A 115,343-nucleotide genomic window follows, 5' to 3' on the forward strand; every position below is an offset into this window, starting at 1 on the left:
AAGTAGCCTAAGCGCCGCCTTTCTTACTGGGAAGCCTATCCTCTATGTCGGGGTCGGCCAGGGTTATGGGGACCTCCAATCCTTCGAGGCGTCGTGGTTCACTGAAAGGATTCTCGGGGATTCATAAATGATTTAAGTGTGTCCTCCATCGTTAGGAGTCGAAGATGGGTTTAGGCAGTTTTTTCCAGTCGGTGACGCGCCTTTTAAGGACCATATCCAGACCTGACTGGAAGACCTACAGCTTAAGCATCAAAATCGTCTTCGTTGGAGTCGCGATCTTGGGGGGCATTGGTTTTGTTATAAGACTGATATCCGCCACAATCCAAGGCGGCATCTAACAGATGGAATACATTTTGCGTTAATCTAGAGATATTTCTTTCAGATCCTTATCGTAAGGATAGATGACGTAGCATAGGATCATGAGTATGATTAAGACGGCAATACCAATCCCGAATATCACCTCAAACTCTAGAAATGCGGTCAATTGTTCCATTCTCATACCTCCAAACTAGATTATTTCAGGCGTGTCGATTAAAAAAGTTAGCGAAATTCTGAGCTCTTATGCTCGCACTAACCTTCATATCTTTGTTTTTATCATAATTTAGTGCTCTGAAACATTTACGAAAAAGGTTTTTCACCACTCAAAAAGATAAAGTCTCAATGATCTTGGGGCTGTGCGGGATCCCGAGAGTAAAGTCAACGGAATACGCTCTCAGGGAGGCCCTCCGGATGCTGGAGGAGAGCGGATCTAAGATGGTCCCCTGTGGGGTCCGGGGAAACAGGATCCGTTTTGGCATTCACTGCGACAGCTGCCAGAACTGGGAGGGATGCCTTCAATGGGATGACGTACAGGAACTCTATCCTCTTCTAGATCTAGTGGAGATTGTTATGATCGCTGTCATCATCTACAACGGTGGCGTCAGCCACAAGTTCAAGACCATACTGGACAGGGACATAGCCATCTTTGAGGAGAACCCAGCTGTTCTCCTGGGAAGACCGGCTTTCCTTACAGTTGGGGGCGACATGTCTGGGGGTCAGAAGCTCGCGATCCAGCAGATTATTACATTCTCTACTTTGAATGGGGCCAACGCCTTAAGTGTGGAAGCCTTTGGAGCCAATCTCCGGGCCCCCTTTTGATCAAAAGACCTTCTGGAGAGAGTCATGGAGGACGACAAGGGCATCGGCTTCATCAAGAAGATAGTGAGGCGTTTCGCTGATAACTTATATGAGCGGAGGAAGTTGATGGAGGACATCTGAGATGAATATAAGAAAACGAAAAATAGTGTGGGGCATCACTGGGGCGGGGGACCTTCTGGATGAGACTCTGGGAGTTATGAAGGGGCTCAAGGAGGCCTATGATGGGAAAGTAGAGATCGAGGTATACCTCTCCAAGGCAGGGGAACAGGTTCTCCAATTTTATAGGTTAGGTGATAAGCTCAGAAGTCACTTCCGTCAGGTCCATGTGGAGAAGGATGCGAACACGCCTTTCATCACTGGCCGCCTCCACTTGGGACGTTTTGACTTTCTAATCCTCGCCCCCGCGACAAGCAACACAGTCGCGAAGATCGCCCATGGCATCTCTGACACACTACTCACAAACGGTGCTATCCAAGCCCTCAAGGCATGTGTCCCGGTGTATTTGATGCCCGTGGACTATATGGAAGGTGCCATCGTCACCACCTTGCCCAATGGAAATGAGCTGGAGCTGAGGGTGAGAAAAGAGGACGCGGAGAACGTGGTGAAGGTATCAGAGATGGACGGGATTATTATCCTCAAAAAGCCTGAGGAGATCGAGGAAATCTTTGACTCCGTGTTTGGGGGTCCCTAGGTTTCATTCATGAAATAGATGGCTGGGAGCGCAGGGAGGTTTATCAAAGCCAGTATCAAGAAGATGGTGGAGAACGGGAAAACCTCTCCCATCCCTCCTACCATGAAACTCCCCAGGGTTGCCCCCACTCCCCAGATGCTACCTAGGTAAGAAATCGAGATAGTTTTGGTTTCTTGGGTGACACTATTCGTGAGGGTGGACCACTCGGTTACCGCCCTCGTCCCCCAGCAAGCACCGAACAGAACTAGGAGGATGAAGATGGGCGCAATGTCCTTTGCGTATGAGATAGAAATATAGACGATAATCAGAGTAGAGAACGCGATGAGGAGGACCTTTTTAGGCCCAAAAGTGTCGGCCCTTCTGCCCGCAGGAAACCTGATTACAGCGTTTGAGAAGCCAACTACCGAAAATAGTAGTGCCGCGAGTGATGGGGTGAACCCCAGGTCCTGAACGGCGAAGACAGCGTACAGGCTCATGAACACCGTGTTAGACATCGCGTAGGATGTCCTGATGAACGTTAGGATCAGAACGTTCCTGTTCCTAAGAATCGCCTTGAGCGTGACCAACGTTCCCACGTCATCTTTTACGGTTTTCACCTTAGAGGATGGTAACTTCATTTCCTTGGTTTTAGCTTTGAGAAATGCCATGAGCCCGATTACGGGGAAAATGGAGGCGACCATAAAGAGCCGGCGGTAGCCGAGTTGATTGACGAGACCCCCCGCGATTAGGGGCCCCACGAACATTCCCATGGACATGAACGTCATATAGCGGCCGATGGCGTCTCCTTGCCTCGTCGCTGGGGCCATGTTGGATACACTTGACATTGTGAGCTGGTTAAATGATCCCGATGCTACGACCTGGTACAAAGGGATGACATAAAGCCAAGAAGGGCTAGGAGAAATCGCGTAGAGGATAGGAGCAGTGGCCTGAATGAAAAAGGCGACGAGGAACATCCTATAGTGACCCACTCTGTTAGAGACTATAGCGAGGGGAATTCTCATCACCATCATCAATATAGACTGGACAGATAGTATGACTCCCACTTGGATCAGGGAAGCCCCCATCTCCAGGATATAGAGGGTAAAAATGGGCTGAGTGATATGTCTTGAGATCTCGAAAAGGAAGGAGGCTGCAGAAACGAGGTAAAAGCTACCTGGGAGACTGTTGTTATTCTCCAAAAACTTGCTCACTCAATTAACTTCTCGTGATTCTTAGGAGATTGATAAATGTTTTCACGTATCTATAACCGAACCGATCAGCTTTTGAAATCATTGCGCGCGGAATGATCCGTAATGCGATATCTGAACGGGTTTTTTTTACTCTCGATAAACTCTAGGAAAATGAAGCAGAAAATCTGGCGATCTTAAAGGGGTAAGATCTCTGTAACCCGAAAATATAATCGTTATATTAATAACCAAGTCTTTTCCATCAGTTGTTACACCAGACGTGATAGTTTGTCCGAAGCCACGCCTAGAACACAGCTTTACACGGTCAAGGTGACCATGGGTCAGGAGAGGAATGTAGCCACAATGTTGGCAGATAAGTCAAAAGTCGAGGGTCTCCCCATATCCTCAATTCTTTCCCCTATTGAGCTGAAGGGCTATATCATTATCGAGTCATTAGCCCCACACGCGGTGGACGAGCTTATCAGGGGAATGCGCCACGCCCGATCAAGGGTGCCTGGTCTCGTGGACCCAAAAGAGGTGGATCACTACCTAGAGACAAAGCCCATAGTCGAGGGCCTCGAGATGGGGTCTCTGGTGGAGGTCATCGCAGGCCCCTTTAAGGGGATGGAGGCCAAGATTGTGAGGGTGGACGCATCCAAGGAGGAGGTCACCGTGGAAATTCTGGAGGCGGCATTCACCTTACCTATTACAGTCCACGCAGACTATGTTCGGGAGCTCAAAGGAGCAGCTATATAAAATGGTAGAGAAAACATTCAACTTTATCGTTAACGGCGGCGAGGCCACCGGCGGACCCCCTATAGGGCCGGCTCTCGGGCCCGTCGGTGTCAACATTATGACGATAGTCAATAAGATCAACGAAAAGACCGCTGAGTACGCGGGAGTTCCCATCCCCGTAGATGTTATTATCGACACAGACACCAAAGAGTTCACCGTTAAGGTGGGGATGCTCTCCACGTTCGCCCTCATCACCCAGAGTCTGAGCATCAGCAAGGGCTCCCAGACTCCCAACACTAACTATGTAGGCGACCTAACATTTAATCAGCTCGTGGATATCGCCAGGCGAAAGAGGGACGGCCTATTTTCATCCACGCTAAAGTCCGCAGTTAGGGAGATTGTGGGTAGCTGTCAGAGTATGGGAGTCACAGTGGAGGGGCAGCCCGGTAAGGCGATTCAGGACAAGATCGCTTCCGGAGATTTCGACTCGAGGCTCGTGGAGGCCTCATAAAGCTTTATAGATGGTCTAGTGTGAAGTCAAGAGGAATTTGAAATGTCGGTCCGGAAGGACGTAATAATGGCCTCACTTGTCAAGGCAAGAGAGACAGCCCCCTCGAGGGGTTTCGAGCAGTCCGTAGACCTGACCGTCAACCTTAAGGATCTGGATATGAGGCAGCCCGATAACAGGGTTAACCTTAGGGTCCAGGTGCCCCACGGGGTTGGCGGCCAGAAAGTATTGGTATTCGCTCAGGGAGATATGGCTCTGCGGGCCCGCAGAGCCGGGGCTGATAGGGTCGTTGAGCCTATAGAGCTCAACTCAATGGGATCAGATAAGAAGGAGACAAAGAGGCAGCTCAACAGATACGATATATTCGTGGCTGAGGCACCTCTGATGCCCACCGTAGGCCGCGTAGCTGGCCCAATCTTAGGCCCTAGGGGAAAAATGCCCACCCCGGTACCCCCTCAGGCCCCCATTGACGCCATTCTTGAGAGGGAGAGGCGGACGGTGGTTTTGAGGAGTCGAGATAGGGCATTTGTGAAGTGCAAGGTTGGGAAGGAATCGATGCCCGATGAAATTCTTGCCGATAATATCGAGTACGTGCTGAGTAATCTGACGAGAGCCTTAAACAGGGGCTTAAATAACGTGCAGTCAGTGTTTCTTAAGCTCACCATGGGCCCTGCAATCAAGGTGATATGACGATGTCCCAGGTTTCAACAGATAAAATGACTATCGTCAATTCTACTGTTAAGCTCCTCGATGAGTATAAGCTCATCGGGGCTGCTGACCTCACCAAGGTGGGGAGTGGGATGCTCCAAGACCTTAGGAAACAGCTCAGGGGCCAGGTAACCATCAAGGGAATCAAGAACACCCTGATGCGAATATCCATGGAAAAGGTGGGTCTCCATGAAACCAAGGATTTCCTCTCTCAGATCAAGGGGCAGAACATCTACATCTTCAGCAACGGGAATCCCTTCAGCCTTGCAATGACTCTCCACCGGAACAAGGTCAGGGTCTTCGCCAAGGCGGGGGACACCGCCCTCGAGGACCTCATCGTTCCTGCAGGGAATACAGGGCTTAGCCCTGGCCCTATTATCAGCAAATTTGGGGACCTTGCCATCAGGACCCGCATTGAGGCTGGGAACATCTGGGTCGTGAACGATACTAAGGTGGCCAAAACGGGGGATGAGATCTCCGAGGACCTATCGGACCTTTTAGTCCGTCTCGGGGTAAGAGCAGCGGAGATGGGTCTGGAGATCAAGGCGGTCTACGATAACGGTTCCGTGATCCCTAGAGATGAACTTATCCTTGACATCGGGGTCTACTCAGAGCGCCTCTTAAGGGCTTTTAACGGAGCCTACCAGATATCACTCAAGGCGGCATATGTCACACCCTTGACCATCATGCCATTGATATCCTTGGTCGCCTCTAATGTTATGAAGCTGGCACTAGAGTCTGTATGGGTTACTACAGAGACTGCTGCGGAGTTCGTTGCCAGGGCGAATGCGCAGGCTGTGGTTTTAGCCAAGGCAGTGGGAAAGGCCCAGGCTATCGGATAACTCCCTTTTTATCCACTTTTTTACTTTTATATAGGCTCTGTTACGCGTTCCCTTCGCCCTAAACGGGGTATTTTATAAGGGACGCCTCCGGAAATGTAGTCCGGAATCGGACATCATGGGTAAGAAACTGGTCAAGAGCGAGAGCGACATCCGGAGGAGGATGCTCATGCCCAACAGGAACGATATACTGGGCCTGGTAGACAAGAACCTGGGTTTCACCCGGATGCGGGTCATTTGCCAGGATGGGCACATGAGATTGTGCAGGGTTCGGGGTAAGATGAAGAAGCGGAACTGGGTCAGGGAAGGGGACGTTGTTCTGGTTTCTCCGTGGGAGTTTATGTGGGAGCAGAAGGGAGATATTATCTTCCGGTACACTGCTAACCAGGCTCACTGGCTCAGGGAGAAAGGAATTTTCACCCTCGGGTGACTGTCCTTCTCTAAAGCCTGGGAGGTAGTCTGGTCAGGCTTAGTCTGAGTTCTAACAAGCTCAGTTCCCAGTTGGAAAACATTTATACGTCCTCCGGGATTCACAACTTACGCATTCCGAAACCCGAGATGTAAAGGTGAATCATCAATGAGCGCACATGGAACGACGATCATCGACGCCGAGGGGCTGATCCTGGGCAGGATGGCCAGCCTCGTCGCCAAGAGGCTCCTCAACGGGGAGCGCATCGAGATCGTTAACGCCGAGGGCGCCGTGGTCTCGGGTAAGAGGAAGATGGTCATCAAGGAGAGGAAGGAGTTCCTCGAGGTTGGAGGCCCAACCAAAGGGCCATTCCATTACCGCAAGCCTAACGCTATCGTCAGAAGGACTGTTCGGGGGATGCTTCCCCGCAGAAAGACCCGGGGGCGAGAGGCCTTTGGGAGATTGAAGGTGCACATCGGCGTGCCCCGAGATCTCTACGGAGCTGAGATGGAGAGTCTCCCCGATGCCACCCTCGAGAGGCTTAAGGAACGATATATCACCATAGGCGAGATCGCGAAAAATATTGGATGGAAAGGATAGTTAATGTCATTAAGAAAGAAGGTTCAGCTCACTGTCGGTAAGAGGAAGACCAGCAAGGCCCGAGTTGTCATATCTAAGGGGAAAGGTCGTGTTAGAATCAACAATATCCCCTTAGCATTCTATCAGCCCCTCATAGCCCGGGATAAGATCACGGAGTCTATTATGGTCGCGGGAGAGTTAGCGGAAAACGTGGACATCAAGGTTAAGGTACACGGCGGTGGCTACATGAGCCAAGCCGAGGCTGTTCGAATGGGCATCGCCCAGAGTTTTTTAAAGTGGAGTAGGGGTAAAAAGCTCAGGACCGCATATCTCAACTATGACAGAACCATGCTTTCAGGCGATGGCAGGCGGAAGGAGCCAAAAAAGTTCGGCGGACCCGGCGCGCGGCGTAAGAAACAGAAATCCTACAGATGATGCTCTATGGTAAGGATGATCTCACCTATAGTGAAACGCGGGGTTGGGTTCAAGGCCGGCAAAGGGTTCTCAATAGACGAGGTTAAGGGGGCCGGTGTCAACGTTGGCGAAGCACGCCATCTCGGCGTGCCCGTGGATCAAAGAAGGAGCACCAGTTACCCCGAGAACGTGGAGGCCCTTAAGGCGTGGATCGCGGAGGCCCGTAAGGAGGGCTTCAGAGTCCCAAAGCCAAAGATGACCTCGAAGGGACAGAGAGGTAGGGCTTTCCGTGGGCTCACGAGCTCCGGGAAAAAGATGCGTGCCTTGGGAAAGAGCTGACTGCCTGGTTTATCCATCTACTTCCCCATTATTTATGTCGGATTGCTCTTTCCTTTACGCGATACTTTAAGGAAAGGTGCTACCTTTATTCATGTTAGGGTGGAGGATAATTTTGGCCAAGGACGTGTTACTCATGCTAGGGGGAGGCGGCGGGACATTGGCATTGAGATCGTCGGCGATTTCATAAGACGTACTAGTATCTCGGTTCCCCCGGGAGTTATTTACATGAATCCTCACAGACCTAGCTTCGAGGACTCGACAAGAGTCTACGAAAAGGATAGATGACCCTTCCATAAGAGGGGATTTGACTACAAGAGGCTCTCGAGGCGGATTAGATCACTGATTTAACCTCCTCTAGACGATGTGAACTGATTTTAAGCGCACCACAGGATCTATCCCTATGGTATCTCATAGAAGCGAGAGGGACCTCCTAGGGGATGTACGCGTACCTGCGGATGCCCTATATGGGTCTTTTACCGTGAGGGCAAAGGAGAACTTTGGTATCTCCGGGTTAAAGATCTATGAGGGGTTCATCTCAACCCTTGCAGAGGTCAAGAAGGCGGCGGCCCAGACCAATGGAGATCTCGGATTCTTGGGAGGGGAATCCCTCGTAGCTATCAGGAGCGCTACTGATGAGGTTATCTCGGGGGATCACTTTGCTGAATTCCCTCTGGACGTATTCCAGGCGGGGGCTGGGACCGCGTGGAATATGAACATGAATGAGGTCATCGCTAACCGGGCAAACCAAATGTTGGGCTCACCCTTGGGCACCTATAGACCAGTTCACCCCAACGACCACGTTAACCTGTCACAGAGTTCCAACGATGTCATCCCCAACGCCATGAGGGTCACGACCATTAAGCTCACTAAGGGACTGATCGAGAGTATAATCGAACTCGAGGGCTCTCTCCTGAGTAAAGCAGAGGAGTTCAGGGCCGTAAGGAAGAGTGGCAGGACTCATAACCGTGACGCAGTCCCTATATCACTAGGTCAGGAGTTCCGGGCGTACGCCTCTGCAATCTCCAGTAGCAGGGAACGGATCACTCAAGCCGTAGATTCTCTTCGGAGGCTCTTCCTGGGGGGAACTGCCGTGGGGACGGGATTGAATACCCACCCAGAATATCCGGGGATCGTCCTGGATCACCTGAAGACCATCACAGGGTTAGACCTTGTGCTGGCTGAGAACTTTGTTGAGAAGACGATGTTCATGACTGACTTCTTATATTACTTAGACGCGTTAGCAGCCCTTTCAGTAGACTTAGTGAAGATCTGTGGCGATCTGATACTTCTAAGCTCGGGGCCTCGAACTGGCCTTGGGGAAATAACTCTGCCCGAGGTAGAGCCAGGATCCAGCATCATGCCGGGGAAGGTGAATCCCAGCATTCTCGAGTCCGTCAGTATGGTCTGCCTCCAGGTCAGGGGTGCAAGGGCGACCGTGGAGGACGCCGCTAAATTAGGAGCGCTCAACCTCAACGTTTTTACCCCTGTCATCGCATTCAACACGTTCACCTCTGCAAGGTGGCTCACCAACGCGATTCACATCCTTACGGAGAGATGCGTTTCGGGAATTGAGGTCAATCTAGTTGCAACAAACTACTACTTTGACTATTCTAATGCTATAGCCACCCTTCTCAACCCAGTTATAGGTTACGAAGCAGCCGGTGAACTCGCCAAAGAGGCCCTAGAGAAGGGCGCTAAGATCAGGGACCTCATCATAGAGAAAGGAATACTAACTCAGGGAGAGATAGACGAGCTCATCGAGCACTCCGGTGAGCCCAATCTCCATATCTCCAGGCGGATCACTGAGGAGAGGCGACGTAAGGGCTAACCCAGGTTAACGGTATGGTCTCTTTACTGACCAAGTCTTTGACATCACCCCCGACCTCAGGCTTGTGAAATCGCGTACGTGAAACGTGCCCTGAAAATGATCCAGAGTGGGTCATGGCATCCAAAAAGTCATAGTTAGCAGCCCCCGCGTGCGATAGAAGGCAATTTCCAATAAGGTCAATGTATGACCTTTTGCTAGACATTACCACGCCAGAAAACGGAGAGTTATGGGGCTCGCCGACGAGTTGAAGAGGCTCACCTTCGACTTGTTAAGTAACTTCCCGGAGAGCTACATGGGGTTTGACTAGGCGGGATACCTTTGGGGTCTCTATTACTATATCAAATTCCGTAGATAACCGTAGATAACAATCTACCTCAATATTGAAAAGTCATAAGGTGAGATTTTTAATTGTGAAAAGATCCCAGAGAAGGGGCGCTGCTTCCTCTGCCCGAATTCTCAAGGGGCCTAAGGACAGAGTACCAGCGCGTCAAGGAAATAGGGGTCGAGGGGGATCTTAAGAAGGAACCGGAGAGGGCAAAGACAGGGACCTTATTGCACTCCATAATGAAATATTGAAAAACGGGGTGGCACCTCTTTATTCAATAAAACCGTTCTACCTCAGGTTGGAGAGGGCGCCTTCAAGTCTATCAAAGGCCTCATTGATGACGGCTTCGCTGGTCGCCATGCAGAGCCTAAGATGCCCCTCCCCCTGGGCGCCGAACTCAGAGCCCGACGTGAAGGCAATTTTTCCTACCTCAAGCATGTACTTTTGTAGTTCATCACTGACGATATCGTAGTCAAACTTTGGGAACATTAAGTATGTACCCTCCAACTTGGGGTAGGTGACTCCGGGTAACTCGTCCAGCCTCTTGTAGCAGATTTCCCTGATCTTCTCCAGATGGGTTATGATGTCCCTACGCCACCAGTCAAGACGGTGGTCCAGCATCACCGGAGCAGCGGCCTTCGCCATATTGTTGGTGGTCCGGGTGATATCAGCCGAAATCCTCTTGAGGTTCGCCATCATCCCCTCGTCGGTGGCGCAGGTATACCCCATCCGGATCCCTGCGACCCCAAAGGTCTTAGAGAATCCCCAGGTGGTCATGGTGAGCCTCTCTATCTCTGGGCTTAGGCTGGCTAGGGAAATATGCTTCCTGCCATCGAAGATTATGTCTTCCCAGAGCTCGTCGCTCATCACCGTGATCTCGCTGTCTACTGCAATATCCGCTATGGCCTTGAGCTCTTTCTCAGTCATTACTCTCCCCGTGGGGTTGTGGGGGTTGCAGACAAAGATGAGTTTCGTTTTGGCTGTCACCAGCTCTTTAAGAACCTCTTCATCAAAATTGTATCCATCTTCCATATTGAGGTTCCAGCGGATGGGAATTGTACCCGTGACCTCTTGGGCCGAGTAGAAGTGAAAGTACATAGGATCGGTGGCTATCACCTCGTCCCCTGTTTTGCACGCGTGGTTTACTGCGAGCCACATCGCTGGGATGACCCCTTGGGTGATGAGGATGTCCTCCCCGCTCGCATCGAGGCTGTTCCTCCTGGTCACCTTTTCTGCCATCGCCGCCATGGTGGGCTCGTTGAATCCGTAAAATAGATCCTCGTCGTGGATGCAGTTGAGGAGGGCCTTCTTTATTTCCATCGCGACGGGGAAGTCAGGGTCTGCTATCCATAGTGGTATCACATCTGGGGTGTGTGTGTGCCATTTCCTGCCCGGGGCCTCGAGCATCCCCTCTATGGTTGCAAAGTTGAAAATATCTCCTGTAAACATGCTTTCTCACTCGTTGGGGAAAGGGGACCTCCAGGTTTAATAATCGTTTTGGATTTTGCACAGGTAATCCCAAATCCCTGAAATTTAATCCTACACCGTTTCGACGGGATCTGGATCTCCCAGATGCTCAAGGACTGGGAGGCTAAGAACACCGAGGACTATGAGGCGCGTGCGTTTTGCATGATAACCTTCATGGCTCTATAAAGGAAAGGTGGACCCCCCAGAGCGTCCTAAAGACGATGTTTAAGGAAATTTCCTCACAATCGAGATGAATGTTTAAATGAACCCCAAGGCGCTCACAACATAGTCGAGGTCATCTTCACAAAACTTCTAGATGTTCCCTGCTTATAGCTGATCCGACATCTACAGTAAACGGGCGCCGTGTTCATCAATGGATATGGGTTGAACTTCCCTGTTCGAAGAGATTCTACGATAAAATTCTTCAACCCTTTCTGCCTTGTCTTTTTCAACTAAGGAGAATACCGCCTCCCCAAACATGGCCATAGCACATGGTACACTTGCTTTGTCAGCTGCGTTGAGGATGCCCTGGAGTTGTGGTGTTGTAATGCCAACATAGTCCGTGAACTTTCGAGATAGCTCCATAAACCGTGAAGCGCTAAGATCTTCCTTGATTTCATCAACAAAATTTCCACCCAGATCGTTTATCCTCCTTCTAAGAGCTGGGTTGGAGAGGGCTTTACTAGTAGAGATGGCCCCGAAGTGGATATAGAAGGCAACTAGTTCATCGCTCCTTCCATATTTTATAGACTCCCCAATCCCCGGGGCACCGGGCCTGTGTAATACACCAAATCCCCCCTGAGTCGCGGCAAACACGGATCCCAGCCCAGTCCTACACTCTATCTCGGCGAGATGGGCGATCCTAGAGACATCAATATCTGAAAGGCCCAGCTCCAGGGCCTCGTTCATGGCCATAGTGATGGTCAACGCTCCGCCTCCGCTGGAGCTGAAGCCTGCCCCAATCGGTGTTTCGATGTCATGAGTTACCTCGACCCTCTGATGCTCCTCTTCCATTTCGAGCATTCGTCTGACCGCGTTTTCTGAGACTATTGCTTCTCCCGTAACTCTGCCGTTTATGATGATTTTGATAGCCTCTCGCTTTGAGGGCTCTACTTGTACTTTCGTCTGGGTCCCAATCTCTACAGAGAATCCTGCGCCACGGGAGCCCTTCCTCAAGGGGTCTTTTGATTCATCGCATATTTGGAAGAACCCCGTGATGTGTCCGGGGGCGAAGGCTGAGGCTTTCTTCAACTCAATCGATTATGTGCCCCTGAGTTTATGTGATAAGTGTTGCGCTGAGGTCAGTGGAATGAGTGCCTGTCTTCGGGGAACCTCCCCGTTTTCACGTCCTCAATATAACTTTTCACAGCCTTTCCGATAAGGTTGTTGAGGTCGAGATAGGCATTCGCGTGCCTAGGGCAGTAGCCATCATCCATCCCGAGCATATCGTTCATAACAAGGACTTGACCATCACAGTGGACTCCCGCCCCGATCCCAATGGTGGACGTAGCAACAGCCCCAGTGATCCGTCTCGCAAGATCCAAGGGGATACACTCTAACACTAGGGAGAACACCCCAAGCGAGTCCAAAACTTTTGCATCTGCGAGGATCTGTTCAGCATCGCGGCTTCTCTTTCCTCTAACCTTCATGCTTTTAGCCGTTTGAGGGAGTAGCCCGAGGTGCCCCTGCACAGGGATACCTGCTTCAATGATTGCCCTTATGATTTCCGGTTTGTTTCCCTCGAGTTTGACTGCATGGGCTCCGGCCTCCACCAGTCGCTTAGAGTTGGCGAGGGCGTCCTCAACAGTGTCGAAACTGTGGATGGGCAGGTCTCCTATAACGATAGCTGATTTGACACCTCTGGCAACGGCTTGGGTATGCCGTATCATGTCCATCATCGTCACTTTTTTGGTGTCATGATATCCTAGGACCACCATTCCGAGGCTGTCCCCCACGAGGATCATATCGATACCCATATCATCGATTATTTTAGCCGTCTGATAATCGTAAGCTGTTAGGACAGTTATCTTTCTTACGCCTTTGAGGCGCTTCACTTCCTCAACATTCATTTCACTTCCTCCTTAAACATGGAACTTTCTAGAAATGGCCTATATACGACCAAGAAATCTTCATACTGAATGATCCCAGCCCTAGAACTATTTCTGGATTACTTTAGATTCCGAGAGTTTTGCTAGCCTCTTGAGTATTGTTTTCAAAGCGTCCGAGAGAGCGTCCCTGTTGCTGTAAGCGTTTACAATCTCCCTCAGAGTCTCGGGGCTCTCTTTCTTCAGGTTCTTGGCCTCGGATACTAGCAGGGGCATCGCCCTTACAACGTTATCGACTATGGTCACGTCCGCAAACTGGGCCGTCCTAGATATTGGGTTCAGGTCCACCGTTACGACCTTCTTCCCCATTCTGACTAATCCCTCTGTCCTGTCACCGTCCTCCAGAGGGACGAAGACCACGTCGGCTATATAGATCCCTCTAGGGTCCACGGTGCGACGGTCACTAAAGACCTCCTCCATCTTTGCGTTTGCCGATCCATCCACGCCTAGGATTCCTCTCGCGCCAGCCTCCTTGAGCTCCGCTTCGATGGCTTCCTCCCTTCCGGGGAGCCTATGAAAAAGATTTACTTCCAGCTTGGCGCCCGTTACATTAGAGAGGTCAACGAGCTCTCTGGCGCACAGAGCAGCCACGTTCCCGTTCACCGATAACACCGGTTGATCTGCAAGGAGAAGCATTGCCACTGCGGCAGTTATAGATGTCTGCGCTGAAGATGTGGTCTTCTCCCCTAGGATATAGTCAAAAGCCTCCCCCCTGCCGTGGGCAATGAGCCCTGCAAGTGCTAGAACCTTGGTCTCGATGTGTCTTGTGAGTCTTTCCCTGATCCTGATGGACTCGGACCGAGGATGACCATTTGATACGTGATTACCAACTTTCAACTTTATTCCCTTTTTGACTTGCGGCATCAGTGCTTCCGCCTTGAGTCCAGATAAAGATAGGCTTTAGGTAAAACGTCTGGATACCCCTATAGGTTTTTGTAGTCGATCTTTTCTCCAATATCGAAGACGGGTGCATCTATCTCAAAGAGGGTAGTGTATTTTATGCCGGAGCCTGTGTTGAACAGTACCACCTTCTCATCCTTGTCTACTTTTCCGTCGTCAATAAGATATTTGAGGGCTGCAAATGTGGCGGCCCCTTCGGGGCAGACGAAAAGCCCCTCCTCTTTAGCAATCTGTCCAATTCCGTCTATGATCTCGTCATCAGTCACAGCCAATGCTGATCCTCCACTCTCCCTAGCGGCATTAAGGACCAGAAAGTCGCCGAGGGCGTGAGGCACCCGAAGACCAGTAGCGAGGGTCTCGGCATTCTGCCAGAACTCGGATTCCCCCTTCTCCTCTTCGAAGGCTTTAGGTATTGGGGCGCATCCAGACGCCTGGACTGAGACCATTTTTGGGCGCTCGCTCCCAATCCAACCCAGTTCTTCGAGCTCGTCAAAGACCTTCCACATCCCAATGATACCTGTGCCCCCACCCGTGGGATAGATGATAACATCTGGGAGGCTCCATTCAAACTGCTCGACCACCTCAATGCCCATTGTCTTCTTTCCCTCAACCCGATAGGGTTCCTTCAGCGTAGATAGAGGGAACCAACCCATATCGGGGATCCCATCAGCTACCATTTTACCGGCGTCAGTGATGAGCCCGTTTACTAGAAAAACCTTGGCACCTACGATCTGGCATTCGATCTTGTTGACATCGGGGGCGTCTACAGGCATGAAGACATAGCTCTCCATCCTAGCTCTGGCCCCGTAGGCTGCCATCGCTCCGGCGGCATTCCCTGCAGAAGGGAGGGCGATTTTCTCGATGCCTAGCTCTTTAGCCTTAGAGACTGCCATCGCTAGGCCCCTGGCCTTGAACGTCCCTGTGGGGATAATTCCCTCGTCCTTGATCCAAAGGTCAGGAAGCCTGATGGCCTTACCAAGGTGCTTCACCTGGGTAAGGGGGGTCCAGCCCTCGCCAAGGCTGACCTTATTGGCCTTGTTTTTCACCGGGAGGAGCTCCCAATACCTCCACATCGACGCTTCTCTACCTACGAGGTCGGCGGGGGAGACGTCGCTCTTCAACGCCTCGAGGTCGTACCTCGCGAAGAGGGGCTTTCCACACTCAACGCAGACGGTCTGGACCTTGTTGATATCGTGCCAGTGGCCGCATTTTGAACATTCTAGATGCGTGAAATAGCTCATTTTGAACGGTTTTAATTATGATCACAGTTGTGCTTAAACCTTGATATGGGATCGGTTTTTGGAAAGTTTTTTTAGGCATTCTCTTGTATTCACCAACATGCCGAAAAGTTTGAAGAATGTAGGGGAGGTCATCCACTATTTCACTCGAATCGGTGTCGCTGTAGTGGACCTATCAGGATCACTCAAGTTGGGGGATAGGATCGCGATTAAGGGGATGACTACTAACTATGAGATGACGGTCACCTCGATGCAGGTCAAGGGGGCCGACATTGAGGAGGCGGGGGCGGGGGACGACGTCGGGATGAAGGTTGATGACAGGGTCCGGCAGGGGGACCTCGTTTATAGACTTGGGTAGTGTCTGCTTGGACGTGCAGTAATCTTTTTATGCCCGTCATCCGTTGCCCTTATCCACTGGCTTATCGGAGAGGTTGAAATGGGGTTTCACATTCTCAAGTTCCCAAATAATGGATGGACGTAAATGGGGTATTGCTTTATTCAGCCTCCAACATTGGGGGAAATGTAAATGGGGTCTCGTTTTATTCAGCCCTAAGGCCCACCCGAAAAGAAACTATACAAAACGGCCTCGGAGCCGTGCGTAAAACTTGTAGGTAACGAAATGGAGATGCCAGTCCACTCTGGGGTAACTAAAAGGAGGAATCACAATGGTTGAAATGTCTGGTTCTAAGGCCTTCGTAGAGGGCCTCAAACGTGAGAACGTCAATATGATATTCGGTGTCACCGGGGGTGCAGTGCTTCCCATCTGCGACGAGCTCTGGGGGAGTGACCTTAGGTTCGTAATGGCTCGCCACGAGCAGGGCGCGGTCCACATGGCCGATGGATATGCTAGGGCCCTAGGAAAGGTCGGCGTATGCCTCGCCACCTCAGGCCCAGGGGCGACGAACCTCGTCACTGGAATTGCCACGGCGAACATCGACTCTGCCCCTGTTGTAGCTTTTACCGGGCAGGTCCCCCTGAAAGCGGTGGGAAGCGACGCATTTCAAGAGGTGGACATCATCGGTATCACCGCTTCCGCTACAAAGTATAACATCCAGGTGAGGCGCCCCTCTGAGATCCCGCTGGCCATCAAATCAGCGTTCCACATTGCCTCCACGGGGAGGCAAGGAGCCGTCCTGGTGGATCTCCCGAAGGACTGTCAGATCAACGTCGAGGATATTGAGTTCCCCGACGAGGTTAGCTTTAGGGGATACAATGTGAACCGGGAGCCGGATCCCCGGGAGATGGACTGGGCAGCTACTCTCATCTCCAAGGCTCGGAGACCTGTTGTTATGGCAGGGGGCGGCGTTATAGCCTCCAACGCATCGCCTGAGGTCATAAAAATCGCGGGTATGCTTATGGCACCTGTTGTCACGAGTCTCATGGGAAAAGGCTCAATCCCTAGCGATCATCCCCTCTTCGCTGGCCTCTGCGGAATGCACGGCACTGGTGAAGCTAACATGTTGGTCTCAGACGCGGACGTCCTCCTAGTAGTGGGTGCCCGATTTTCGGATAGGACCACTGCCAGCCTTGAGGATTTCAGCCAGGGATCCAAAGTGATCCACATCGACATTGACAGGAGCGAGGTTGATAAGAACGTCGAGACGGTGACCCGGGTGATCGGGGATGCCAAGCTTGCTATTCAGGGTATCATCAAGCGCCTCAAGAAGCTAAGCTACCAGTCCCCTACCAAAGGGGACTGGATTAAAAAACTTAAAAAGTTCCGGTCTGAGTATCTTCCTCCTGAACTCTCCGAAACCCCTCACATGAGGGCACCAGCCGTTTTGAGGGCCCTCAGGAAGGTGCTCCCCAGAAACGCCCTGGTCACCACTGAGGTGGGCCAGTGCCAGATGTGGGCTGCCCTCTATTTTGACTCTTACGCCCCTCGAACCTTCTTTAGCTCCGGCGGTCTCGGGACAATGGGATGGGGCTTCCCTGCTGCCATCGGGGCCAAGGCTGCAAGGCCAGACCTGCCCGTGGTGGACATCGCGGGGGATGGGAGCTTTGCCATGACCGAGAATAGTCTCGCGACCGCCGTTGAGGATGACTTCCCTGTCATTGTTGTGGTCCTTAACAATAGGATGCTGGGGATGGTAGCCCAGTGGCAGAGGCTCTTCTACGGGCGGCGCTACATGGCGGTGAGGCAGGGGGCGTATCCCGACTTCGTGAAGCTCGCGGAGGCCTATGGGGCCGTGGGGGTCCGTCCGGAGACTATCGTCGATTTTGAAAAGGCGGTTCAAACCGCCATAGATAGCAACCTTACCACTGTGATCGATGTATCCATCGACCCCGAGGAGAACGTTTTCCCCATGGTGCCCCCTGGGAAGGGGCTTAGGGATATCCTGCTGGTGGCCTAATGATGCCGCCACTGAATACTATAGCTTTCCTCGTTGAGAACAAGGCAGGAGTTCTCTTCAATGTCTCCAACATGTTCCGGCGTCGGGGCTTTAACATCGAGAGTATCTCAGTAGGGCCCGTAGAGGGCCATCAGATCTCTAGGATGACCGTTTCCGTCTACGCCAACAACAAGGAGCTGAACCAGATCGTTCTCCAGCTCGAAAAGATGGTGGACATCATCAAGGTGAAGCGACTAGACAAGATGCGGAGCATAATGCGGGAGATGGTCCTCATCAAGGTTGACACCGTTGATCCCATGGCCCGGGAGGAGACTCTCCGACATGTGAATGCCTACCACGGCCTCATTCTCCACATCGACGCCGAATCCATCATTGCCGAGGTAACGGGCGAGTCCGAGGTGATCGACGAGTTCATATCCAAGACAAGGCCGATAGGGATTGAGGAACTCTCAAGGACTGGAGTTACCGCCCTAGAGAAGGGAAATCTGAAGCTCTAAAGGTGAAGAAAATGATTGATGTTTACCACGACAAGGATATAGATGATAAGATTCTGAAAGGAAAGAAGGTAGCCGTCATCGGATACGGTAGTCAGGGAAGGGCCCAGGCTCTAAACATGAAGGAGTCTGGGGTTGATGTTATAGTCGGCCTCAGACCCGGGAAGTCATGGGAGAGGGCCGAGGCAGATAACATGACGGTTAAACGGGTCATTGACGCGGCCAACGAGGCCGACGTGATCCTAATGCTCGTCCCGGACATGGCCCAACCCACAGTATTCGCCGAGGAGGTTTCCCTCGCGATGAAACCGGGGAAGGCCCTTCAGTTTGCTCACGGGTTTAACGTCCACTTCGGGCAGATCAAGCCCCCGGAGTGGATCGACGTCATCATGGTGGCCCCTAAGGCCCCCGGCCCAGAGTTGCGCCGTCAGTATGAGCAGGGCTTTGGGGTCCCGGCGCTCATCGCTGTGGCCCAGGACGCTACAGGCCAGGCCAAGGCAAAGGCTCTGGCCATCGCGAAGGCTCTAGGGTCTGGCAGGGCGGGGGTCATCGAGACCACCTTCAAGGACGAGACAGAGAGCGACCTTTTTGGGGAACAGGCTGTTCTCTGCGGAGGAACCGACTGGCTCATCCGCAGAGGATTCAAGGTGCTCACCGATGCGGGATACCCCCCTGAGCTCGCCTACTTCGAGGTACTCAACGAGCTAAAGCTCATCGTGGACCTTATTTACAAATCGGGGATCAGTGGGATGTACGCCGCCGTCTCAGACACAGCCAAGTTCGGCGGGATGACCGTAGGGCCCATGATTATCGATGACCACGTCGAGGACAATATGAGGGCGGCTCTTAAGGCGATCCAGAGTGGGGAATTCTCGAATGGGTGGATCGCTGATTATGAAGCTGGCTCCAAGGAGTTCCAACGTCTCTATGACGAGTGTAAGAATCTGGAGATTGAGAAGGTTGGGAAGAGGGTCAGGCAGATGTCTGGTTTGGAGAAATAAGTACTATCTAATCTTCCGGCCATTTTTTTTATTTCTCTCATGTGGAGGGGCACTCACGCTTATTGTTTTTTTAAGGGGTTATAGTTTCTACTGCACGGTTCGAAACGTTCCATAATAATGCTGTATGTGTATTTTTTATACGAATTTTTCATCAACTATGACATCCTGCTCCGAAATCTTTATTTATATTCCAGATTTCATTTTATGGGCTCATTTAAAAAAAGGCGTTTGAATGAAATGGAACACGGTCATCTCAACTTTAACTCTGACAGAACACTGAGAGGGATTAACAAGCTTTGCATCTACTCCCTCCCCTGCATCTTCGCGAGTACGATGATTCCGGCCCTCGATGAATACATGTCATCGACAATTACAGCTACCCCTTTTTGTACCCCGGATGGGAGCCAATCATCATATTTTTCCACCAAGCTAAGAGAGCATATCCGTAGGGCCATAGGAGAGTGAACAAATGGGATCAACGATTACAGAGAAGTTACTGGCCAATGCATCACACGTGGCTGAGGCCTCTGCTGGGGACTATCTCGTGGCAGACCTAGACTATGTGATGGTCCACGACTCCACTGGTCCTCTCGCCTTCCAGGGAGTCTCCGAGATTGGGAAGGGGGTATTTGATAAGGATAGAGTCATCCTTGTCTTCGACCATTTCTACCCAGCGCCTTCAGTGGACGCGGCTAGCCTCCACAAGATTTCAAGGGAGTTCGTCAAGTCGGAGGAGATCTCCAACTTCCGCAGCGACGGCGTTTGTCACCAGTTACTGGTTGAGGACTACGTCTCCCCTGGAGATATTGTTGTGGGGGCAGACTCTCACACATGCACACAGGGCGCCCTTGGGGCGTTCAGTACCGGGTTGGGGTCAACAGACGCCGCCGGTGCCATAGCTACCGGAAAATGCTGGTTTAGGGTGCCGGAAAGCATAAAAATAGAAGTTTCGGGGTCCCCCGGGAAGGGTGTCTATGCAAAAGATATGATTCTAACCATCATAGGGGAGCTTGGGAGTGATGGAGCTCTTTATAAGGCGGTGGAGTTTGGTGGTGACTACGTGAGGGATTCAAGCGTCCCCTCTAGGATCACCCTCTGCAATATGGCCGTCGAGATGGGGGCTAAGAACGGCGTAATCGAGGCTGACGACAAGACCGTGAGTTATCTGGGGAGGGAGGGGAAGACCTTCAGGAGCGATCGAAACGCCGTCTATGCCGATGAGATAGAGTTCGACATCAATAATGTTGAGCCTCAGATCGCATGTCCTTCAGAGGTAGACAACGTTATGCCTGTGACCGAGGTTGATGATGTGGCAATAGATCAGGCATACATAGGAACATGCACCAACGGTAGGCTGGAGGACCTCAGGGTTTCAGCGGATATCCTCAAGGGGAACCAGGTCCATCCCGACGTGAGGCTTGTCGTGATACCTGCAACAACCAGGATTTATCTGAAAGCCTTCAACAAGGGCTATATACAGACCATACTCCAGGCGGGGGGAGTTGTCCCGAACCCGGGGTGTGGACCATGCATAGGTCGGTGGGGTGGTGTCCTGGCCGACGGAGAGACATGCATCACTACCCAAAACCGGAATTTTACAGGGAGGATGGGCCACCCAAGTTCCAAAATATACCTAGCTTCTCCCGCTACGGTCGCGGCTTCTGCTCTAACGGGGACAATAATGGACCCAAGAGGGTTTCTATGAGGGCCTGGAAGTTTGGGGATGACATCAACACTGACCTCATCACCCCGGGGAGGTTCAACGTTACCACAGATAAGGCCAAGCTAGGGAAAATTGCGTTCATCGAGTATAGGCCGGAGTTTTCAAAGGAGGTCCGAGAGGGGGACATCATTGTCGGAGGGATGAACTTTGGCTGCGGGTCTTCCAGGGAGCACTCACCAATTGCCATAAAGGCTGCTGGGATAAAGGCTGTTGTGGCCAAGTCCTTTGGGCGCATCTTCTTCAGGAACTCAGTGAACATCGGCCTGCCAATATTCATCTGTAAGGGGGTGGATGGAATTGATGATGCTGATGACATTGAGATCGATATCAGTACGGGCGAGATCAGCAACGCTACGAGGGGGACGCTGATCCAGGCTGAACCCCTCCCAAGATTCATCCAGATGATAGTGGATAAGGGGGGACTGATTAATTTTCTCCGGGATGAAGGATATGTATGACGTAGCTGTTGTACCTGGAGACGGTATCGGCAAGGAGGTCGTCCCTGAGGCGGTAAGGGCCTTGGAGAGTACGGGATTGGAATTTAATTTCCATCGCTTCGACGTTGGATATGAGGTCTTCAAAAGGGATGGAAATCCCGTTCCTAATGAGGCGATAGTAGGGATCAAGCAAAACCCCGTATGCCTTTTCGGGGCCACGACAACTCCTTTAGGTATCCCGAACTACAGCAGCGCTATCCTGACTCTTAGGAAAGCATTAGGGGTCTACGCGAACATCAGGCCTGCTAAGAGCTGTCCTGTTAGGTGGTCTAGGGATGGGGTAGACCTTGTAGTGGTCCGTGAGAACACCGAGGGCCTGTATAGTGGGATCGAATTCGGAGACAGGGATCGGGCCTATACTCTCAGGGTGATAAGCTTGGAAGCGTCTGAGAGGATCGCAAAGTGCGCTTTCAAATTGGCGATGAGCAGGCGTAGGCAGCTAACATTGGTGACGAAAGCGAACGTCCTTAGGAAGACTGATGGCCTCTTTAGAGATGTCTCTCTTGGGGTTGCGGAGGAGCACCCAGAGGTGGAGGTAAACGAGCTTTTGGTTGACGTAGCCGCGATGCACATAGTAATGAAGCCTCAGATCTTCGATGTAATCTTGGCCCCCAATCTCTATGGTGATATCCTTTCGGATGAGGCAGCCGGACTGGTTGGGGGACTAGGTCTCGCTCCCAGCGCGAGCATCGGGGATGACTACGCTCTGTTTGAACCTGTCCACGGCTCCGCTCCCGACATCGCAGGGAAAGGTATAGCTAACCCCATGGCTGCCATACTCTCTGCGAAGATGATGCTTGAGCACATTGGGGAAGATAAATGGGCTCACAAATTGGAGGCTGCAGTTATCTCAGTCCTCATGGAGGGCAAGCATCTGACCCCAGACATCGGTGGGAACTCGACTACCCTTGAGGTCACTGACGCGATAATCAAGGCTCTATAGACTCATATTTAAGCACCAGACCTTACAGGCCGTTTACATCCTCTACAAACTGAGGCAATTTCAAGGAGTATCGCCTGTATCTTTCGGATCGTGTGGGCATTTAACTCCGACAATAGTCGAAAATGTTATAGGCAATTGTCGTATTACCCGTCCCTATCTTGACTCACAACGAACACTCCAAACCAATCGCTGCTATCGTTGGTGCAGGTCGGACCAAATTCGGCGAGTTGTGGTACCAAAACCCAGAGAAACTCCTCTTTGAGGCCGGCCTAAAATGCATTGAGTCAGTGGACAAGGGCCTGAGTCGCAAGGACCTCCAGGCATGCTTCTTTGGGAGCTTCCTATATCAGACCACTAATAAACTGGGGCTCATTCCCGGCTACATGTCCAGGGAGCTCGGTCTTAATATCCCCATCTCCATGACGGAGGCCGCCTGCGCCTCGGGAGGTTCCGCCCTCTTCAACGCGTGCATCGCGGTTCAGTCCGGGGTTTACGACACTGTTTTAGTGGGTGGCTTTGAGAAGATGACAGACAGGTCTTATAAGATGAGCGACGACCTGATGTTCGCCGCTGACCCCAAGGAGTTCGACACCGGCTTCACATTCCCAGGCCTTTACGCTACCATGATGACCAGGTACATCTACGACTATGGGTTAAGTGACCCTCGGTGCCTAGAGGCGCTCGCGATGATTGCCAGTAAGAACCATCTTCATGCCTTAGGGAACCCTTACGCCCACTTCCGCAGAAAGTTTAGCGTGGAGGACGTAATGGACTCCACAATGGTTGCAGACCCTATACGCCTCCTCCACTCCTCTCCTATCTCGGATGGAGCATCAGCTCTAATTGTAACGAGCCCCAAAACAGCGAGTACGCTTACTGATACCCCCATCTACATAGTGGCGAGCCAGCAGGCCAGCGATGACGTCTCCCTGTTCACCCGGGAGAGTCTCACGTCCATTAAAACCACTAAGCTCACACTTACCGCCGCCCTCTCTCAGGCCAGTCTCGACATTGGAGATATACACCTAGCGGAGGTCCACGACTGCTTCACCATTGAGGAGGCTATCTTCTTGGAGGACGCAGGATTCTATGAGACGGGAGAGTCGTGGAAGGGCATCCATGAGAGCTACGAGTCCTTCAAGGGCTCCAAACACATCCCTTATGCGAAAGAGGGCGGAGAACTCATCGTTAATCCGGGGGGCGGCCTCAAAGCTGATGGTCACCCCGTGGGGGCCACCGGTATACGGCAGGCCTATGAGTGCTTCAAGCAACTCCGGGGAGAGGCGGGGGGCAACCAGGTGGACACACCCCCTGATATCGCCCTATGCCACAACATCGGGGGGACGGGGGGTATCGCCACGGTACACATACTTAGGAGGGATATTTGATGAGTGAGCCCATAGCGAGGCGGAACGCCCTAGTGGACTACCGGATCAGCACTATGAGGTGTGCAGACTGCGGCAAAGTATACTTCCCCCCTAAATCCTTTTGCGACCTAGAGGGGAGGGACAGCACCATGCTCCCTGAGGACTATTTCTACAAACAGGGCGAGCTCTTCAGTGGTACCATGATAGCAACCTCCACCAACAAGTTCAAACACCTTGGCCCCTTCCTTACCGGGATCATCCAGTTCCCCGAGGAAGGCTTCAAGGTTCCCGGCCGGATAACCGACCGCATCCCCTGTGCTGAGGGTGGGGAAATCTCTGGGCTCATTGGGAGAGGCGTCGTGCCTCGGTTCAGGAGGAACTATGCCGACGGGGCCAGTGGCCTAGTTTACTACTCTAGTCTCAACTTCAGCCTTGAGGGGGATTACTACCCCTACCAGGAATTCGAGACGATTAAACCCTCTAACAACATCGGGCCACCCGGCATCGTGGGATATGGTGCTTACCTCCCCAAGTTCAGGATAAAGAACGAGCCCTCCGGGACCCTTGGGGTCAAAGAGCGAACTGTGCCATTCATGGATGAGGACACTGTGACCTTTGCCGTGGAGGCTGGGAAACGGGCTCTGATCCACTCTGCTCTGAGTAATAGGCTTATCAGGAAGTGCTTTGTGGGCACAGAATCCCCAGCCTACGCCGTGAAGCCCATTATGGCTACGGTGATTCAGGCCTTGGAACTCGGGATAGCTCACGATGGGGGGTTCTACTCTGGGGGCGTTGACACCCAGTTCGCATGCAAGGCCGCCTCGGACCTCTTCATCGACGCCGCAGCCCTCGTCGACTACTCCAAGTTCGAGGGAGATTACGTCATGGTCATCGGGGCCGACAACTCACAGGCGGCTCCTGGGGACGCCTTAGACCGTACCGTAGGAGCTGGGGGCTCGGCGTTCATCATAGGTAAGAGGGACGTTATCGCTACCCTGGATCACTACGTCTCCTATACCTCAGACACTCCCGACTTTTATCGTCGTGAGGGCCAGCGGTATCCAAGGCACGGAGGGCGCTTTACCGGGAAACCCGCCTACTATAAACACACCCGGAACGCAATGGATAAAATACTGGAGAAAAGTAGTATGGCGCCCGGAGACTTTGCCCACATCGTCCTCCACTCCCCTAATGGTGTGTTCCCCCTCAGAGTCGCGACCGAGATTGGCTTCAAGAGAGATCAGATCGACACGGGTCTCGTGGTAACCCGGATAGGCAATCTCTATTCTGGATCTACCCTCACTGGACTCGCGGCGGTTCTCGACATTGCGGATCCAGGAGAGAGGATCCTCATGGTGAGCTACGGCTCGGGGGCAGGGAGCGACGCCTATATTTTCACAGTGACTGAGCAGATCTTGGAAAAGAGGGGGAGGCTGGTCCGATTAGAGGACCAGATCGAAAGTCCCCTACGTGAATACATAGACTACAGCACTTACAGGAAGATGAAAGAGATCAGTTGAGGACGGTCTGCCTGTATGAAAGGGATCCTTAAAAACCAACGAGTAGTAAACCCATTCCATATTACGCGAATTATGGTTTTAGGGCTGATCCAACCCCTTTTTTAAGTTTAAACCAAATGAAATGCGATATGGTCGATGAGATAGATGAGAAGATCATCAACGCCCTCAAGGAGAACTCCCGGAAGTCTAACGTCCAGATCGGGAGCGCGGTGGGGTTATCCGAGGGGGCCGTTAGAAACAGAATCCAGGCCCTCATAAATTCTGGCACTATCAGAAAATTCACGATAGAAGTAGCTCCCTCCATTAGGGTGAGGTCCTTGACCATGATCTCGGTGGATCCCTCCAGCCCGACCTACGCTATATCCAAGAAGGTGGAGTCTCTTTCTGGGATCGAAAGCATCTATGAGGTGACGGGAGAATATGACATCGTCTGCGTTGTCTCGCAGCGGAATATAGAGGGGCTTAACCAAACCATCGAGGAGATTAGGAAGCTTGACGGCGTCGTTAAGACCAACACAGTGATAGTACTGCGAACTCTCTAGTAGTTTCTACGATTCGTGCCATTTTTCTTTATTTTATATAACTTATTCTCCGTTATTTTTCGAAATCTTTATGAATTATACGCCATCCGGGATTGGCATCCTTTAGAATGGTACAAATAGGGCTTGTACCTGCGTGTATGGCTTGCGGCACTACCTTAGACCGTTCAAACGATTCCTTCTTAGGAGAGATCGTTGGATGTCCAAAATTCGGCTATATGGTATAGTCGAGATGGATGAATCCGGGAGCAAGCACCTGAAGAAATATTGATATACCTTTAAGACTGGGGTGAATAAACCAACCCATGTCTGAATTGGGACAAAAAACCCAAAAAATGGGGTATTAGTGTCACAATTCTTATTACTTTCGTGTATAACGAGTTACGTTATAACACAATCAAAAAGGTATGATTAAACGATGACAAATACATGTGTTGATTGCGGAGCTGGCATGGACGTTCCCAATGATGCTCTTATCGGAGAGATAATTGGATGCCCCGACTGCGGGTTAGATTATGTTATCGAGAACGATGACTCCGGTGGCAAGCAACTGAAGGAACTCTTGATTGAGGGTGAAGACTGGGGAGAGTAGCCTAGCACAAGGCCCCCGGAGAGGGATCTTGTGTTTTTTTGGTTAATTGGTGCTTTTTATGGCAAATATAGCGATGTTATGTGATCGAATCGAGACAGACGAGTTGGGCATCCGTCTCACGGCCGAGGAAATGGAAATCGATCTTGAATATTTCCCTTTTCACAAGGTGTCAGTAGCATTCGATACTGATGGATTCTCCTACCGTAGTCTTGGTAAGGACTACACTGCTAAGCTTAGCGATATCCGGGTAGTGCTGAATAGGACCCAGAGCAAGAGCCGCAGGTTGTACGCCACCGATATCTTCGAAGCTATTGGTGCTCAAGTACTGAACCCCATGACGGTGGAGCAGGCATGCCAGAGCAAGGTGAGGACACTGCTTGCGTTTGCCACCAACGGTATTAGGGTGCCCAGGACAATTTACCTGTCAGCTAACGTTAAAGAGCGGACAGTCTTAGGAGATGTCCAGGATAACTGCGAAAACATCTCTGCCCTAATCTCCCAGGACCTAGGAAGTGAGAAGGTCGTGGTGAAGCCCGACGCGGGAACCCACGGGTTAGGCGTCACCCTCGCAGAGGGACCCGACGAATTGCTTCGAATCCTCAAGAATGTGTCGCCCACGATTACCAATCCATCAGGGGTGGTTGCCCAGGAGCTAATCCCCAAATGGTTTTACGACCTCCGGATAGTGGTCCGAAAAGAAAAAGGGAAGGCTCCACACTGCCACGAGACCGCTCTTGCTCGAGGGGGCTTTAAAGAGTTCAGAACTAACACCTTCCTCGGAAACATGGTCTTTAGAGCCCATTTGCCCACAGTAGTTCGGAGGCAGGCTGAGGCCAGCGCTCTTGCCCTGGGGGGTAACGAGGCTTCCTGGATGATAGCCTTGGATGCGATGCCCCGAATCGGAGACGATCTCACGGAGGGTGAGGAGGTCCTTAGGCAAAGTTTTGATGACCTAGAGGAACACTTCCGCAAAGTGACTATGGTTAAGCAGATGCCCAATAAAAAGAGAAACTTCCGTACATACAACCGTGAGATTACCCGGGCCTATAACGAGTACATGGCCTCGGAGCCCTACGCCTACATCAAGAGTGTGGTGGACGAGACCTTGGAAAAGTGTCGAGACTCTATCTATTTCCATGAGGGGAACGCCTGCCCCGAGTTCTGGGAGCAGACTCGTATTGTGGGCGGGGTGGACATTGCCCAAGACCTTTTAACGTGTGCTATTGGACTCGTTGACTCTTAAGGATGAATAATAGTGAAGATCGGAATCATGGGGGCCTCAGGATATGCAGGGGGAGAGCTCCTCAGACTACTTCTACCTCATCCTGAAGCGGAGGTCGAATTCGCGACATCCTCAAGATTCTCAGGGGAGTTTGTACATATGGTCCACCCCAACCTCCGAGGTAGCACCAAGTTAAAGTTTACACCTCCCAGTATACCTCGGATGACTGAAGACTGCAACCTCATATTTCTAGCAACTCCCCACGGAGTCTCCAAGGACATGGTTGGTGACTTTTTGGAGGCAGGTGTAAGAGTTGTGGATCTGAGTGCAGACTTTCGTCTCAACGATCCCAAGGATTACCCTAAGTGGTACGGCTGGGAGCATCCCCACCCTGAGCTGCTCTCTGATGCCGTCTTCGGTCTCCCAGAACTCCATAGAGAAGAGATCCGGGGGGCCAATCTTGTTGCTTGCTCAGGCTGCATGGCCGGGGCGTCTATCCTTGGGCTTGCCCCGCTTGTAAAGACAGCTTTTGTTGAAAAAGAGAGGATTACGATCGATGCAAAAATAGGATCTTCTGGGGGTGGAAGTGACCCAACGCTAGCAAGCCACCACCCTGAGAGGTTCGGCGCTTTAAGACCCTATAAGGTGGTGGGTCACAGACACATAGCCGAAATCGAACAGGAATTGACTCTGGCGGGTGGGCACCTCCTGAAGGTGGGGTTCACGCCTCACGCTGTGAATATGGCGAGAGGCATCCTCGCGACAATCCACATTTGGCTCAATCGTCCCTTGAGAGACAGGGATATCTGGACTGCATTCAGGAAAGCCTACTCAGACGAGCCGTTTATCCGTCTTGTTAAGTCGAGGAAGGGGCTATACCAACTACCTGATCCTAAGGTAGTTTCAGGTACTAATTTCTGCGACATAGGCTTCGAGCTCGACCCTCACGCCGGGCGTCTCGTAGTGTTCTCCGCGATAGACAATCTTGTAAAGGGTGCAGCGGGACAAGCAGTTCAGTGCTTCAACGTGATGCAGGGCCTAGACGAGCGGACGGGGTTGGAGCACGTTGGGCTACACTAAGTGAATGAATTGATTGTCATCAAGATCGGTGGAGACCTCATCTCCAAGGGTTTACCAGAAGCTCTCGTTGATAACATCGTCTCTATAACCAAGGAAAATAAAATCATTCTAGTTCATGGGGGTGGAGACGTTGTCACAAGGATCTCCACGGAACTGGGCCATCCCCCTAAGTTCATAGTCTCCCCTAAAGGATTCAGGAGCAGGTACACTAACCGCGAGGAGGCCGGGATATTCACCATGGTAATGGCTGGCAAGATCAACAAGGAGATCGTCTCAGCCCTCCAGGGTCGTGGTGTCCAAGCGGTAGGACTTAGCGGTCTTGATGGGGCCCTTGTCCGGGCGACGAGGAAAAAGAAGATCGTAGCGGTGGATGAGAGGGGTCGGAGAATGCTGATAGAGGGGGGCTACACAGGAAAGATCGACGGGGTGAACAAGGTATTCCTAGGACTGCTGGTGGATAACGGCTACATACCTGTCATCTCCAGTCTTGCAATGAGTAAGGCGGGAAAGCCCCTCAACGTCGATGGGGATAGGATGGCTTCTAGTCTAGCCACGGCGATGGGAGCCGAAAACTTGGTACTCCTAACCGACGTAGCAAATATACTTGTGGCCGGTAAGTCGGTTGATGCGTTGAGCATCTACGAGGCCAAGACTGTTATAGAGGGTATCGGCCCCGGTATGATAACTAAGCTATACGCGGCCATTGAGGCGCTGGAGGGCGGAGTCGGGGAGGTCGTGATCTCCTCCGGTTTCATTAAGAACCCGATTGAATTGGCACTAGAACACAAAGCTGGTACGGTGATAAAAAAATAAGCAAATGGATTGTCGACAAGGAGAATCTTTCAATGGCCTCTACATACTGGAAGAGGCCTATTGTGATCACTCACGGACGAGGCTCGAATCTTTGGGATGCCGAGGGAAGGAAATACCTCGATTGCACTAGTAACTACGGTGTCGCAATAACTGGGCACTGCCATCCTAGGGTCGTTGAGGCAACAAGGAACCAGGCGGGGCTGCTACTCTCCTGTCATGGCACGTTCTACAACAAGGCAAGGTCCGAGCTCTTGCATAGGCTATCTACCATATCCCCGGATGGTCTCCAGAGGGCCTTCTTATCTAACAGCGGGACCGAGTCAACAGAGTTCGCTTTTAAACTTGCGAGGAGAAGTACGGGGAAAACCGGAATCATCTCGATGATGGGGGCTTTCCACGGAAAGACAATGGGCGCTTTGTCGGCGACTTGGAACAAGAAATATCGGACACCATTCGAGCCGTTGGTTCCAGGATTCAAACATGTCCCCTATGGTAAGCTTGAGCGGTTGGAGGCGGCCATCGATGATGAGACCGCAGCTGTAATCGTGGAGCCTATACAGGGGGAGAGCGGAGTCAATGTCCCTCCGGATGATTTCCTCCCCGGGCTCAGGGATATCTGCGACGACAAAGGGATCCTCCTGATTCTAGACGAGATCCAGACGGGCTTTGGGCGCACAGGGGACTGGTTCGCCTGCCAGCATTATGAGATCGAACCTGACATCATGTGCCTCGCCAAGGCAGTCGCGAGCGGTCTCCCTATGGGCGCTACCATGGCAACGGAGGAGGTGATGTCCACCCTCAAGATGGGAGACCACTCGAGCACCTTTGGGGGAGGTCCGGTTGCTTGTGCAGCTGCATGTGCAACCATCGACGTGCTCAAAGATGAACGGCTTCCCGAGCGGGCGAAGACTAATGGTGAATATATGCTCACAAGGCTGAAGGAACTGGTGAAAAAGTACACGATCGTCCGAGGAGCCCGTGGTAGGGGTCTGATGCTGGGTTTGGAACTCCGGTTCGACGTTCTGAATGTCATCATGGGGTCACTGGAGCGTGGAGTCCTATTCCTAGACGCTGGGAGAAAAGTGGTGCGTATGCTCCCCCCTCTCATCATAGATCGGGGCCAGATCGAAAGGGCCCTCACGGTCCTGGACGAGGTCCTAGAGGGAGAGGAGAATGCAAGACTCAGCAATTAACCTTCTCAGAGGGCTGGTGGAGCGGTACAGCCCCTCAGGAAAGGAGGATGAGGTCGGATATTTTTTATCCTCCCGAATGGAGGAGCTGGGTTTTCTAGTCAAGCGAGATATTGTCGGTAACGTTATCGGAGAACATGGGGATGGTAGCCCTAGAGTGCTTTTGTGTGGCCACATGGACACAGTTCCTCCCGAACTTCCCGTCCGCCTTGAGGATGGGATCCTCTACGGGAGGGGAACCGTTGACGCTAAGGGCCCCCTGGCTGCATTGGTGATGGCGGCGTCGGGACTGGTCGACGACGGTCATTCCGGAACCCTCATTGTGGTGGGTGCCGTGGATGAGGAGGGAATGAGCACCGGCGTCAAGAACCTCGTTAATGACGGGCTAGAGGCTGACTATGCTATCTTCGGCGAGCCCACCAATGTCGAGACCATCACGGTGGGTTATAAGGGAGGCTTAGTACTGAAGATTGACTGCGAGACGGAGACGGGGCACTCCTCGGCCCCATGGCTTTTTAAAAACGCTATTGAGAAAGCGATGGGAATCTGGCACCAGGTCAAGTCCCTCCAGTTACCAGAGGAGGATTCTGAAAGCAGATTCCATTCCGTCTCCTACTGCCTGAGACGGATCAAGGGCGGAGGGATAGGTAGTGTCGTTCCTTCAAGCTGCCAAATCTTGGTTGAGGCTAGAATACCCCCTGCTGTATCTGTAGATAGGCTTAGCGCTGAACTCCTCGCCCTCATAGACGCATATAGGGTGGATAATCCCGACGTGAATGTCTACGTGGAGATCTTGGGCCATACCGAACCTTACCTATCCGATAAAAAGTCTCCTCTAGTCAGGGCTATTTCCCGTTCTATATGGAGGAACCGAAAAGCGAAAGTGGGTCTCATCAATAAGACGGGGACGGGAGATATGAACATCTACGGAAGGGCCACAGGGACGCCCACCATCACATATGGCCCAGGAGATCCTCACTTGGACCACACATCCTACGAGCATATAGGGGTTCAGGACTATTTGGATAGTATTACGGTACTCAAAGGGGCGCTGACCGACCTGCTTCTACTCAGCGGTCAGAATTGAAATTTATTTAACTGTGCGTTCTAAAATATGGTTGGCCAAAATGTGTCAGCTAGCCGCCTATGTGGGAGACCGGCCCATCATTCCTCTTCTCCTCAGGGCCCTGGAGCTCCAGGAGCCCCTTTACGCAGGCCACGCCACTGGCTTAGGGGTCATTGATCAGGGCGTCCTAAGAGTCGTGAAGGACTCAGGGCCTGTTGTACGGGTGAGGCACGTAACAGATATCGGATCCCTAAAAGGGACCGCTGGGATCGCCCATAGCCGTTACAACAGCCGCGCCCGGGACGATCCCCGTTTCAATATCTCAGAGATGGCCCATCCTTTCCTTGATGACGCCAGGAACTTGGCGCTGATGCACAACGGAACTATCTACAATTACAGGAAGCACTGGCAACAGCTCAGGGACGTTCACTCTTTCACGTCCTATGTAGAGGGTCTTGACTCCATTACGGACAGCGAGATCGCTGCCCACATGCTCAGCGACGAGCTGTTGGGAGGAATGTCTATAGAGAAGGCGTTGAGGGCGGTCACATCCCAGCTCGTTGGGGGCTTTCTTCTGGCCGTGATAACTCCCGACGACCCAGAGACTGTCTGGATCGCTAACTGGTATCAGCCTTGCGTCGTTGCGGTGGGAGACGACGAGGCAATGTTCTGCAGCAGCCCCCTCGGTTTCCACGATATAGCCTATGAGATGGATAGACTCTTCAAGCCACCCAAGAATAGCATACTAAAGCTTACCCGAGGGAAGGTAGAGGTCACCACGATGGACTCGAGCCGGAGGCTCTATGACTGGAAGATGGACGAGGGGAGAGCAGCTGATGCGATTCTACAGATAGTGATGAAGGAGAAAGAGATCGGCGTCAAGAAGCTCTGGGATGCCCTGTATCCAGATGGGTGGGCGGAGGTGTTCGGGGTCTCTTCGGAGAGCTTCAGGAAGGAGTACCTCCAGGGTTTCAGGTTCGTTAACGAATACTTTGGCTTCATGGATAAGCTGGTCGCGCGCGGGTTCTTGAAGAAAAAGGTCAATCTAAGGGCAGAAGGGGGGTATCCTGAAACACCCAGGATCTTCTATAGCCTTGCTTAGAAATTAGGGGCACTTCCAATGTTTCTTTGATTTTTATCTCTTTTCTTAGACTAATCCAAACCCTTAAATAATTTAGGCTCTCCTAAATCTTTTACCATACGCAAGCATTAACATCCAATTGTGAGATCCGAACTAGATGTCTGAAATATTTTTGAAGTCGAAGAAAAGGCATAGCAGAGGGATAATGGGCCAAAAAGGACACCATAGCGGCGGTAACCAGGCCCCACTTTCGGTCTCCCAACCAGGTCTCAGGAAGCTGGCCCTAGTGGGAAACCCGAACACCGGTAAGAGCGTTATGTTCAATAACCTCACCGGGAGCTACGCCACCGTCTCCAACTATCCTGGAACCACTGTCGAGGTAACACGGAGTCAAGGTGAGTTCGGTGGCGTCCCATTTGAGGTGGTGGACACCCCGGGGATGTACAGCCTATATTCCATTACAGAAGACGAAAAAGTTGCCCGCTCCATTTTACTTAACGAGAGGCCAGACGTTGTCCTCCAGCTCATTGACGCAAAGAACATGGAGCGAATGCTCCTAATGACCTTCCAGCTCATCGAGGCGGGACTCCCCCTTATCGTGGTCTTCAATCTGATGGACGAAGCCGAGGAAGCGGGGATTATCATCGATCTGGAGGGGCTTTCAAAGAGGCTTGGAGTCTCTGTAGTGGGCACTGTCGCGACCAGCGGTAGAGGTATGGACAAGCTAAGAAAGGAGATCACCAACTATGTCCAATAAGATTGAAATAACATATGATCCTAGGGTTGAAAAGGCCCTAAAGGAGATCGGCTCGCTCCTCCACGGCGATTACCAGCTGTCAAAACGTATAATTTCCCTACTCCTGCTCCAGAATGACACAGATATCAAGGATCTAGTCAAATCACAGGAGGCTGAGCGTTGGGATGCAATCCAGGACATCATCAATCAGACTGCTGCCCTATATAATCACTCTATGAACTACGTCATCGCCATGACGAGGCGAGTGGAGGCGAAAAGGATCGTCCGGGAGGTAACTACATACCCTGAAAGTGAGGTAATCTCTCGTCGTGAGCACCTCAGCAGGTTAATGATGAACCCGGTGACGGGTCTTCCCATCTTTGTTTTTGTGATCTACGTAATGTATCAGTTCGTTGGTAACTTTGGAGCCCAGATCGTAGTGGACTATCTCGAAACATCAATCTTCGAGGAAAAGATCAACCCCTTCATCATCACTCATTTTACGCGACTGCTTCCATGGTCTATCGTCAGCGACCTCTTTGTAGGGGATTATGGGATATTCACCCTAGGAGTCAGGTATGCCATTGCCCTTATCTTGCCCATTGTGGGGACTTATTTCATAGCGTTTGGAATCATGGAGGATTCAGGATACCTCCCCCGAATGGCGATGCTCATCGACAGGGTTTTCAAGAGCATTGGGCTCAACGGCAGGGCCGTGATCCCCATGGTATTAGGCTTTGGCTGCGACACTATGGCCACCATCGTTACTCGGACCTTGGAGACAAAGAGGGAGAGGGTTATAGCCACACTTTTGTTGTCATTGGCGATCCCATGCTCAGCCCAGCTCGGAGTGATCTTCGCGATCCTCGCCGGAGCTCCCAACGGGTTGTTGATCTGGGGGGTAGTGGTTTTCGGGCTATTTCTGCTAGTGGGCTTCCTCTCTGCTAGGTTAATGCCCGGGGAGATGCCTACGTTCCACATGGAGATTCCTCCTTTAAGAGTACCCAAGTTTAACAACGTCGCGATCAAGACATTAACCCGAATGGAGTGGTATTTTCGGGAGGTCTTCCCGATGTTCATTATCGCGAGCATTCTAATCTGGCTGGGACAGATTAGCGGCGTCTTTGACCTGCTGGTTGGGATCCTTGCGTACCCCGTGAGCTGGATCGGTCTGCCCCGAGAAGTCGCAGTGATTTTCCTCTTCGGGTTCTTCCGGAGGGATTATGGGGCGGCTGGGCTCTTCGACCTACATCAGGAGGGACTCCTCGCTAATCCCCAGCTCATTATCGCGGCGGTGACCCTTACCCTCTTCCTCCCGTGTATTGCCCAGATCGCGGTAAACATAAAGGAACGGGGCTCAAGGATGGCTGCCTATATTACACTGTTCGTCTTTCCCTTCGCATTCCTCGTTGGCTATCTCCTCAAAATAGCTTTCATGATCGCGGGGGTGCCTATGTAATGAGATGTTCACTGTGCGGGTTAGACTTCAAGAGAGGAGACATCATGAGCTCATGCGAAAACTGCTTTGTGAAGAAAGGAGACTGCGATATGCTGAGGTGCCCTAACTGCGGTTTCGAGAACCCAGGAGAGCCCCAGTTATTTAAGATGATTAAACGATGGAGAAACTGGAATGGAATTAAGTGAGAACGCAGAAGAGATACTTGAGAGGCTTTGGACGGACAACGCAAACGAAGCGGAAGCTCGTACAAGCCTCCAAGACCCAGAAATTGAATTAAACGGCCTTGGGCTGAAGGAGCTCCGAGACGAGGCTCTGATCGACGTCAAGGGAGAAACTGTTTCACTGACTCCCAAAGGCCTACGAGAGGCGAGGAAAGTGGTAAGGCGGCATAGGTTAGCAGAGAGGCTGCTCATGGATGTTATCAACACGGAGCCCGGCGCGGCGCACGACGCCGCATGTAGATTCGAGCATGTCCTCCGGAGCGGTATCGAGGAGAACGTCTGCATCCTTCTTGGACATCCAAAGGTCTGTCCCCACGGTAACCCTATCCCCCCTGGTAAGTGCTGCAAGGAGGGACTTGACGAGGCTAACCGTGTGGTCTACCCGCTTTCGGAGATGGACATAGGACAGGGAGGGCGGATAGGGTATATCCACACCCACGGTGAAGGAAGTATTCAGAAGCTCATGGCAATGGGGGTTCTCCCTGGGTTCGACGTCTCACTGATTCAGAGATACCCCTCCTTCGTCTTCAAGGTTGGGCAGACTCAGATAGCGGTGGATGAAAAGATTGCAAGCGAAATATTCGTTCTAGTCTCCAGTTGAGCCGACCACAACAACATTTAAATATTTTAGTTTCGCCTAAATTTAGATGGCCCTGGGTAGTGATAGCATCGAGGAATACCTTGAGGCGATCTTTTTCTTTAACAACAATGGGAAGCTTGCTAGGAACACCGAGCTGGCCAAGAGGCTCATGGTAGCTCCCCCCAGCGTTACTCAAATGGTCAAGAAGCTTGCGGACCGGGGCTTTGTCATCTACGTGCCTTACAAAGGTGCGGTGCTCACCGGGCGAGGGATGGCTAGGGCACAGAAAATTGTCCGGAAACACCGGCTTTTGGAGCGGTTCTTTTATGATTACTTGAGGATGAACAAGGATAAGGTCCACGATGAAGCCTGCATGATGGAGCACGCCCTCTCTGACGAGGCTGCGTACGCGCTCTGCAACGCCCTAGACAACCCCCAGACGTGTCCAGATGACGGGAATCCAATACCCCGGTGCACCTTGAACGCATCCAACTGCGACGAGTGCGCCATTATCAGCGAGAGGGGCGAGGCTAGACCTTTCACAGAATTGTCCCACCTTCAGACTGGTGAGAGAGGGATCGTGATCCCGGTTGATGATGGAAGCATCCTCCTAAAGGAGTTGGGTCTTTTCAAGGGAGACGAGATCGAGATCATAAAAGCTGAGGCCTTTAATGGCCCTCTGAAAGTAAAGGTGGGCAATGAAACCACCAGCATTGAACGAGAGATTGCCGCGAAAGTCTACGTGGAGGTATTGGACGGAGAAAGGAGTCTTGTTGAGACTAATTTCTACGGCTCACATCACTGAGCCCAAATTGTCTCACGCGAAAACACCTTTGCCCTTATCAGACTACGATTATTAATAGGGTGCTTTGGATCCTGTTTAGACTCCCAACATGAGGCGTATGCCTTTTTTTAGCTCTTGTATTGTTTGTTACTCAATGATCAAGATGATGTCGTACACTCAATAAGCCGGATGGGCTTCCTTCACCTCAGGTATGGACCTGAGGTCAGCGCACATGCCAACCTTGTCGGAACAAATGGTGTTGCCAAGACTGACCCCCTATTAGGTTTTCAGTGAATCCAAACCTGACGCGCGCGTCATTTTTTAGGTCTGCAAACAAGAATATTTTCAGTGTTGCATTCCCCCTCATAAGAGGAAAGATCCGGCAGAACGGTGACGTCTAAACCACCCTTACACACGCCATTTATATCCTCACCTTTACACCAGAACAATGAAAGGTCTATGACCCCCGAACCAAGAGTCATTATCTGTACTGGCTCCCCAGGCAACGGCAGAGATGACCTTCTCTACCAAATGAGGGAACACGCCACATTCAACTATCACCACCTATTCGAATATATTGTAAACGAGGCCCGCTTTGACGACACCAACCTTACCAAGCTGAACATTCTCGACTTCTACGATAGCAGTCCCCAACGCATGCAAACCTACCACAAAGCCGCCATCCATAAGATTACCCAAGAAATAGATAGACGTCCCGGAGACCACATTATTAGCACACCCCTTCACTTCGAATGGAAAGGCAACAGATTCCAAGGCCTCTATGAAGACGAGATCCAAGCCCTCAAACCTGATGCTATAATCATCATTTTTGATGATATACTACGCGTCAGAGACCGCCTCAGTCACGATGCTCAGTGGCAGGGACATACTTTCACCCTAGGCGAGATCGCTAACTGGCGCCGCGAGGAGATCAGTCTCGCCTACAACCACGCTAAGCTCTTTACCCCTCGTCCAGAGGTCCAACTCGTCGCTTACGAGAATGGTCCTGAGCTTCTACAAGACGTCATCTGGAGCCACGGTCGCGAAAAGGTCTACCTTAGTCACCCCATTACTGGGGAAAACGAGGTCATGCTCAATAACATCCATGAGTTCGGCAAGACCCTCAGTGAATACTATGTCGTATTCGATCCCTATATGATCAAAGACTGGAACACCGTAGAGGCTTGGAGGCGCACCGTCAACGCCGCCATCGTTGCCGGGGAGCCCCGTCCCAACAAGCTCAATTTCACTATGGAGTATAAGACCGGCGCCATCCGCGAGGAGATCGACGCCCTTGAACTCGAGGCCAGCATCAAAAACCTTCGGTTCCAGATCATCGACACGGACTATAAGCTCATCGAGAACAGCGCCATGGTTGTCGTTTACCATCCCCGTGCCGCAATCAGCGCAGGAGTCATGTGCGAGATGGTTTACGCCAAAGCCCTCGGCAAGATGGTCTACGTCTACTACCCATACGAACCCAGCCCCTTCTTCGAATGGTACGCCACCCGGATCTTTTCCGAGGAGGATGAACTCAGAGATTTTCTCATAAAAAATTCCAAGGTCACGGGCCAGACACCTCTAGATATCTACACAGGAAATGCACCTAGAAACAGTTAAGCCTTTAAAATCTCACCCATCGTGCGCGGGAGCTTATTCCCAACTAGGAGACAATAGGAAATCAGCAAATTACAACTATCTCCAGGGAACTAGCCACATAGTGACTGTCTCCCAGCCTTAGGTTAGGCATGTATGTTGCCTTTGTGATAGGATAATACTTCTCCAGGAGAGTCAGTATCACGCTATTGCTCTCCTTCCAAAACGCGCCCTAGAAAGAGAAAATCTTCTCGCGCGCGATCGAACATTCGTCTGCTGGAAATTCAAGAACGTCGCCCTATGCATATCGCGCGCTGAGAAAGGTCCCATTCTTGTAAAGTCGTAGAGTATCAATAAGTAAGCTAAACGTTAATAATAATGTCTATTTCATTCGCACGAGACTGTTCTTCTTCGTTTATCTGGTTTAGTGGGTTTTTTTGGTGCGGGGGGCGGGACTTGAACCCGCGAAAGCCTCAGCTACGAGATGTCTTACCCGTGGTTGGGATCTTAAGTCTCGCCCCTTTGACCAGCCTCGGGTACCCCCGCTGCTTGATATGTGGGTGCGGTGGGGGTATTTATTTATGGGTGTGAGTGTCCTCTGTTCTGGCGTTGGGCCCGTAGCGCAGTATGGATAGCGCGCCGGCCTCCTAAGCCTGAGGTCGTGGGTTCAAATCCCACCGGGCCCGCCAGATATCTCATTTTCTATTTTTAACCCTCAGATATCACCCTTTGATTGTAGACTTTTTCTTTTTGGGTTGAATAACTCAAGGCTATGTGCTGAATCTCCCGCGCGCACGAGTTATAAACATAAAATACACCCTTTAAATCGAGGATAATCACATGGTGCATATTAACTCTGTTTCGAGCCGAACTACTTTACTTGGCTCCACAGATATTAGAGTCTCACAAATCGGTATTGGAACGAACCGGTGGGCGTTTGGTGAGAATGATGAGCCGGTCTTCCAAGTATACAAGTCATTGCTAGATAATGGCGTAAACTTCTTTGACACAGCTGAGGTATACACTGGTGGAAAGTCTGAGCGTCTTCTTGGAGCTTGTTCCAAACGCGATGGGAGAAACTCGGTTATAGCTAGTAAATATAGGCCCTCTTCTGACCGTTGTACTGAGCGTGATTTCTTTGAGGCTCTGGATGGATCGTTAAAACGGTTGGGAGAGGAGACTTTGGATCTCTATTATATACACAGGCCTCCGTCCGCTCAGGGTATTGAGGCCCTTATGGATTATATGGCTGAGGCTTGGACTTCGGAGAAGATAAGTGCAGTTGGTGTTAGTAACTTTGATGCTGAGCAGATGAGGAGGTCTGTGGCTCAACTTGAAAGACATGGCCTAAAGCTGGCCGCAAATCAGGTTGAGTATAGCCTGTTGAATCGGATGACTGAAACAAATGGTGTCTTTGATGCTTGTAAAGACCTCAATGCTTCTCTTGTAGCTTACCGTCCTCTTGGGAGGGGACAGCTAGCCTCGGCTGTAATCGCTGGTAACTCTTCGAGGGCTGCAGTTGGAAATCAAAATGAGTCTAAATTGGAGACTGTTATTCTATCAATTGCTGAGGACCATGGAGGGAGTGTTAGTCAGGTAGCTATCAATTGGCTACTTCGTAGGGATGACCTGGTGATTCCAATTCCCGGTGCCACTAAAGTGGACCATGCTCTGGAGAACATTGGAGCATTAGATTGGAACATGAGCAAATCTGAGTTTAACGAGTTGGATGACACCTCTTCATAACTTCTTTTATCCATTAACTGCAACGCGCGCTGGAAGACCTGAATAACACTGAACTCAAGACCATAATAAAGGAAATATTGGATACTGTGAACTGAATATTATAATGCCTTATTCAGGCATTTAAAGAGAGATAATAATCTAGACACTGATCAATGAAGAGACACTTTCACTTACTCGCGCGAGATGAAATGAACCGTGCACGATTGTCTGCACTCTTTTGAAACACTAACATCTGATTTTCTAGTGTTGATTTTTCAAAGCGCGCGAATGTTTAATCCTTAAAAAATACAAATAATGTTGATTTGTAGGATAGTACATCTATGGGAAAAGAAGTCAAACGTGACGACCATAAAACCATCACCGATAAGATCGAAGGTATGACCGAGTACTTGGGATTCTACAACTTCTATTGGGACGAGAAGGAAGGCAAGATCTGGCTAGAGGTCAGTAATTGGGACGAAGAGTTCCTTTATGTTAATGCCCTCTCCGCTGGCCTAGGCTCCAATGATATTGGACTGGACAGAAACCAACTTGGAAAGACAAGGATTGTATATTTCCACCGAATCGGGCCAAAGGTCCTCCTTTTCCAACCCAATTACAGCTATAGGGCGCTGAGTGGAAACCCCGACGAGATAAAAGACGTCGACGATTCCTTTACATCCGCCGTAATCTGGGGGTTTAAGGTGGATACCGAGGAGGGGGAAAGGGTGCTGGTGGACGCCACCGAGTTCCTGATGAGGGACGAGAAGGATGTCATCACTAGGCTCAAGCAGATGGATGAGGGGGAATACGAAGTTGACTTATCAAAATCGGCAATTTGGATGCCCGAGACCAAGAATTTTCCCCTCAACACTGAGTTCGAGGCTTTGCTTACCTATAAGGGGAGATCCCCCGGGGGCTATGTCACTAGCGTCGCCGTAGAGCCCAAGCTGCTTACTATGAGGCAACATCACAGTTTCATCCAGCTACCCGCTGATAACTTCGAACCTAGGCTCTGGGATCTGAGGTCTATGTTCGGGTCTAACACTTACAATGACTACTCCGCTCCAGTGGACCAATCCATTCAAAAAAAACTCATCAGGCGCCACAGATTAAAGAAAAAGAACCCGAAGGAGGAGTACGGGGAGGCTGTAGATCCTATAGTTTACTACGTTGACAGAGGTGTCCCTGAGCCAATTAGGTCAGCATTGGTGGAGGGCGCTGCGTGGTGGAACCAGGCCTTCGAGGCGGCGGGGTACAAGGATGCGTTCAGGTGTGAGGTGCTCCCTGAGGGTGCTGACAACTTGGATATAAGGTATAACATAATCAACTGGGTGCACCGCACTACAAGAGGTTGGAGTTACGGCTTTGGTATTGATGATCCCCGGACGGGGGAGATAATAAAGGGGCAGGTTGCGTTGGGTTCCCTCCGTATCCGGCATGATTTCATGATCGCAGAGGGGCTCATTGCTGATTACGAGGACGGTAGCGAAACATCAGAGATGCTTGAGATGGCACTCGCTAGGATTAGGCAGCTTTCGGTTCATGAGGTGGGGCACACCTTGGGGGTGGGTCATAACTTTGCTTCTAACGTCAACGGTAGGTCCTCAGTGATGGATTATCCCGCCATGTGGGTGAAGATAGACGATGACGGCAAACTCGACCTCTCCGAAGCCTATGAAACAGGCGTCGGAGAGTGGGACAAAGTCTATATCAATTTCGGATACCGGGACTATCCAAAAGGAGCAGACGTAGACTCGGAGTCCAAGTTGATACTTGATGGCGCCTTCGAGAGGGGGCTGCTTTTCGCGCCTGGTCAGGGCTCAGGGGCAGCGGGGGACCACCCGCTAGACAACCCTTGGGTGAACAGGACTGACCCAGTGGACGAGTTGGAACGCATTATAAAGATTCGAAAGATCGCACTGGATGGCTTTTCAGAGCGGAGGATCAAACCAGGTATGCCTATGGCGCTGCTTGAGGAGCCCTTGGTAACTACATATCTCTACCACAGATTCTCTACAGAGGCAGCCTGCAGCAAGATAGGCGGCCTTTACTATAACCATACCCTCAGAGGAGACACTCAAAAAGACCCCGAGATAGTATCCGGGGACGAGCAGAGGCACGCCATTGAGGTTGTGTTGAGAACGATCAACCCCGAGTTCCTTGAAATGCCAGAGAGGGTGCTGGAGATAATGCCACCGAGGCTAAGGGGCTTGGGTCCCCACAAGTTGACACTGCAGGAACCATCACTGATAAATAGGGATGTCTTTCCCGGACGTACTGGGAATCCATTTGACCCTTTAGGTGCGGCTGAGGTAGCTGCCAACTTTACCGTTGAGCGGTTGTTGCATCACGAGAGGGCGGCCAGAGTCGTTGAGTACCACACTAGGAACGATTACACTCCGAGTCTCGGGGAGGTTATTGACGCCCTGATTGAGGTCACTTGGAAGAAAACATATGAAAACGGGTACCACGCGGAGCTGGGTAGAATGGTGAACAGCTTGGTGCTCTACAACCTCATAAAGCTGTCATCTAACAGAGAGGCTGCAATGAGTGTGCGTTCAATTGCCTACCTCAAACTGGACGAGACCAAGGAATGGCTCGGGAAACAGGGGAAAAATGTTAAGGACGAAAGTTACAGAGCCCACTATCTGTTCTCCAAGGATTTGATCGAGCTCTACCAAAAGAACCCTACCGCCGTGAAGCTCACTAAGCCCCTCGGGATTCCCCAAGGAGAGCCTATCTAACTTATTTCCCAAATTTGTTTAATGGTATAAAAGCCCTAGAACTAACTGAGACCGCGAGCATTAAAGGAGGTCCTCGAAAAGGTCTGTGAAGCTTGTTAACACCCATATGACTAACTTACTCTCGGTTATCCCCTATTCGGTGAATGAATTCACCCATCTTAGGGAGATCAAATAAGCATCGATCACAACACGTACCCTCTCGGGAAAAATATGACCATCAGAAAGCCCTAGAGGTCTAAATTAACTATGTTCTTTCCGCTTCACTTTTAGATGAATTGTCGAAATGTTATATCTATGTTTATGCGTCAGGTAGATACGCGATCTGCAAGGTGGCATCATCCTTGAAAAAGTTGAAATTTGATCATTATTACCTCTACGGAGAGATTACTGAGGCCCTGAATGAGCTAGCCACGGAATATCCCTCCCTCGCCAAGTTGACATCAGCGGGAAAGAGTATTGAGGGCCGTGACATCTGGGTCATGGAAATAACTGACTTTGGGACGGGGCCCCCGGAGTGCAAACCCGCCGTCTGGGTTGACGGGAATACCCACGCTGGCGAGCCTACAGGGTCTATGGTCTGTCTTAAAACCATCAGTCACTTGCTATCAAGCTACGGAAAGGATCCGCGAATCACAGAGCTACTTGGTAATACAACTTTTTACATCTTACCTAGGGTGGACCCCGATGGGGGGGAATTCGTCCTCACAACCCCCTATTACGTCCTCAGCGCCGATATTGAGACTGGTGGAGGGAGATGGTACCCTCTTAGTGAGGAGGAGTGGCGGGCGTCCCAGCACGGCCTCTACCTTGAGGACATCGACGGGGACGGGTCCATCGTAAAGATGAGGATCCCAGACCCAGCGGGGGAGTGGAAGCCCATGGAACAGGACAAACGGCTCATGGTCAAGAGGAGGCCAGAGGACCGGGAGGGGGATTTCTATAGGATGTACCCAGAAGGAATGATACTGAACTACGAGGGTGAGAAGGAGATCAAGATGGCTCCCTCCCGCTGGGGCCTCAACATGGGCGGGAACTGGCCCGGGAACTGGGGCACCGAGAACCCCGGCAGGGGAAGCGGCCCTTATCCGCTATCCGAGCCCGAGACCAGAGCCATCGCAGACTTTATTCTTGGCCACCCAAACATCTGCGTGGGGGTCACCTACCACACTCACGGCGGAGTCCTGTTTAGCTACTCAGAATACTTAGAGCTCCCTTCCCAGGATCGAAAGCTATTCGAGATCATCAACTCGGTCTTCGTGGAGCAGACGGGCTACCCGTTCCGCTCCAGCGTGAAGCGGAGGGGGACGGGCGGGGGTTTCTCCTCATATATGACGGTTCACAGAGGGATACCCTGCACCACCGTGGAGGTCTGGGACCTCATCAGTCGGCTTGGAATGGGGAACTTCATGGAGAGAGGCGGATTCTACAACACTCCCGATAGGCTCGAAGAGCAGGAATTGAAGCTCATGGCCTGGAACGAGAAGGAACTTGGGGGTAAGGCTTTCGTGGAGTGGCACCTGTTCAATCATCCTCAGCTGGGCCCTATAGAGGTAGGGGGATGGATCAAAAAGTTCCTCTGGAGGAACCCCCCCGTGGAGTTCCTGGAGGATGAGATAGATAGGAATATGGGCTTCCCCGTTAAACTTGGAGAGTACCTGCCCCGACTAAGCGTAAGGGAGGCCTCATCAACAGACATTGGAGGGAATCTGTACAAAGTCTCAGTCACCTTGGAGAATTTAGGGGCGTTCCCAACCTACATAATGCAACAGGCCGTAGAAATCGGGGCCACAAAGCCGGGTATAATTACCCTCAAGCTGGGAGCGGGGATGAATCTGATCAAGGGGGCGAGGCATGAGACTTTCCATCTGGAAGGATATCTAAATAAGACTCTTACGGGATCTCGATACGAGAGGCTAAACACCAGGGACAAGAACATGGCCACTTTTAGCTGGGTAATCGAAGCTGAGGGGCCGGGGGAGGTCGAGGTGCGCTACGAGTCCCCAAAGGCAGGGAGAGGCATTACAACCCTAAAGATCCTGTAGCAGATGCAATGCGCGTGAGGATTAGGCCTATGATGCCCTCCAGACCCTACTTGATGTATACCATTCTCTAGATCACTTTGAATGATTTCCTAACATCTGGATCTATAACTTTTATGAACTGGGATAGTTTTCTCGGAAGTAAGGGATAATCTCTTCCCCAATGAGCCTGATAGTCTCCGCGGGGTCGGGACCCAAAGGAGGTCCAAATCTTATGTGATTGAGCCCCTTATTGACCAGTTTCTCCAGACGCCGGATGCAGTCCTCAGGGGTCCCATGGATTGCAATATCAGCCATCTTGTCGGTTACAAGGGATCTTGCTTTCTCCGGGTCCTTCGCGGCGTAGGCCTCCCTGATGGGATCAAAGTCTAATGGAGTTAATCCTATCTCGGCGATCATATCGGGGGCGAGGTGGGGGCCATAAAATGATACCAAGCCCCTTAGAGCTTTCTTAGCTTTCTCGGGGTCCTGGGATGCGGAGAACCAAATGCAGCCAACCACGTCGATATCGTCCAGGCACCTCCCTGCCCTCCTGGCTCCCCTGATGATGTGACCTTTGACAGTTTCAAAATATTCGGGAGGGAAGAGGAGAGGTAGGCCTCCATCGCCGATCTCCCCAATAAGCTCCAGCATTCTCCTGCTCTGGGCCCCCAAGTAGAGTGGTATCGAGTCTCTGAAGGGCTTGAACCGAATATAGGCCTCCTTTGTCCACCTCTTGAAGACCTTGCCATCATGCTCCACCCGCTCTCCCTTGAGGAGCCTCCGAATCAGAGTGAAGCTCTCCCGCATCCCGGAGATGGGCCTACGGGCCTTGATCCCAACCCACTCCAGGAACTCAACGGCCCCAACACTGATGCCTAGACGGACCCTACCGTGGCTATATTCGTCAAGGGTGGCGGCGTGCATTACCAGCTCTGCGGGGTTCACTGTATATGGTGTCACTATCCCGGTGCCCAAGTGGATCTTGTTAGTGTTCGCGGCGGTGGCCGTAAGAAAGACCCAGACGTCTCTCTGGAAGAGGTCTTGGCAGTACCAGACGCAGTCCAACCCCGCCTTTTCAGCGAGGACAGCATACCTAACGGCCTTCTCGGTTGGTCCGTGGCCACTGTTGAGTGAGAGGCTGAAGGTAAGCGTCATGTTAGGGTTCAAATTAGGTTAAGGGTGTGATAAGAGTTCGCTCCACGTGTGCCGGGCACTTTTTCCCCCCAACTCTTTTCTTCAATTCACTCCCCTTTCCTGCCATGGATTGTGATATTCTGGTGATTGGTGCCGGGATCATGGGGCTCAGCTCGGCTTACCACCTGAAGAGACTGAATCCAAAGAAGAGGGTAGTCCTGATTGAGAGGCTCGGTGCCCCTGGGCAGGGAAGCACAGCCAAGAGCGCTGGGGGATTCCGGGATCTCCTATTGTCGGGGACTAACAGGATCCTTGCTGAGGCAACTATTGACTGGTTCCGTCACATTCAGGCGGAGACAGAGCACAACTTGAAGATGCATAACACAACTTACCTTTATCTTCTCGGGGTGACTCAGTATGCCAGACGCAAGCCCCTTTTCGAGGAGATGGAGAAGGTGGGGCTTAAATTGAAAACCTTCAGTCCCAAGGAGTTGAAAGGTCATATCCCTGGTCTTGTGATAGATTTTAGCGGAGACGAGGAAGCAGAGATGATGGGTATAGAATCCATCGAAGCAGGAGTTCAAGGAATTAACTGCGGGTCGGTGGACACCGATTCCCTATCACGATGCTTAGAGGCCCTCTTCCTGGGGCTTGGAGGGGAGGTGCACTACGGTACGACGGCTGACCGGCTTTTACTGGGCGCAAGGAAGGCGCTGGATATCCCCGGTGAGCCTTTCGTTTGGCAGAAGGCCTTGGTGAAGGGGGCGGAGACCAGCCTCGGTGAGATACGGGCGATGACTACGGTAGTGGCTGCGGGTGTCTGGTCGGAACGGCTGCTGGATCCTATAGGCTTCGATTCTATGATGCGGCCAAAGAAGCGGTGCATGTATGTCCTTAAGGATCCAAGGCTGAAACGGTTACTCTATACCCGGGGCTTCAACAGTGATAAAGTTCTCCCCGTGACCCAGATACCAGATGCCGGGGTCTATCTAAAGGGAGATCTCTCCGAGGGGAGCATCTGGGTCGGGGTCACTGAGGACCTTGGGAGGGAGTACCGTCTCGAAGATGACCCCCAGGCCGAGGAGGAGACCTACTCCGGGAACGCCTACCATGCCCTGGTAAAGTACCTGCCCAGTTTTGAGGGCGTGCGTCCCGTGAACATGTGGGCGGGGCAAAGGGCTGTAAATGGCTTCGACAAGATTCCTGTGGTGGAGGGGATGCCTGGATTGATCTACGTGGGAGCCGCCACTGGGAACGGCATCATGAAGTGCGACTCCTTGGGCCGGATTGTCGCGGCCTACTATGCAGGGGCGAAGGATGCCAAGCTGTATGGGGAGCGTAGGGTCCGAGTCTCTGACATTAGTGTGAAAAATCGCCGGGTAGAGAAAGAGCGATTTTAAACGGTGATCTAGGTTTCATCCTTCTTAGACCCTCAACGGAATCAATGCCATATAGACTTGCTTTATGTCGAGGACTCTTGAGGTGTACCCTACTCTGGTGTATCCTAGATGTAGACGATCGATCCCAGGAGAAACCTCCTGATCTCCCTGTAGGAAACCTCCACCTCAAGCTAACCTGTCAGGCAGATCAACAACTAACGCCACAGAGCGGGGATTCAGTGGCCATACTACTCGGGGGGGAGTCTCTTGATGAAGGAAATATTGTCCAAGGGCAGGTTCTCGGAAACCGATTTGTGTGGCTCTGGGGGGCTTAATCTCCCCGTTCCAACATGAGCTGTTGTACGGGGAGGTAGGTTTCACCGTCCCGGTCCGAATAGATCCTAATGTAACTCTAAGGCTGATCTATCTTTTTTTGACCTGCCCTACTTTTCCGATGCAGTAAATAAGAGTCTATCACGCGAGATCCTCGCTATTTTTGAGGACTCTTGTTACTCGCGGTTCAGTCTAGCTAAATAGAAACCGTTGCACTCATTTAGATGCGGGTAAAGACGCTGAGCTCCTTCCTGACCACGTAGTCCCGGGAGCCCCAGCCTGGGAAGGGCATCAACCAACCCGAACTCTGGGTGCTCCCTTAGAAAGTGCTCCACCACCATCTCATTTTCCTCAACAGTGATGCTGCATGTACTATACACGATGGACCCACCCTCGGCAACACGATTTGCACACCTGCTTAAGATCCTTCTCTGGATCCCAGCCATCCTCCCGATGCTCCCTCTTGTGATGCGCCACTTCCCGCTTGGAGCCCTGCCGAACGTTCCTGTCCCTGTGCACGGAGGATCCACCAGTACCAGATCCGCTTCTATATCCGGATAAGCCCCCTGTTTTATAGCGTCCCCCAGCACTGGGATTGCATTTTCCACTCCGAGTCTCAGCATCTCCCTCTTCCACGCCTCAAGGCGTTTCTCAGAGAAATCCATAGAATAAATCCGGCCTTCTCCCGCTAACCTCTCGGCAATATGCCCCGTTTTAATCCCGGGGGCGGCGCAGACTTCTAGAACTGTCATCCCGGGCGCCGGGGCGGCGACGAATCCTGCCAGGGCGCTCGCCTTATCCTGTATGGTGAAGAGTCCCATCTCATGAGAATTCAGGAAGACGAGGGGCCGGGCTTGGGCCACAACCTTATAAATGTGTTTTAGACCGACATTTTCCAACTCTACGCCCTCCCCCCTTAGCTTTCCTAGAAGCATCTTATCGTCTCCCTTAGTTTCGTTGAACCTCACGTAGCTGGGGGGAACAGGGGCTTCCAGAAGCCGGGTCGACTCTTCATCGCCCAGGAGTTTCCGGCAGTATCTTACATACCATGTAGGATGGAACGTCCTCAGGGCCGTGACCTCGTCCTGGGATATCTCCTCCCACAGGATCTCAAGGCGGGGAATTAGGATCAAGGCCTCCTCGACAGGGGCGAAACCCCTTTCCCCTAGAATCTCTCGGGCGAGGTCTTCCATCTCCACCAGCTCCTCATAGGTCGGGTCCCCGTATATCGCCTCGGAGGCGTAGATCCTAAGGAAGTTCTTTTTTCCAAGGAAGATCTCGTTAATGCCGTCTTCACCAATGGCCCTCAAGATGATGTGGTCGAGGGCGTTCCTCCTCCGGGTAGTTTCCATGATGAGCCGGAATGCGTGGCGCAGCGTGGTTCCATCCCTGATCCGGAGCTGTTCGGCTGTGCTCCGAAGGGCCTGGCGCCCGTTCATCCTCTTTAGTTCCATCCAGCTCAGGGCCTCTATGGCAAGCGCCAGCGTCTCAGACCTCATAACCAATCCCCCCCGGCATCCACTGTGGAGCGGAGGGATTACTACCTTATCTTGGTTCCGACGAGGGCACTATATTTCATCAACTAAATGAGTGCGCCTTGAAAGTGCTCATAACTAAACCTGATAATCCACGCGCGAGTGAATTAATTCGCATGAAACACCTATATTATCCAACTTGCGGTTGTTACCCCATATTAATAGTGAGGCCGACTAGTAGGACCAGTAGAACTACTGTTGTTATTATCGCCAGCGAATCATCATTGCCCCTGAAAAATATGTAGACAGCCGATGCGATGTTTAAAATTGAGGTTGCTATAAGGACTGTGAATCCTAATAACAGGACTTGGGATGGCATAATTACTAGGTTTCCGTTTAACATATTGTCCCACTCCTGTGTTCCATAAGGGTTTGAGGTGTCCCCGGTCACGAACGTCATGGCCATACCTATGACGATGAGTATCGCGCTAATCCGAACCCCGAAGGAGAAGATTGTTGCAGCGCTACGCCTAACTCGCATCATCATCTCTTCGCCCATTCTAGATTCCCATCCCAAAGAGAATCATTCTGATAGCAATTATGTTCAGCAACACGATAAATGTCTTCTTGAGAGCGATCCCTTTGATCTGGGTAGAAAATCGAGCTCCGATGCTCGCACCAATAATCGAACCCAAGACCACAGGTGCAGCGATAAAGACATCGCAGTACTGATTTCTGATGTAGACGAGGGCGCTCGTAGCGGCAGTGACCCCAATCATGAAATTACTAGTCGCGACCGCCGCTTTCATAGGGATATTTCCAATAACATTCATTGTAGGGACTTTGATCGCTCCCCCGCCTATGCCTAATAGCCCAGACATAATCCCAGCGATGTAGCTGATTCCGAAGGTCTCTGGGGTCCTGCTTACGCCATATTCTATCGACTCTTCTCTAGCATTATCGTAGTAACTCCCCGCGAGGCTTAGGCGCTCAGCAAGCCCGTCATTTGGGGCATTTAACCAGCTTCTCCCTCCCTTCTTGATCTGCTTGAACATGGTCCCTGCAGTGTAGAAGAGGGTCAGGCCGAAGACTATGCTGATAATCTTGGAGTTTACAAAAGGTACAGTGATGGCCCCCGTCAACGCTCCAAGGGTCGTGGCTAGTTCGAGGAAGAACCCCAGCCTAATGTTGGTCATATCCTCCTTTACGTACTTGGCGGAGGAGGCGATTGACTTGGCGAGGACCGCGAGAATGCTGGCGCCGGAGGCGACCTGAATGGGAACCCCTAGGAGGAAAACAAGGAAGGAAACCGTGAAAACTCCGCCCCCCGATCCCAAAAGGGCCCCAACGGCTCCCGTGACGACGCTGAGGATGAACGCTTGGAGGGTAAAGACGGGGAGGATCATCAGTATAAACAATTCAAGGTCATAGGCAAAATTTGAAGTTTATTGTCAGGTATCTCACCAATCCAGCATTCAAGCATTTTCACGAGGAAAAACATGACCCAACTCTCCAATGTGAACAAAGTCCCGCGCAAAGATTCTTTTTGTTTTCTTAATATAAAAAAATCTTTTGCAAACGCGTGAGGCCTAGTTTTTTGATGGAGAATTTGGAACTATACATCCTATTCGTCATGTAGATGAAGCTAGAGATGGCCTTCTAGTTCCCCAAGGCCTCTAGACCTACTACCAAAAGCGGCAATCGAGGTGTCCTCCAGATAATTGGGATATACTCTATCTCCATAGTGATGCCCATAGCTGAATTTGCGCCCTATAACAATTGACTATTTCACCTAATTTTCTCTCTGCCTTTAAGATGAAACTCGCCCTAATGCGCATGACCCCCCCCAAGCCGAGATCTCCCTATTTGTCGATAACCTAAATATAACCCACTTATTGTCCAGACGAAAATATTTCTCACGACCTTTAAGCGGCCCAAGGCACTTTAGAAAAAGTAAAATATAGGTGAACCTATTACATCGAAGCTCCTTAGCTGGGGCAACACAGAGGCCTATTGATGTCATTAAGGGATCCGTTTAAACTAGCGCTGGCACGCAGTCACTTAGTAGACAAAACCGTCTGCAGGAGTTGCGGAGCTACAAATCCTCCCAAGGCGGTAAAATGTAGAAAGTGTCGTGGCAAGAATTTAAGGCCAAAGCGAGTCAAGGGCCGATCTGGCTGACATCTTCAAAGTTTTCTCATTAGCTCCCCGTAGCCGTCGAGTCCAGGGGTCACCCTGCCCCGAAGGGCTGCCCACATTGACGCCTGATTGCTGGTGACCACGTGTTTGCCTAATCCTTTTTCGAATTCCTCGATGAGACCAACAACGGGGAGATTCGTGCAGCTGATGAAGACCGCGTCGGCATCATCTGCGACCTCCCATATGATGCTCTCTAAGGTCGCTTTAGGCACCTGTCCAATACCTAGATTGTCCAGAATGCCGAGGCCCCGTATCTCCATCACCTTGAATCCAAAAGTCTCTAGGAAGCTCTTCTCTAGGCCGTTGAGCTCCTCCGAGTAGGGAGTTGCCACCCCTAAGCGTCTCGCCCCTAGGCTTCTCAGTGCCTCTATCACAGCAATACTTGTAGAGACTGCAGGTATCCCCGTCTCTTTCTTGATTCTCGCCATGAGACCCTTTTCCCATTCGACACCTTTCACCAAGGAGCCCGTGGTACAGCCGTAGACGATGATCTCCACCCCTGCATCGGCGAGAAGCCCGGCGGCCATCTCGGTGTCCTCGGCCATCCGAATCAGGGCTTCAGGTGTGACTTTGGTGAGCCTCATCCTGGCTGTGTGAACGGTGACCCCTCTAGGGGCCATTGTGTAGAAATCAGGCTCCATGATAGTGTTACTGGAGGGAACGAGGATGCCTATACGAAGCTCTGGGGTCAAATGGATTTCCTGGGGCTGACTCAGGCGTTGGCGGATAAAAGTTTGGGGGCCTAGGTGGTGTCGCTGTTCTTGTCGTTAACGAGGAGGACATTCATCCCCCTCAGATAGGCCTCGATGCTTGCCTGTACGATGTCCTCGTGGACACCTGTCGAGTTGACGATCCTGTTCCCCCTCCGAAGCCGGACCTCAACATTCACCACTGCGTTGGTCCCTCCCGTAATAGCCTCGACGTGGTAGGTGTCAAGTTGGATTTGCTGGTCTTGGGGGAGGGCCTTACTCACGGCGTTGAGAGTCGCGTCTACTGGCCCATTTCCCGTCGACTCCTCTATAACGGTGACCCCGTCGAGTCTCATTTTCACCGAGGCAGTGGGGGTGATCCTATTCCCCGTGGTCACCGTGTACTCATTCAGGATGATTCTGGGCTCCACCCTGAGGCCCATAGCTTCCTCCGCGAAGTCAAGGAGGTCTGCGTCCGTTACCCCCTTCCCGCTATCCCCGAGGTTCTTCACCCTGGCCATGATCACTCCGAACTCTGCCTTGGATGGCTGAAGCCCCATTTCGACCAGAGACTTCAAGAGTCCCGTAGAGCCTGCGTGCTTTCCGGAGACTATGCGTCTCGCAGCCCCCACAAGCTCGGGGTTGATAGCTTCATAGGTGGTGGGGTCCTTGGAGATGGCGTGAGTATGAATCCCCGACTCGTGGGCGAAGGCGTTGGCCCCAACAATGGCCTTATTAGCCTGCACCGGCATTCCGGTTAGGTGGCTCACCATCCGGGATACGCTGGTGAGCTTTTCCATGCGGACACTAGTATCCCTATTGTAGAGAATCTTGAGGGCGACCACTATCTCCTCAAGAGCGGTGTTCCCCGCTCTTTCACCTATCCCATTGACCGTGACATGGACTATATCGATCCCCGCTCCAAGGGCGAAAATACTATTCGCGACGCCGAGACCGAAATCGTTGTGACAGTGAACCCCCAGAACCTCTCCGGGGAAGGCTCCCCGCATCTCAGAATATAGGTCGAAGGACTGACCGGGTGTCAGAGTCCCCACAGTATCGCAGATGGTCATCCTATCAAGACCCGCCTCGAAGGCCCTCCCAGCGAGTATTTTCAGGTACTCCCTGTCGGCCCGGGAACCGTCCTCTGCTGAGATCTCTGCGACAAGGCCATGATCCTTAGAGTGGGTTACAGCCGCAGCGGTAATATCTAGGACCTCCTCCCTGGTTTTGCGGAGCTTGGTCTCGATGTGGAGATCAGAGCTTGGTATGATAATGTTGACGCTGTCGACTCCAGCTTGGATGGCGGCGTCAATGTCCGTGATGACCCCCCGAGTAGCGCTGCAGACTTCTGCATCGAGCCCCTCGTTTGCTACAAGTTTCACTGCATTGAACTCCCCTTGGGAAATGCATGCAAACCCCGCCTCTATGACCTCGACCCCCAGGGTGTCGATGGCCCTGGCTACACTGAGCTTCTTCTCAGGTGTCAAGGAGATCCCGGGGGTCTGCTCCCCGTCTCGGAGGGTTGTATCTAGAAACTTCACGTGTTTTGGGAAGTCAGTTAATAAAGCGATACCCCATGTTACATTCCTTCAGTGGCAGCATCTACCCCTCAAGAAGGGAATATAAAAGTAACGGAACAATAGAGAAGCAGACAGCGGGGATCCATAAACGGGGCATCTGGGATTTTTCCCTTTTTTAGAGGATGTTAAAGTCCTCCTTTAGGGTGATCAGAGCTAGGTGTGTCTTCGTCCGTTCGACGTTCTCGATCTTTAGGACCCTCTTGGTGAAGCTGCTAAGGTCCTCCCTACCCTTGAACTTGGCTATTACCATCATATCAGAGTCGCCGGTAACGTTGTAGATGGCGCAGGTGCCTTTAATTCTGGTGACCTCTCTTCCTACCTCCTCGGTCATTCCCATGGAGACAGTTATCTCTGATATTACCGTCAATTCGTATCCAAGCTTCTCGTAATCTATCTGGGCTGTGTACTTAGTGATAATCCCCTTCTCCTCAAGGTCCCTGATTCGCGACACGACAGTTCCAGGGGATATTTTCAATATTCGTGCGATCTCCCTGAATGACCTCCGGGAGTCAACCAAGTACTCCTTCAGAATCTTCTCATCCATCTCATCAATCATATGTAATCCGCCTCATATTTGCTATCTGTCTAATTATACATTATCTTTATGGTCAAATGCCCAGTAAACATCCGATCAGTTTTTTATATAGTGAATATTTTAGTATCCTCCTGTATCTCTGTCGAAAAACTGGTTTTCATGGTGCTATGTTCTGATGTTTGATCTCGAAAAGGTGATCAGTCCAAATTTGTATAAGGAGGTTTTTCCCTACGATGGGCTACCTCGGATGGAGTTTGAGGAGAAGCTTGTCCCAATGAACCTACCTGAAGAGATCTGGGTTACAGACACCACCTTCCGTGACGGTCAGCAGGCTAGGGAGCCCTATACCGTGGAGCAGATGATTAACCTCTTTGATCTGATGCATAGACTCGGGGGCGAGGAGGGCGTAATCAAGTTCACGGAGTTCTTCCTTTACACCAAAAGGGACAGGGAGGCAGTAAAAAGATGTCTCGACAGGGGTTATGAATTCCCAAAAGTTACGGCCTGGATCCGTGCTACTAAGGGGGACCTCGAGCTTGTGAAGGAGATCAACGTGGAGGAGGTAGGCATTCTCTCTTCTTTGTCCGATTACCATATCTTCTACAAGTTCGGGTGGGACCGGGAGAAGACCGTCAATAACCACCTCTCCATAGCAGAGGCCTGCTTAAAGAAAGAGATTATCCCCCGGTGCCACGTGGAGGACGCGACTCGGGCTGATTTTCAGGGCGTAGTGATACCCTTCGTCCAGCGACTCATGTTGCTCTCAGAGGAATATGGCCTACCTACAAAGGTCCGGCTGTGTGACACCCTCGGTCTTGGGCTGCCTTATCCCAACGCCAAGCTCCCGAGGAGCATCCCTAAGATGATACACGCTGTCACTTCAGAGGGGGATCTCCCGAGCGAGTGGCTGGAGTTTCACGGCCACAATGACTTCCATCAGGCGGTAGGAATCTCCACTTCCGCTTGGCTCTACGGATGCTGCGGTAATAACGGGACCCTCCTAGGTATTGGAGAGAGGGCGGGAAACACCCCCGTTGAGGGTCTACTATTCCAGCTCCTCCAGCTGAAGCGCGATACAACTGTAGACACGATGGTCCTGAAGGAAATCGCCGAATACTACCGTGATATAGGGTACCTCATCCCGGAGTTCCAACCCCTGGTCGGAGGGAACTTTAACGTGACAAGGGCCGGGGTCCATTCTGACGGCATGATCAAAAATCCCGAGATCTACACCAGCTACAATATGGGGGAGATCTTGGGGCTCCCGCCCAAAAGCGTGGTGGGCCGATATTCTGGGGCGAGCGGAATAGCTTGGAAGGTCAATGAGCTGCTGAACATAGAGAAGAAGAACTGGTATGGCAAGAAACATCCGGCCATCCTCCTAATCCTAGAGACCGTAGGAAACCAGTACAACGAAGGAAGGGTCACAGCTTTCTCTGACCGGGAGATTCTAGAGCTGATTAATAAGTTTCTCCCCCACCACAGGGAGAAGGCCCCGACCTCTATAGTCTCAAGTCTTGCTGTCGAAAAGATTGAAATCGTGGAAGCCGAATAAGCCCTCAGTATGAAATTAAGCATCTCGGAGAAGCTTATATCCCAGCACCTGCTCGAGGGCCAAATGGAGCCCGGGGAGGAGATAGCTCTCCGTATAGATCATACCCTCATACAGGATTCCACTGGAACGCTGGCAGATCTACAGCTAGAGGCCATTGGTGTGGATCTGGTGAAGGCCGAGCTGTGCCTTAGCTTCGTGGATCATAATACCCTGCAGGGGGATCACAGAAACGCTGACGACCACGCCTACTTGAGAACAGTGGCTGGCAGGCACGGCCTCACATTCTCTAGGCCGGGAAACGGAATCTGTCATCAGGTCTATCTCGAGAGGTTTTCCAAGCCAGGTCGCACCCTCTTAGGTAGTGATAGCCATACTCCCACCGCCGGGGGCGCGGGCGTTCTCGCTATGGGTGCCGGTGGCCTAGACGTCGCCGCTGCAATGGCGGGGGAGCCTTTCTACCTCAAAATGCCCATAATCGTGAGTATAGAGCTCACGGGATCGTTGCCCGAGTTCGTCTCGGCGAAGGATGTTATCCTTGAGGTCCTCAGGAGGACTGGCGTGAAAGGGGCGGTGGAGAAGATCCTAGAGTACAGGGGACCAGGGGTCGAGACTCTTAGCGTCCCTGAGCGAGGGACTATAACAAACATGGGAACCGAGACTGGGGCGACAACATCGATCTTTCCATCAGATGAAGTCACAAAGATATTCATGGAGACCCAGGGGCGAGGGAATGACTATCAGGAGATAACGGCCGACGCGGATGCATCCTACGGAGAGGAGATGCACATTAATCTCTCTGGGCTTGAACCCCTGGTCGCCTTACCCCATAGTCCCGGCAACGTGGCTAGGGTGGCTGATGTGGTGGGCACGCCTGTCGACCAGGTCTGTATCGGGAGCTGCACCAACTCCTCCTTAAGGGATCTCAAGATCGTGGCCCAGCTTCTGAAGGGTAGGAAGATCAGCAGGGGGATAAGCCTCACCGTCTCCCCTGGGACCAGGCAGGTCTTAGATCACCTCACTGAGAGCGGAGAGCTGGGGTATCTCATCAAAGCCGGCGCCAGGATCTTGGAGTGCGCCTGCGGTCCCTGCATAGGCATGGGACAAGCTCCAGCGACGGACTCGGTATCATTGAGGACCTTCAACCGGAACTTCAAGGGGAGGTGCGGAACAGAGTCCGCTGGAGTTTACCTTGTAAGCCCTGAGACCGCTGTAGCGTCTGCGATCCACGGGGTAATCACTGACCCTAGGAGCCTCGGCCACTATCCTACGATCAAAATGCCTAGGAGATTCACTGTCAACGACAATCTTATCGTGAAGCCCTCTGAGGGCAAAACTGATGTTGAGGTGATCAGGGGCCCGAACATACGTCCCCTCCCTGAGTTTCCTCCCCTTGAGGAGACGCTCGAGGGGGAGGTCCTGCTAAAACTGGGGGATGATATCACCACAGACGACATTCTGCCCGGAGGGGCCCACGTCCTCCCCCTGAGGAGCAATATCCCCGAAATCAGCAAATATACATTCAAGGCGGTAGACCCCGGCTTCTACGCAAGGTCCTTGGCAAAGGGAGGCGGATTTGTGGTCGGAGGTACCAATTATGGTCAGGGCTCATCGAGGGAGCACGCCGCCATGTCCCCAAAATATCTCGGGGTCAAGGCCATCCTAGCGAAATCCTTCGCCCGGATCCATCTTACTAATCTCGTGAACTTCGGAATCGTCCCGCTAACATTCGTCGACGAAGATGATTATGACAAGGTTCGTCGAGGAGATTCCCTGAGGCTGGAGTTGGGCAACCTTCGGGGAGACCTCTCGCTAGAGAACTTGACGACGGGCTCCAGAATACGGGTGGCTCACGGCCTAGGGGAGAGAAACTTGGAGGTTCTTAGTATGGGGGGAAAGCTCCCCTATATCAAGAGCCGGGCATAGATACCCATGATGGACAAAGTTCTCACCTCGCCACCCAACGGGGATGCTATTGTTGTCGATGGGAGCCGCCTTGTGGTGCCCAAGAATCCCATTATCCCCTATATACGGGGCGACGGGATCGGGGCCGATATCACTCCGGTGATGCTCAGGGTTGTAGATGCTGCCGTGGAGCAGGCGTACGGGGGTAAGCGGGAGATAAGCTGGATGAGGGTGCTTGCTGGGGAGGATGCAGTAGAGTCTGCCGGCCTTACACCAAATGAGGCAGCAGTGGCATCAGCCTCGGAGTTGAATGATCTCTTCCTCCCAAAGGACACTCAGAAAGCGATCTCGAGGTACAAGGTCGCGATTAAGGGACCTCTGACAACCCCCGTCGGGGAGGGTTTCAGAAGCCTGAACGTCTCTTTAAGGCAGCTTCTGAATCTCTACGCCTGCGTTCGCCCCGTGAGGTGGTACCCCGGGGTGCCTGCCCCTCTGAGGCATCCAGAGAGACTTGATGTGATCATCTTCAGGGAGAACATCGAAGACGTTTATGCGGGCATCGAGTGGAAGGAGGGCTCCCCCGAGGCTAAGAAGGTACGACAGTTCCTTACGTCGGTTATGGGGGTGGAGATCCGAGGCGACAGCGCCATCGGCGTTAAGCCCGTTAGCGCCACAAGATCCAAAAGGCTTGTGAGGGCCGCGATCAGATACGCCCTGGCAAACAAGAGGAGGAGCGTTACTTTAGTCCATAAAGGAAACGTCATGAAGTTCACCGAAGGCGCCTTCAGGAATTGGGGCTATGAGGTAGCGATCCAAGAGTTTCGGGACTCCATAGTAACTGAGGACGAATACGGAGTCCTCCGCTACCGGAACCTGTATCCGGGCCTAAATGACCCAGAACTGGTAACCAAGCTGAAGGAGGGTGGCTACTACGACTCCGATGTCAAGTCTTTGAGGATGGTCTTGGATCATCTCGATGAAACTCACGGAGGTGATAGGCTCTTAGGGAAGCTCCTGGTGAAGGACCGCATTGCAGACCAGATGTTCCAGCAGCTCATGCTCCGGCCCGAGGAGTACGACGTTATCGCCACTCTGAACCTCAACGGGGACTACTTGAGCGATTCCTGCGCCGCCGAAGTCGGGGGTCTTGGGATTGCCCCGGGTGCAAACATCAACTACGAGACTGGAATCTCTCTCTTTGAGGCCACCCACGGTTCGGCTCCTAGACACGCGGGGCTTAACCGGGTTAACCCTAGCTCAATGATCCTCTCCGCGGTATTGATGCTGGAGTATTTAGGCTGGGGGGAGGCCGCCTCAATGATTGAAGCCGCACTACAAGCTACCTTTGCAGACAGGACAGTAACCTACGATTTGCATCGCCAGATGGAAGGAGGTACCCTGCTTAGCACCTCAGAGTTCGGCGAGGCCATTGTGAGGAACTTAACTCACTCTGGACCTTAGGTGAGATACTATCCATTCGATCCTCTATTAGTGCCGGGAAGCGGATCTTAATTTGACGCAGAGGGATATGGGTATGGTTGAGCTGATGTTCAAGCCGAGTACATACCCTCAACCTTCGTTTTAACGCAATAGAGAGAAGTTCTGGCAGTTATATAGAGCGTTTTCCAGTCTTTGCCTCCCCACGCCAAGTTCGCCGGTATCTCTGGTATCTTGATTATGCCTAGATGTTTACCCTCTTCAGAAAACACCCAGATACCAGCAGTGGCCACGTAAAGGTTGCCCTCGACGTCGACTTTCATTCCATCGGGGTTCCCGGGTAGCTCCGACCTGATTTCGGCGAAGACACGGCCGTCTGTCAAGGTCCCGTCGTTCTCAACGTTGAAGGCCCTAACGTGCCTCCTGTCGGAAGAATCGGCAATGTATAGTGTTCTCTCATCCGGGGAGAAGGTCAGACCATTCGGTCGCTCAAAGTCGTCGACGAGCAGGGTTGGCTCCTTTTTGCCCGCCTCGAGACGGTAGACGCCCTGGGACAAAAGCTCCTGCTCCTCGGGCTTTATGCCATATGGTGGGTCCGTGAAGTAGATGCTTCCGTCCGACTTAACTACTGCGTCATTGGGGCTGTTAAGGCGCCTACCCCCATACGTTTCGGCGAGGACTGTGTAGTTGCCATCTCTCTCCACCTTTCCTATCCGGCGAGTGCCGTGTTCACAAGTTATGAGACTTCTGCTCATGTCAAGGGTCAGCCCATTGGAGTTCCCACTGGGCTCCCGGAAAATCTTAGCTGACCCTCCCGGAGTCCACCTATATATTCGGTTCGCCGGGATGTCGCTGAAGAGGAGGCAACCCTCAGAGGCATCCCAGACTGGGCCCTCGGTGAACTTGTAGCCTGTAGAGAGATTCTTAACCTTACCACCATCGAGCAGAAATGAGCTCTTTCTATCACTCAAGATGTTCACGTCATGATAACTTAATGGCAGATGATATAGAACTTCTTCCGAATCTCTAAGCTCTTCGTGAGACGCCATCCTCTCTATTTGATCCAATTTGGGTAGGTGGGGCTAGAATTTCCTCTGGCTGCCATGAACTTAGTCATAGATGCAGGAGAATTAGCCAAATATTAATCGGAGAGTCACAGTAAATCTATTACTCATTCGCGAGATATGTTAATGCACATGCCCCATACCCATAAGTGAGGCGGTAGCTCATACGGACCTTCTACATTTTCAAGAAAAGAATTTTAATCTGACATGGCGAGTTATGGATGCAGTTGGGCCGGTAGTCCAGCCTGGTAGGACGCTGCGTTCACACCGCAGAAGTCGTGAGTTCAAGTCTCACCCGGCCCACCACTTCTCAAGTTCAATTAATATACCTTGTTAGACGTGCGCGAATCAATAAAACTCTCATGTAACAATCTATACATAATCACTGCGCGCGCATATCCAAGGTAGAGACAAGGGTATTTACCTTACTTTGAATCTCGTCCCTGATTCCCCTCACGACCTCCAAAGGTTGCCCATGGGGGTTATCAAGGCTCCAATTCTCCATCTCCACGGGAATCACGGGACATACATCCTCGCCGCAGCCCATTTTGACCACGAGATCTGCTCCCTGCATCATCTATGTATTGAGCCTCTTAGTCCTCGCACTATGTATATTGATACCGAGCTCCGCCATGGACTCGACGGCTACAAAATTTATCTTATCCGAGGGCATACTACCCGCGCTAATCCCCTGATGTCTTCCACCTGAGACTTCATTTAGGAAGGCCTCCGCCATCTGGCTCTTCCCCGCGTTATGAATACAGACGAACAGCACCTTCGCCATGTTTGATCTATAGCTATTCTTCTTCCACTGCAGAAAAACCACACGGAAACCATGAAAAAGGGGTCATCATTAATAAGCGTCACAATTAGGTGGCGAACTAGTGAATCACGCCCCTGCTCGTACCGACGAGACCTGCAGATAATAAAAATACGGGGCCATCCTAGCTTTTTCCATCATCATTTATTATATATCGCCCTCCCTCATCGTAGATTATGTTCAAAAAGATCCTCGTGGCTATCGATGGTTCCGCCCAGGCGAATCTCGCCTTCAATTTCGGTGTGGACTTGGCTAAGAGAGACGGAGCAGAACTATTAGTGCTGACAGTTGTACCCCCTCTTCCAGTCTACATTGCGGAGGAGGGCGAACTCTCGTACTTTCAGCGTTTCATTGACGATATGGAGCAATTCCATAACAATCTGCTAACCGAGACTATCCGGGACATCAAGAGCAACCACATTGGATTGAAGGCAAGATCCGTCTTGAAGAAGGGGGAACCTTCAAGGAACATCATCGAGGTCGCGAAGGAAGAAGAGGCAGACCTCATCATCCTAGGTAATAGGGGCATCGGTGGAATCCTAAGCTGGATGCTCGGGAGCACCAGTAAAAGAGTGGCGGATGCCTGTACGGTCCCGGTGCTCATCGTGAAAAACAGGGAATACTGTGAAGCCTGAGATGAAGCTCTCCTTAGACCCAATCCCATTTGAGGCCACAACTGAGATCTCGCCCAATGGAGTCTTCCTTATATTATAATTCTTAACTGGAATGAGCTTGGCTCAGAATGTTCAGGTTTATTCAGAGAATGCTGCTACTATCATTTTGTTCAGGTGGGTGAATGGTTTGTTTCAGTGTCCCCGTTATGTGGTCTCTCCGATAAGATAGCCCCTTAAAGCCTCGGTGATCCTGATCTTCACGGAATCCCCGACCCGGACGGGGTCCTTAATCACAATCGGCTTGTACGCAAAGTTCCTGGCCATCATCCCGCCGGATCTCCCTGGCTCGTCTACTAGGGCCTTACCCTCCCATCCCACCCACCTAAGATTAGCCTCTAGACTTATGTCCCTCCAGAGCCCCGAGAGGAGCCGGGACCTCTTCTTAGTGATCCTACCGTGGAGCTGGCCCTCCATCGAGGCTGCCTCTGTCCCAGGGCGGGGCCAGAACCTAGAGATGTTGAGGACGTCCGGTCTCATCTGCTCCACAAGTTTTATGGACTCCTCAAATTGGCTCTCGGTCTCCCCAGGGAATCCGCAGATGATATCAGTGGAGATGCTCGCCAATGGATGCCCCTCTTTAAACCTCTGTACCAGCTCCCGATATTCCTTCACGGTGTAGCGACGGCCCATCCTCCCCAGAACCTCATCACTCCCAGACTGAGCCGGTACATGGAGAAACTTGAACACCTTATCAGAGTGATATGCCTCAATGAGAGGGTCTAATATTGGTTTCGCCTGGCTGGGGGTCATCATCCCAACCCGGATGAAGTAGCGCCCTGGGAGATCCGCGAGCCTCCCTAGAAGCTTAGGTAGCCCCACGCCCTTCCAGTGGTACGCGGCGGTGTCCTCAGCGGTGACCCATATTTCCCTACATCCTGCCACAAGAGCAGTCCGTGCATTATCTACAATCGCCTCAGCTGGGAACGAGGTGAGGCCCCCACGGGCTTGCTTTACGATGCAGTAGCTACAGCTCCCGAGGCACCCTGAGGCTATGGGTGCAATGTGGACCACGGGGTTCTCCCGGATCCGAGGAAGACCGGTTTTATCTGGTCTTCCCCCCTCAAGGGCTTCCATGCTTTCGCCTATAATAGCTGCCCCGACAACCCTCACCACCTCTCTGATATTGTCTGGCCCTATCATACTGGCCCCCGGGGCGATATCGGCTACTAAATCCCTCTGGGCTTTAGGCATGCAGCCGGCAACAATTAATGGGGGCCCGAGCAGGTGGAGTTCCCTGATTCTCTTCTCGATCTTCTTTTGTGTGGGGGTTTTCACAGTGCAACTGAGAACCACAGAGGCATCGGCGGATCCTGGCTCCCCTACGATAGTGTGCCCCGCCTTCCAGAGGAGGCCTTGGACTATCTCGGAGTCGGCTAGGTTAGCGCTGCACCCGTACGCTTCGACGTATACCCTTGCTATATGCCAACTCTCCACCAGTTCTTGGTTTCGGCTCCTTGATAAATCACACGAGTCGTAATGAATAGGGGCTTTTCCTTCTTCATCTTTTGGAAAATTGGAGTTTGAAAGATTTATAAGGGCTTTTTTATACCTCGTTTTGATAATCCCGAAGGATCGTTTACGGGATTTTGTATTAAGTGTATAAACTCCTTCTGATTTATAATGCGGAATTTCCTAGATTTAAAACATAAATATGGTTTATTTAGCCATTAATCGTAGAAAAATCAGGATAAAATACAGAATCCTGTTAATATGATGTGCCAAATTTATCGAGGTTTGGTTGTACCAGTTATGTCTAATTGTCTCTCGTTCCACAGACGTTATTAATATTCGACGAGAATAACTGAAACAAATCAGATAATACTCAGCCTTTTGAGACAATCTTTAGGTGTGGGGACAACCCTGGGGTGTTTCTGGAGTGATTGAAAAATGGTTCTCATGGAGAAGGCGCTTAGTTGGACACGCCACGAAGTAGATATCAAGGGGCTTCGTAGGCCAGGGGAGTGTAAGATCGCGATTGTGGGAGTCGGAGGATGTGGTAACAACACCCTCAACCGGCTGATGAAATCTGGAATAAGTGGTGCCGAGTGCATCGCCATAAACACTGATGTCCAACATCTGGACACCATCCACTCCGACAAGAAGGTTCTCATTGGGGAGAAAGTGACTCGAGGTCTCGGGGCGGGGAACATGCCAGACATAGGCAAGGACGCCATGCTGGAGAGTGCCGACACGTTGGATCGCCTCATCACGGGAGCTGATATAGTATTTATTGCTGCAGGGATGGGCGGGGGTACCGGGACTGGGGCGGCTCCTGTGGTGGCAGAGATAGCTCGACAGAAGGGGGCTATTGTGGTAGGTGTTGTCACCATGCCGTTCCGGCATGAGAAGGGGCGCTTTGAGTATGCTCTCGAAGGGCTAAAAAAGATGAGAAAGACCACGCACACGACAGTAATCATCGACAACAACAAGCTCATGGACCTAGTTCCACAGTTGCCCATAAACACCGCCTTCACCTTTGCCGACAGCATCCTGGCGAACATGGTGAAAGGCATAGTGGAGACGATTGCATTGCCGAGCCTGATCAACCTAGACTTTGCCGACTTCAGAACCATCATGACGAAAGGCGACGTCGCCATAGTAGGTATGGGTCAAAGTAATTCCCCGGAACGGGCCGAGGACGCCGCGCGAAACGCCTTGGAGCACATGCTCCTCGACGTGGATTATAGTGGCGCAGACGGGGCCCTCATCCACATCAGCGGGGGGGCCGACATGACCCTAGGCGAGGCAGTAAGGGCCGCGGAGTACGTCACTGAGATGATGGGGGACAAGGCCATGGTTATCTGGGGCAGTAGGGTCGATCCAGACCTCAACGATATGCTTAGAGTCACTCTGGTGCTCACCGGAATCAGGAGTCCTCACCTTGTGAGCGGCTATGAGATACCTGTGGTCAAGCTCCATCAACTGGAGCCCTATGCCACACCGGAGATGCACTTGGGCATTAACTTTGGGCTCTACGATATCGAGAACAAGATCTACCGCTGAGTCTAAACCAATCGTTTCATCGGGATTTCTTTTTATTCCTTTTTTAGCTCGATTTTGGGGTATTCTCCCCAGCTTGGTCCGTGATAAATTTAATCTTAAGGTGTGCTCATGGATTTTTTGATTCGAACCAAATTTCCCTGGCTTCCCCTACCAAGAAGACTGAACCCACGATGATCACCATGCCGTTCCCTCCAGCCAACGTTATTGCCCGGGCGATGGCCTCCTTCACATTTGGAACGATCTCACTCGGCTTACCGTGTCTATGAGCCTCACTAACAATGAGAAGGGGGTCAGCCGCCCGCCCTAAGACCCTGTGGACCGTGATCACATATCGGTCCACAACCTGGGACAGCTCCGCAATCATCTGAGGGATCTTTTTATCTGAGGAGATGCTTACAACAGCAATCAGCTTCTCCGAGGTGTACTCACTCAGGAGGGCCTCTTTGACGGCTTTCATTGCTTCGATATCCTTGGCTACGTCCAGAAGAACCATGGGGCTCCTCTGAACTACCTCCATCCTCCCGGGCCACTCCACGTTTTTGAGGCCCTTTTCAATAGCTTCCACAGGTACGTTGACGCCGTGGAACCCGAGGGCCTCTACCGTACCAACAGCAACCGCGGCGTTTAGTAGTTGGTACTTTCCAAGGAGGGGCAAACTGAGCCCTTTGTACTTGTCCCGGATCCCCTCCAGCCTAAACCTCTGCCCCTCATAGTTAGTGCTCAAACGCTTAAATGTGATATCGGTGCCCACCCTGAATATTCTGGAGCCCACAACTGAACAGATTTCCTCCAATAGAACGTAGACCTCGTCGTCCTGGGTAGCAGTGACTAAGACCCCCCCTTTCTTTACTATCCCTGCCTTCTTCTCGGCGATCTCCAGCACCGTGTCGCCCAGGACCTTAGTGTGCTCGAGGCCGACGTTTGTGATGACGGAGACCAGGGCCTTCACGACGTTGGTGGCATCGAGTCTCCCCCCCATTCCCACCTCGATGACGGCAAAGTCTACCCTCCGCTCAGAAAAGTACTGGAAAGCCATAGCGGTGACTATCTCAAAAAATGTCGGATGCCTCAGCCCAGGATCTATCTCCATCTCCTTGCAGAGGGGCCGTATCTCGTCCACGAGTTTCAGTACGTCGTCTAGGGGGATCTGGCAGCCATTGATCTGGATGCGTTCGGTAAACGAAGACAAATGGGGGCTGGTGAACATCCCGGTCCTGAAGCCTGCCTTGGAGAGGATGGAGGCTACCATTGCGGTGGTAGATCCCTTCCCGTTGGTTCCTGTGACGTGAACTGACCGGAAATCCTCCTGTGGATTATCCATTAGCTCTAGGAGGTGCCCCATATACTCTAGGCCCAGCTTGGAGCCGAACCTCTTGATCGAAAAGATCCACTCAAGGGCCTCTTTGTATCGTGCCTCTAATCCTGATACCTCGTCCCCCTCCAGTATTGTCATTATACATGGTTCAACATTTTTAAATCCCGAGCTTGTATCCTCAGGTTTTTTCCGTTAAAGTTCTATTCCTTATCTAAATGCTATCAACACCACTGATTAACGATTCAAGGAGCTTTGAAATCGTAATCCTTGTAACCTTTTCTTAAATACTTAGCCCACATCCTGTAACATTTGAATCTCTCAGCTAAGGAGATCCCCTTTCCAACGCTCCTACATTTTCCCTTTCGGAGGGCACTCAGCACGCCCTCTGGAGACCTCTCCTCAGCCTCAAGAATGGTGTATGCTCTCCCTACTGTTTCGGGGATATGTGAGTCGCTCCCTCCAGTATTGGAACATCCTAGCTTCTTGGCGAGATTGCTGTTTAGCATCTCTATGGTTCTGAAGGGAAATTGGTACGCGTTCGCGACCTCCACCAGGTCGAACCCGGCCTCTTCTACCTTGTCCCTGTTTATCCAGGTCCGTAGAACCGAGTGGGCATGGCAGATAATAGCGATCCCCCCTTGGTTATGGATCTCGTCCACGGTCTCCCTGAGGTTCAGCCTGTAGTCAGGCAGCCTTTTGATGCCGAATGCACCGATGTGGATCCCCTCGGAATTGATCTCTACTCCCGAGAGGATAACGAGCCCGGATTCGTTTAATATCGATTTGGGTATCTCGCTGAGGGCATCGTGATTTGTTAAGGCGAACCCATCGAGTCCAAGACTATGGCATCTATTGACGGCGTCAAAGAGGCAAACAGTGCTGTCTAGGCTCAGTGTAGTGTGGAGGTGAAGGTCAATCTTGAGTTCCATTTGGATAATCTTCTCAGCCCGAGGCCTCTTCGATCCTCTTGGAGACCAACTCACTGAGCTCGGCGATGGTCTCCTTAGAGACCTGCTCGAAGATGGGAGTGGGCTTTGCAATGGGTGTGCCTGCATCAAGGGGCATCAGAGCCTCTGACATGAGTGTGTCTTTCTTTGGGGTGCCCAGCTGCCTCCAGACCTCCTTAGCCTTGAATGGGAAAATAGCCTCCATGAGGACTGCTAAGGCCTTAATGAGCCAGAGACAGTTGTGGATTGTCTCCGCGGCCTTTTCAGGGTCCGTTTTAGTGAGCTTCCAGGGCTCCCCGGACTGGAGGTAGCGGTTGCCATACGCGGCTAGCCCAATTATGGAATCGGCGATCTTTTTGAACTCATACTCGTCCAAGCCATCCCTTATTTTTTCGATGGTGTTTTCGACCTCCGCCATCACCATAGGGTCTACTTTTCCCTCTGGGACTGACTGGTAGTTGCGGTGGGCGAAGAGGATGGTTCTGTACAAGAAGTTGCCCAGGGTCCCTACCAGCTCCTTATTCACTTTTTCGCCGTAGGCATGCCAAGCGAAGTCGAGGTCCCGGTTGTGCCCAGTATAGCTCGCAATGTAGTAGCGGAGAGCGTCGGGATCTAGGCCCTTTTCTAGGTAGTCTTCCTCGACCCAGATGACATAACCCCTGCTCTTACTGAAGACGTGACCCTCCACTTTCATGGTTCCGGAGGCAATGACTGCGTCGGGAACATTGTAGCCGGCTCCCTTGAGCATGCTGGGCCAGAAGAGGCAGTGGTGATAGATAATTCCTGGCCCGATAAAATGGATGAGGGATCCTTCCCCCTTCCAGTAGTATTTCCAGTTACCCCCAGTGCGTTCCGCCCACTCCTCCGTAGAGGCGATGTACCCAATAGGAGCGTCCACCCAGACGTAGTAGACGAGTCCCGGCTCTCCGGGGACCTTGATCCCCCAGTCCAAGTTCCGGGTAATATTCCAATCTTTGAGGCCGCCCTCCACCCACTTTTTGGCATAGTTCCGCGCGATCTCTGTGCCGTCTAGGCCTTGAAGGTATTCAGTTAGGAAGCCCTCAAAAGTGGTAAGCTTGAGGAAATAGTGACGGGTCTCCCTTTTCTCAGGTTTTGTCCTGCAGATGCCGCACCTGGTGTCTATGAGTTCCCCTGGCTCAAGATAACGGCCACAGCCCTGGTCGCATTCATCTCCCCTTGCGGAGGCGCCGCAATGGGGACATGTACCCTTTTGATATCGGTCTGGGAGAAAGCGGTCGCAGTTGGGACAATAGGGGAGCTTGAGATCATTGGCGTAAACGTGTCCGTTTTCCCTGAGGTCGTCCATTATCTGGATAGTCCGGCTGTGGTTAAGGGGGTGGTCTGTACTTCCGTAGTTAGTGAAGCGGATCCCCATCCGAGGAAAGAACTCCAAAAAGTGCTTGTGGTACTCCTTGATGATTTCGAGGGGGGTGACCCCCTCCGCCTCAGCCTTTACAGTGATGGGGGTGCCGTGGGTGTCTGAGCCACAGATGAATACCACTTCCTGACCAAGCTTCCTGAGCAGCCTCACGAAGATATCTGCAGGGACATAGGTCCTGAGATGGGCAATGTGGGCCGGACCGTTCACGTAGGGTAGTCCACACGTCACTAGCGCCGCCCTGTTCAAGGGGTATTTATGCCCTCCTTTATTATTCGATTTGAGTTTAATACACCTCTATTTGTGCTGAAGTTGATACAATGAGCGGATTGATATTTCTTGTGTTAATTCCAACTTGTTTTTTAAACAAAATAATGAATATGATGAAAAAGGCTTTGTGGGGGGTCATTCCTTTAGATTTTCGTACTCGTTTAGGAATCACTTCCTACGAGTTTTCCTCTCCTTTTCGAATAGAAATGACCTTTTCGCGCGCTACCTCTTTTTTTTATCGTGTTAAATGGTTTACTTCTAGGTCTACTAAGGTCCTCAAGGAAGAAGCCTCCTCTCATCGTCTTCTAGGCTGCTAATCCCCGGGGATGCCATCTCCACTGTGTGTCTCAATAGTCAAGAAAACAAACAACAGAACGTTGATCATACTAACTTTTAGGACAATAAAGTTCTAAACTTAGTAGTATTTCAACGCGTCCATTAGGTTCCCGTATATGAGGGACATAAGGGAGAATCTAGTGGTTCAGGTGCAGTTCCCCTGACCCTTAGCGATCCCGACTTCTTAGTGGGGAGGTCTCAGCTATTGTGAAGCTATAAAGGGTCTCCGCCATCTCATAACTAAGCCCCTGTTACTCGGTAAAGATGGGTCTGAGGCCGAAGGGGTCAGACCTGATAAAGTTCCCCTAAAGTACGTGTGGATCACCCTGCCGAGGGTGACTCAGGGATACCTCCTGCTTACAATTTGGTACCGGAAATCAATTAATGGAACGGTTTTCCCTCTAAAATGTTCCAAAAATCAATCAAAGAAAAAACCTTAACCTGACTTTCCCCTAATAATCACGGTGTTAATAGCTATGTTAAAATATTCTGCAGAGATCGGCGTCATTGGGGGGACTGGTGTCTACGACCCTGATGTCATAGAGGACGCCCAGTCGATAGAGGTCTATACCCCTTACGGCCCCCCAAGTGATCTCATAACCTTAGGCATCTATCAGGATAGGCGCGTTGCTTTCATTCCCCGCCACGGCAGAGATCACCAGATTCCCCCTCATGGGATCAACGCCAGAGCCAACATCTGGACTATGAAAGAGCTAGGGGTTGAAAGGATCGTCGCCTCGTCTGCCGTTGGTAGTTTGAAAGAGGATTATGCCCCGGGGGACTTTGTGATCACGGATCAGTTCATTGATCGTACCAAGGCCCGCCCAGATACATTCTATGACAAAGGCATGGTTGCTCACGTCTCTAGCGCAGACCCAGTTTGCCCCCAGCTCCATGACCACTTCGTCGACCAGGCTAGGAGGCTTGGGTTCCCGGTTCACCCCACTGGGACTTATGTTTGTGTCAATGGACCCCGGTTCTCCACTCGGGCAGAGTCCCGTCTTTTCAGGCAGTGGGGCGCCGAGATCATCGGTATGACTATGTATCCCGAGTGTATCCTAGCTCGGGAGGCAGAGATCTGCTACGTTTCCGTCGCGATGGTGACCGACTACGATGTGTGGGCTGAGAAGCCGGTTTCTACCCAGGAGGTCCTTGAGACTCTCCACGCTAACTCTGCGAATTTTAAGGGACTGTTCATGGAGGCTCTGCCTGGGATTCCAGCTGAGCGGGAGTGCAGATGTGGTGAGGCGATGAAGTATGCGGTCCTATGACCCGAAGCAACTGCCTCTCATATATCAACTTGCGCGCGAAAGTCCCCATCTCCCTTTGAGCTAAAGAAGGCAGTTATACCCAAGAACGCTGAGAAATGGAGCGTTGACTAGGCCTATAGTAGGTTGAAGATAAGGCTGCTTGACTGGAATGATGTTTTTATTTTAATGGACAAGAAGAGGCGGTAGTGGTGTCCTTCTCCCTATACCGGTGGGGAGGTTTGATAATAACAGGTTCACGTTGAGTGAGGAAAAATCCAACCTATGGTTCAAGAAACTGTTTCTCCACAACTAGGAGCGTGAAAAGTCCAAGCGGTAATTCTCCCAATTCTAAAAGCCCTGGAAATCTATCCTCTGTCATCACCGATGGATCTTGTTATCTCTTTAATCTCAAAGGATCCAGGCATGAGTCTCTTCTTGATAAGTTCCCAGGCCGCAGATGGGGATTTCCCCTCCCCGCAGATGAAGATATCCACGGCAGCATAGCCGTGCTCAGGCCAGGTCTGAATGGAGATGTGGGTCTCAGCAAGGATAAGGAAGACACTAACCCCGACAGGATGGAACTTGTAGACAAGCTGATCCACAACAGTGGAGCCTGCCTTCACTGCGGCCTTCTCCAGTATATTAACAAGAAACTTGTCGTCATTGAGGTCGGCCTTGCAACCGTACAGGTCCACCAAGAGCTGTTTTATCCTGAGCATCTTCGATTTTATACTTTATACCCTCTATTTGGCTTTACGGTGATTTACCGATAGCCTCAATCGGCTCGCTGCTTCTCGGAGAGCCTGAATCCCTCTCTCCTTCTACATTTTGGGCAGCCCCCCGCCTTGAGTTCCTCAATAGTTGTGAAACCCGTCGATGAACCCACCACTATCGCTTTCCCACACCGGCACCTGTACACCCGGATCGTGGGCTTTAGTTCCCCCGTATATATACCTCCTTGGAATGGGCCTGTAATGACTGGTCTTGCCTCCCCAGTGACCACGAGCCGGAACATTGATGTGGTATTGGCCAGTATTTCAGCTCCTAAATAGATGTTAAACCGAGGGATGATCTCGTCGACGTAGAGTCCCATCCAGTTTAAGGTCCCGTGGGCTTTAAGCATCTCCAGAGGAGGCTTGTCAGGATAGGCCATATAGGCGATCGATGTCTTCCGCCACCTGAGCGCCTGGATGCCCCGGGAGATGAAGAGTTCTAACCCTGGGATGGTATAAGGAGGATCGGTTAGGAAAGTATCAAAGGCTCCCCTAAGCGACTCTGGTAGGGGCTCCCTCAGGTCGTGGAGTACACACTGGATGCTGAGTCCCTCCTCCTTGGAGACCCCCATGATGGTCTCGAGGAGTCTGCCGTCAATGTCTACAACAGTGATCCCCTTTGTCACCCTAAGAAGGCCCGCTGCCACCGATACCAGATCATCGTCCCCTAGGAAGAGGACGTTCCTCCCTGCAAGGTTTCCCCCATCAAGCATGTAAAGAGCCCTCCGCAGGGCTGTTTCAGGAGTGGCGTGGGTCTGATCCAATTTGGGGTTGGCATTTGGCCGTCTGGATGATGCCTCCCGGATTTTTTCCAAGATCGGTTCGTACTCAGGAGCGATCTCCTGCGAGTCGTTCGTCTCCTTTGTTTTCGCTACCATGCCCAGTACCACCTCGACGAACTCTTTTCCCGTCACTGTGAGGATCGCCCCACCTTTTCTGGCGACTAGTCCCGCTTTCTCGAGTTCCCTGCGAATTGCTGCGGTGACGGGGGTAGGGAGCCTCGTGGCCCTTGCGATGTCCTTGGTACCCACCTTGCCTCTGTGATGGATCTCCCTGAGAACTCGCCTTATGGCCTCCTCACCCTCTTTTAACCTCATCTTTTCTGCTAGTTTTCGGAGAAAGTCCTCAGGTGGTGCATAGCTGGAGGAGCCTATTTTCTGCACCTCCGAACGGCAGGCCCCATATAAAATTCGTGAAGAGCCATCATAAGCCTCGTTATTTGTTTCTCCTCCTTATCTCATCGCGAATCCTCTTTATCTCTCCCTGGTTTGCCTCAATTTTATGGTCTGATTTGAGTCGCTCTGCAATCTCCGAGTCAGTGACTCCGTTTTTATCTATTTTCATGATGATATTGGATATGTCCTCGATGTAGTTCCAGGGAAAGATCACCCAGCACCAGCTGATCTTTTCTCCAAAGTAGTCTGGGGTGAATTGGGAGCCGGTAATATGTTGGAGCGTAGCGGTCTTTACCCCCAGGGGATTCAGGGTGTTAACATAGCTCATAGCGGCGATCATGCTGAGCCCAGTATCTGTGATATCATCCACCACCAGCACCTTGTAGCCGGAGAGGTCAATGTTAAAGGGGTACTTGATACGGGCTTTCCCATCAGGGGTCGCTGTGACCCCCCAGTGCTCCACCTTGAGGCTCACAAGGTCCTTGACGCCGAGATAATCACAGAGGACCCTGCTAAGGACCCAGCCCCCCCGGGCAAGCCCCACGATTATGTCCGGTTTGTAACCGGAGTCTACAACCTTCCGGGCGGTCTTCTCTGCGAGAAGCTGGAATCTGTACCAATCCATAACTTGGCAATCGAATTTGCTTGACACGGTGAAATAATGACTCTAATAAATAAAAATCTGCACACTCAATTGAAATTTATTACTCCACAGCAAGGAGTTTTCTCCCCCCTATGAGCAGCGCAGCGTATGCGAGGATTAGATTGAACCTAGAGTAGATGAGAGAGGTCTCGGTCGACAGGGGGATCGGTTCTCAGATTCTCATGCAACAGGTGGCGATGTATAGTAATGCGCCGAATATGGTTATGCCTCAGAACAAGACGATGAATAAATCGATAAAAGCGCTTAGGGGACTAATCTGATATGTCCGAGTTTACCAGGAAAAGCCCATTAATGAAGACCGCGTTTGCTGAGGTGAATACAATCATCAGCTCTATGTTCGCCATGACCTTTACGATGATGGTTTCCACTCGCGTCAAGAATGTCTAATATCGACATTATAATTGCAAGTTTAATCTCGTTTTCAAGGGGATCTTTCATCTTTACTATGAATGACAAAATGGATTGTAGTTTCTCATTCATTTGGTTCACTCTCGCGCGTGAAATCGATGTTTATTGGCCTAGGAAATTCTTAAAAAACATCGTCTTTATGATAATATTGCTAACTTTCAGGCATAGATGTTTTCCCATATGTGTGTTGCCCCCATCTGTGTGTAGGCTCTGTCTGAATGATAGGGTCTGAGGCACTTTGCCTTTCGCGCGCTGTACTAATAAAAATAATAAAAAAAGGGTCCTTTTTCCCACTTACTCAGTTGGGGCGTAATAGCATCTCTTTGGGGAATGGACCTTACCGTCTTTCTTGAGGACTTTTATGGCTTTAGAGACTTCCTTGCTCTCAATGCCCAAAGCCTTGGCGACCTCACCAGGGCGCATGGGCTTTCCGGCGTCTTTCATTGTCTGGAGAACCGCTACAGCTTGCTCACTCATTAAATCACCTTAACACTTTGAATGATCAGACGGAGGATAATAAAAGTTCCTCGCGCGCGAGCCGGAGACCCTTGACCTCACAGGTGTCATATATCATCACTAAGTACATTAGGGACCCCCTCCTAGTAAGTGATCTCGAGATAATTTGTCTGGTTACCCCCACAGAAACCACATATGTACACATAGATATGGACACTCTAACCCACAAGAGGTCCTATGCTATAGCCTTCTGTAGCTGATAGCCTCCCCAGCAATTGGGTGGACGAAGCCTTGGAGATGATTTTTGATCATCCTTCTGCGGGTGCATCAGGAATCGCATTATATCTCACCGACAAAGACCCGAGGAATATAGCTCTGGAACAGTCTACAATTTTATTGAGGGTATTATCAACGGCCTTAAGAACTGGGATCTTTAGATGATCAGGGTCTCCCGTTCCGCCTGCCGATTATTAATGCCTAAATCAGAGGCCCGGAATTTGCGCCCCCCGAACAGCTCCGCCTTTTCCTCCTTAGCATATAGTGCGGCAGCTATCCTCCCAATCGCGTCGGATTTCATGATTCCGCTCCCGCTAGCTGCTCCCACGTAGATCATCCCTGGGATCGATTTCACCACCGGCAGCTCGTCAAACCCATTAATCGCGTACTGACCTGCCCAACTGTTCATAGGCCTCAGGTCCTTAAAACACGGGAAATACTTAGCCAGCACGTGATATACACCATCTGTGTAATAATCCTCCTCAGCCTGGGGGTTGTCCTCCAACCTGAAACCCCGCCCTAAATCGTCGGCACATGCCATCCAAATGCTTCCCTCGCTCAACTCTGGCCTAAAGAGTATGTTAGACTTAGGCAGAACCGTAAGGGGCATTGACCCGTATTTGTTTAGCCCTTCTACGTGGAAAAGGGGTCCCAGTCTCGGGTCTTTGAACGCGAAGATCTGCCTCTTCTTAGGCCTCATATGGGATTCCACACCGATGGGATCCATGAGCATGCTCGACCAGACTCCCGCCGCAACCACTGTGGTCTCCGCCTCTATTGCGCCTCTATTCGTTTTGACCCCTTTGATCTGGGCGTCCTGCCAGACGAATGGCTCCCCCGGGATCTTCAGTTCCAGTTTAGGCTTCACTACTAGATCTGTCACCTCCGTCCCGTATTGGACCTCCCCTCCTAGTCCTAAGAAAAGCTTCTCATAGGCCCGGGTAAACGCGTCCGCATTTACTGTTCCGCACTTTTCCCCTAATACCCCGTACTCAATGTCCCTGATCCCCATGAGCTCCGCCTCATCGTCCTCCTCAAACTGAGTGACAAGGGCGGGAATCCGCTTTTCTAGCTCCTCACGTTCTAGGACCTGTATCTCCGCTCGGGTTCCGATCCTGTCCCACGCCCTTCTCTGCTCCGAGTACTGCTTCTCGCTCAAAAGAAACAGGTATCCGATCCGTGACACTCCGACATGGTGATCCAGATTCCCCTCTAGATGCAACATCCAATCAATGGTGGAATCAGCCAGGAGAAAATTTGTCTCAGATGTAAATAGATTCCGGAACCCTCCCTCACTCTTAGCGCTGTTTCCCTGGCCGGGCCCCCCGAACCGGTCCACCACAGTGACTCTGCTACCCGGATTCGCTAACTTTGCATGGTAAGCCGTGCTCAACCCCAGGATACCCGCGCCAATGACGAGGATGTCGCAATCCATACCAATCAAATAGGAGTGCACCCCCCATTTTTAACCTGTGTCTCCAAAAACCTCTAATCCGTAGGCGGACCTAGAAAACACCGCGCGCGGACATCACCCCTAAAGATACAGCCATCGATCACGTCAATAGCGCAATCCATCCTGAAACGCCGCGGACTTACCCCCCTCCTCAGCGTTGCCATTACTGCAATGATATCCGTCTCAGAATGTTTTAAAGTTGCCAGTCAGGTCACCAATATTTAGGGTTCTCCAGATTCGTCCTGGAAACTGCAAAATATAGAGGAAGGGGGTCTGCAGCTTCAAAGATGAGAATCAGTGTGGCTTATCGTTTAGCGATATATTTCCCTTAATATTCTTCCGATTAGAGGCTGAACACAGCTGTCAGAGGACCGTTTGGGTGGATTTTATAAGCAACCTTTCAAATATTCAAATGATTAAACAATGTACAATACGATCCTGGTAAGTATTGACGGCTCTGAGCCCTCTGACAACGCACTAGATCATGCCGTCATGCTAGCTACCACTTTCAAGGCAAGGCTAATCCTGCTTATTGTCGTCCAAAGGGTGATGATCCCTATGTTTCCAGACGAGGGGTTCGGGGGTGTACCCCTATCTGCGGCAAAGGATATGGCCCAATATCAGGATAAGATGCGGCGCGTTTACAAGAACGTTCTTGATGAGTCCAAAGCAAAGATTAGGAAAAAACATCCGAACCTCCTCATCGACTCTATTCTCAAGGAGGGGCGTCCCTCGGCGACCATTACTAAATACGCCCAAGAATACGGTGCAGATCTTATTGTGATGGGAAGCAGGGGAATAGGGGGCTATACGGGATGGATATTAGGGAGCACAACCCGCAGAGTAGTGGACTCCTGCACCAAGCCCATCCTCATCGTTAAATGAAGATATCTGGGAAAGCTCTTTTTTCATCGGACTACAACTTAACGTGGAGGTTATACACTGGAGACTTTTGGACCCTTAATGAAAGCTGGACACATAGCATCCCAGGTGCGCGAAAAGACCCGGAGCTATGTTGAGGTGGAAAGACCTGTCATCGAGATCTGCAGCTTCGTTGAAGACAATATCAGAAAACTCGGGGGAGCCCCAGCATTTCCCTGTAACGTTGATATCGACGGGGTCGCGGCCCACTACACATCCCCTTTAGGGGATCCAAAGGTAATCCCTGATGGGTCCCTTGTAAAAATTGATATAGGAGTCCACGTCGATGGTTATATCGCCGATACCGCCGTCACCATTTGCCTTGACCCCCAGTATATTCCGATGGCTGAGGCTGCTGTAGCTGGTCTGGAGGCCGCGATTAAGATAGCAAGAGCTGGCGTGGTTGCGTCTGATATCGGTGCAGCTATCGAGAAGGCCATTAAGTCCAGGGGCTTCACTCCCATTCGCAACCTTTCGGGCCACAGGCTCGGCAGATACATAGTCCACGCCGGCAAATCTATACCTAATATCAGCGGCACCAATGGCCACAGGCTCAAGGAAGGCGAAGTATATGCAATTGAGCCATTTGCGGTTCCCCGAGACGCCTCAGCCTATGTCATAGACGGAGCCCCCAGCAATATTTATCGATTCTTGAAAAAGAGGAGAGTCCGGAGTGACGCCGCCAAGAAGATGCTCAAGCTGATCCAGACTCGCCATAGAACCCTACCTTTTGCATCTAGGTGGATCCCTGGAGATACCGAGGCTTTCGAGGAGCTGATAGAGGGGAAGTGCGTTCATTCGTATCCCCAACTCGTAGAGAAAAGTGGGGCTTCGGTGGCTCAGGCGGAGCACACGGTGATAATAGAGTCTGACGGATGTACAGTGACGACTGCCTAACGTTTCTTTTTGGGTTCAGCTTTCCGGTGAATGCCCTTGATGGTCATGATTTCCTCGCATCTTGTGCAGTCCTCATCGCTCTTGTATATATAGTCTCCCCGTTGGAAATCCCTGACCCTTTTAAGATTGCAGCTGTGGCACTCAAGTATTGTGATGACCTCTGCCTTTTCAACGGGGGGCTTCTGGCTTGATACCGCCTTTGTTCTGAAGAACATGTAGCCGATCATGGCCAAGCCTGCTGTACCTAAGAGGATGTACATGTTTCCTTGATCGGAGTTCTCTCCTCCGTAAGTCTGGAATCCTAGCCCGAGGAAGAAGAGGCTGACTAACCCAAGGACAATTAAAGATATGCGGCTGATCCAGCTAAGACTCATTATTGGGGTACTGGATTTGGCGTTGGTCATGCGGGTGGTCATTGGGCAACCCCCACAGTGTTACCAATGCCGGCCACGAGGACGGTGTCTCCCTCCTTGGTTCTATGGTCCACTATGCGTTTGACCGTCTCAACGGCGGTGTCACAGGCGGTATAGAGCTCCTTTACCAAGGGGGCGACAACGTGGGTGATGTCCTGCTTGATGGCGATGGCGTATAGAGGGATATTATGCTTCTTGATAGCTTCCTCTATCTTATGCTTCTCTACCCCGATGCCTCCGATGGCGGCTCCGACTCCCTCAGCGATGCCTCCAGTAGGTTCTCCCTCGAGTTTACCGGCGGCGTCTACCATTATAACTGCGTCCACTTTCTTACGTCCTTTTCGGCTGTTAAGTATGTTCTCAATCGCGTCTCCTGGCTTCCCCACGGAGCCCCCGGGTCCCTTGGCCTTAGTGATAATGAGGGTACGTCCATTGTAGGGGACCTCTGCGACGACCATCTCCTTTGCGATTTCGCTCCATTTATGGCCATGCATTAGACGAGCAGCAACGAGGGGGCCGACGCTGTCCCCTATGGGTATACCCTCTTTAAACGCTTGGAGGGCACGACTGTATGCCTCGATCTCCCTGACGATCATGGGGAGGATCATATGGATCTGCATGATGACATAGATGTTCATGGTCTTTTTGCCGAGGAGGTAAAAGTGTCGAATCACTTTATGGTAAACATTTAGGGCGAGGCTTGCTTCCAGAAGGTTCTCTAAATTGTTAATCTCACTATCGGACGCCTTGGGTGCCATACTTCGCACCTCGGCCTCAAATATATTCTCCCTGACGTTGAGGAGCTGCCCCATTTTACCGACAATCCCGGCAGGATCCAAACTCGTGGGAGGGATGAAAAAATGCTCGAGGAATCTCTCTACCTCTGGGGTGGGATCAAAATCATCCTCTGAGGCCTTTTTTACCTCCTCAATGGAGGTGTTGTACCCCTTGTCCCTAATCTCTTTGACCTTGCGGAGGGTACCTTCTATGGCCCTGAGCATGCTCATCGCCTGGATCCGTTGTGCATAGAATAGGTAGACAATAAAGCTTAGGCTAAAGAGGGTCTGGAGAACCATCCCGATATCACTCTGATTCTGGAGAAGCTGGCCGACCTGAATATACATATAGATCAGCAACTGAAACTCTCTTCTTTTTTATAAATGTTCATCTTAGAGCCTTCCATAATACTCGATTCTTTGATCTTTTAGAATGGGTGGGCTACCAGCTTTCACGGTTTTGCGAGGCCGAAGACATCACTACCGCCGCAAACGGAGCGTGGTTTAACTTCCGAGTTCGGAATGAGTTCGGGTGGAACCCACGCCCTTTGGCCGGCTACCCATAAAAACGGCACTGGTGCGCTTCTTTAAACATTTCGGTGGTAAGCTTCAAAGAATATCCTTAGGTTCATATTGGGCCTCAGTAGAGTGCCTCTGGATGAGGGGTTGAACTTTCGCTTTCACTGCGTCGATCTGGTTGTACGCGTTCCCTATGAATCGTGTTCTATCCTTTAAGATCTCATTGAGCTCGTCAGCTGTTATTCCTGATGCCTTGAAGTCTGAGTCTTGGGCAAGGGAATGGACGAGTTTGTTCTTCTGGGTGCCCTGTTCTCGCATTCTGAGGGCTTCAGCTATAGCGTGAGTCTTGATGATGTTGTAGGCTTTCTCTCTGCCCATTCCATGACTAAGGGCTACGCCCAAGATGGACGTAGTCGCGAGGAACGGGAGGTATCTGTCGAGTTCCTCCTCTATGATGGTTGGGTATATTCCCATCTGGTTGAGTACTGTGAGGGCAGTTTCGACGAGGCCGTCGCTGGCGTAATACGCATCAGGTATTATGACTCTGCGGAGGGCAGAGCACGATACGTCTCCCTCCTCCCACTGGTCTCCCGCGAGACGGGAGGCACCATCTGAGTACATCTTTAGGAGGTGTGAGAATGCACAGATCCGCTCTGTGCTTCGGGTATTCATCTTGTGGGGCATAACGCTGCTCCCCACCTGGCCCTCCTTGAATCCTTCGGTGACAAGCTCATATCCCGCCATGAGACGGATGGTCTTAGCGAAGCTCTCACATGCCGAGGCGAGGGCTACAAGGTGGCTTATAAGCGTATAGTCGAGGCTCCTGGGATAGACTTGGCCGGGGGCATTCAAGATTTCTGTGAATCCCAGGGATTTGGCCACTTTCTCTTCAAGGAGGCTAGCTTTCTCCGGGGATCCCATTAGGTTAGCCATGTCGAATTGGGTGCCTACAGCGCCTTTGATGCCTCTGAGGGGGTATGAGTCTAGGTACTTTTCATAGTTTGTTAGATGACTATGGAGCTCCTCAGCCCACATGGCGAATCGCCGTCCTAAGAGGGTAGGTTGGGCTGCCTGGTGGTGTGTCCTGGCGGCTATTCCAATGTGCCTGTACTCGTCGGCCTTGTCAAGGAGGTGCTGGAGGACCGAAACGTACTTTCCGAGGAGGATGCGTCCGGCCTTCTTGATCTGAAGCTGCTCTACATTGTCTGTGAGATCTCGGCTAGTCATTCCCATGTGGAGGTACTCGTAGTCCCCAGAGACGATGTTGTAGGCCTCGATTTTTGCCTTGACATCGTGCTTAGTCCTCATCTCGATCTCCTTGATTAGGCCCAGGTCTATCTCGGCCTTTGCCTTCTGGTAAGCTTCGATAGCCTCCATGGGGATCTCAAGGCCCAGTTCTTTCTGGGCATTTAGGACAGCGAGCCAGAGGTCTCTCTCATATCTTGCTTTGCCTTCCTCTGAGAATATAGCGTTCATCTCCCGGGTGGCGTATCTCTGGGAGAGTATGTTGGGGTTGACCAAGGGATGCACCTTGATTTCACAGGTACCTTTACTGGATTTAATTATACGGTCTGAAACAACCCTCTGTACCGGAATCAACAACCAAAACTGTCTGTTTGAGTTTACCTATTTTTTAAGATCGGAGGCTACTCTTCTCGGAATTTGTGGAGATAGAGTACCCCTTCTATTTTATCATCTTCTATGGTCATCTCATCCAGGGTTTGCCAATAAAGGCAGTGTATTTTGATAGAGTTGGGAACGGCTCTGAATAATTCAGTTTAGGGGTTGTATCTGTTGCCTTCTTAACGTATGGTCTTGGTAGGGCTACAGGTTGCAGTCTTGTTGCTTTCCTTGATTTCGGGGAGCATGGGTCTCCTGAACCGGAGGATCGTCCGTGGTGTTCTGATGTGGGGACAGGATAAGCATTGGATCTCGGGGGCGGGGAGGTTTCCGACTATAGGATTTCCTGGGGGTGGTAATGCTTATTTATCTGGTGGGTTGTAGCGGTGTCTGCAAGGGGCTGTGGTCTAGCCTGGCATGACGTTGGGCTCCAGAAAGTATATAGTTGGATGCTGACCCGTGAGGGGATGACGAGTTTTTGGAGCGGGACACCCAAATGTCGAGGGTTCAAATCCTTCCGGCCCCACCATTATAAAACATCATAAATATTTTCGCGCACGATGTTACACATTATATATTTTTTCAAACCGGTACGAATAGGATATAGGATTGAAGATTTTAACCATTGAAACTATTTATTCATGAATATCCAAAGAACATAAATAAATGCAAAGTACCCGTTTTCTATCTAAAAGATCAGCAATTAGTCCTTCACCCAAACTTCTCATATTTGCTACCAACGCCATTCCTGTGAATATAATCCCCAGTTGTGCTGGGGGTGCCCCTAGTTTGCTCATATAGATAGTGAAACAAACGGTTAGTATGGCGGCGCTGAATGAGCGTAATCCTCGTGTTAATAGTAGAACCCGGAAATCTCTATCAAACTCTGTAAAGAATTACATGTGTTTATCGGCTACAGGATTACGGATCATCGGCACATAGAGACCTTATGATAAAGATTTATTGGCAAATTTTGTCTTCTAACAATGTAATGTTTGTTGCGCTTGTAAGAGGAATTACAATAAAAACCTTAAGCCTATTGCCCTATTCCAAGTTATGAACCTCCCAAAGATGGCCGAGGCTAGGCAGATATTTCATCAACCTGAGATCTCTGATATCTCGGCTAAGATAAAATCTGAGCTAGCGAAGAAGAATCTCGGAGATCGGGTGAAACAGGGGCAACGCATCGCGGTGACCGCGGGGAGCAGGGGAATCACGGATATATCTTTGATCCTCAAGACTGTCGTGGCCGAACTCCAAGCAGTTGGAGCTGAGCCGTTCATAATAACCGCTATGGGGAGTCACGGAGGCGCCACTCCAGAAGGACAGATTGAGGTACTTAGTAGCCTGGGCATCAGTGAGGAATCTGTGGGTGCCCCTATCGAGGCTAGCATGGAGGTTCAGATGATCGGAACTCTACCAGACGGAGTTGATGTCTATCTCAGCCGTAAAGTCCTAGAGGCGGACGGGATCTTTGTCGTGGGTAGAGTCAAGCCTCATACAGACTTCAAGGGCGAGATTGAGTCGGGTCTCTTGAAGATGCTGGCGATAGGTCTCGGAAACCAGAAGGGGGCTGAGATGATCCACTGGCACAAATACGTTGGTTACCATCGAATACTCCCCGAGGCGGGGAGGGTCATCATAGAAAGAACCAACATTGTTATGGGCTTGGCGTTGCTGGAGAACGCTCATCACAAGACTGCAGAGATCCACGCATTGCTCCCTGAGGAGTTCTATGAGCAGGAAAAAAAGTTGCTGGAGATCGCAAAGAACCTGTTACCCCGACTGCCCTTCAGGGATATCGATGTGCTTGTGATTGAGGAAATCGGGAAAAATATTAGCGGGGTTGGGATGGATACCAACGTCACAGGGAAGTTCTGGATGCCAGGAGAATACGATCCGAGGGCGGCGGAGATCAAAAAGATAGTGGTGCTCGACCTCTCGGAGGAAACCCATGGGAACGCGATCGGTTTAGGGCTTGCAGACCTAACCACTAGAAGGGCTTTTGATAAGATCGATCATCATAAGACCTATGTGAACTGCCTCACCCAGGGAAGCGGTCACACGGGGAAGACTCCCCCCTATTTGGCAAATGACCGCGATGCTATAGCCACAGCCATTAGGATAAGCGGACCTATACACCCAAGAAAGTCGCGGATGATCCGCATCAGGAACACTCAGGAGCTTGAAACTCTCTATATCTCAGAGGCGCTCGTGGATGAGTTATTAGCGTGCCCCACGCTCCAGAGACGCCTGGTTCTCATAGAGGAGCTTAGGGAGATACAGTTCGACGTATTGGGTTATATGGCTAGATGAACGGCGAAATAGTGCTTAGCGATACCGTGGTGGTTGCATTGATCACGGCCTTTTTCAGAGCAACTCTCGAGCTCCTTTGGGTGAGCTCATAACAAGACCTGAATCTCCTGAGAACGTAGGATTTGACGAAGCATCTCTGGGGCATATAGGGATGGAGTCAATGGATACGGTTTCATATGCGAGATTTTTCTATTTTCTATGTCATTCATATGATAGTTCATAATCTTGAGGATGTTCCTATCTGAGGTTGGTTTTTCCCAGTCTCATCTCTCTCTAGGGGATGACTTCCATGCTCCTTGCACCCTAATCGGCGTTCTCCGGTGATGAGGCCTCCTCAGGACTGGTGTGCTGTTCAATGAATTGTTTTTTCGGGGGTGCTTGGTTTGCGAGAGTATGCTCCTGGTTCAGCCGAAGAGGTGGGGGCCTCCTTCTAGCCTAGCGGGAGCAGCCGCTATTTGATTGCTAAGTATTTATTTTTTATGAAAATATGGATAGCTGAGGAGATGATTGTGTCCTGTGAGCGAAGACAACCTTAAAGGCTGTCTAGAAAACACATGTTTAAAAAGAATTATTATAATCTTTATATGATGTTAAAATAATATTTCAGTAATCACATGCGCATTAAACATAACAGATCCGTTAGGCAAGTTATTTTTCGATACAGAAGACGTTAAAGGGTAGACCTCGCCCCTGATGATCGTTTTCTTCGAGGAGCTGATGGTTGAGGTCCAGGAGTTGATCGAGGGTGGCTCTGTATCTTAGGATCTCCCAGCCCCTATCACTGGAAAAATGGGTGAGTCGAAAGAAAGCAGGTTCTAAAAGTCAAATAATGGTAATGCCTATTTGATCTGGAATGGGTTATGGCCTAATTCTGAAAAAGGTTATAATTACAAACCATTAGAAAATATGATCTATGGGTTAGATTAGAATGAACAGGAGAACTGGGGCAATTGTACTTATTCTAATGGCTTTTCTTCTGTCATCTCCAATAAGCGCTTGGATATTTGCCGTACCTGCTGGCTCCGGGAACGTTCACGGTACTGTTTTGGATGAAAAAGGGGAGCCTGTCTTCAACGTCAAGGTAATGGCCTATTCAGACTCGGGGAACCTCGCGTCCACACTTTACACAGATGAAGATGGATACTTTAGGTTCGCAATTGAAAATCCGGGGCAATACACGATATACTTTGAGAAGGATGGTTATTCGGGGGATCAGACTAGCATCAATTTACCTGCTGGGCTGTTCTTAGATGAAGAGAACGACCCCATAAAGATGGGGGAGATCGTTCTCCTCCAGAACCTACGGCTTGATGCATCCGTACTGAGCAGGATCGTCTCCCGGGGTGAAACGGCAAGCTTTCCCTTCACTGTAGGTATTTTGGATGAATCTGAAGTGACAGAGTTTAGCGTGGTCGGCCCGGAGGGATGGGATATTAGGGTTCTTGACTCCATGGGTGAAATTGGTAGAGTGCAACTTAGCTCCGGGGACCTTAGCCTCACTCTTGAAGTGGGTGTTCCGGAAAATGCGATCGAGATAGGGAGTGTTAATCTCACTGTCATTGGCAGCTTGAACACCTCGTTAATATTCTTAGTTCAACCCACTCCGCTATCCCAGTCCGAGATCGGAGAACCCAAGCTGGCTTCTACTTATCCTTATATTACAGAGGAGCTAGGGAATGCCGTCAACTTCGCCGTCATGGCTACTAACACGGGTGAAGCTGATGAGACCGTCGAGTTCTCTATTGATGCTCCCGAGGGCTGGGAGACGAGTTTTATCACGGGGAGCGGCATGGAGGTCCTTAGTTTGTTTCTTGAATCTGGTGACTCGGAGGCTCTTAGTTTTGAGGTGCAGCCTTCTCCTACAGCTGATGTAGGCGTGTATGAGTTGGAGATCCTAATGGTCTCGGATAACGGGGTAATCTGGGACTCTCTGGTGTTGAAGGTAAGTCTCAAGGAGTCCGAGGGTGAGGTGGATCTCCTGAGCTCATTCACCGATGTTACTGTAGACGCCGGAACTGTTATCCACTACGCGCTAACAATTCGGAACAAAGGAGACATTGATGACCTGTTTATACTTACGGTTCTCTCTGCTCCTGAGACCTGGGATGCTGTCTTTATGTCAGAGACTGTCGAGGTTTCTAGTCTTTTAATATCAGCCGGATCGTATTCAAACCTTGTCTTCGAGGTGATCTCCCCCGATGATTACGAGCCTGGAAGCTACTCTCTCATGGTACTCGTTGAGTCCGAAGGAGGGAGCGTAGGAGACACCCTCTCATTGGGGGTCGAACTGAAGGAGTCCTTCAGCGACATCGAGATTTTGAGCACCTTCACGGATGTCACAGTTGAAGCGGGGAACACCATCACATATCCCTTACAAGTCGAAAACAACGGAGATAACGACGACCAGCTCACTATGAATGTCGTCTCAGCTCCAGACAACTGGGACGCCGTCTTCATGTCGGGGAGCATCGAGGTATCCAGTTTCTACCTCCCAGTGGATGACTTTGAGCATCTAAACCTAGTCGTGGAGCCTCCGAGCAACACAGAGACCGGCGATTATGCTCTGGTGATTCAAGCTGAGTCGGCAGAGGGGGCACTGTCTGAGAAGATCGAACTCAAAGCCACTGTTGTGGGCTCCCACGATGTTGAACTCGAGCTCTCAACGCTCTTCACCACAATAACCATTGGAGACTCTGTAGAGTTCAATGTTGAGGTCACCAACGCTGGGCTTTCCCCCTTGACGTTCCTCCACCTTGAGACGACTGTCCCCGCGGATTGGGACGTCACGGTTTCTCCTTCACAACTAGCATCTCTGGCCCCAATGACATCGGCGATATTCACCTTATCGGCGGAGACGCCTTCGGACACCGTTGCGGGGGACTATATTGTCACTGTGCAGGCCTTAAGTGACCAAGCGGAATCCGAGGAGGCCGACCTCAGACTAACCGCGCAGGCATCAACTTCGTGGGGCTTCTTAGGGCTTGGGCTTGCAATAATAGCTGTAATCGGTCTCGCGATTGTGTTCACGAGATTCAAGAGGAGATAGACGAAATGGTTGAAAATGTGATAGAGACATTCGATCTGACAAAAAGATACGGCGACTTCACAGCTGTTGAATCCTTAGATATGGCTGTGCAGAAAGGAGAGATATTCGGCTTCCTAGGCCCCAACGGGGCCGGGAAAACGACCACGATCCTTATGCTCATGGGTCTTTCTGTGCCTACCTCGGGGAAGGCTACCGTGGCGGGGTACGACATAATCGATAATTCTAGGGAAATAAGGAGTGTCGCCAGTGTTCTCCCAGAATATAGCAGCCTATATGGTGAGCTCACGGCCGCCCAGAACCTTGAGTACGTCGGGAAGCTCAATGACCTAACGAAAGATATACGTGAAGAGAGGATCGGCGAGATGCTAAAGATCGTAGGGATGTCTGATTGGGCAGACGAAAAATATGAAAAATTCTCAAGGGGGATGAAGCAACGAGTCGGGATAGCCGCGACACTAGTCAAGCAGCCTAAACTCGTCTTTCTGGATGAGCCCACCTTGGGCCTGGATCCAGTAGCCACCAAAGAGGTACGGGAGCTAATAATCCGTTTAAACAAGGAGCAGGGACTCACAGTCGTGCTAACTTCCCATATGCTCAACGAGGTTCAGATGACATGCGACCGTGTTGGTATCATTAACAAAGGGAAGCTCATAGTGATGGAGACTCTAGAGAACCTAACAAATGATATGATTGGGAGCGAGGAGAGGAACATCGAGTTCATGCTCTCTGAGGTGCCTCATGGACTTGTCAGGAACTTGGAGGCCGTTGAGGGAGTCAAGTCGGTGACTCAGAAAAGTAATCGGCTCTTTGTTTATGGGGGCGTTGAAAGCGACTACAAAGTATCCAAGACGATAACAGACAACGGCGCCGTGATTCTTATGATGAAACCCAAAGAGTACTCCATGGAAGAGATCTTTATGAAGTACTACGAGGAGGGCTGAAAATGGCGGGCACCTTCACTGTAGCCGCGAAAGAACTCAGGGACCAGTTTGGGAGCAAGCGATTCCTCATCCTGTTTGCCTTGGTCCTGCTCCTTTCTATACTCACTGCATATCAAGGCGTAGATTTCATCAGAGACAACGAAGCCGCCGGATTCGTCAATATATTCTCAGGAAGTCAGTTTGGATTTTCATTCATCCAGATCATGGTCTTCGCCGGCCCCCTGCTGGGTCTCGCCCTTGGCTTCGATGCCATTAACAAAGAGCGAGCTAACGGTACACTCTCAATACTCCTAGGGCAGCCAATCTTTAGAGACTCAGTGATCAACGGTAAATTCATCGCTGGAGCCGCAGCCTTGTTGACCATTTCGGTGGGCACCATCGTCATACTTTCAGGCTTGGCGATTCCCATGCTCGGGTTCGGGCCCACCGGTGCTGATGCTTTAAAGATATTAGTTCTCTCGCTGCTGACCATAGTATACCTGGTTTTCTGGTTGACCTTGGGTATCCTCTACTCGGTGTTAGCTAAAAAGACTTCAACGTCAATAATGGCATCTATCGCTACCTGGCTCATCTTCTCCATCGTGCTCAGTGTACTCGCATCTGCCATTGCAGGCATGATAGTGCCCCTTCCGGGAAGGGATCTCACGATGGGAGGACAGGGAGGACAGGGAAGGCTCAGGATATCCCCTGAGTTCAGGGAGATGATGCAGAAGAGACAGGTGGTACGATCTACCATCCAGAAATTGTCGCCGACGAACCTTTACGCTGAGGCTGCATCGGATATTCTGGGCGTTACCGGGGGTTTCATGCATGGCATGGGCTTCCAAGAGTTTCGGAGGACACTTACGCTGACCGAGGCTCTCGTGGCCAACTGGGCTAACATCGCGACCCTCGTGGTGGGCATAGTCATCTGCTTCGCCATCTCCTACATGAGATTCCTACGGTCCGAGATACGTCCAGGGGATTAACGCTCGTGAGAACTACTATGAGTGATTGATCTGGCCGGAACATTCACCGTAGCTGCCAAAGAACTCAGGGACCAGTTGGGAAGCAAGCGATTCCTCATCCTGTTCGGTCTAGTTCTACTGCTATCGACTCTCTCAGCTTATCAGGGCGTAGATTTCATTCGGGACTATGAGGAGATGGGATTCCTAAACATCTTCTTGGGGACTAAATTCGACTTCTCTTTCCTTGAGATCATGGTATTCTTTTGGCCCTTTCTTGGACTGGCCTTAAGCTTTGACGCAATCAATAAGGAGCGTTCTAGCGGAACGCTATCAGTACTTTTTGGACAGCCTATCTTCAGAGACTCTGTAATCAATGGCAAATTTATCGCTGGTGCAACTGCTCTTGCCACCATGACCTTAGGCACAATCTTGATAGTATCCGGAATTGCCATTCCAATGCTTGGATTTGGGCCAACTGGCGTGGAAATCTCCAAGATCCTAATCTTTACGATGCTTACAATGATCTATCTGTTTTTCTGGCTGAGTCTAGGCCTTTTCTATTCCGTCTTTACTAAGAAGCCGCCCATTTCGTTAATATCTTCTATTGCGACATGGCTGGTCTTCGTATTTGTGATCAGTATCTTTGCATCCGTAATTAGCAGTATAATAGTGCCACTCCCTGGAGGTGGTTTTCGAAGAATCTCGGGAGAGGAACTCAAGACATCACAAGAATTCGAGGAAACGGAGAAACAGAGGTATTTAATTCAATCAAGAATAGAGAAAATATCACCGACAAACCTGTATGAGAATACTGCATCTGACCTTTTGAGTTATGGCTACGATAAGTTTAAGAGGGTGCGGAGTCTGTCTGAGGTTCTCGTAGCCAACTGGGCTAACATCGCGACCCTTGTAGTTGGCATAGGTATTTGCTTCTCCGCTTCCTACACGAAGTTTTTGAGGTTTGAGGTCAGACCTGGAGGTTGATCAAGAACCCTCTTTTTTACTTACACATGCGTATACGAGCCCGAACAGAAGCCTCTTAACAGATATTAATTACTTCCATTTTTTTCATATTCTATTTTGGATTGAAAAGTCTTTACAACAAAACGGAGAAACCATCGTTGGGTCTCACAAGTCTTTTCAGAGTCAGGAAAAGAGTAAACACGTTGCATAAGGAGATTGATATGGTCAAACTTGTGATGATAGGAGCTGGGAGCCACGTTTTCACCGCGAAACTTGTGGGGGACTTCCTCTCCTGGCCGGAGCTCAGGGACGGCACAATTGTCCTAGTTGATATCGACGAGGAGCGCCTTGACCTCATAAAGGCGCATACCATGAAATTAGTGGGCCAAAATGACTTTAAGACAGATGTGGAGTCCACCTCGGACAGGAGGAAGGCCCTGGAGGGCGCCGATTATATCATCCTCTCTATTAGAGTGGGTGGATTAGAGACAACCAGGCTTGACATCAGCATTCCTGCAAAATACGGCATTTACCAGGGGATCGGGGACACTGTTGGACCTGGGGGAGTCTTTTATGGTCTCCGCCACATCCCCATCATCCTCGAGATCTGCAGGGACATTGAGGAGGTCTGTCCTGATGCTCTCCTTTTCAACTACACCAATCCTATGGCGATGATCACTTGGGCTATCAAAGACTATACCCGGGTTAGGAACATTGGACTTTGTCACAGCGTCCAGAACACATCCAAGGAGCTCGCCGCCTACCTAGGGGCCCCCTTGAGGAGATCACCTATAGGGTTGCAGGGATCAACCATATGTCCTGGTTCTTGGATTTCGAGTGGAATGGCAAGGACGCCTATCCCTCCTCAGGGAGAAGTTCACGGACCCTGAGGTCTATGATAGACCTGATGCCCACTGGGCAGGCTACGATGTCACCCGGATAGAGATATTCAAGGCCTTTGGCTACTTCGTCACGGATTCTAGCCAGCATATGTCAGAGTACGTCCCATATTTCAGGAAACGCCTCGACCTCCTAAAGAGGTTTAAGCTCGACTATCGTCTCGACACTTTAAATGACTTCACTGTTAGCAGGATTAAGGCAGAGGAGATTATGAGGAGGACCCTGGAGCGGGGGGAGGTGATCCCCCTTAGGAGGACAACAGAGTACTGCACCCATATCATTCATAGCATCGAAACGGGGATCCCCCGGAGGGTGAATGCTAATGTCAGTAACACGGGGCTCATCACCAACCTCCCTGGGAACTGTATTGTGGAGGTCCCTTGCCTTGTAGACGAGACGGGAATCCAACCCATTTTCGTCGTGGATCTGCCTCCCCAGTGCGCCGCCCTAAATAGGACTAAATATAAGCGTCCAGGAGTTAGGGGCCTTAGCAGCCGTAAAGAAGGACAAGGAACTGGCGTTCCAGGCTATCCTTCTCGACCCCCTTACTAGTTCCACGCTCACCATCGACGAAACCCTTAGGATGGTTGATGAGATGTTCGAGGCCGAGGCCCTTTTTCTCCCAGGTTACGAGTGAACTCACCATTTAGGGTCAACATGAAGTTGGATTCCTCAGAATCCCAAGGGCTAATCTATCTCTGATATATCGGGGATCTACATTGGACCTGTAATAAGCACTATATAGATCCCGAAAGGTTATCTCTGGTATTATTCACGCCTAAGCTGAAAGCGCCAATCGCGCACGAGCTATAGTTTATTTATGGAGTTCCGATCTTTATGTCGAAAACAGGTTTGGAGATGGGATGGTTATACAAATGAAGACTGGGATTCGTCAGTCCCCTGATTGGGTCCGTACCAGTACTGCCGCAGTAATGACTATGGGAATAGCCCCAGGGAGGTTCCTCAACGATGCGAAGCTTCACTGCCTCAACTTGCTTCTCACATACGACGAGGGCTGCTCAGCAAGATGCGCTTATTGTGGCCTCTCTAGGAGCAGGGACTCGAAGACGCCCTGGGCCGATAACAGCTTCATCAGGGTCGAGTGGCCTACAGTCGCTGTTGATGAAGTCGTCTCCAAGATCAGGGACGGAGACTGCCCTGCTGTCGAGAGGGTTTGTGTCTCCATGGTTACCAATCCCCGAGCCTTCAATGATACCCTCACAGTCGTGGCTAGGATCAGCCCTGTGATGGAGAGGGTCTCGGCGTTGATCACTCCCACCATCATCGACAGGGACTGGCTCGTAGATCTCAAGGAGGCCGGGGCTGACATGGTGGGCATCGCCGTGGACGCCGCGACCGAGGAGATCTTCGACGAGACTAGGGGCAGAGGCGTGCGGGGGCCTCACAGGTGGGATAGATATTGGGAGTCGGTCTCGGAGTCTGTAGAGGTCTTTGGCATCATGAATGCTGGAGTCCATCTCATTGTAGGCATTGGGGAGACCGAGAGGGAGATGATCGAGACGATCCAAAGGGTCCATGATATGGGGGCCTTCACCCACCTCTTCTCATTCTTTCCCGAGGTGGGATCCTTGATGCAGAACAGCCATCAGCCCCCAATAGAACAATATAGGAGAGTTCAGCTCGCGAGATATCTTATTGATAACGGCTCCGCCGGGGCTTGTGAGATGACTTTTGACCACGACGGCAGACTCAATGACTATGGTATCAAGGAGACCGCCCTGGATAAGATCATATCCCAGGGTTACCCTTTTATGACCTCAGGGTGCCACGGGAAGACTCTCATGAATGCCTGTAATAGACCCTTCGGAAATTGCACCCCCCTTCAGGCTCTCCAGGGGCAGATGCGGAACTTTCCATACAAACCTCGAATCAACGATATCAAGATCGTGAGGGCCCAGATGGGGATACAAAGTGGTTTAGTCTCCTCAGAGAACAGCTAACGGTGGCAGAAATCTCATGATCAACGAATCCCTAAACCGATGTTTTGAACTCCCCTTCGATGAGCTCTACCCCCTGTTTGATGATGCATACCGAATTTCGAGGGTACGGTTTTCAGATCAGATTTTCTTCTACGCCCCGGGGTTTATCCACTACGACACACCCTTCTATAGGGCGGTGAACAAATGGCGATTTCCAAGCGTTTCGGTGACCGGTACCGGTTGCCAGCTCCAGTGCGAGCACTGTAAGGGGAAGCTCCTAGAGACCATGATTCCGGCTACCACCCCTGAGATGCTTAGGGAGGTTTGCACCAGGATAATGGATAAGGGGGGGAAGGGTCTTCTTGTAAGCGGGGGGGCAACAAGCGATGGCGGGGTCCCCTTACAGAAATTCGTACCGGCTATGGGATGGGCAAAAGAAGAGCTGGGTTTAGACATTGTCGTACATACCGGTTTGGTTGAGCCCGTTCTTGCCGAAGCCCTCGCAGATATTAACATAGACGCCGTGATGCTTGACATCATTGGATCCGAGAAGACCATTAGTAGAATCTACCATATGGATCTAACCGTCGAGGCTTATGACCAATCTCTCTATATCCTCGAGGAACACGACATTCCGATAGTTCCCCACGTTGTTGTAGGGCTCCACTATGGGAGGCTGGAAGGTGAGAGGAGAGCCTTGGAGATTCTCTCCGGGCACAATCTGGCCGCAGTTGTGGTCGTGGCCTTCATGCCGTTAGAGGGGACACCAATGGATGACATTACCCCGAGCTCCCCCGAAGAGATCACTAGGGTCGTTCTCGCCTCGAGGCTTGCCATGCCTGAGATCCCTATAATCCTAGGCTGCGCTAGGCCTAGAGGAGAACACAAGGCCCGTACCGATGTTCTTGCCATTAAAGCCGGGGTGAATGGTATAGCTTACCCCAGCGAAAAGGGCTACAACCACGCAAGAGAAAGGGGGCTAGGGATCCGATTCTCCGACGAATGCTGCTCCCTCCTTTTCAGGGACATAATGGCCTCCATCGGAGGGCATTGAACTTGACTAATCATGGACCTCAGGAATGGAGGCTTCTGGATACGGGGCCCCGGAACGCCGCAGAGAACATGGCCCTAGATGAGGCAATTCTTCAGGCTAGGGCCCAGGGGCTGGCGCCCAACACAATTAGGTTTCTGGAGTTTGACCCTGCAGCTGTCCTCGTGGGTTTCCACCAGTCAGTGGAGCAGGAGGTGAGAGCGGAGTTTTGCCTCGATAACGGAATTGACATCAATAGGAGGATCACCGGGGGAGGCTCTATCTACTTCGGCTCCCGGACCCTAGGCTGGGAGATCATCGCCTCCAAGTCGGATCTTGCGACGAAGATACCCTCCTTCGCCGGACAAGGGACCTTCGAGAACCTCTGCAGGGGAGTCGTGAAAGCCTTAAGCTCTCTGGGAGTAGAGGCTGTGTACCGCCCCAAGAACGATATCGAAGTCGGGGGGAGGAAGATATCCGGGACCGGGGGGACTGAGAGGGAAGGGGCCTTCCTATTCCAGGGGACATTGCTGGTGGATTTCGATGTCGATACGATGCTCAGGGTCCTGAGGATCCCTGTGATGAAGCTTAAGGACAAGGAGATCGACTCGGTAAAGGAGAGAGTAACATGCCTCCGATGGGAGCTGGGATACGCCCCGTCTGCAGAGGAAATTAAGGCAGCCCTCATAAGGGGGTTTGAGGAGACCTTCAACCTCATTCTTATCCCAGGGCTTTTAACGGGGGCCGAGAGCAGATTACTGGCTCAAAACCTCACCTTCTATGGATCTACTGATTGGATCCACTCACAACGGCGTCCCCTTAAGGGCGTCGCTGAGGTGAAATCCGTTGCAAAGACCCCTGGTGGTCTCATTAGAGTTTCTCTTTCCTTGGACCGACCAGCGGGGTTGATCAAAACCTCCCTTATTACAGGGGATTTTTTTGTGTTTCCCTCTAGGGCAGTCATGGATCTAGAGGCGAGGCTCAAGAATACCTTGAGCAGGGAGGAGGATATCCGAGAGGTGGTGCACGGCTTCTTCGATGAAACCGGGTCCAAGATTCTTGGGGTCTCCCCCGGGGATCTCGTTGCGCTAATTATGGAGGCTCTAGAAAAGACGAGGTATGAGTCTCTAGGAATTAGCCTCCCGGAGGCGAATCATCTTAACATGGTAAACGGGCTGGGCCCCCTTCCCTTCTTGGAGGGATGCGACACAGTTTTACTCCCATACTGTGCTAAGCTCCCGTCCTGCGAATACAGGTTCTCCGATGGGTGCACCGACTGTGGGTTATGCTCCTACGGGGAGGCTCACAGGCTCGTGGAAGAGGCGGGGATGAAACCTGTCACTATCCTCAACTTTGAGCACCTTATGGAGACCCTTCAGGGGCTCCGGGAGAGGGGCACCAAGAGCTACCTTGGGTGTTGCTGCGAAGGGTTCTACTGGAAGCATCAGGATGACTTTAAGGCAGCGAGCATCCAGGGTGTCCTAATAGACATTGATGACCATACCTGCTACGACCTCGGGAAAGAGCAGGAGGCCCTCGCAGGCAGCTTCGAGAGCCAGACTGATCTCAAGACTGAACTCCTGGCCAAACTCCTTATGAACGCAGCGGGAAGAAGGGGAGGTCATGCCTGACCACGATGTCATCGTTGTGGGAGGAGGTCCAGCTGGAGCTTCGGCTGCTATCACGTGCGCGAGGAAGGGGCTGGATACCCTATTGGTGGAACGGGGCGGGACATACCGACACAAGCCGTGCGGAGGCATCCTACCTGGTGTCTGCATCGATCTGATCACTGAACACCTCGGTGTTGATGTCCCTAATGAGGTCTACTCTCAGCCCAGGAATCTAGGTCTCTTCTATGTACCCCCTAGCGGCAGAGGTAATGGAGGAAAGGTCCAAGGCTACAAGCTCATCAGTGTCTACAGGGACATTCTTGACAAGACCTTACGCGATGCCGCTATGGAATTAGGTGTTGAGGTGCTTCTTTGGACCTCTCTGACTGATTTCAAGGATAAAGGCGAAGTCGAGGCTACATTGGCTGAGTCGAATGGTGCAACCAAGAAGGTTACGGCGAGGACATTAGTGGGTGCTGATGGCGTGAACTCCCAGGTGAGGTGGCAGATCTACGGGTCTGAGGAAAGGAAGCTCTATGTCTACCAGGAACACGTGGAGGCCCATGGAGATATCGGGGACAACTTCTACGCCTTCTTCAAGAGTACTGTCTCCCCCTCCTATGGATATGTGTTGCCCAGGGACGACTTTCTTATCATGGGTGTAGGTGTGCTAGCTGAGAGCCTGGGAGCCAATCCTGATCCTTTAGCTTCCCTCAAAATCTGGTTGTCTCAAGAGTTCGGGTATAAGGAAGAGAAGGTGAAGACCCAAGAGGTCTGGCCAATCCCATATGGATTTTTCCGGATAGGTCGTGGGTCAGTCCTCCTTGTAGGGGATGCTGCGGGGCTCTGCAACCCTATGTCGGGTGAGGGGATCAGGTGGTCTGTGGAAAGCGGTATTGCTGCGGGGGAGGCTATTGCCACCGCAATGCTTGATGGGAGATCACCTGATGAGATTTATGGCGAGGAGATCCGGCAGATCCAGCGAGTCTTGAGGAGGATCTATGAATTCACAAAGAGCCTATCGGATGAGAGGAGGGAGATCTTCGTGAAAAATGAGCTCAGGCGCTTGAGTCTCGTACGATAACCGCTTTATTCAGGTATTCTTGCTCATGGATCCCTAAGAGAAGCTATACATATCTCCGTTCGTGAAATTTTCACATCGTGGCAGACCTCAACGGCCTCATCTTCGATTTTACAAGATTCTACATCCTCATCATCCTCTAAGCGGGTCCTACCCATGGTTACGGTATCATAAGGAAGTTCCAAAGAAGGGTGGGAAAAAAGATCAGCCCGGTCTCGTCTAACCCTTCCGCCAGCACCTCGCGGAGAATGGTCTAGCCGACCAGAACATCGAGATGGTGGGGAAGAAGGAACGGAAGGTTCATTATCTCACCGAGGATGGGCGGGTCTTACCCAAAAGCTCTTTCAACGCTTTTTTCAACTCGTCTCCATTGCCTTAAAACCAAGCCTCAATATATACACTCATTGCGCCTGTAAGATCTATGAGGGGGGCCATCGGGAGGATATCACCGGGGAAGAGACCGTTTTCTACTGCTCTCCCTATGCTGCATCGTTTAAACGAGAACTCGTCAAATAGGCCTAGAAACTAATAATTCTAGGCCATCTACTGGTGAAAAAAAAGTTCCGGATAGCTCAAACCTTTTAACGCGCGGGCCTCGCCATCGTGGAGGTGCCCACGTTATTATCACTATCTGTTGGGTAACCTAACTGTTCTCGATTTCAGTGTATCAACTACATTCTCCACAGGGATTTCCTCCTTTGGTGGGGTCACAGGCATCACGTTCGTTGCGCTGGTCCTCGGATAAAGATCTAATAGAAATCCCAAGGCGTATTACTAAGTTTTATTCGAGACCGAGTAGAGAAGCTAGCATTTAAGGGAGTTAAGCGAGAAGTTGATCTCAGGTTCCACAAGCAGAAACCTTAGCCTCATGATCGCTACTATTATCGGAGTTTCTATCCTCAGCGGTGGCTGGTTCCTGATGCAGATCCAGAGAGAGAGGATGGACTTTTCGATCCCAGATATCAACGGGAATACCGTGACTCTCAGCGACTACAGCGGAGAGGTTGTGCTCATCGACTTCATGGCAACTTGGTGTGGTCCATGCCGGGCCTCCATGCCTAGTCTAGTCTCTCTCCATGAGGAGATAGGGGACCATTTTGTTATAATCTCGATATCCGTTGATCCGGCATACGACACTATTCAAGTCCTAGAAGATTGGTCCGAGACCTTTGGGGCAACATGGATCCACGCTAGAGACCTCTCCGACCCCCCTGTGACTCAACAGTTCAAGATCTCTAGTATCCCCACATTCGTCATCATTGACCGAGAGGGGGAGATAAGATACAAGCACGGCCCTGTCCCCCCTCTGAAACTAAAAACCGAAATATTATCTCTTATCAACGAGTAGAAAATAGGATGGCATTCCAACTCTCGGGGCTGGTCTTCGCTTTCTCCGCCGGCGTCTTCTCCCTCTTCTCTCCATGCAGTTATGCTCTTCTCCCCGGATATGTTTCCTACTACCTGGGTGCTGAGTTCGGGGTCGTGAAGGCCCTCACCGGGGGCCTCGCATGTACTTTGGGGCTCATTACTGTTTTCGCCGTTGTAGGAGGACTTGCCTCGAGCCTCGGGGAACTCGTCCCCCAGATCATACCACAGTTGGACATCGTAGCCGGAATCATCATCATTATAATGGGGCTAAGGAACCTCTTAGACCTCAAGATGCCATTCATCTACCCTGACATCATGCCATCCGTGAAGCAGGGATTTCTAGGCCTATACATCTTTGGCATAGTCTATGGGCTTGTAGGGGTGGGATGCTCCGCCCCCATCTTCGTCAGCGTTCTCTTCTACTCCATGTCCAAGGGGATCTTCTATGGGGTCCTCAGCTTCATCACCTACGCCTTGGGTATGGGGGTACCCCTAATCGTAACCACGGTCCTCCTCTCCCAGGCTAGGGATTATCTAATTCAGAGGATTAACATGGCCACGGAGAGGATCCAGCGATCCAGTGGAGCGGTCCTCATCATAGTGGGGCTCTACCTTATCTACTTCTACTATGCCACCTATCTTTGAGCGTTTGGTCAAGGATTATTAATATCTAAATGGAATCAGTGATCAGTATCTACACTTTAATTGAGGACGGAATCATGTACGACGTATTGGAATTAGAGCTCAAAGAGGCAAAGGCTGCGAGCAAGATACCCTCTGACATCTTCGTAGTCAAGAACACAGATGGCAAAGATGGTGGATTCAAGAGACTTATAGACCTAATGGGGGAGAAAGGCATTGATTTCTACGGAATGGTGCAATCTGACTCTATAGTCCTCCTCAAGGTCAATTCCCAATGGGACCAACGGGGTGGCACTAACACAGACCTCGTTAAGGCGATTATTGAAGCCATCGTTTCGCATCCTGATGGTTTCACTGGGGAGGTGGTCATCGCCGACAACGGTCAGGCCCAGTATGGCTCGACGCGCCACGGGGGGAGCTTTGATTATGAGGTGAATAACGCCGAGGACAGGGCCCAGTCAAACCGTGTCGTCGCCGAGTCCTTCCCAGGATACAGGGTCTCCACATATCTTTGGGATGAGATAACCTCGAACGAGGTGGGGGAATACTCGGAGGGAGATGATTGTGACGGCTATGTAATCCAGAGCTTCGCTGACTCAATCACGGGGATCAGGGTCTCCTACCCTAAGTTTAAGACGGCTCACGGCACTTTGACCAGCTTCAAGGAGGGGGTTTGGGACCCAGAGACCAAGACCTACGACTCCAATAGGCTGAAACTCATCAACGTTCCCGTGCTCAAGGCCCACTTTATCTATGGTGTTACTGGTTGTGTCAAGCACTACATGGGAGTAGTGAGCGACAAGCTACAAGGTGGTGGCGCCCACAGGAGCGTTCGGACCGGAGGAATGGGGATCCAGATCGCCCGGACCCGGGCCCCCGACCTCAACGTTCTTGACGCTATCTGGGTCAACTCTACCCCCGGGAAGGGGCCCCGGTGCAACGACGACGACGCAACGAGACTCAACATTATCATGGCTAGCACCGATCCGTGCGCCATGGATGCCTGGGCTACTCGGAACGTTCTGATGCAAGCCGCGAGGCTTCAGGGACACGAGGAACTTTCCAAGCTCGACCTTAGTAATGATGATCCCGAATCCCACGGAAAGTGGTTAAGACTTTCCGCTGAGAAGCTAAGGGAGGCGGGTCACAATGCGGTTCTTGATAAGGAAAAAATGAACGTCTATATCACGTGAGCCTCAGCTGAGGCGCTTTCTCTTCCTTACATGGTTCTAAGCTGCCTCTTCGCCAGCGTAGGCCCAACTGATGAGACAAAGATAATAGTCAACAAGACGATGAGATAGGCAAAGTTCTTGTAGATATCGAGGTCAAGGTGTTGCCCCATGGGATCCAGGAGCCCTGGTAGCTCACTTAAAACCAGGGCTGAGGTCCCTTGGAGATAGATCACTCTGCTTAACACCCTCTCCCCCACGGTGAAGTTGAGGAGGCTCCCCACTCCTGAGGCCACCATGTAACGTACGCAAAGCATCAGAGTAACAATCCCTAGGGCCACCAGAGAGTACTCTAGGCTCAGCTCCACTGTGAGCCCGAGGTAAACGAAGAAGAAGGCCTTGATCAGGAATGTAATTTCCATATTAAACTCTCGGATCCTTTTCTTATTGATCCTGACCTTACGGTTGGATCCTATCTTTCGGGAGATGTATCGATAATTGGTGATAGTTAGCCCAAAGGCGAGGGCTGTTATTGGGCCTCCTCCGGTGCCCGCGATCGATTCAGAGGCGATATAGATAGGGAAAAGGGCCGCTACTGTCATCATATAGTTGAAGGGCCTGCCCCAGAGGAAGTTGAGGACTTCAGCCCACAGCAGCCCTACTATAAGGCCGAAGAGGATCGAGACCGTGAATGTGAACACAATGTCCTTGAACCCATCCTCAAGGCTGAGCCCAGGGGACATTATCATTCGGATAAGAGTGACGCAGGCCACCACCTTAATAGGGTCGCTGATAGTCGATTCTAATTTCAGGACGATCCCTTCATCCTCAATGAATGGGATCAGCGTCTTGAGCTGGTCTAGGATCCCCGTTACGGAGATACCTCCGAGTCCCCCTATCATCGCCCCCAACAGTAAACCTTCTAGAAGCTTGAAATGTTGGGGGAAGAGGAAGCTCACAGAGAAACCTATGATAAAGGTGACGGCGAGGAATGTGGTCATGGAGAGGATTAGGGCTTTAACCGCTGTCCTCATCACTGATGAAATGTCGACGTTGATTCCCGTATCAAAACTAAAGATAGAGACCGTGACTAAGATTAACAGGGGAAAGATCGACATGAAAGTCCCGATCTCAAAAAAGCCCAGTACCGGACCTATGAGATAGCCAAATCCAAGGAGCCAGACGATATCGGGAATCCGGGTCTTTGCGTAGAAAAGGTTGCTGATGTAGCTTAAAAAGAGGGTCGCGGAGATAAGTATAAGGAAGCTCTGAACGAAACTCTGGGTTACCATACTGCCTCACAATTTACTCCCATTTAAGACTCTGATACACGAATCAGGATTAATTCGATATTTAGCATCTGGAAGAGTCAGTGTAAAAAGGTTACTTGACCGAGAAAGATAGTTTATCGACCCGTTTTTCCAACTATCACAAAGGAAAACTATTTTCTTTGATATCAACCTGAACGGAAAATACAAAGATGGAATTACATGGGACATGATATCTGGTCCCAAGGGGCGTCCTCTAACATCTTCCATGTACTCGTTTTCGACGCCATTTTCATCTTCCAGGCGCGTGTGTGGAAATATCAGTCAGAAAATGGCTAAAGGGCACTGAACAAGTTTCTCTTCTGTTTCCAAGGCCTATGTTGCTTGCTGGTCTTGCACCAACGGCTTAATCTTAGATGTTATCGGCTTTATCATGTATCGGTAAAAACAGAGATACGATAACCAAGTATAGATAAAAGTACTAGGCTCTACAATGTTTCGAACGGCCACGAATGAAGATGATTTAATTTCCGTTATCCTTTATTCATCGAGTAATTGGGGAATCAGGACCTCGACGATATAGTGAGTCATAGCGGGAGGCCTGATGACTGAGTTTGTGGTCTCAATAAACTTGTCAACACTTTCGCTCTCTATGATCCAAGTAAAGTTAAACTTTTGACCCATTGGTCCATAAAGGCCCTTAAAGATCATACCGTGCTTCCTGCAAGCTTCCTTGAATTGATTGTTCCATCTCCTAAGCTCCTTGCCGGAGGAGTTCCAGTCAAAAAAGACAAGAATTATCATTCAGCACGAAACAAACGCTGAGAAGTAAATACTTTTCGTTTTTGATCCATAATCTCACGAGTATCAGCCCTCTTCAGCTATGACGAGGGTCCTAGCAGTAATGAGGAGTAGGGGTATATTATGAGGAACACGTTCACGAACCTGTAAAACAATAATTGGGGCAGCGGGAACGAGTTCTCGAGTGAGAGTCAACTTTGTGGGCAATTGACTTAGGAAATTTCAAACTATAGCCTGGAACATATGCGTCGGTCCCAAGTGATATCCCCTACAGGACCCAAAGTGAAGAAAGGTCCACTCGCCTTTGAGGTCTTCTTACCTAAGATGTTCAAAGCGAGTGTTAATCACAGTTAGGTTTTTTTCATTAACTAAATGGCGAAGACGGCATACCGCAAATACAAGTAAAACGTGGATATGATGAAATATAGTATGGTGAGGGTCGATCCCAGCTTCAGGAACATTGTGAAGCTAATGGGGTATCCTTCTTGCTCCGAAATCCCAATAGTGATTACATTACTCGGGGACCCGATTGGAGTCATATTTCCTCCCAGATTTGCCCCTATCACCAGTCCCCACCAGAGCAGCTTTGAGGTCGCATTTGCCGCAAGATCCCTCACGATTGGAGACAGGGAGGAGGAGAGGGGGATATTATCCACAACCGAGGAGACGAACCCTGAGAGCCACATCAGGTTTATGGAGGCGTAAAGTGGGTCAGCTCCAATGAGGTTCGAGAGCCACACTGCGAGGGCGCCAATTACACCGATTTCATTTAGGCCATTGATCATGATAAAAAGCCCTGCGAGGAAGAAGATTGTGGACCAATCTACCTCCCTGAGCACCCCCTGGGGTTCACGGGTTTGGTTGAACATCATAAGTAAACCCCCCGTCAATGCGATGAATGCGGGGGTCAGATTAAAGACTTCGTAGGTCATGAAGCCTATAATCGTAAGTACTAGTATCGCTGCAGCAGAGGCGCTACTTTGGTTGATTCCGTCAACTTTTAGGCCGCTCACCTCTATGGCCCTGTCGATCCATTCATCAAACTCCATATCCTTGAATTCATCCATGGGTTGGGGAGTGAAATCCTTCTTGAAGAGTCGGACGAAAATGATTAGTGTTGTTATATAGAGGATGATCCCAAGGGGCATTATGTGAACTATGAAATCCATAAAACTGAGATTCCCCTCAATTCCGATGATGATGTTGGGAATAGACCCCGTCCAGAGGGTCATCCCTCCTATGTTGATTACTACCGCCTGGAAAATCATGAGGATCTGAGGCCTGATTTTTAGGCTCCGTGCCATCGTAATAGTGATGCTCGCCATGATCAGCATCGCCCCAATGTTGCTCACGAAGATTGCGAGGAAAACCGTGAAGGAGAGCAGTATCGCTGCGAAGGCGGTGGGGGTTTTAGAGTTCTTCATTATTTTGGCCGCTAGAAATTGAAATAGCCCTGACCTTTCAGCCCCTCGTACGAGGAGAAATAGCCCTAACACCACAGCCAAGATCTCCATGTCTAATAAGTCTCGTGCGATGATGTCCTCCGGTTTGATCGCACCTAAAATAACGAAGATCAACGCGCCTAGCATAGAAGCGTAGGTCCGGTGGATTGCTTCAATTGCAATTAGTATGAAAACGACAACAAATACGAGAACCGCGAGACCTTGGGAAACCGTCATTCTTCTATTTTCTCATCCGTTTCGTTTTTCCCCGGGCGCATATTAATGGTTAACCGCTTATATTCAGACATAAGCTGGTCTAGTGTGTACTTTCTGAGCTTGACAACGAGGCTCCAGCGGTTGCTAATTTCATCATCAAACGTCTCAATCCTACTGGTAAGGATCGTAAGGGTCTCGTCAAGGCTGTCCAACTGCCCTGTCAAGGTCTCGATGTCATCTTTAACCTTGATGTGCTCCTTTTTATCCTGAGCCGAGATATTCTCTATCTCCGCTTTCAGGTTTGTATTTAGCTCCCCGATCTGAGTTGCTATATCCTCCAAGTCCGCCTTCAGGCTGATGTTCTGCCGGCTAAAGGAGGTTTTTAGACTTTTTTTGACTTCATCTAATGGTTCCTCGAGTTCTTGCTTCACAATTGCCCTGATTCGTTCTTCTTCTCTCATCTGTACCCCCATCTATAGCCTCCTTATGACAATGTGTCTATCCAAAAAACATTTGTACTTAAATAAAAAAGATCCCCTCTGATAAAAGAACCAATTTTCTATGAACCTTGAGAATAATACCCTGATTCAGGAGATATATCCCAGTTTCCTAAGTCTCTCCTCTATGAGTGATTTCTCCTCTTTATCGAAGCTGTATGCATCCAAATTCTGATTCGTTATTTTCTTGCCTGCCGATCTCATGGAAAACTTTGAATCATCCGTGAAGATCTCATCTAGAACTCTTCCATCCATCATATCTTGCATAGGGATTCCAAAGGAGTGTAGCAGCGTTGGTGTAATATCAAGGATAGATGCCTTCTCTACTCTGAATCCTTGTTTCACTCCAGGACCGTGGGCAATGAAGATCCCGTCTCTAGTGTGGGTCCCCTTCCATCCCGTGAGAGGGGCACCCTTTACAAAGAGCCGTTCCTCACCAACTTTGGCATCAATCTCGCACCTTCCCCCGTCTATCATGAAAACGATTTCCGGTGCCTCGTCAAGATAGGAACCAGTATAGACGTCTCGGGAACTGTACACATCGACATTAACAAGTGCTCCGGTCCTAGGGTCCTTTAGCCCTCTGAGCTTTTTCTTTAGATCTGACACGAGCTCATCCCGCTCGTTCTCTTGGACACATCCCTCTAGCATTGTCCCTTTGGTGTTGAGATAGATCTGACCGAAATGGGGAGTGTGGACGGCGCTGAACGCCCTCGTCTTTTTCCAGTTGACTCTGCCCTCAAGCCTGGCATTTGAGAGATAGGTGTAGGTATACCTCTGGAGCCTCTCAATGCCAACCACCTTGAAGAGTGCCCCAGCTACAGGCTTTAGAAGCTCTCTCCTACCGAGGAATCTATAGAGTCTCTCTGCGATTCGCCCCAGCTTAACTATAGTCCTCTCATTGATTTTTCTCTTCGCCTTTAGGAAGCCGTTCCTGCGGAGCCACTCGTTCACGAAAAAGGTCTTTTTAAGGGGCCCGAAGCCGTGATCTGAGACCACGAAAACTGTTGTCTCCTGCCCAACTGCCTCAAGGAGTTTCCCGAGAACCTTGTCCAGTTCCTCCCAGTAAGATTCCACAGTTTCCCGTTTATTCCACAGAAGGTGGTGGATCCTGTCGGGGCTAGTGAAAACAACCATGTTGAAGTCGCATGAGATGTGCTTCATCAGATATTCCGCGGCCCTGCCCCTTTTTTTTGTGACCTTGAGGGCGTCTTTATAGAAGCTCACCTCGTCGAAGTATTGCCAACTAGGTAGATCGATCTCGTAGTCGAGACCGGATTCTAGGACCCTCTGGAGCTCTGAGGGGTAGCTGAAGGTGCTCTCACTTGAGGGCGTCATCATTCCCGTTACCATGAATCCCTCAACCTCCTCGGGAGGATATGTCCCGGGGATGTTAATCATTCCCGTTTTTATATCGTAGCTGTTAAGGACCCTCCAGATGGGGTGGTGGTTTGAGAAACAGAAGCCGTTGGGCTCCACCCCATAGCCTGCCCGTTTCAGGAGGTCAAAGAATCCAAGCCGCCCTGGATTCATCCCTGTCATCATACTCACCCAGGCGGGGATAGTCACAGGGGGTAATGTGGAGTCGAGGTTTCCCCAGGTCCCCTCTTCCATGAGCCTCGCCAGATTCGGCAGTCTCCCATCTTCCGTGAGGGGACGGATTATGTCGAATGTGCCACCATCAAGCCCTAGGACCAAAACTTTGCGGCGTGGGAACTCGGCCTTCGACATGCTAAATTTGTGTCCCCATATCAAATAATAAGTCTTCAGGTAAATAACGTCATAACATTAAATGATAGATGCGTTAAGCGATACACATTATTTTATGCACAAAATACGTTAAAATCCCCCGAGACCGGGTAGTGATCCTTGCTTTCTTCGTTTTGAACTAGGTCCTTTGAGACAAGTAGAATGGAAGCTGTGCCATAAGGACTAGCATCATCTAAGAAAGAATTACCCTTCTCCTAAAGTACGGTGTAGGAATTATATAATAGAGATGCCTTTAGCAAAGCCAAAAAGTAACTTCTAGACTTGTAAAAAAAGAGGCCTCTTGTGACAATCCCCTGAGTTAAAATAGATATGCCTGGGGACCACCATGAAAATTGGAAACCTCCTAGAGAACGGAACCCTCAGGTTAATAGCGATACTATGATTTAATGCTCTATAATATGTAGAATGGGAGAAAACAAGACGCACTTGCAAAGTAAATTCATACAAGCCCTAACTTAGGAGAAGCGGGAAAAGGACTTTGTCCTAGCTATTGGCGTAGGATAGAGGGAACGATGAGCTTAGCCTTGCCGAGACTATCCTCTCTAATTAAGGGCTGACCGTACAACGTTGATTTTAAAACCTCGAAAACCTCTCCCTAGCTGATCGTGGAAACTGTTATAAAAACCGCCTATAACTTCAAAAACGATGACAGGATACTCGCTTGTACATGGTAATATATTTCAACAGTAATTTGACCGGAACTATACTTTATTGATATTAAACAGATAATATGTGAGATAGGTTCTCACATTTTTTCAAGGTAGGTAATATTATTGACAACAGAGACTTTTACTCTTTCGTTAATATCCCTAGCCTCAATTCTTTTGTTTAATTGAGTTCTCAGATAATTAGCGTCTTTATTTTCGACCTCAACCTTTACGAGGTTATCTGTACGACTTAGAAAGTCATCAAGAATCGGATCATATTTGCTGCCCTTGCGGTACTTTCTCGAAGGCTTTTTTGATATTGCGTATAATTTATAATTTACCTCATTCAACTATAATTCACTGTGTCAAATCTGACATTCAATCCTATTTAAATATATTCATCATCTGAAGAAGACATAACATTGTGGTTTAATACTCCATCTAATTATGTTTCTAATTTATTTTTTGAAGATACCGAGATTTTATCGGGATAATCTACTAAATAAAAGTAGGTTATACTTATTCTAATACAATCCCCACTTTTAATATCGTTATAAATTAGGTTCAAATAATAGGAGGAACTCTATTTTTTCTATTATACATTCATATCTCTGACATAATCTCCTCTTTATTATAGATGAATAACTCTGATATTCCTTTTTTCCTATTCTTGGTATTTTTTTTGAGGAAAAAAAATTTGAGCTAGATATATGAGGATAAATTAATTTCAGGCATCTCGTTTAATAGCTGGAATACTGGGAGGGCGGTTTAATTTTCTCCATTCCGATGAGACTTCAAGGGCGCAGTCACTCGGTAGTTATTCAACTTGTGTTGTCTGATAAACTGTGCATTGGGGTGGTGGTGCGGCCGCCGGGATTCGAACCCGGGTCGTCTGGATGGCAACCAGATATCTTGCCAGGCTGGACTACGGCCGCTGGCATCCCTCATATGATCTTGTAGAATATTAATCTGTTACTCCCGGTTCAATTTGTGTTTTCATGAGATGTTGAGCTGGCAAAGTCAATAACCATGAATTGCGCGCTCCACTAGATCTTGGAAACAGACTCCTGCTAGTAGACCATGGGGATCACTGCTTCTCCTAATTCAAGGATTGTGGTCTCAAGGTCTTCTACTAGTCTACTACTGCTTCGAGCCTTGTCCACCGGAACTCTAATCTCATTTCACTGCAAAGGAGTTTTAAGGCCCGTAATGTTCAGGGTCTAGACCTCCTGTATCACGACAAAGCGTTGAAGCCCTCACTATCTTCTAGAAGGCACTTGTCGAGGTTTATGACTTTGATCCTCCTGGCTATTTTATCAAGGGACTAGGCAGCGAGATGCCCTGTAAAGAACTTATAGATTACTTATACAACGCTCCTTAGCTAATGTCAACAGGGCGTGTCTTGTTTTAGTCTCTCTCCGCCAATGACTATGGATAGCCACCTGACACCTAGCAGGGCAAACTAGGCCTTAATTAATCAAAGGAATAGGGTTTCTATGATGTATGAACCCATCTTTCCAACCTAGCTGGGGGAATAACCTAGCTAATCCTTGGAATTATATTCTCTATTTTTATGCAGTAGGTGGACTCCCCGTGCCTTTCCCTCCACAGTTTTTCCACCATGGTCCCATATTTGATCTTCAATCTCTAGAAGAGGGGCTAGTAAATTATTCTTTTCTTATGCGAGGTGCTGAAATGATAACTAGTTATGATAAATTTTTTAAAGACCGTTTTAGATCTCTTCGGTGGGACATTGGATCTTTCCAAGAACCGTTTTAGCCTCGGCTGAGTCCATGACTATGGTGTAAAGATACCGATTTGTGCGGAGTTTAAGCTTTGTCTGACCATCATTCTTCTTGATGATACAACTGATAGCGTCTTCAGCTAGGGCGAGGAACTCTTCGGTGTCAAAGACCTGTTTAGGCATCCCATATATCTCCAATCTTCTCATTTGGACGGGGGCAAGATAATAGGTCCTTGTAATCTTACAAGTTCCGGATACTAGTAGCATCCTCCCCGTTTCTTGGACAGAAACATCAGGCGAATAAAAACATATGGGCGCATCATGGATAATTACCCTATTGATATCTTGGCTTGTTTGAACGCTTTATTTTGTAGGAAATCATATCATACACACCTTTAAATATACCAAGTACTTTTCGTTTTTATACACAATAAATGGTAATTTAAATGGTGCTTAAGTGGAACCTGGCGGATAAGCAGTTCCATGATTGTAGTATTCTAAGATTATGGACAAAGAAACTTTTGGAGTCCTTTTTATGAAGTGCCCTTTATGTGAAACCGTGATGGAGGAGGAAATCGACCTGAAATTGTCATCTCGGAATATTCCACTGTTGTGCTATCAATGCCCAGAGTGTGGTCATGAGAACTGAGAGCGCATACTATCCCCTTCAGAGATTTTTCGTGTGACCAAAGCGTGTTTTTGACTGAGAAAAAATCTATTTGTTTTTAAGATCGCGACCTTTGATTATTAGTCTACCCCTCATTATCTGGCAGGAGTACGGATTGCATCATTCGAGGGCTGGTGGCCAAGGAAAGAGCGAGTTCAGATTGTGAACTCGTCACCCTCGTTTGGAGCAGTGGCGTTCACGTCAAGCTCGTCTCGTGCCCACTGGGCTAAGGATTCGCAGTTCTCGGGCTCCCCGTGGACTACATAAACGTCAGGTTTTCCTTTAACCCCCCGGATGAAAGCCTCTAGGGAGCTTCGCCCGCAGTGACTGCTGAAATCAAAGTGCCTAACCTTGGCCTTAACCTCGACGTCCATTTCCTTGATCGTGAAAAAGCCTGTTTCCATGAGCTTTGCCCCTCCGGTTCCGGGGACTTGAAAGCTCACGAGGAAAATTGCGTTCTCCTCCCTAAGGGCTAGTTTCTCTGTGTAGAACATTGCTGTGCCTCCTTGGAGCATCCCTGATGGGGCTACTATAACGTCGCTACGACGTATCGCATTACGCCTGTCTCTCCAGCCCGTCATTTCCTGGGTCGAGTTGATCGTCTTTGCAAAGGACTTTGGAGTCCTCATAAAGTTTGGGTTCTCCATGTAGACCCTGTTCACAGCCCTAGCCATGCCGTCGACCACTCTTTTGGCCTTGAGCTTGTGTGAATACATTATGGATAGCATCTCCTGGCTCCGCCCGACAGCAAAAGCGGGCACCAAGACTTTTCCCTTGTCGTGGATGACTGTCTTTATGGCGTCCACAAACTCTAACTCGAGCTTCTTCCGGTCCGGATGATCCTTGTTAGCGTAGGTGCTCTCGATAACTATAGCGTCGAATCTTTTCCGTGGGATTTTAGCGCCCTGACAGAGTCGGGTGGTGTCCGTGTTCATATCTCCCGTATAAAGAACTCGTTTCCCTCCCGTAGTGAGTTCCACCATGGCGCTTCCAGGGATATGCCCGGCGTCCAAGAGGTTGAACTCGATGTTTTTCATTTTCACCTTCTCCCCGTAAGCGAGATCGCGACTCTGCTTCAACATCATTTCGAACTCTATATTGTCGAAGGGAAGATAGTACCCGCTTAGCTTGATCATGTCCCTTATTAGAATCCTCATGAGCCCGGTGGTCACTGACGTGGCGAAGAGAGGCTTCTCTCCCCTAAGATAAAACTGGGGCACTCCTCCAGAGTGATCTAAGTGGGCATGACTTACAATGATCCCATCAACATCCTTCGCCCTAATATGACCGGGGAACTGAGGTTTTTCGCCTATCTTGACTCCGTAATCTAGAAGGACATTCGACCCATTTGTTTCTACGAGGATAGCGTTCCTGCCTACCTCTTGGGTCCCTCCCATGAAACGCAAATTTACCATAAATTTTCTTACCTGTAGTCCTGTTTTTGAAACGAGGCCTCCTTTTCAAGGGTTCTTATAGGGAACCTTTAGCCTACGATCCTTTCCCTGGCGCCTAACGACTCCTAGGGGGATGCTGTGAAGTTGGTCTCCCTTGACTTAACCGTTCCTATTTGGTGACGATCCTTATTTTATCCTCTGGTTTTGAAAGCCGTATTGTTTTATTCTTAATATTTAAGATAGTCTAACCCCTGTAGCGGTTGGCTCTAGGACTCCCACATCGAAGAGGTTTTTAAGGGCGGCTTCTGTCTCGCCTTTAGAGAAGCCCCTACGGGCCATTTCTCGCACCATCCAGGGCCCCGTGTATACGAATCCGGGAATCCGGACTGCCCGCATGATGTGCTCAGCGCATGCCTTATGTCTAGTCTCTTTTTGTCTCACAATTCCCCTAAGGGTCTCCCGGCTTGTCGTAAGGGCCCCGGCATCGATGCCCAGCCGCTTCTTAATGTATTCAGCGAATCCTTGGGTCATTTTTCCGCCGTGAAACGTTAGAACTCTTTTTGGGCGACAGCGTCTTATGAAGCTGAGGAGTTCCCGGAAATCGGCGTGATCACTCAGAGGAAAGGCTTTTTCCCTGTTGCGCATGATCGCGGCCCATCCCGAGGCAAGGGCAGTGTCTAGGTTTTTGATTCCCAGCTTCGCGGATTTTGGCGCAACAACGACACATTTGCCACTATTCAATAGTTCCTGGCCCTCTGGAGTGCACGCGTCAACGTAGTAAAGCTTGTGCCCGAACTGTCTGTAAACGTCGCTTACCTTCGTTGCGCTCTTAGCGGTGACTACCGGGAGGTTAGTCATTTGGTTGAAAATGCTGATGACCTCTTGGGCGTTTCCTATGGAGTCCGTTCGGAACGCCGGAATATATCCTGTGGGGATTGCCTCCATTACAGCCCATCGGATCATCTCGAGGGCGACCTTGTCCCGCTTGGGGAATTTGAACTGGGGGGCCCCGAAAGTCGTTTCGATGATGAGGAGATCGCAATTTACGGTACACGCAGGCTCCATGGTATAGCTGTTTCCCATGCTGATGTCCCCAGTGTAGAGGACTGTACCCTCCGGGGTGTAGACCTCATACTGGACGCTCCCAAGGACGTGCCCCGCATTGAGGGGTCGAACCTCAATTTCACCAATCTTTACCTTATCCCCGATGGAGATGGGCTTCCAGTTATCAAGCTTCTTCCAATTAAGAGCCTCAAGGAGCCTGTAGGTAGGCTCTGTGGCGTGTTTCACGGGCTTAGGATTCCTGAATGATGAGGCGTGGTCTCCGTGAGCGTGAGTGACGAAGATTGGAAGGTCCATAACTTTCCTGTCGGGGTCGAGGGCGATCCTGTCTTCCCCATACTCAACGAAGATTCCCTTTCTCTGTCTGATAGTTAATGCCACACGGGGGACCTCAAACTTATGAATGACTACTTGAAATCTGGATTGTCCTACTTACATCGCAGGGGATTATTAACCCATATGCCGATTATTCAAGGAACTTAGTCAATCCCTTATCCATGATAGGAGTTTCAATGGTCAACTGGTGGAAAGCACAAGTATCGCCCGGGCAAGGTCCCCCTCCGCGTTCTCAAGGGCGGCTCGTGCCCTCTCTAAGTTGACATTGGCTTGCTGAGCCACTAGGAGCACGTCCTCCTCCGGAATATCGAGTTTCTGTTTTTTCTTGGTTTCCGTTGTGGAGCCGCCACTGATCTGGTACATGTTTTGCCCCTGCATATTAATGGAGGTTACAGAGGCCCCCCGGATAATGATCTCCCGCTCGGAGCCTTTAAGGATGACAGTGTCTATGTCGCTGAGTTCGCCCATCTTCATACCCATCTGTTTCATCATGCGGCGGGCGCGCCGGGAATTAACCTTGGACAATGGCTTTCACTGAATGTGTTGTAGAGACGGAATTTAAGCGATACTTTTACCGGCGGCCTTAAGGGTGTTCGCAAGGAGCATTGTGATAAGGAGGGGCCCCAAGCCCCCGGGCACCGGGGTTATAGCCTCAGCCACCTCAACAACCGCGTCCATATCAACGTCTCCGAAGACCTTCTTTTCCTCGTAGTTGTTCCCATTGTCTAGGATGATTACTCCAGGTTTCACCATGCCTGCTGTAATCGCATGCTTCCGGTAGAGTTCTGTGCAGAGGACATCTGCCTTCATTACTAGCTCAGGCATCATCGAGTCATCCTTGTCGAAGAATGTTGCTTGGACGCCCATGTTTGAGAGATGCGCGATCAGTGGCTTTCCCAGCCAGTTTGTTGAACCAGCAACGACCCAGTGCTTTCCCTCTGGGTCGAGGCCATACCGCCTGAAAAGTTCAAATATCGCATCGACGCCGGCTGGGAGAAAAGACGCCTCACCTAGTAGGATTTTCCCTAGGGTTAACGGAGAGATCCCGTCGACGTCCTTCTCTGGGTTAATCGTCTTGACTATCGTTCCCTCGTTTAGTCCCTTGGCTACGGGAAGCTGGATCATAACCCCGTGGATCTTTGGGTCGCCGCATAACCTCTCGACGAGCTCTACAGTCTCCTTGGTTGTTGTCTCCTTGAGGTGGTGGAGATGGGTCTCAATGCCTATCCGCTCCGCTCGCTTCACCTTCATTTTGACGTAGCGGCGGCTGTACTTGTCCCCTCCCGTTAGGATCAATGCTAGGGTGGGGGTGACTTCCTTGGCCTTTAGCTCTTCTACTCTGACCTGGAGCTCTTCCATCATAGTCTCCGAGGTCTTTTTCCCGTCCAGAATAATGGCCATTTCAGCTCAGTCCTTTAATGACACCGTTCCCGTCGATGTCCATTTCCAGCGCCGCAGGCTTTGAAGGGTGAGCTGGCATCGTGTTGATATCCCCGCAGAATGCGACGATGAACCCGACGCCCGTGCTTGGCTTAAGGTTGGTGATAGGAAGGACGTACCCTTCCGGCGGAATCCCCCTGATGTTGGCCTTGTCAGTAAGACTGAGCGGTGTCTTCGCCATGCAGATGGGCATCTTATCGAAGCCCAGCTTCACGATTCTCCTCAGGGCCTTCCTTGCCTTAGGGAGGAGCCGGATGTCGGAGACCTGATACATATTGGTGGCAATGGACCTGATCTTCTCTTCTACTGGGAGGTCCAGTTCATAGAGGGGGTGAAAGTCGCTAGGATTCTCCAGCTCCTTGAGGACAAGGTTTGCTAGCTCAACTCCCCCGGGTCCACCCTTTAGAACAGTGTCCGTAAAGGCGGCAGGGACATTGTTCGACCTGCACCAGTCAAGGACCGCATCGATCTCCTTTTTGGAGTCATTAGCAAAGTGGTTCATGCAAACCACAACCCTAAGCCCGAACTTTCGGGCATTCTTAATCTCGTTCTCTAACATAGGGAGGCCTGCTTTAACAGCCTCGACGTTGGTCTCCCTGAGTTGCCTCTTCTTGACGCCGCTATGTGTTTTGAGGGCCTTTATAGTGGCGACAATGACCGCTATATGGGGCTTAAGGCCGCCTGCTCTGGCCACTATGTTACAGAACTTTTCAAGGCCCAAATTTGCTCCGAATCCTGGCTCCACTACGACATAATCGGTGAGCTTGAGGGCGGTCTTTATAGCGATGAGGCTCGGGCAGCCGTGGGCGATGTTCGCGAAAGGCCCCCCGTGGATTATAGCCGGAGTGTTCTCAAGAGTCTGGACTAGGTTGGGTTTGGTCGCCTCCTTCATGAGGATTGCCATGGCACCCTCAGCACCGAGGGCCTTCGCCTTTACGGGTTCCCCAGATTTGTTGAAAGCGACAGTGATCTCTCCTATACGCCCCTTCAGGTCCATAAGGTCGGACGCTATGGCGTGTATCGCTGCGACCTCGCTGGCCGTGGTGATCTCAAAGCTGGTCTCGTAGGGGATGCCTCCCATCCTCCCTCCTAGGCCTGCTACGATATTCCTGAGGAATCTGCTCTCAATGTCCAGGACACGCTTCCACATGATCTCATGAATGTTGATGTTGAGCTTGTTCCCCCTGTAGATAGAGTTCTCCATTAGGCTAGTGAGGAGGTCGTGGGCTGCAGTGATGGCGTGGAGATCCCCGGTGAAGTGGATATTGATGTCCTCCATTGGGAGAACTTGGGCATAACCGCCCCCTGCAGCGCCCCCCTTGATGCCGAAGACAGGGCCTAGGGAGGGCTGCCTCAGAACCACGATGCTCTTCTTCCCAAGCTGACCTAACGCTTGGGCCAAACCCACAGCCATAGTCGTCTTCCCCTCTCCGGACTTTGTTGGGGTGATGGCTGTCACGGCGATGAGTTTTCCATCTGGTTTGTCTAGCCTATCTTTAAAGACGGACGGGTTAATTTTGGCCTTATATCTGCCGTAGGGCTCTATATCGGTCTCGTTGAGCCCGAGGGTGGCAGCTATTTCGGTTATAGGTTTGAGCTTAGCACTCTGAGCGATTACGATATCAGGGGGAATTGCCATCTCAATCAAAACATGAGGTATTGAGGGGTTATTTTAATAGTTTCATAAAGCCCTTCAGTGATGTGTAAGGTGATTAGAAAATGGTCAAGATCACCATAGTCAAGACAGGATACATCGCTACAACAACCCTGATCGACGCCCTTCTTGACGAGAGGGCCTCCCGAAAGAATATCTCTGTGAGGGTCATCTCCTCAGGGTGCAAGATGAACGAAGGAGAGGCGGCAGACATCGGGAACATCGCAGCCCAGGTCCCCACGGACCTCTATGTGATAATTTCACCCAACGCGGGGCTCCCTGGCCCCTCGAGGGTGAGGGAGATCCTCAAGGTGACTGGGAAACCCATCATCATCATCTCCGATGAGCCCAGCCGCAAGATAGCCAAGCAGCTTGGGGAGGAGGAGGGGATCGGATATCTAGTCCTCTACGGAGATCCCATGATCGGCGCGAAACGGCCGTTTCTCGACCCCATCGAAATGGCCCTATTTAACGCCGATGCTATACGGGTCCTCTCAGTTACGGGGGTATTCAGGCTCATTCACAGCGAACTGGACCGGGTCATCGACGAGATCGAGCATGACAAGGAGCCCGTGCTTCCTATGATGATTGTGAACAAGACGAGGGCGCTGGAGCATAGCGGGCTCAGGAACCCCTACGCCAGGGCGAAGGCAATGGCCGCCTTTGAGGCAGCTAGAAAGGTAGCAACCCTCGACGTCGAGGGTTGCTTCAAGATCAAAGGGGCTTCTAACTACCTTCCTATAGTCGCCGCTGCTCACGAGCTAATGAGAACCGCAGCGAGGCTCTGTGATCAGGCCAGGGAGATCGAGAAAGCAAACGACTCAGTGGAGCGACTTGTCCACTTCAAAGACGGAACCCTCAAAAGGAAGACAAAGCTTCTCGGAAAGTTTGAATAAGCCTAACGATCTCTATCTCGGCCACGCCTGATCCTTACCGCAACGCCTGTCTGGAAAACGGACATCTCTTTTCCGGTGAGGAGGGCCCGCCCTACTGCTTGGACCACTTTTTTCGAGTCTAAAACTATGACCTCGTCTCCAGGCCTGATGTTGCCCCCCACCGAGACCACGTGCCTTGCCATCACATTTTTTCCCTGAGCGATGACCTCAGCGACTTTGTCCTGGATTGTAACCGTGCATTCCAGTGGATTCATAATTGAGACTAGCCTCTCTGCACCAGCTATGGTGAATGTAAAGAACCCGTCGGTGGGCCTCAGAGCTGAAATGAGGGTCTTACCGATCCAGATGAACCTGATCTTACCGGTCCTTTTGGACCGCTCAAATGAGGTATCCTCCGGAAACAGTGCTTCGCCGATACCAAACCCGAACTGATAATCAGCGATAGCCCTAATACGTTTGAGATCCGAATCCATCCGGTAACTTTCTATACACTGAGCATTTATAGCGGATTCGCCCCCCCCTTTAGTGAGGCTCAACGATGCGTTGTGAAGTCTGCGGAGACGAGATCAGGGGACAACCCCAAAGGAGGGTCATCGAGGGTGGAAGACTCACTGTCTGCGGCCGATGCGCCGGCTTCGGATCAAGTGAGTGGTCTCCTAACATGCCTTCCCGGAGGAGAAGGGGCGGATCACCGCCGCCCCCGAGGCGCCCTAGAAGTGAGGTGGAGGCTACCGAGGGACTAGAGCTCATTATAGACTACGGGGTGACGATCAGAAAGGCCAGGCAGAAGAAAAGATTGAATATTGAGGACTTTTCGCGGATGATTAGGGAGAAAGAGTCCGTAATCAAAAAACTCGAGCAGGAGTCCCTAAACCCGGATCGAAAGCTCATCAAGAAGCTAGAGAACGCCCTTAACATCAAACTTCTGGAGGCCTCAACACCCACTGCTGTGCCGGTGGCCAGGAGGGTATCCAGCGGGAGGACCCTGGGGGACCTCTGGAAGCAGAGTCAAGCCGAGGAAGATGAAGACGAAGACTAACGGAGAGATCGTCTGAGCCTAATGCCTGTTTATGGTTGCCTGTAATGAATGATCGGAGAGCTATAATCATCGCCGGTGTCCCGGGAGTAGGAAAAACCACCGTAGCTAGGGCTTTGGCGGAGAGGTTT

107 protein-coding genes, 5 tRNA genes, 1 rRNA gene and 2 pseudogenes (2 of these 115 running past the window's edge) are annotated in these 115,343 nt (G+C 50.8%); 71 read left to right on the plus strand and 44 right to left on the minus strand.

Features of this window, described 5'->3' with window-relative positions; genetic code table 11:
• Together ftsY and QGG23_02800 are read left to right on the plus strand one after the other, a co-directional pair.
• A protein-coding gene (ftsY, locus tag QGG23_02795) for a signal recognition particle-docking protein FtsY (GenBank protein ID MDP6048361.1) crosses the window boundary here: on the plus strand, nt 1-127 show its end. It extends 785 nt beyond the left edge of the window; 127 of the gene's 912 nt are visible here — the last part of the coding sequence; its start codon lies beyond the left edge, outside the window; it ends in the stop codon at nt 125-127.
• A 37-nt stretch (nt 128-164) separates the two neighbouring features.
• Nucleotides 165-338 (plus strand): protein translocase SEC61 complex subunit gamma, encoded by a 174-nt coding sequence (locus QGG23_02800; GenBank protein MDP6048362.1) that lies wholly within the window; start codon nt 165-167, stop codon nt 336-338.
• Between the two features lie 20 nt (nt 339-358).
• On the opposite strand, the gene QGG23_02805 is transcribed toward QGG23_02800, so the two are convergent.
• Nucleotides 359-493: a hypothetical protein gene (locus QGG23_02805; protein MDP6048363.1), complete on the minus strand. Its 135-nt coding sequence runs from the start codon at nt 491-493 to the stop codon at nt 359-361.
• A gap of 167 nt (nt 494-660) precedes the next feature.
• Between QGG23_02805 and QGG23_02810 the strand changes: the two genes are divergently transcribed.
• Together QGG23_02810 and afpA are read left to right on the plus strand one after the other, a co-directional pair.
• Nucleotides 661-1,137, plus strand: coding sequence for a flavodoxin family protein (locus tag QGG23_02810; protein MDP6048364.1), 477 nt, complete (start codon nt 661-663; stop codon nt 1,135-1,137).
• Between the two features lie 121 nt (nt 1,138-1,258).
• Nucleotides 1,259-1,828 (plus strand): archaeoflavoprotein AfpA, encoded by a 570-nt coding sequence (gene afpA, locus QGG23_02815; protein MDP6048365.1) that lies wholly within the window; start codon nt 1,259-1,261, stop codon nt 1,826-1,828.
• Here afpA and QGG23_02820 read toward each other — a convergent pair.
• Complete coding sequence (locus tag QGG23_02820; protein MDP6048366.1) at nt 1,825-3,018, minus strand: MFS transporter; 1,194 nt, start codon at nt 3,016-3,018, stop codon at nt 1,825-1,827. The genes afpA and QGG23_02820 overlap by 4 nt on opposite strands.
• Before the next feature lie 264 nt (nt 3,019-3,282).
• On the opposite strand from QGG23_02820, the gene QGG23_02825 reads away from it, so the two are divergent.
• From QGG23_02825 to QGG23_02870, 10 genes are all read left to right on the plus strand, one after another.
• A complete protein-coding gene (locus QGG23_02825; protein MDP6048367.1) occupies nt 3,283-3,750 on the plus strand; it encodes a transcription elongation factor Spt5 in 468 nt (155 codons plus the stop codon).
• A gap of 1 nt (nt 3,751) precedes the next feature.
• Entirely contained in the window at nt 3,752-4,240 is a 489-nt protein-coding gene (locus QGG23_02830; protein MDP6048368.1) for a 50S ribosomal protein L11, read from the plus strand.
• A 42-nt stretch (nt 4,241-4,282) separates the two neighbouring features.
• Nucleotides 4,283-4,927: a 50S ribosomal protein L1 gene (locus QGG23_02835; GenBank protein ID MDP6048369.1), complete on the plus strand. Its 645-nt coding sequence runs from the start codon at nt 4,283-4,285 to the stop codon at nt 4,925-4,927.
• A 2-nt stretch (nt 4,928-4,929) separates the two neighbouring features.
• Complete coding sequence (gene rplJ / locus QGG23_02840) at nt 4,930-5,787, plus strand: 50S ribosomal protein L10 (protein MDP6048370.1); 858 nt, start codon at nt 4,930-4,932, stop codon at nt 5,785-5,787.
• Between the two features lie 115 nt (nt 5,788-5,902).
• Nucleotides 5,903-6,214, plus strand: a complete 312-nt coding sequence (gene eif1A / locus QGG23_02845; GenBank protein MDP6048371.1) for a translation initiation factor eIF-1A — start codon at nt 5,903-5,905, stop codon at nt 6,212-6,214.
• Nucleotides 6,215-6,361: 147 nt separating this feature from the next.
• Nucleotides 6,362-6,793, plus strand: coding sequence for a 50S ribosomal protein L13 (rplM, locus tag QGG23_02850; protein ID MDP6048372.1), 432 nt, complete (start codon nt 6,362-6,364; stop codon nt 6,791-6,793).
• A gap of 3 nt (nt 6,794-6,796) precedes the next feature.
• A complete protein-coding gene (locus QGG23_02855) occupies nt 6,797-7,207 on the plus strand; it encodes a 30S ribosomal protein S9 (protein ID MDP6048373.1) in 411 nt (136 codons plus the stop codon).
• Between the two features lie 6 nt (nt 7,208-7,213).
• Nucleotides 7,214-7,525, plus strand: coding sequence for a ribosomal protein L13e (locus QGG23_02860; protein ID MDP6048374.1), 312 nt, complete (start codon nt 7,214-7,216; stop codon nt 7,523-7,525).
• A 99-nt stretch (nt 7,526-7,624) separates the two neighbouring features.
• Nucleotides 7,625-7,810: a hypothetical protein gene (locus QGG23_02865; GenBank protein ID MDP6048375.1), complete on the plus strand. Its 186-nt coding sequence runs from the start codon at nt 7,625-7,627 to the stop codon at nt 7,808-7,810.
• 115 nt (nt 7,811-7,925) lie between these two features.
• A complete protein-coding gene (locus tag QGG23_02870; protein ID MDP6048376.1) occupies nt 7,926-9,353 on the plus strand; it encodes an aspartate ammonia-lyase in 1,428 nt (475 codons plus the stop codon).
• A 613-nt stretch (nt 9,354-9,966) separates the two neighbouring features.
• Here the strand turns inward: QGG23_02870 and QGG23_02875 are convergent.
• The 5 genes from QGG23_02875 to QGG23_02895 form a co-directional block, all read right to left on the minus strand.
• The gene (locus tag QGG23_02875; protein MDP6048377.1) at nt 9,967-11,127 is read right to left on the minus strand and encodes a pyridoxal phosphate-dependent aminotransferase; all 1,161 of its coding nucleotides are present in this window, start codon (nt 11,125-11,127) and stop codon (nt 9,967-9,969) included.
• A 363-nt stretch (nt 11,128-11,490) separates the two neighbouring features.
• Nucleotides 11,491-12,396: a hypothetical protein gene (locus QGG23_02880; GenBank protein MDP6048378.1), complete on the minus strand. Its 906-nt coding sequence runs from the start codon at nt 12,394-12,396 to the stop codon at nt 11,491-11,493.
• 50 nt (nt 12,397-12,446) lie between these two features.
• Nucleotides 12,447-13,214 (minus strand): 3-methyl-2-oxobutanoate hydroxymethyltransferase, encoded by a 768-nt coding sequence (gene panB / locus QGG23_02885; GenBank protein ID MDP6048379.1) that lies wholly within the window; start codon nt 13,212-13,214, stop codon nt 12,447-12,449.
• A gap of 87 nt (nt 13,215-13,301) precedes the next feature.
• Nucleotides 13,302-14,114 carry a phosphopantothenate/pantothenate synthetase gene (locus tag QGG23_02890; GenBank protein ID MDP6048380.1) on the minus strand — a complete coding sequence of 271 codons (813 nt, stop codon included), beginning with the start codon at nt 14,112-14,114 and terminating at the stop codon, nt 13,302-13,304.
• A 59-nt stretch (nt 14,115-14,173) separates the two neighbouring features.
• Complete coding sequence (locus QGG23_02895) at nt 14,174-15,391, minus strand: threonine synthase (GenBank protein MDP6048381.1); 1,218 nt, start codon at nt 15,389-15,391, stop codon at nt 14,174-14,176.
• Between the two features lie 97 nt (nt 15,392-15,488).
• On the opposite strand from QGG23_02895, the gene QGG23_02900 reads away from it, so the two are divergent.
• The 24 genes from QGG23_02900 (at nt 15,489) to QGG23_03015 (ending at nt 38,270) form a co-directional block, all read left to right on the plus strand.
• Nucleotides 15,489-15,746, plus strand: a complete 258-nt coding sequence (locus QGG23_02900; GenBank protein MDP6048382.1) for a translation elongation factor-like protein — start codon at nt 15,489-15,491, stop codon at nt 15,744-15,746.
• Between the two features lie 307 nt (nt 15,747-16,053).
• Nucleotides 16,054-17,742 (plus strand): biosynthetic-type acetolactate synthase large subunit, encoded by a 1,689-nt coding sequence (gene ilvB, locus QGG23_02905; protein ID MDP6048383.1) that lies wholly within the window; start codon nt 16,054-16,056, stop codon nt 17,740-17,742.
• Between the two features lie 2 nt (nt 17,743-17,744).
• Nucleotides 17,745-18,239 carry an acetolactate synthase small subunit gene (ilvN, locus tag QGG23_02910; GenBank protein MDP6048384.1) on the plus strand — a complete coding sequence of 165 codons (495 nt, stop codon included), beginning with the start codon at nt 17,745-17,747 and terminating at the stop codon, nt 18,237-18,239.
• A gap of 11 nt (nt 18,240-18,250) precedes the next feature.
• The gene (gene ilvC / locus QGG23_02915) at nt 18,251-19,237 is read left to right on the plus strand and encodes a ketol-acid reductoisomerase (protein ID MDP6048385.1); all 987 of its coding nucleotides are present in this window, start codon (nt 18,251-18,253) and stop codon (nt 19,235-19,237) included.
• Between the two features lie 237 nt (nt 19,238-19,474).
• The gene (locus QGG23_02920) at nt 19,475-19,702 is read left to right on the plus strand and encodes a hypothetical protein (protein ID MDP6048386.1); all 228 of its coding nucleotides are present in this window, start codon (nt 19,475-19,477) and stop codon (nt 19,700-19,702) included.
• Nucleotides 19,703-19,706: 4 nt separating this feature from the next.
• Complete coding sequence (locus tag QGG23_02925) at nt 19,707-20,942, plus strand: 3-isopropylmalate dehydratase large subunit (protein ID MDP6048387.1); 1,236 nt, start codon at nt 19,707-19,709, stop codon at nt 20,940-20,942.
• Nucleotides 20,939-21,418 (plus strand): 3-isopropylmalate dehydratase, encoded by a 480-nt coding sequence (locus QGG23_02930; protein MDP6048388.1) that lies wholly within the window; start codon nt 20,939-20,941, stop codon nt 21,416-21,418. Before QGG23_02925 ends, QGG23_02930 begins: the two co-directional genes overlap by 4 nt.
• Nucleotides 21,411-22,400: an isocitrate/isopropylmalate dehydrogenase family protein gene (locus QGG23_02935; protein ID MDP6048389.1), complete on the plus strand. Its 990-nt coding sequence runs from the start codon at nt 21,411-21,413 to the stop codon at nt 22,398-22,400. The genes QGG23_02930 and QGG23_02935 overlap by 8 nt, the downstream gene beginning before the upstream one ends.
• Before the next feature lie 158 nt (nt 22,401-22,558).
• Nucleotides 22,559-23,788, plus strand: coding sequence for a beta-ketoacyl synthase N-terminal-like domain-containing protein (locus tag QGG23_02940; GenBank protein ID MDP6048390.1), 1,230 nt, complete (start codon nt 22,559-22,561; stop codon nt 23,786-23,788).
• The gene (locus tag QGG23_02945) at nt 23,788-25,287 is read left to right on the plus strand and encodes a hydroxymethylglutaryl-CoA synthase (GenBank protein ID MDP6048391.1); all 1,500 of its coding nucleotides are present in this window, start codon (nt 23,788-23,790) and stop codon (nt 25,285-25,287) included. Before QGG23_02940 ends, QGG23_02945 begins: the two co-directional genes overlap by 1 nt.
• Nucleotides 25,288-25,415: 128 nt before the next feature.
• Complete coding sequence (locus tag QGG23_02950) at nt 25,416-25,829, plus strand: Lrp/AsnC family transcriptional regulator (protein ID MDP6048392.1); 414 nt, start codon at nt 25,416-25,418, stop codon at nt 25,827-25,829.
• Nucleotides 25,830-26,244: 415 nt separating this feature from the next.
• A complete protein-coding gene (locus QGG23_02955) occupies nt 26,245-26,418 on the plus strand; it encodes a lysine biosynthesis protein LysW (GenBank protein ID MDP6048393.1) in 174 nt (57 codons plus the stop codon).
• Nucleotides 26,419-26,476: 58 nt separating this feature from the next.
• Entirely contained in the window at nt 26,477-27,661 is a 1,185-nt protein-coding gene (locus QGG23_02960; protein ID MDP6048394.1) for a hypothetical protein, read from the plus strand.
• A gap of 12 nt (nt 27,662-27,673) precedes the next feature.
• Nucleotides 27,674-28,720, plus strand: coding sequence for an N-acetyl-gamma-glutamyl-phosphate reductase (argC, locus tag QGG23_02965; GenBank protein MDP6048395.1), 1,047 nt, complete (start codon nt 27,674-27,676; stop codon nt 28,718-28,720).
• Complete coding sequence (locus QGG23_02970; GenBank protein MDP6048396.1) at nt 28,721-29,533, plus strand: [LysW]-aminoadipate/[LysW]-glutamate kinase; 813 nt, start codon at nt 28,721-28,723, stop codon at nt 29,531-29,533.
• A 32-nt stretch (nt 29,534-29,565) separates the two neighbouring features.
• Complete coding sequence (locus QGG23_02975; protein MDP6048397.1) at nt 29,566-30,726, plus strand: aspartate aminotransferase family protein; 1,161 nt, start codon at nt 29,566-29,568, stop codon at nt 30,724-30,726.
• Nucleotides 30,707-31,810, plus strand: coding sequence for a M20/M25/M40 family metallo-hydrolase (locus QGG23_02980; GenBank protein MDP6048398.1), 1,104 nt, complete (start codon nt 30,707-30,709; stop codon nt 31,808-31,810). Before QGG23_02975 ends, QGG23_02980 begins: the two co-directional genes overlap by 20 nt.
• Nucleotides 31,811-31,850: 40 nt before the next feature.
• Nucleotides 31,851-32,891: a hypothetical protein gene (locus tag QGG23_02985; protein ID MDP6048399.1), complete on the plus strand. Its 1,041-nt coding sequence runs from the start codon at nt 31,851-31,853 to the stop codon at nt 32,889-32,891.
• A 136-nt stretch (nt 32,892-33,027) separates the two neighbouring features.
• A complete protein-coding gene (locus QGG23_02990) occupies nt 33,028-33,627 on the plus strand; it encodes a FeoB small GTPase domain-containing protein (GenBank protein MDP6048400.1) in 600 nt (199 codons plus the stop codon).
• Nucleotides 33,617-35,065, plus strand: a complete 1,449-nt coding sequence (locus QGG23_02995) for a ferrous iron transporter B (protein ID MDP6048401.1) — start codon at nt 33,617-33,619, stop codon at nt 35,063-35,065. The genes QGG23_02990 and QGG23_02995 overlap by 11 nt, the downstream gene beginning before the upstream one ends.
• A 44-nt stretch (nt 35,066-35,109) precedes the next feature.
• Nucleotides 35,110-35,250 carry a hypothetical protein gene (locus QGG23_03000; protein ID MDP6048402.1) on the plus strand — a complete coding sequence of 47 codons (141 nt, stop codon included), beginning with the start codon at nt 35,110-35,112 and terminating at the stop codon, nt 35,248-35,250.
• A complete protein-coding gene (locus QGG23_03005; protein ID MDP6048403.1) occupies nt 35,237-35,887 on the plus strand; it encodes a metal-dependent transcriptional regulator in 651 nt (216 codons plus the stop codon). Before QGG23_03000 ends, QGG23_03005 begins: the two co-directional genes overlap by 14 nt.
• Nucleotides 35,888-35,933: 46 nt before the next feature.
• The gene (locus QGG23_03010) at nt 35,934-36,671 is read left to right on the plus strand and encodes a metal-dependent transcriptional regulator (GenBank protein ID MDP6048404.1); all 738 of its coding nucleotides are present in this window, start codon (nt 35,934-35,936) and stop codon (nt 36,669-36,671) included.
• Between the two features lie 438 nt (nt 36,672-37,109).
• Complete coding sequence (locus QGG23_03015) at nt 37,110-38,270, plus strand: hypothetical protein (protein MDP6048405.1); 1,161 nt, start codon at nt 37,110-37,112, stop codon at nt 38,268-38,270.
• A 414-nt stretch (nt 38,271-38,684) separates the two neighbouring features.
• Here the strand turns inward: QGG23_03015 and QGG23_03020 are convergent.
• A tRNA-Leu gene (locus tag QGG23_03020) sits at nt 38,685-38,792 on the minus strand.
• 65 nt (nt 38,793-38,857) lie between these two features.
• On the opposite strand from QGG23_03020, the gene QGG23_03025 reads away from it, so the two are divergent.
• From QGG23_03025 to QGG23_03040, 4 genes are all read left to right on the plus strand, one after another.
• A tRNA-Arg gene (locus QGG23_03025) sits at nt 38,858-38,935 on the plus strand.
• A 151-nt stretch (nt 38,936-39,086) separates the two neighbouring features.
• On the plus strand, nt 39,087-39,992 hold the full coding sequence (locus QGG23_03030) for an aldo/keto reductase (protein ID MDP6048406.1): 906 nt from the start codon (nt 39,087-39,089) through the stop codon (nt 39,990-39,992).
• 320 nt (nt 39,993-40,312) lie between these two features.
• A complete protein-coding gene (locus tag QGG23_03035) occupies nt 40,313-42,718 on the plus strand; it encodes a zinc-dependent metalloprotease (protein MDP6048407.1) in 2,406 nt (801 codons plus the stop codon).
• Between the two features lie 275 nt (nt 42,719-42,993).
• Complete coding sequence (locus QGG23_03040; GenBank protein MDP6048408.1) at nt 42,994-44,760, plus strand: M14 family metallopeptidase; 1,767 nt, start codon at nt 42,994-42,996, stop codon at nt 44,758-44,760.
• Nucleotides 44,761-44,871: 111 nt separating this feature from the next.
• Here QGG23_03040 and QGG23_03045 read toward each other — a convergent pair whose 3' ends face one another.
• On the minus strand, nt 44,872-45,894 hold the full coding sequence (locus tag QGG23_03045) for an LLM class flavin-dependent oxidoreductase (protein MDP6048409.1): 1,023 nt from the start codon (nt 45,892-45,894) through the stop codon (nt 44,872-44,874).
• A 104-nt stretch (nt 45,895-45,998) separates the two neighbouring features.
• On the opposite strand from QGG23_03045, the gene QGG23_03050 reads away from it, so the two are divergent.
• Both QGG23_03050 and QGG23_03055 read left to right on the plus strand, forming a co-directional pair.
• Nucleotides 45,999-47,273 carry an FAD-binding oxidoreductase gene (locus tag QGG23_03050; protein ID MDP6048410.1) on the plus strand — a complete coding sequence of 425 codons (1,275 nt, stop codon included), beginning with the start codon at nt 45,999-46,001 and terminating at the stop codon, nt 47,271-47,273.
• A 44-nt stretch (nt 47,274-47,317) separates the two neighbouring features.
• Nucleotides 47,318-47,587 (plus strand): hypothetical protein, encoded by a 270-nt coding sequence (locus tag QGG23_03055; GenBank protein ID MDP6048411.1) that lies wholly within the window; start codon nt 47,318-47,320, stop codon nt 47,585-47,587.
• Between the two features lie 174 nt (nt 47,588-47,761).
• On the opposite strand, the gene QGG23_03060 is transcribed toward QGG23_03055, so the two are convergent.
• The 3 genes from QGG23_03060 to QGG23_03070 form a co-directional block, all read right to left on the minus strand.
• The gene (locus tag QGG23_03060) at nt 47,762-49,084 is read right to left on the minus strand and encodes an RsmB/NOP family class I SAM-dependent RNA methyltransferase (GenBank protein ID MDP6048412.1); all 1,323 of its coding nucleotides are present in this window, start codon (nt 49,082-49,084) and stop codon (nt 47,762-47,764) included.
• A 184-nt stretch (nt 49,085-49,268) separates the two neighbouring features.
• Nucleotides 49,269-49,619, minus strand: coding sequence for a DUF1634 domain-containing protein (locus QGG23_03065; protein ID MDP6048413.1), 351 nt, complete (start codon nt 49,617-49,619; stop codon nt 49,269-49,271).
• Nucleotide 49,620: 1 nt separating this feature from the next.
• Nucleotides 49,621-50,466, minus strand: a complete 846-nt coding sequence (locus tag QGG23_03070; GenBank protein ID MDP6048414.1) for a sulfite exporter TauE/SafE family protein — start codon at nt 50,464-50,466, stop codon at nt 49,621-49,623.
• Nucleotides 50,467-51,076: 610 nt separating this feature from the next.
• Here QGG23_03070 and QGG23_03075 point away from each other — a divergent pair.
• The gene (locus QGG23_03075; protein MDP6048415.1) at nt 51,077-51,241 is read left to right on the plus strand and encodes a 50S ribosomal protein L40e; all 165 of its coding nucleotides are present in this window, start codon (nt 51,077-51,079) and stop codon (nt 51,239-51,241) included.
• 5 nt (nt 51,242-51,246) lie between these two features.
• Here QGG23_03075 and QGG23_03080 read toward each other — a convergent pair whose 3' ends face one another.
• The 3 genes from QGG23_03080 to QGG23_03090 all read right to left on the minus strand — a co-directional run bounded on the left by QGG23_03080 (nt 51,247) and on the right by QGG23_03090 (nt 54,087).
• Nucleotides 51,247-51,951: an aspartate/glutamate racemase family protein gene (locus tag QGG23_03080; protein MDP6048416.1), complete on the minus strand. Its 705-nt coding sequence runs from the start codon at nt 51,949-51,951 to the stop codon at nt 51,247-51,249.
• A gap of 50 nt (nt 51,952-52,001) precedes the next feature.
• Nucleotides 52,002-53,492 (minus strand): 2-isopropylmalate synthase, encoded by a 1,491-nt coding sequence (locus QGG23_03085; GenBank protein MDP6048417.1) that lies wholly within the window; start codon nt 53,490-53,492, stop codon nt 52,002-52,004.
• Nucleotides 53,493-53,646: 154 nt separating this feature from the next.
• Nucleotides 53,647-54,087, minus strand: a complete 441-nt coding sequence (locus QGG23_03090) for an Lrp/AsnC family transcriptional regulator (protein ID MDP6048418.1) — start codon at nt 54,085-54,087, stop codon at nt 53,647-53,649.
• Nucleotides 54,088-54,241: 154 nt separating this feature from the next.
• On the opposite strand from QGG23_03090, the gene QGG23_03095 reads away from it, so the two are divergent.
• Genes QGG23_03095 through icd form a run of 3 tightly spaced genes read left to right on the plus strand, consistent with a single transcriptional unit; the run spans nt 54,242 to nt 58,984 of the window.
• Entirely contained in the window at nt 54,242-55,621 is a 1,380-nt protein-coding gene (locus QGG23_03095; GenBank protein ID MDP6048419.1) for a 2-isopropylmalate synthase, read from the plus strand.
• Between the two features lie 9 nt (nt 55,622-55,630).
• Nucleotides 55,631-57,544 carry an aconitate hydratase gene (locus QGG23_03100; protein ID MDP6048420.1) on the plus strand — a complete coding sequence of 638 codons (1,914 nt, stop codon included), beginning with the start codon at nt 55,631-55,633 and terminating at the stop codon, nt 57,542-57,544.
• 9 nt (nt 57,545-57,553) lie between these two features.
• Nucleotides 57,554-58,984: an isocitrate dehydrogenase (NADP(+)) gene (gene icd / locus QGG23_03105; GenBank protein MDP6048421.1), complete on the plus strand. Its 1,431-nt coding sequence runs from the start codon at nt 57,554-57,556 to the stop codon at nt 58,982-58,984.
• A gap of 89 nt (nt 58,985-59,073) precedes the next feature.
• On the opposite strand, the gene QGG23_03110 is transcribed toward icd, so the two are convergent.
• The gene (locus tag QGG23_03110; protein ID MDP6048422.1) at nt 59,074-59,931 is read right to left on the minus strand and encodes an SMP-30/gluconolactonase/LRE family protein; all 858 of its coding nucleotides are present in this window, start codon (nt 59,929-59,931) and stop codon (nt 59,074-59,076) included.
• A 322-nt stretch (nt 59,932-60,253) separates the two neighbouring features.
• Here QGG23_03110 and QGG23_03115 point away from each other — a divergent pair.
• Nucleotides 60,254-60,330, plus strand: a tRNA-Val gene (locus QGG23_03115).
• A gap of 76 nt (nt 60,331-60,406) precedes the next feature.
• Here the strand turns inward: QGG23_03115 and QGG23_03120 are convergent.
• Nucleotides 60,407-60,808, minus strand: a pseudogene (locus tag QGG23_03120) (arsenate reductase ArsC).
• A 212-nt stretch (nt 60,809-61,020) separates the two neighbouring features.
• Here QGG23_03120 and QGG23_03125 point away from each other — a divergent pair.
• Complete coding sequence (locus QGG23_03125; protein MDP6048423.1) at nt 61,021-61,479, plus strand: universal stress protein; 459 nt, start codon at nt 61,021-61,023, stop codon at nt 61,477-61,479.
• Between the two features lie 183 nt (nt 61,480-61,662).
• Here QGG23_03125 and QGG23_03130 read toward each other — a convergent pair whose 3' ends face one another.
• Nucleotides 61,663-62,952, minus strand: coding sequence for a tRNA (N(6)-L-threonylcarbamoyladenosine(37)-C(2))-methylthiotransferase (locus tag QGG23_03130; GenBank protein ID MDP6048424.1), 1,290 nt, complete (start codon nt 62,950-62,952; stop codon nt 61,663-61,665).
• Between the two features lie 453 nt (nt 62,953-63,405).
• Here QGG23_03130 and ftsZ point away from each other — a divergent pair, with 453 nt between their 5' ends.
• Complete coding sequence (ftsZ, locus tag QGG23_03135; protein ID MDP6048425.1) at nt 63,406-64,521, plus strand: cell division protein FtsZ; 1,116 nt, start codon at nt 63,406-63,408, stop codon at nt 64,519-64,521.
• Nucleotides 64,522-64,627: 106 nt separating this feature from the next.
• Here ftsZ and QGG23_03140 read toward each other — a convergent pair whose 3' ends face one another.
• The 3 genes from QGG23_03140 to metG form a co-directional block, all read right to left on the minus strand.
• Entirely contained in the window at nt 64,628-65,974 is a 1,347-nt protein-coding gene (locus QGG23_03140; GenBank protein ID MDP6048426.1) for a folylpolyglutamate synthase/dihydrofolate synthase family protein, read from the minus strand.
• Between the two features lie 104 nt (nt 65,975-66,078).
• Nucleotides 66,079-66,765 (minus strand): PHP-associated domain-containing protein, encoded by a 687-nt coding sequence (locus tag QGG23_03145; GenBank protein ID MDP6048427.1) that lies wholly within the window; start codon nt 66,763-66,765, stop codon nt 66,079-66,081.
• Between the two features lie 13 nt (nt 66,766-66,778).
• Nucleotides 66,779-68,431, minus strand: a complete 1,653-nt coding sequence (gene metG, locus QGG23_03150; protein MDP6048428.1) for a methionine--tRNA ligase — start codon at nt 68,429-68,431, stop codon at nt 66,779-66,781.
• Between the two features lie 833 nt (nt 68,432-69,264).
• On the opposite strand from metG, the gene mtnP reads away from it, so the two are divergent.
• Nucleotides 69,265-70,059, plus strand: a complete 795-nt coding sequence (gene mtnP, locus QGG23_03155; protein MDP6048429.1) for an S-methyl-5'-thioadenosine phosphorylase — start codon at nt 69,265-69,267, stop codon at nt 70,057-70,059.
• Between the two features lie 344 nt (nt 70,060-70,403).
• Here the strand turns inward: mtnP and speD are convergent, their stop codons facing one another.
• The 5 genes from speD to QGG23_03180 all read right to left on the minus strand — a co-directional run bounded on the left by speD (nt 70,404) and on the right by QGG23_03180 (nt 75,225).
• A complete protein-coding gene (speD, locus tag QGG23_03160) occupies nt 70,404-70,757 on the minus strand; it encodes an adenosylmethionine decarboxylase (protein ID MDP6048430.1) in 354 nt (117 codons plus the stop codon).
• A 56-nt stretch (nt 70,758-70,813) separates the two neighbouring features.
• A complete protein-coding gene (locus QGG23_03165) occupies nt 70,814-71,974 on the minus strand; it encodes a bis-aminopropyl spermidine synthase family protein (GenBank protein ID MDP6048431.1) in 1,161 nt (386 codons plus the stop codon).
• A 52-nt stretch (nt 71,975-72,026) separates the two neighbouring features.
• Nucleotides 72,027-72,611, minus strand: a complete 585-nt coding sequence (locus QGG23_03170; protein ID MDP6048432.1) for a phosphoribosyltransferase — start codon at nt 72,609-72,611, stop codon at nt 72,027-72,029.
• Between the two features lie 741 nt (nt 72,612-73,352).
• Entirely contained in the window at nt 73,353-73,535 is a 183-nt protein-coding gene (locus QGG23_03175; protein MDP6048433.1) for a transcriptional regulator, read from the minus strand.
• A 412-nt stretch (nt 73,536-73,947) separates the two neighbouring features.
• Nucleotides 73,948-75,225 carry an FAD-binding oxidoreductase gene (locus QGG23_03180; protein ID MDP6048434.1) on the minus strand — a complete coding sequence of 426 codons (1,278 nt, stop codon included), beginning with the start codon at nt 75,223-75,225 and terminating at the stop codon, nt 73,948-73,950.
• Nucleotides 75,226-75,666: 441 nt separating this feature from the next.
• Here QGG23_03180 and QGG23_03185 point away from each other — a divergent pair, with 441 nt between their 5' ends.
• A complete protein-coding gene (locus tag QGG23_03185; GenBank protein ID MDP6048435.1) occupies nt 75,667-76,128 on the plus strand; it encodes a universal stress protein in 462 nt (153 codons plus the stop codon).
• A gap of 78 nt (nt 76,129-76,206) precedes the next feature.
• Nucleotides 76,207-77,061, plus strand: coding sequence for a type II methionyl aminopeptidase (gene map / locus QGG23_03190; GenBank protein MDP6048436.1), 855 nt, complete (start codon nt 76,207-76,209; stop codon nt 77,059-77,061).
• Here the strand turns inward: map and QGG23_03195 are convergent.
• The 4 genes from QGG23_03195 to purB form a co-directional block, all read right to left on the minus strand.
• Nucleotides 77,058-77,477, minus strand: coding sequence for a hypothetical protein (locus QGG23_03195; protein ID MDP6048437.1), 420 nt, complete (start codon nt 77,475-77,477; stop codon nt 77,058-77,060). The two genes, map and QGG23_03195, sit on opposite strands and share 4 nt — an antisense overlap.
• Nucleotides 77,474-78,598: a DUF1512 domain-containing protein gene (locus QGG23_03200; protein ID MDP6048438.1), complete on the minus strand. Its 1,125-nt coding sequence runs from the start codon at nt 78,596-78,598 to the stop codon at nt 77,474-77,476. Before QGG23_03200 ends, QGG23_03195 begins: the two co-directional genes overlap by 4 nt.
• Before the next feature lie 92 nt (nt 78,599-78,690).
• A 5S ribosomal RNA gene (gene rrf / locus QGG23_03205) occupies nt 78,691-78,810 on the minus strand.
• A 49-nt stretch (nt 78,811-78,859) separates the two neighbouring features.
• Entirely contained in the window at nt 78,860-80,305 is a 1,446-nt protein-coding gene (gene purB, locus QGG23_03210; GenBank protein MDP6048439.1) for an adenylosuccinate lyase, read from the minus strand.
• Nucleotides 80,306-80,785: 480 nt separating this feature from the next.
• Here purB and QGG23_03215 point away from each other — a divergent pair.
• The 14 genes and pseudogenes from QGG23_03215 to QGG23_03280 all read left to right on the plus strand — a co-directional run bounded on the left by QGG23_03215 (nt 80,786) and on the right by QGG23_03280 (nt 98,366).
• Nucleotides 80,786-80,918: transfer RNA gene (locus tag QGG23_03215), tRNA-Trp, on the plus strand.
• 527 nt (nt 80,919-81,445) lie between these two features.
• On the plus strand, nt 81,446-82,705 hold the full coding sequence (locus tag QGG23_03220) for a lactate racemase domain-containing protein (protein MDP6048440.1): 1,260 nt from the start codon (nt 81,446-81,448) through the stop codon (nt 82,703-82,705).
• Between the two features lie 928 nt (nt 82,706-83,633).
• Entirely contained in the window at nt 83,634-85,751 is a 2,118-nt protein-coding gene (locus QGG23_03225) for an NEW3 domain-containing protein (GenBank protein MDP6048441.1), read from the plus strand.
• 5 nt (nt 85,752-85,756) lie between these two features.
• Complete coding sequence (locus QGG23_03230; GenBank protein MDP6048442.1) at nt 85,757-86,692, plus strand: ABC transporter ATP-binding protein; 936 nt, start codon at nt 85,757-85,759, stop codon at nt 86,690-86,692.
• Nucleotides 86,693-86,694: 2 nt separating this feature from the next.
• Nucleotides 86,695-87,660 (plus strand): ABC transporter permease subunit, encoded by a 966-nt coding sequence (locus tag QGG23_03235; protein MDP6048443.1) that lies wholly within the window; start codon nt 86,695-86,697, stop codon nt 87,658-87,660.
• 21 nt (nt 87,661-87,681) lie between these two features.
• Nucleotides 87,682-88,623, plus strand: a complete 942-nt coding sequence (locus tag QGG23_03240; GenBank protein ID MDP6048444.1) for an ABC transporter permease subunit — start codon at nt 87,682-87,684, stop codon at nt 88,621-88,623.
• Nucleotides 88,624-88,823: 200 nt separating this feature from the next.
• Nucleotides 88,824-90,139 (plus strand): annotated as a pseudogene (gene melA / locus QGG23_03245) (alpha-galactosidase).
• A gap of 226 nt (nt 90,140-90,365) precedes the next feature.
• On the plus strand, nt 90,366-91,463 hold the full coding sequence (locus QGG23_03250; protein MDP6048445.1) for a radical SAM protein: 1,098 nt from the start codon (nt 90,366-90,368) through the stop codon (nt 91,461-91,463).
• 16 nt (nt 91,464-91,479) lie between these two features.
• Nucleotides 91,480-92,496: a radical SAM protein gene (locus QGG23_03255; GenBank protein MDP6048446.1), complete on the plus strand. Its 1,017-nt coding sequence runs from the start codon at nt 91,480-91,482 to the stop codon at nt 92,494-92,496.
• Nucleotides 92,497-92,498: 2 nt separating this feature from the next.
• Nucleotides 92,499-94,103: a DUF116 domain-containing protein gene (locus QGG23_03260; protein MDP6048447.1), complete on the plus strand. Its 1,605-nt coding sequence runs from the start codon at nt 92,499-92,501 to the stop codon at nt 94,101-94,103.
• Entirely contained in the window at nt 94,096-95,166 is a 1,071-nt protein-coding gene (locus tag QGG23_03265) for a geranylgeranyl reductase family protein (GenBank protein ID MDP6048448.1), read from the plus strand. The genes QGG23_03260 and QGG23_03265 overlap by 8 nt, the downstream gene beginning before the upstream one ends.
• Nucleotides 95,167-95,995: 829 nt before the next feature.
• Nucleotides 95,996-96,511 (plus strand): TlpA disulfide reductase family protein, encoded by a 516-nt coding sequence (locus QGG23_03270; protein MDP6048449.1) that lies wholly within the window; start codon nt 95,996-95,998, stop codon nt 96,509-96,511.
• An 8-nt stretch (nt 96,512-96,519) separates the two neighbouring features.
• Nucleotides 96,520-97,176, plus strand: coding sequence for a cytochrome c biogenesis CcdA family protein (locus QGG23_03275; protein ID MDP6048450.1), 657 nt, complete (start codon nt 96,520-96,522; stop codon nt 97,174-97,176).
• Between the two features lie 29 nt (nt 97,177-97,205).
• The gene (locus QGG23_03280; protein MDP6048451.1) at nt 97,206-98,366 is read left to right on the plus strand and encodes a DUF362 domain-containing protein; all 1,161 of its coding nucleotides are present in this window, start codon (nt 97,206-97,208) and stop codon (nt 98,364-98,366) included.
• A 26-nt stretch (nt 98,367-98,392) separates the two neighbouring features.
• Here QGG23_03280 and QGG23_03285 read toward each other — a convergent pair whose 3' ends face one another.
• The 13 genes from QGG23_03285 to QGG23_03345 all read right to left on the minus strand — a co-directional run bounded on the left by QGG23_03285 (nt 98,393) and on the right by QGG23_03345 (nt 113,259).
• On the minus strand, nt 98,393-99,634 hold the full coding sequence (locus QGG23_03285) for a cation:proton antiporter (protein ID MDP6048452.1): 1,242 nt from the start codon (nt 99,632-99,634) through the stop codon (nt 98,393-98,395).
• Nucleotides 99,635-100,150: 516 nt separating this feature from the next.
• On the minus strand, nt 100,151-100,414 hold the full coding sequence (locus tag QGG23_03290) for a hypothetical protein (protein MDP6048453.1): 264 nt from the start codon (nt 100,412-100,414) through the stop codon (nt 100,151-100,153).
• 365 nt (nt 100,415-100,779) lie between these two features.
• Nucleotides 100,780-102,090: an SLC13 family permease gene (locus QGG23_03295; protein ID MDP6048454.1), complete on the minus strand. Its 1,311-nt coding sequence runs from the start codon at nt 102,088-102,090 to the stop codon at nt 100,780-100,782.
• Nucleotides 102,087-102,530, minus strand: a complete 444-nt coding sequence (locus tag QGG23_03300) for a hypothetical protein (protein MDP6048455.1) — start codon at nt 102,528-102,530, stop codon at nt 102,087-102,089. The genes QGG23_03295 and QGG23_03300 overlap by 4 nt, the downstream gene beginning before the upstream one ends.
• 126 nt (nt 102,531-102,656) lie before the next feature.
• The gene (locus tag QGG23_03305) at nt 102,657-104,297 is read right to left on the minus strand and encodes an alkaline phosphatase family protein (GenBank protein ID MDP6048456.1); all 1,641 of its coding nucleotides are present in this window, start codon (nt 104,295-104,297) and stop codon (nt 102,657-102,659) included.
• Nucleotides 104,298-105,081: 784 nt separating this feature from the next.
• The gene (locus QGG23_03310; GenBank protein ID MDP6048457.1) at nt 105,082-105,333 is read right to left on the minus strand and encodes a hypothetical protein; all 252 of its coding nucleotides are present in this window, start codon (nt 105,331-105,333) and stop codon (nt 105,082-105,084) included.
• A 509-nt stretch (nt 105,334-105,842) separates the two neighbouring features.
• A tRNA-Gly gene (locus tag QGG23_03315) sits at nt 105,843-105,918 on the minus strand.
• A gap of 797 nt (nt 105,919-106,715) precedes the next feature.
• Complete coding sequence (locus QGG23_03320) at nt 106,716-106,910, minus strand: hypothetical protein (protein ID MDP6048458.1); 195 nt, start codon at nt 106,908-106,910, stop codon at nt 106,716-106,718.
• A 639-nt stretch (nt 106,911-107,549) separates the two neighbouring features.
• A complete protein-coding gene (locus QGG23_03325) occupies nt 107,550-108,809 on the minus strand; it encodes an MBL fold metallo-hydrolase (GenBank protein MDP6048459.1) in 1,260 nt (419 codons plus the stop codon).
• Between the two features lie 213 nt (nt 108,810-109,022).
• Nucleotides 109,023-110,231, minus strand: coding sequence for an MBL fold metallo-hydrolase (locus QGG23_03330; GenBank protein ID MDP6048460.1), 1,209 nt, complete (start codon nt 110,229-110,231; stop codon nt 109,023-109,025).
• Between the two features lie 135 nt (nt 110,232-110,366).
• Entirely contained in the window at nt 110,367-110,711 is a 345-nt protein-coding gene (locus QGG23_03335; protein MDP6048461.1) for a nascent polypeptide-associated complex protein, read from the minus strand.
• 33 nt (nt 110,712-110,744) lie between these two features.
• Nucleotides 110,745-111,587, minus strand: coding sequence for a bifunctional 5,10-methylenetetrahydrofolate dehydrogenase/5,10-methenyltetrahydrofolate cyclohydrolase (locus QGG23_03340; protein ID MDP6048462.1), 843 nt, complete (start codon nt 111,585-111,587; stop codon nt 110,745-110,747).
• A 1-nt stretch (nt 111,588) separates the two neighbouring features.
• Nucleotides 111,589-113,259 (minus strand): formate--tetrahydrofolate ligase, encoded by a 1,671-nt coding sequence (locus QGG23_03345; GenBank protein ID MDP6048463.1) that lies wholly within the window; start codon nt 113,257-113,259, stop codon nt 111,589-111,591.
• 86 nt (nt 113,260-113,345) lie between these two features.
• On the opposite strand from QGG23_03345, the gene QGG23_03350 reads away from it, so the two are divergent.
• Nucleotides 113,346-114,176, plus strand: coding sequence for a F420-dependent methylenetetrahydromethanopterin dehydrogenase (locus QGG23_03350; protein MDP6048464.1), 831 nt, complete (start codon nt 113,346-113,348; stop codon nt 114,174-114,176).
• Between the two features lie 2 nt (nt 114,177-114,178).
• Here the strand turns inward: QGG23_03350 and QGG23_03355 are convergent, their stop codons facing one another.
• Nucleotides 114,179-114,649 carry a pseudouridine synthase gene (locus tag QGG23_03355; GenBank protein ID MDP6048465.1) on the minus strand — a complete coding sequence of 157 codons (471 nt, stop codon included), beginning with the start codon at nt 114,647-114,649 and terminating at the stop codon, nt 114,179-114,181.
• 65 nt (nt 114,650-114,714) lie between these two features.
• On the opposite strand from QGG23_03355, the gene QGG23_03360 reads away from it, so the two are divergent.
• The gene (locus QGG23_03360) at nt 114,715-115,215 is read left to right on the plus strand and encodes a multiprotein bridging factor aMBF1 (protein ID MDP6048466.1); all 501 of its coding nucleotides are present in this window, start codon (nt 114,715-114,717) and stop codon (nt 115,213-115,215) included.
• 44 nt (nt 115,216-115,259) lie between these two features.
• On the plus strand, nt 115,260-115,343 hold the 5' portion of the coding sequence (locus tag QGG23_03365) for an adenylate kinase family protein (GenBank protein ID MDP6048467.1). The gene runs 495 nt beyond the window's last position; 84 of the gene's 579 nt are visible here — the first part of the coding sequence; the start codon lies at nt 115,260-115,262; its stop codon lies beyond the right edge, outside the window.

The sequence above is a fragment of the Candidatus Bathyarchaeota archaeon genome, assembly GCA_030739585.1.
Lineage (GTDB): Archaea > Thermoproteota > Bathyarchaeia > TCS64 > TCS64.

Excerpts from the sequence above, each read along its gene's own strand:
- QGG23_02800 (MDP6048362.1), top strand. The coding sequence starts at position 165 with ATGGGTTTAGGCAGTTTTTTCCAGTCGGTGACGCGCCTTTTAAGGACC.
- QGG23_02805 (MDP6048363.1), bottom strand. The coding sequence starts at position 493 with ATGGAACAATTGACCGCATTTCTAGAGTTTGAGGTGATATTCGGGATT.
- QGG23_02810 (MDP6048364.1), top strand. The coding sequence starts at position 661 with ATGATCTTGGGGCTGTGCGGGATCCCGAGAGTAAAGTCAACGGAATAC.
- afpA (MDP6048365.1), top strand. The coding sequence starts at position 1,259 with ATGAATATAAGAAAACGAAAAATAGTGTGGGGCATCACTGGGGCGGGG.
- QGG23_02830 (MDP6048368.1), top strand. The coding sequence starts at position 3,752 with ATGGTAGAGAAAACATTCAACTTTATCGTTAACGGCGGCGAGGCCACC.
- QGG23_02835 (MDP6048369.1), top strand. The coding sequence starts at position 4,283 with ATGTCGGTCCGGAAGGACGTAATAATGGCCTCACTTGTCAAGGCAAGA.
- rplJ (MDP6048370.1), top strand. The coding sequence starts at position 4,930 with ATGTCCCAGGTTTCAACAGATAAAATGACTATCGTCAATTCTACTGTT.
- eif1A (MDP6048371.1), top strand. The coding sequence starts at position 5,903 with ATGGGTAAGAAACTGGTCAAGAGCGAGAGCGACATCCGGAGGAGGATG.
- rplM (MDP6048372.1), top strand. The coding sequence starts at position 6,362 with ATGAGCGCACATGGAACGACGATCATCGACGCCGAGGGGCTGATCCTG.
- QGG23_02855 (MDP6048373.1), top strand. The coding sequence starts at position 6,797 with ATGTCATTAAGAAAGAAGGTTCAGCTCACTGTCGGTAAGAGGAAGACC.
- QGG23_02860 (MDP6048374.1), top strand. The coding sequence starts at position 7,214 with ATGGTAAGGATGATCTCACCTATAGTGAAACGCGGGGTTGGGTTCAAG.
- QGG23_02870 (MDP6048376.1), top strand. The coding sequence starts at position 7,926 with ATGGTATCTCATAGAAGCGAGAGGGACCTCCTAGGGGATGTACGCGTA.
- QGG23_02875 (MDP6048377.1), bottom strand. The coding sequence starts at position 11,127 with ATGTTTACAGGAGATATTTTCAACTTTGCAACCATAGAGGGGATGCTC.
- panB (MDP6048379.1), bottom strand. The coding sequence starts at position 13,214 with ATGAATGTTGAGGAAGTGAAGCGCCTCAAAGGCGTAAGAAAGATAACT.
- QGG23_02890 (MDP6048380.1), bottom strand. The coding sequence starts at position 14,114 with ATGCCGCAAGTCAAAAAGGGAATAAAGTTGAAAGTTGGTAATCACGTA.
- QGG23_02895 (MDP6048381.1), bottom strand. The coding sequence starts at position 15,391 with ATGAGCTATTTCACGCATCTAGAATGTTCAAAATGCGGCCACTGGCAC.
- QGG23_02900 (MDP6048382.1), top strand. The coding sequence starts at position 15,489 with ATGCCGAAAAGTTTGAAGAATGTAGGGGAGGTCATCCACTATTTCACT.
- ilvB (MDP6048383.1), top strand. The coding sequence starts at position 16,054 with ATGGTTGAAATGTCTGGTTCTAAGGCCTTCGTAGAGGGCCTCAAACGT.
- ilvN (MDP6048384.1), top strand. The coding sequence starts at position 17,745 with ATGCCGCCACTGAATACTATAGCTTTCCTCGTTGAGAACAAGGCAGGA.
- ilvC (MDP6048385.1), top strand. The coding sequence starts at position 18,251 with ATGATTGATGTTTACCACGACAAGGATATAGATGATAAGATTCTGAAA.
- QGG23_02920 (MDP6048386.1), top strand. The coding sequence starts at position 19,475 with ATGGAACACGGTCATCTCAACTTTAACTCTGACAGAACACTGAGAGGG.
- QGG23_02925 (MDP6048387.1), top strand. The coding sequence starts at position 19,707 with ATGGGATCAACGATTACAGAGAAGTTACTGGCCAATGCATCACACGTG.
- QGG23_02930 (MDP6048388.1), top strand. The coding sequence starts at position 20,939 with ATGAGGGCCTGGAAGTTTGGGGATGACATCAACACTGACCTCATCACC.
- QGG23_02935 (MDP6048389.1), top strand. The coding sequence starts at position 21,411 with ATGTATGACGTAGCTGTTGTACCTGGAGACGGTATCGGCAAGGAGGTC.
- QGG23_02945 (MDP6048391.1), top strand. The coding sequence starts at position 23,788 with ATGAGTGAGCCCATAGCGAGGCGGAACGCCCTAGTGGACTACCGGATC.
- QGG23_02950 (MDP6048392.1), top strand. The coding sequence starts at position 25,416 with ATGGTCGATGAGATAGATGAGAAGATCATCAACGCCCTCAAGGAGAAC.
- QGG23_02955 (MDP6048393.1), top strand. The coding sequence starts at position 26,245 with ATGACAAATACATGTGTTGATTGCGGAGCTGGCATGGACGTTCCCAAT.
- QGG23_02960 (MDP6048394.1), top strand. The coding sequence starts at position 26,477 with ATGGCAAATATAGCGATGTTATGTGATCGAATCGAGACAGACGAGTTG.
- QGG23_02975 (MDP6048397.1), top strand. The coding sequence starts at position 29,566 with ATGGCCTCTACATACTGGAAGAGGCCTATTGTGATCACTCACGGACGA.
- QGG23_02980 (MDP6048398.1), top strand. The coding sequence starts at position 30,707 with ATGCAAGACTCAGCAATTAACCTTCTCAGAGGGCTGGTGGAGCGGTAC.
- QGG23_02985 (MDP6048399.1), top strand. The coding sequence starts at position 31,851 with ATGTGTCAGCTAGCCGCCTATGTGGGAGACCGGCCCATCATTCCTCTT.
- QGG23_02990 (MDP6048400.1), top strand. The coding sequence starts at position 33,028 with ATGTCTGAAATATTTTTGAAGTCGAAGAAAAGGCATAGCAGAGGGATA.
- QGG23_02995 (MDP6048401.1), top strand. The coding sequence starts at position 33,617 with ATGTCCAATAAGATTGAAATAACATATGATCCTAGGGTTGAAAAGGCC.
- QGG23_03000 (MDP6048402.1), top strand. The coding sequence starts at position 35,110 with ATGAGCTCATGCGAAAACTGCTTTGTGAAGAAAGGAGACTGCGATATG.
- QGG23_03005 (MDP6048403.1), top strand. The coding sequence starts at position 35,237 with ATGGAATTAAGTGAGAACGCAGAAGAGATACTTGAGAGGCTTTGGACG.
- QGG23_03010 (MDP6048404.1), top strand. The coding sequence starts at position 35,934 with ATGGCCCTGGGTAGTGATAGCATCGAGGAATACCTTGAGGCGATCTTT.
- QGG23_03015 (MDP6048405.1), top strand. The coding sequence starts at position 37,110 with ATGACCCCCGAACCAAGAGTCATTATCTGTACTGGCTCCCCAGGCAAC.
- QGG23_03030 (MDP6048406.1), top strand. The coding sequence starts at position 39,087 with ATGGTGCATATTAACTCTGTTTCGAGCCGAACTACTTTACTTGGCTCC.
- QGG23_03035 (MDP6048407.1), top strand. The coding sequence starts at position 40,313 with ATGGGAAAAGAAGTCAAACGTGACGACCATAAAACCATCACCGATAAG.
- QGG23_03045 (MDP6048409.1), bottom strand. The coding sequence starts at position 45,894 with ATGACGCTTACCTTCAGCCTCTCACTCAACAGTGGCCACGGACCAACC.
- QGG23_03050 (MDP6048410.1), top strand. The coding sequence starts at position 45,999 with ATGGATTGTGATATTCTGGTGATTGGTGCCGGGATCATGGGGCTCAGC.
- QGG23_03055 (MDP6048411.1), top strand. The coding sequence starts at position 47,318 with ATGCCATATAGACTTGCTTTATGTCGAGGACTCTTGAGGTGTACCCTA.
- QGG23_03060 (MDP6048412.1), bottom strand. The coding sequence starts at position 49,084 with ATGAGGTCTGAGACGCTGGCGCTTGCCATAGAGGCCCTGAGCTGGATG.
- QGG23_03065 (MDP6048413.1), bottom strand. The coding sequence starts at position 49,619 with ATGGGCGAAGAGATGATGATGCGAGTTAGGCGTAGCGCTGCAACAATC.
- QGG23_03070 (MDP6048414.1), bottom strand. The coding sequence starts at position 50,466 with ATGATCCTCCCCGTCTTTACCCTCCAAGCGTTCATCCTCAGCGTCGTC.
- QGG23_03075 (MDP6048415.1), top strand. The coding sequence starts at position 51,077 with ATGTCATTAAGGGATCCGTTTAAACTAGCGCTGGCACGCAGTCACTTA.
- QGG23_03090 (MDP6048418.1), bottom strand. The coding sequence starts at position 54,087 with ATGATTGATGAGATGGATGAGAAGATTCTGAAGGAGTACTTGGTTGAC.
- QGG23_03095 (MDP6048419.1), top strand. The coding sequence starts at position 54,242 with ATGTTTGATCTCGAAAAGGTGATCAGTCCAAATTTGTATAAGGAGGTT.
- QGG23_03100 (MDP6048420.1), top strand. The coding sequence starts at position 55,631 with ATGAAATTAAGCATCTCGGAGAAGCTTATATCCCAGCACCTGCTCGAG.
- icd (MDP6048421.1), top strand. The coding sequence starts at position 57,554 with ATGGACAAAGTTCTCACCTCGCCACCCAACGGGGATGCTATTGTTGTC.
- QGG23_03125 (MDP6048423.1), top strand. The coding sequence starts at position 61,021 with ATGTTCAAAAAGATCCTCGTGGCTATCGATGGTTCCGCCCAGGCGAAT.
- ftsZ (MDP6048425.1), top strand. The coding sequence starts at position 63,406 with ATGGTTCTCATGGAGAAGGCGCTTAGTTGGACACGCCACGAAGTAGAT.
- QGG23_03140 (MDP6048426.1), bottom strand. The coding sequence starts at position 65,974 with ATGACAATACTGGAGGGGGACGAGGTATCAGGATTAGAGGCACGATAC.
- QGG23_03145 (MDP6048427.1), bottom strand. The coding sequence starts at position 66,765 with ATGGAACTCAAGATTGACCTTCACCTCCACACTACACTGAGCCTAGAC.
- mtnP (MDP6048429.1), top strand. The coding sequence starts at position 69,265 with ATGTTAAAATATTCTGCAGAGATCGGCGTCATTGGGGGGACTGGTGTC.
- speD (MDP6048430.1), bottom strand. The coding sequence starts at position 70,757 with ATGCTCAGGATAAAACAGCTCTTGGTGGACCTGTACGGTTGCAAGGCC.
- QGG23_03170 (MDP6048432.1), bottom strand. The coding sequence starts at position 72,611 with ATGGATTGGTACAGATTCCAGCTTCTCGCAGAGAAGACCGCCCGGAAG.
- QGG23_03175 (MDP6048433.1), bottom strand. The coding sequence starts at position 73,535 with ATGAGTGAGCAAGCTGTAGCGGTTCTCCAGACAATGAAAGACGCCGGA.
- QGG23_03180 (MDP6048434.1), bottom strand. The coding sequence starts at position 75,225 with ATGGATTGCGACATCCTCGTCATTGGCGCGGGTATCCTGGGGTTGAGC.
- QGG23_03185 (MDP6048435.1), top strand. The coding sequence starts at position 75,667 with ATGTACAATACGATCCTGGTAAGTATTGACGGCTCTGAGCCCTCTGAC.
- map (MDP6048436.1), top strand. The coding sequence starts at position 76,207 with ATGAAAGCTGGACACATAGCATCCCAGGTGCGCGAAAAGACCCGGAGC.
- QGG23_03195 (MDP6048437.1), bottom strand. The coding sequence starts at position 77,477 with ATGACCACCCGCATGACCAACGCCAAATCCAGTACCCCAATAATGAGT.
- QGG23_03200 (MDP6048438.1), bottom strand. The coding sequence starts at position 78,598 with ATGTATATTCAGGTCGGCCAGCTTCTCCAGAATCAGAGTGATATCGGG.
- QGG23_03220 (MDP6048440.1), top strand. The coding sequence starts at position 81,446 with ATGAACCTCCCAAAGATGGCCGAGGCTAGGCAGATATTTCATCAACCT.
- QGG23_03225 (MDP6048441.1), top strand. The coding sequence starts at position 83,634 with ATGAACAGGAGAACTGGGGCAATTGTACTTATTCTAATGGCTTTTCTT.
- QGG23_03230 (MDP6048442.1), top strand. The coding sequence starts at position 85,757 with ATGGTTGAAAATGTGATAGAGACATTCGATCTGACAAAAAGATACGGC.
- QGG23_03235 (MDP6048443.1), top strand. The coding sequence starts at position 86,695 with ATGGCGGGCACCTTCACTGTAGCCGCGAAAGAACTCAGGGACCAGTTT.
- QGG23_03250 (MDP6048445.1), top strand. The coding sequence starts at position 90,366 with ATGGTTATACAAATGAAGACTGGGATTCGTCAGTCCCCTGATTGGGTC.
- QGG23_03255 (MDP6048446.1), top strand. The coding sequence starts at position 91,480 with ATGATCAACGAATCCCTAAACCGATGTTTTGAACTCCCCTTCGATGAG.
- QGG23_03265 (MDP6048448.1), top strand. The coding sequence starts at position 94,096 with ATGCCTGACCACGATGTCATCGTTGTGGGAGGAGGTCCAGCTGGAGCT.
- QGG23_03275 (MDP6048450.1), top strand. The coding sequence starts at position 96,520 with ATGGCATTCCAACTCTCGGGGCTGGTCTTCGCTTTCTCCGCCGGCGTC.
- QGG23_03280 (MDP6048451.1), top strand. The coding sequence starts at position 97,206 with ATGGAATCAGTGATCAGTATCTACACTTTAATTGAGGACGGAATCATG.
- QGG23_03285 (MDP6048452.1), bottom strand. The coding sequence starts at position 99,634 with ATGGTAACCCAGAGTTTCGTTCAGAGCTTCCTTATACTTATCTCCGCG.
- QGG23_03290 (MDP6048453.1), bottom strand. The coding sequence starts at position 100,414 with ATGATAATTCTTGTCTTTTTTGACTGGAACTCCTCCGGCAAGGAGCTT.
- QGG23_03295 (MDP6048454.1), bottom strand. The coding sequence starts at position 102,090 with ATGACGGTTTCCCAAGGTCTCGCGGTTCTCGTATTTGTTGTCGTTTTC.
- QGG23_03300 (MDP6048455.1), bottom strand. The coding sequence starts at position 102,530 with ATGAGAGAAGAAGAACGAATCAGGGCAATTGTGAAGCAAGAACTCGAG.
- QGG23_03305 (MDP6048456.1), bottom strand. The coding sequence starts at position 104,297 with ATGTCGAAGGCCGAGTTCCCACGCCGCAAAGTTTTGGTCCTAGGGCTT.
- QGG23_03320 (MDP6048458.1), bottom strand. The coding sequence starts at position 106,910 with ATGCCTAAACAGGTCTTTGACACCGAAGAGTTCCTCGCCCTAGCTGAA.
- QGG23_03325 (MDP6048459.1), bottom strand. The coding sequence starts at position 108,809 with ATGGTAAATTTGCGTTTCATGGGAGGGACCCAAGAGGTAGGCAGGAAC.
- QGG23_03340 (MDP6048462.1), bottom strand. The coding sequence starts at position 111,587 with ATGGCCATTATTCTGGACGGGAAAAAGACCTCGGAGACTATGATGGAA.
- QGG23_03350 (MDP6048464.1), top strand. The coding sequence starts at position 113,346 with ATGGTCAAGATCACCATAGTCAAGACAGGATACATCGCTACAACAACC.
- QGG23_03355 (MDP6048465.1), bottom strand. The coding sequence starts at position 114,649 with ATGGATTCGGATCTCAAACGTATTAGGGCTATCGCTGATTATCAGTTC.
- QGG23_03360 (MDP6048466.1), top strand. The coding sequence starts at position 114,715 with ATGCGTTGTGAAGTCTGCGGAGACGAGATCAGGGGACAACCCCAAAGG.